The sequence below is a fragment of the Plantactinospora siamensis genome (assembly GCF_042434095.1).
GTDB lineage: Bacteria > Actinomycetota > Actinomycetes > Mycobacteriales > Micromonosporaceae > KBS50.
The window spans coordinates 1-92,789 of record NZ_JBHLUE010000007.1 but is presented as its reverse complement, the minus strand read 5'-3'; the positions used below and the strand labels follow the sequence as shown (position 1 = coordinate 92,789).

The 92,789-nt window shown below is 73.4% G+C and carries 78 protein-coding genes and 1 pseudogene; 39 read left to right on the top strand and 40 right to left on the bottom strand.

What is annotated here, in order from left to right:
• A pseudogene (locus ACFFHU_RS10845) lies at nt 1-149 on the top strand (AAA family ATPase); the annotation flags it as partial.
• Between the two features lie 73 nt (nt 150-222).
• On the opposite strand, the gene ACFFHU_RS10840 reads toward ACFFHU_RS10845, so the two are convergent.
• Both ACFFHU_RS10840 and ACFFHU_RS10835 read right to left on the bottom strand, forming a co-directional pair.
• On the bottom strand, nt 223-1,191 hold the full coding sequence (locus ACFFHU_RS10840; RefSeq protein ID WP_377337796.1) for a hypothetical protein: 969 nt from the start codon (nt 1,189-1,191) through the stop codon (nt 223-225).
• 219 nt (nt 1,192-1,410) lie between these two features.
• Nucleotides 1,411-1,959, bottom strand: a complete 549-nt coding sequence (locus ACFFHU_RS10835; RefSeq protein ID WP_377337794.1) for a CGNR zinc finger domain-containing protein — start codon at nt 1,957-1,959, stop codon at nt 1,411-1,413.
• A gap of 80 nt (nt 1,960-2,039) precedes the next feature.
• On the opposite strand from ACFFHU_RS10835, the gene ACFFHU_RS10830 reads away from it, so the two are divergent.
• Nucleotides 2,040-3,014: an EamA family transporter gene (locus ACFFHU_RS10830; RefSeq protein ID WP_377337792.1), complete on the top strand. Its 975-nt coding sequence runs from the start codon at nt 2,040-2,042 to the stop codon at nt 3,012-3,014.
• 25 nt (nt 3,015-3,039) lie between these two features.
• Here ACFFHU_RS10830 and ACFFHU_RS10825 read toward each other — a convergent pair whose 3' ends face one another.
• The 5 genes from ACFFHU_RS10825 to ACFFHU_RS10805 form a co-directional block, all read right to left on the bottom strand.
• Nucleotides 3,040-3,864, bottom strand: a complete 825-nt coding sequence (locus ACFFHU_RS10825; RefSeq protein WP_377337790.1) for a formate/nitrite transporter family protein — start codon at nt 3,862-3,864, stop codon at nt 3,040-3,042.
• Nucleotides 3,861-4,760: an SDR family oxidoreductase gene (locus ACFFHU_RS10820; RefSeq protein WP_377337788.1), complete on the bottom strand. Its 900-nt coding sequence runs from the start codon at nt 4,758-4,760 to the stop codon at nt 3,861-3,863. Before ACFFHU_RS10820 ends, ACFFHU_RS10825 begins: the two co-directional genes overlap by 4 nt.
• A gap of 185 nt (nt 4,761-4,945) precedes the next feature.
• Nucleotides 4,946-5,551: a hypothetical protein gene (locus ACFFHU_RS10815; protein WP_377337786.1), complete on the bottom strand. Its 606-nt coding sequence runs from the start codon at nt 5,549-5,551 to the stop codon at nt 4,946-4,948.
• Nucleotides 5,552-5,615: 64 nt separating this feature from the next.
• Nucleotides 5,616-6,314 carry a peptidoglycan-binding domain-containing protein gene (locus ACFFHU_RS10810; protein ID WP_377337785.1) on the bottom strand — a complete coding sequence of 233 codons (699 nt, stop codon included), beginning with the start codon at nt 6,312-6,314 and terminating at the stop codon, nt 5,616-5,618.
• Between the two features lies 1 nt (nt 6,315).
• The gene (locus ACFFHU_RS10805) at nt 6,316-6,480 is read right to left on the bottom strand and encodes a hypothetical protein (RefSeq protein ID WP_377337783.1); all 165 of its coding nucleotides are present in this window, start codon (nt 6,478-6,480) and stop codon (nt 6,316-6,318) included.
• A 258-nt stretch (nt 6,481-6,738) separates the two neighbouring features.
• Here ACFFHU_RS10805 and ACFFHU_RS10800 point away from each other — a divergent pair, with 258 nt between their 5' ends.
• The 6 genes from ACFFHU_RS10800 to ACFFHU_RS10775 all read left to right on the top strand — a co-directional run bounded on the left by ACFFHU_RS10800 (nt 6,739) and on the right by ACFFHU_RS10775 (nt 13,296).
• The gene (locus ACFFHU_RS10800; RefSeq protein WP_377337782.1) at nt 6,739-8,097 is read left to right on the top strand and encodes an IPT/TIG domain-containing protein; all 1,359 of its coding nucleotides are present in this window, start codon (nt 6,739-6,741) and stop codon (nt 8,095-8,097) included.
• A gap of 147 nt (nt 8,098-8,244) precedes the next feature.
• Nucleotides 8,245-10,371 carry a GTP-binding protein gene (locus ACFFHU_RS10795; protein ID WP_377337780.1) on the top strand — a complete coding sequence of 709 codons (2,127 nt, stop codon included), beginning with the start codon at nt 8,245-8,247 and terminating at the stop codon, nt 10,369-10,371.
• A gap of 397 nt (nt 10,372-10,768) precedes the next feature.
• Nucleotides 10,769-11,389, top strand: a complete 621-nt coding sequence (locus ACFFHU_RS10790) for a hypothetical protein (protein ID WP_377337779.1) — start codon at nt 10,769-10,771, stop codon at nt 11,387-11,389.
• A 69-nt stretch (nt 11,390-11,458) separates the two neighbouring features.
• A complete protein-coding gene (locus tag ACFFHU_RS10785) occupies nt 11,459-11,941 on the top strand; it encodes a glutathione peroxidase (RefSeq protein WP_377337777.1) in 483 nt (160 codons plus the stop codon).
• Between the two features lie 56 nt (nt 11,942-11,997).
• On the top strand, nt 11,998-12,474 hold the full coding sequence (locus tag ACFFHU_RS10780) for a hypothetical protein (protein WP_377337775.1): 477 nt from the start codon (nt 11,998-12,000) through the stop codon (nt 12,472-12,474).
• Between the two features lie 108 nt (nt 12,475-12,582).
• Nucleotides 12,583-13,296 carry a MerR family transcriptional regulator gene (locus ACFFHU_RS10775; RefSeq protein WP_377337773.1) on the top strand — a complete coding sequence of 238 codons (714 nt, stop codon included), beginning with the start codon at nt 12,583-12,585 and terminating at the stop codon, nt 13,294-13,296.
• 87 nt (nt 13,297-13,383) lie between these two features.
• On the opposite strand, the gene ACFFHU_RS10770 is transcribed toward ACFFHU_RS10775, so the two are convergent.
• Nucleotides 13,384-14,979 carry an HNH endonuclease signature motif containing protein gene (locus tag ACFFHU_RS10770; RefSeq protein WP_377337771.1) on the bottom strand — a complete coding sequence of 532 codons (1,596 nt, stop codon included), beginning with the start codon at nt 14,977-14,979 and terminating at the stop codon, nt 13,384-13,386.
• 248 nt (nt 14,980-15,227) lie between these two features.
• Here ACFFHU_RS10770 and ACFFHU_RS10765 point away from each other — a divergent pair, with 248 nt between their 5' ends.
• Nucleotides 15,228-16,604, top strand: a complete 1,377-nt coding sequence (locus ACFFHU_RS10765; protein ID WP_377337769.1) for a PQQ-dependent sugar dehydrogenase — start codon at nt 15,228-15,230, stop codon at nt 16,602-16,604.
• Nucleotides 16,605-16,713: 109 nt separating this feature from the next.
• Here ACFFHU_RS10765 and ACFFHU_RS10760 read toward each other — a convergent pair whose 3' ends face one another.
• From ACFFHU_RS10760 to ACFFHU_RS10745, 4 genes are all read right to left on the bottom strand, one after another.
• Nucleotides 16,714-17,766 carry a Gmad2 immunoglobulin-like domain-containing protein gene (locus ACFFHU_RS10760; RefSeq protein ID WP_377337804.1) on the bottom strand — a complete coding sequence of 351 codons (1,053 nt, stop codon included), beginning with the start codon at nt 17,764-17,766 and terminating at the stop codon, nt 16,714-16,716.
• Complete coding sequence (locus ACFFHU_RS10755; protein WP_377337767.1) at nt 17,766-19,472, bottom strand: ATP-binding protein; 1,707 nt, start codon at nt 19,470-19,472, stop codon at nt 17,766-17,768. The genes ACFFHU_RS10760 and ACFFHU_RS10755 overlap by 1 nt, the downstream gene beginning before the upstream one ends.
• A 9-nt stretch (nt 19,473-19,481) precedes the next feature.
• Nucleotides 19,482-20,162: a response regulator gene (locus tag ACFFHU_RS10750; protein WP_377337765.1), complete on the bottom strand. Its 681-nt coding sequence runs from the start codon at nt 20,160-20,162 to the stop codon at nt 19,482-19,484.
• 85 nt (nt 20,163-20,247) lie between these two features.
• Complete coding sequence (locus ACFFHU_RS10745) at nt 20,248-20,862, bottom strand: AMIN-like domain-containing (lipo)protein (protein ID WP_377337763.1); 615 nt, start codon at nt 20,860-20,862, stop codon at nt 20,248-20,250.
• Between the two features lie 154 nt (nt 20,863-21,016).
• Here ACFFHU_RS10745 and ACFFHU_RS10740 point away from each other — a divergent pair, with 154 nt between their 5' ends.
• On the top strand, nt 21,017-21,715 hold the full coding sequence (locus ACFFHU_RS10740; protein ID WP_377337761.1) for a GNAT family N-acetyltransferase: 699 nt from the start codon (nt 21,017-21,019) through the stop codon (nt 21,713-21,715).
• Nucleotides 21,716-21,819: 104 nt separating this feature from the next.
• Here the strand turns inward: ACFFHU_RS10740 and ACFFHU_RS10735 are convergent, their stop codons facing one another.
• Nucleotides 21,820-24,765 (bottom strand): M36 family metallopeptidase, encoded by a 2,946-nt coding sequence (locus ACFFHU_RS10735; RefSeq protein ID WP_377337759.1) that lies wholly within the window; start codon nt 24,763-24,765, stop codon nt 21,820-21,822.
• A gap of 191 nt (nt 24,766-24,956) precedes the next feature.
• Between ACFFHU_RS10735 and ACFFHU_RS10730 the strand changes: the two genes are divergently transcribed.
• Nucleotides 24,957-25,457 (top strand): hemerythrin domain-containing protein, encoded by a 501-nt coding sequence (locus ACFFHU_RS10730; protein ID WP_377337757.1) that lies wholly within the window; start codon nt 24,957-24,959, stop codon nt 25,455-25,457.
• Nucleotides 25,458-25,509: 52 nt separating this feature from the next.
• Here ACFFHU_RS10730 and ACFFHU_RS10725 read toward each other — a convergent pair whose 3' ends face one another.
• The 5 genes from ACFFHU_RS10725 to ACFFHU_RS10705 all read right to left on the bottom strand — a co-directional run bounded on the left by ACFFHU_RS10725 (nt 25,510) and on the right by ACFFHU_RS10705 (nt 29,342).
• Complete coding sequence (locus ACFFHU_RS10725) at nt 25,510-27,000, bottom strand: NAD(P)/FAD-dependent oxidoreductase (protein WP_377337755.1); 1,491 nt, start codon at nt 26,998-27,000, stop codon at nt 25,510-25,512.
• 119 nt (nt 27,001-27,119) lie between these two features.
• Nucleotides 27,120-27,590, bottom strand: a complete 471-nt coding sequence (locus tag ACFFHU_RS10720; RefSeq protein WP_377337753.1) for a TspO/MBR family protein — start codon at nt 27,588-27,590, stop codon at nt 27,120-27,122.
• 53 nt (nt 27,591-27,643) lie between these two features.
• Nucleotides 27,644-28,054, bottom strand: coding sequence for a VOC family protein (locus ACFFHU_RS10715; protein WP_377337751.1), 411 nt, complete (start codon nt 28,052-28,054; stop codon nt 27,644-27,646).
• 3 nt (nt 28,055-28,057) lie between these two features.
• Nucleotides 28,058-28,486 (bottom strand): helix-turn-helix transcriptional regulator, encoded by a 429-nt coding sequence (locus ACFFHU_RS10710; RefSeq protein WP_377337749.1) that lies wholly within the window; start codon nt 28,484-28,486, stop codon nt 28,058-28,060.
• A 28-nt stretch (nt 28,487-28,514) separates the two neighbouring features.
• Entirely contained in the window at nt 28,515-29,342 is an 828-nt protein-coding gene (locus ACFFHU_RS10705; RefSeq protein WP_377337748.1) for a class I SAM-dependent methyltransferase, read from the bottom strand.
• A gap of 88 nt (nt 29,343-29,430) precedes the next feature.
• Between ACFFHU_RS10705 and ACFFHU_RS10700 the strand changes: the two genes are divergently transcribed.
• Complete coding sequence (locus ACFFHU_RS10700) at nt 29,431-32,421, top strand: SpoIIE family protein phosphatase (protein ID WP_377337747.1); 2,991 nt, start codon at nt 29,431-29,433, stop codon at nt 32,419-32,421.
• Nucleotides 32,422-32,477: 56 nt separating this feature from the next.
• Here the strand turns inward: ACFFHU_RS10700 and ACFFHU_RS10695 are convergent, their stop codons facing one another.
• The 3 genes from ACFFHU_RS10695 to ACFFHU_RS10685 form a co-directional block, all read right to left on the bottom strand.
• The gene (locus tag ACFFHU_RS10695) at nt 32,478-34,013 is read right to left on the bottom strand and encodes a GntP family permease (RefSeq protein WP_377337745.1); all 1,536 of its coding nucleotides are present in this window, start codon (nt 34,011-34,013) and stop codon (nt 32,478-32,480) included.
• Between the two features lie 60 nt (nt 34,014-34,073).
• On the bottom strand, nt 34,074-35,618 hold the full coding sequence (locus ACFFHU_RS10690) for a gluconokinase (protein WP_377337743.1): 1,545 nt from the start codon (nt 35,616-35,618) through the stop codon (nt 34,074-34,076).
• Between the two features lie 250 nt (nt 35,619-35,868).
• The gene (locus tag ACFFHU_RS10685; RefSeq protein WP_377337742.1) at nt 35,869-36,438 is read right to left on the bottom strand and encodes a CGNR zinc finger domain-containing protein; all 570 of its coding nucleotides are present in this window, start codon (nt 36,436-36,438) and stop codon (nt 35,869-35,871) included.
• A 54-nt stretch (nt 36,439-36,492) separates the two neighbouring features.
• On the opposite strand from ACFFHU_RS10685, the gene ACFFHU_RS10680 reads away from it, so the two are divergent.
• Nucleotides 36,493-37,980: an MFS transporter gene (locus tag ACFFHU_RS10680; protein WP_377337741.1), complete on the top strand. Its 1,488-nt coding sequence runs from the start codon at nt 36,493-36,495 to the stop codon at nt 37,978-37,980.
• Here ACFFHU_RS10680 and ACFFHU_RS10675 read toward each other — a convergent pair.
• Entirely contained in the window at nt 37,922-39,157 is a 1,236-nt protein-coding gene (locus tag ACFFHU_RS10675) for a D-alanyl-D-alanine carboxypeptidase family protein (protein ID WP_377337739.1), read from the bottom strand. The two genes, ACFFHU_RS10680 and ACFFHU_RS10675, sit on opposite strands and share 59 nt — an antisense overlap.
• 64 nt (nt 39,158-39,221) lie before the next feature.
• Complete coding sequence (locus ACFFHU_RS10670; protein WP_377337737.1) at nt 39,222-40,979, bottom strand: serine/threonine-protein kinase; 1,758 nt, start codon at nt 40,977-40,979, stop codon at nt 39,222-39,224.
• Between the two features lie 479 nt (nt 40,980-41,458).
• Here ACFFHU_RS10670 and ACFFHU_RS10665 point away from each other — a divergent pair, with 479 nt between their 5' ends.
• The 5 genes from ACFFHU_RS10665 to ACFFHU_RS10645 all read left to right on the top strand — a co-directional run bounded on the left by ACFFHU_RS10665 (nt 41,459) and on the right by ACFFHU_RS10645 (nt 47,650).
• The gene (locus ACFFHU_RS10665; RefSeq protein ID WP_377337802.1) at nt 41,459-42,481 is read left to right on the top strand and encodes an ABC transporter permease; all 1,023 of its coding nucleotides are present in this window, start codon (nt 41,459-41,461) and stop codon (nt 42,479-42,481) included.
• A 44-nt stretch (nt 42,482-42,525) separates the two neighbouring features.
• Entirely contained in the window at nt 42,526-44,274 is a 1,749-nt protein-coding gene (locus ACFFHU_RS10660) for an ABC transporter substrate-binding protein (RefSeq protein ID WP_377337735.1), read from the top strand.
• 113 nt (nt 44,275-44,387) lie between these two features.
• Nucleotides 44,388-45,365 (top strand): ABC transporter permease, encoded by a 978-nt coding sequence (locus ACFFHU_RS10655; RefSeq protein WP_377337733.1) that lies wholly within the window; start codon nt 44,388-44,390, stop codon nt 45,363-45,365.
• A gap of 76 nt (nt 45,366-45,441) precedes the next feature.
• Entirely contained in the window at nt 45,442-46,563 is a 1,122-nt protein-coding gene (locus tag ACFFHU_RS10650) for an ABC transporter ATP-binding protein (RefSeq protein WP_377337731.1), read from the top strand.
• 13 nt (nt 46,564-46,576) lie between these two features.
• On the top strand, nt 46,577-47,650 hold the full coding sequence (locus ACFFHU_RS10645) for an ABC transporter ATP-binding protein (RefSeq protein ID WP_377337729.1): 1,074 nt from the start codon (nt 46,577-46,579) through the stop codon (nt 47,648-47,650).
• 72 nt (nt 47,651-47,722) lie between these two features.
• Here the strand turns inward: ACFFHU_RS10645 and ACFFHU_RS10640 are convergent, their stop codons facing one another.
• The 3 genes from ACFFHU_RS10640 to ACFFHU_RS10630 all read right to left on the bottom strand — a co-directional run bounded on the left by ACFFHU_RS10640 (nt 47,723) and on the right by ACFFHU_RS10630 (nt 50,466).
• On the bottom strand, nt 47,723-48,661 hold the full coding sequence (locus tag ACFFHU_RS10640; protein WP_377337727.1) for an alkaline phosphatase family protein: 939 nt from the start codon (nt 48,659-48,661) through the stop codon (nt 47,723-47,725).
• Nucleotides 48,658-49,422 (bottom strand): SAM-dependent methyltransferase, encoded by a 765-nt coding sequence (locus ACFFHU_RS10635; RefSeq protein WP_377337800.1) that lies wholly within the window; start codon nt 49,420-49,422, stop codon nt 48,658-48,660. The genes ACFFHU_RS10640 and ACFFHU_RS10635 overlap by 4 nt, the downstream gene beginning before the upstream one ends.
• Nucleotides 49,423-49,590: 168 nt before the next feature.
• The gene (locus tag ACFFHU_RS10630) at nt 49,591-50,466 is read right to left on the bottom strand and encodes an NAD(P)H-binding protein (protein ID WP_377337725.1); all 876 of its coding nucleotides are present in this window, start codon (nt 50,464-50,466) and stop codon (nt 49,591-49,593) included.
• A gap of 112 nt (nt 50,467-50,578) precedes the next feature.
• Between ACFFHU_RS10630 and ACFFHU_RS10625 the strand changes: the two genes are divergently transcribed.
• Nucleotides 50,579-51,181: a TetR/AcrR family transcriptional regulator gene (locus ACFFHU_RS10625; protein WP_377337723.1), complete on the top strand. Its 603-nt coding sequence runs from the start codon at nt 50,579-50,581 to the stop codon at nt 51,179-51,181.
• A gap of 19 nt (nt 51,182-51,200) precedes the next feature.
• On the opposite strand, the gene ACFFHU_RS10620 is transcribed toward ACFFHU_RS10625, so the two are convergent.
• Complete coding sequence (locus ACFFHU_RS10620) at nt 51,201-51,803, bottom strand: GNAT family N-acetyltransferase (RefSeq protein WP_377337721.1); 603 nt, start codon at nt 51,801-51,803, stop codon at nt 51,201-51,203.
• Between the two features lie 184 nt (nt 51,804-51,987).
• Between ACFFHU_RS10620 and ACFFHU_RS10615 the strand changes: the two genes are divergently transcribed.
• The gene (locus ACFFHU_RS10615) at nt 51,988-53,001 is read left to right on the top strand and encodes a LacI family DNA-binding transcriptional regulator (RefSeq protein ID WP_377337719.1); all 1,014 of its coding nucleotides are present in this window, start codon (nt 51,988-51,990) and stop codon (nt 52,999-53,001) included.
• A 138-nt stretch (nt 53,002-53,139) separates the two neighbouring features.
• On the opposite strand, the gene ACFFHU_RS10610 is transcribed toward ACFFHU_RS10615, so the two are convergent.
• From ACFFHU_RS10610 to ACFFHU_RS10595, 4 genes are all read right to left on the bottom strand, one after another.
• Entirely contained in the window at nt 53,140-54,861 is a 1,722-nt protein-coding gene (locus ACFFHU_RS10610) for an amylo-alpha-1,6-glucosidase (RefSeq protein WP_377337717.1), read from the bottom strand.
• A 33-nt stretch (nt 54,862-54,894) separates the two neighbouring features.
• On the bottom strand, nt 54,895-55,656 hold the full coding sequence (locus tag ACFFHU_RS10605) for a carbohydrate ABC transporter permease (protein WP_377337798.1): 762 nt from the start codon (nt 55,654-55,656) through the stop codon (nt 54,895-54,897).
• A 73-nt stretch (nt 55,657-55,729) separates the two neighbouring features.
• Complete coding sequence (locus tag ACFFHU_RS10600) at nt 55,730-56,620, bottom strand: carbohydrate ABC transporter permease (protein WP_377337715.1); 891 nt, start codon at nt 56,618-56,620, stop codon at nt 55,730-55,732.
• Nucleotides 56,621-56,638: 18 nt separating this feature from the next.
• Nucleotides 56,639-57,892, bottom strand: coding sequence for a sugar ABC transporter substrate-binding protein (locus ACFFHU_RS10595; RefSeq protein WP_377337713.1), 1,254 nt, complete (start codon nt 57,890-57,892; stop codon nt 56,639-56,641).
• Between the two features lie 244 nt (nt 57,893-58,136).
• On the opposite strand from ACFFHU_RS10595, the gene ACFFHU_RS10590 reads away from it, so the two are divergent.
• The 3 genes from ACFFHU_RS10590 to ACFFHU_RS10580 all read left to right on the top strand — a co-directional run bounded on the left by ACFFHU_RS10590 (nt 58,137) and on the right by ACFFHU_RS10580 (nt 63,762).
• Entirely contained in the window at nt 58,137-59,951 is a 1,815-nt protein-coding gene (locus ACFFHU_RS10590; protein WP_377337711.1) for a lectin, read from the top strand.
• A 123-nt stretch (nt 59,952-60,074) separates the two neighbouring features.
• The gene (locus ACFFHU_RS10585) at nt 60,075-61,562 is read left to right on the top strand and encodes an arabinofuranosidase catalytic domain-containing protein (RefSeq protein ID WP_377337709.1); all 1,488 of its coding nucleotides are present in this window, start codon (nt 60,075-60,077) and stop codon (nt 61,560-61,562) included.
• 220 nt (nt 61,563-61,782) lie between these two features.
• Nucleotides 61,783-63,762: an alpha-L-fucosidase gene (locus ACFFHU_RS10580; RefSeq protein ID WP_377337707.1), complete on the top strand. Its 1,980-nt coding sequence runs from the start codon at nt 61,783-61,785 to the stop codon at nt 63,760-63,762.
• 34 nt (nt 63,763-63,796) lie between these two features.
• On the opposite strand, the gene ACFFHU_RS10575 is transcribed toward ACFFHU_RS10580, so the two are convergent.
• Nucleotides 63,797-64,540 carry a FadR/GntR family transcriptional regulator gene (locus ACFFHU_RS10575; RefSeq protein WP_377337705.1) on the bottom strand — a complete coding sequence of 248 codons (744 nt, stop codon included), beginning with the start codon at nt 64,538-64,540 and terminating at the stop codon, nt 63,797-63,799.
• Between the two features lie 185 nt (nt 64,541-64,725).
• Here ACFFHU_RS10575 and ACFFHU_RS10570 point away from each other — a divergent pair, with 185 nt between their 5' ends.
• The 6 genes from ACFFHU_RS10570 (at nt 64,726) to ACFFHU_RS10545 (ending at nt 73,030) form a co-directional block, all read left to right on the top strand.
• A complete protein-coding gene (locus ACFFHU_RS10570) occupies nt 64,726-66,708 on the top strand; it encodes a DUF8034 domain-containing protein (protein ID WP_377337703.1) in 1,983 nt (660 codons plus the stop codon).
• Between the two features lie 261 nt (nt 66,709-66,969).
• On the top strand, nt 66,970-68,040 hold the full coding sequence (locus tag ACFFHU_RS10565) for a sugar ABC transporter substrate-binding protein (protein WP_377337701.1): 1,071 nt from the start codon (nt 66,970-66,972) through the stop codon (nt 68,038-68,040).
• Nucleotides 68,037-69,665 (top strand): sugar ABC transporter ATP-binding protein, encoded by a 1,629-nt coding sequence (locus tag ACFFHU_RS10560; RefSeq protein ID WP_377337699.1) that lies wholly within the window; start codon nt 68,037-68,039, stop codon nt 69,663-69,665. Before ACFFHU_RS10565 ends, ACFFHU_RS10560 begins: the two co-directional genes overlap by 4 nt.
• Nucleotides 69,658-70,698 (top strand): ABC transporter permease, encoded by a 1,041-nt coding sequence (locus ACFFHU_RS10555; protein ID WP_377337697.1) that lies wholly within the window; start codon nt 69,658-69,660, stop codon nt 70,696-70,698. The genes ACFFHU_RS10560 and ACFFHU_RS10555 overlap by 8 nt, the downstream gene beginning before the upstream one ends.
• Before the next feature lie 101 nt (nt 70,699-70,799).
• Nucleotides 70,800-72,140 (top strand): enolase C-terminal domain-like protein, encoded by a 1,341-nt coding sequence (locus ACFFHU_RS10550; protein ID WP_377337695.1) that lies wholly within the window; start codon nt 70,800-70,802, stop codon nt 72,138-72,140.
• Nucleotides 72,137-73,030 (top strand): amidohydrolase family protein, encoded by an 894-nt coding sequence (locus tag ACFFHU_RS10545; protein ID WP_377337693.1) that lies wholly within the window; start codon nt 72,137-72,139, stop codon nt 73,028-73,030. The genes ACFFHU_RS10550 and ACFFHU_RS10545 overlap by 4 nt, the downstream gene beginning before the upstream one ends.
• Here the strand turns inward: ACFFHU_RS10545 and ACFFHU_RS10540 are convergent.
• Entirely contained in the window at nt 72,967-73,878 is a 912-nt protein-coding gene (locus tag ACFFHU_RS10540) for a FadR/GntR family transcriptional regulator (RefSeq protein ID WP_377337691.1), read from the bottom strand. The two genes, ACFFHU_RS10545 and ACFFHU_RS10540, sit on opposite strands and share 64 nt — an antisense overlap.
• Nucleotides 73,879-73,945: 67 nt before the next feature.
• Here ACFFHU_RS10540 and ACFFHU_RS10535 point away from each other — a divergent pair, with 67 nt between their 5' ends.
• From ACFFHU_RS10535 to ACFFHU_RS10505, 7 genes are all read left to right on the top strand, one after another.
• Nucleotides 73,946-74,284 carry an L-rhamnose mutarotase gene (locus ACFFHU_RS10535; protein ID WP_377337690.1) on the top strand — a complete coding sequence of 113 codons (339 nt, stop codon included), beginning with the start codon at nt 73,946-73,948 and terminating at the stop codon, nt 74,282-74,284.
• Complete coding sequence (locus tag ACFFHU_RS10530) at nt 74,281-75,333, top strand: zinc-dependent alcohol dehydrogenase (RefSeq protein ID WP_377337689.1); 1,053 nt, start codon at nt 74,281-74,283, stop codon at nt 75,331-75,333. Before ACFFHU_RS10535 ends, ACFFHU_RS10530 begins: the two co-directional genes overlap by 4 nt.
• Complete coding sequence (locus ACFFHU_RS10525) at nt 75,330-76,094, top strand: SDR family oxidoreductase (RefSeq protein WP_377337687.1); 765 nt, start codon at nt 75,330-75,332, stop codon at nt 76,092-76,094. Before ACFFHU_RS10530 ends, ACFFHU_RS10525 begins: the two co-directional genes overlap by 4 nt.
• A 26-nt stretch (nt 76,095-76,120) precedes the next feature.
• On the top strand, nt 76,121-76,870 hold the full coding sequence (locus ACFFHU_RS10520) for an SDR family NAD(P)-dependent oxidoreductase (protein ID WP_377337685.1): 750 nt from the start codon (nt 76,121-76,123) through the stop codon (nt 76,868-76,870).
• A gap of 11 nt (nt 76,871-76,881) precedes the next feature.
• Nucleotides 76,882-77,880, top strand: a complete 999-nt coding sequence (locus tag ACFFHU_RS10515) for an aldo/keto reductase (RefSeq protein WP_377337683.1) — start codon at nt 76,882-76,884, stop codon at nt 77,878-77,880.
• A 100-nt stretch (nt 77,881-77,980) separates the two neighbouring features.
• A complete protein-coding gene (locus ACFFHU_RS10510; RefSeq protein ID WP_377337682.1) occupies nt 77,981-78,316 on the top strand; it encodes an STAS domain-containing protein in 336 nt (111 codons plus the stop codon).
• Nucleotides 78,309-78,728 (top strand): ATP-binding protein, encoded by a 420-nt coding sequence (locus tag ACFFHU_RS10505; protein ID WP_377337680.1) that lies wholly within the window; start codon nt 78,309-78,311, stop codon nt 78,726-78,728. The genes ACFFHU_RS10510 and ACFFHU_RS10505 overlap by 8 nt, the downstream gene beginning before the upstream one ends.
• A gap of 47 nt (nt 78,729-78,775) precedes the next feature.
• Here ACFFHU_RS10505 and ACFFHU_RS10500 read toward each other — a convergent pair whose 3' ends face one another.
• Genes ACFFHU_RS10500 through ACFFHU_RS10490 form a run of 3 tightly spaced genes read right to left on the bottom strand, consistent with a single transcriptional unit; the run spans nt 78,776 to nt 81,986 of the window.
• Nucleotides 78,776-80,353 (bottom strand): PP2C family protein-serine/threonine phosphatase, encoded by a 1,578-nt coding sequence (locus ACFFHU_RS10500; RefSeq protein ID WP_377337678.1) that lies wholly within the window; start codon nt 80,351-80,353, stop codon nt 78,776-78,778.
• Between the two features lie 53 nt (nt 80,354-80,406).
• Entirely contained in the window at nt 80,407-81,618 is a 1,212-nt protein-coding gene (locus ACFFHU_RS10495) for an RNA polymerase sigma factor (RefSeq protein ID WP_377337676.1), read from the bottom strand.
• A complete protein-coding gene (locus ACFFHU_RS10490; protein ID WP_377337674.1) occupies nt 81,615-81,986 on the bottom strand; it encodes a YciI family protein in 372 nt (123 codons plus the stop codon). Before ACFFHU_RS10490 ends, ACFFHU_RS10495 begins: the two co-directional genes overlap by 4 nt.
• 204 nt (nt 81,987-82,190) lie before the next feature.
• On the opposite strand from ACFFHU_RS10490, the gene ACFFHU_RS10485 reads away from it, so the two are divergent.
• Complete coding sequence (locus ACFFHU_RS10485; protein ID WP_377337672.1) at nt 82,191-82,943, top strand: winged helix-turn-helix domain-containing protein; 753 nt, start codon at nt 82,191-82,193, stop codon at nt 82,941-82,943.
• Here the strand turns inward: ACFFHU_RS10485 and ACFFHU_RS10480 are convergent.
• Complete coding sequence (locus tag ACFFHU_RS10480) at nt 82,919-85,018, bottom strand: phosphocholine-specific phospholipase C (RefSeq protein WP_377337670.1); 2,100 nt, start codon at nt 85,016-85,018, stop codon at nt 82,919-82,921. The two genes, ACFFHU_RS10485 and ACFFHU_RS10480, sit on opposite strands and share 25 nt — an antisense overlap.
• Before the next feature lie 214 nt (nt 85,019-85,232).
• On the opposite strand from ACFFHU_RS10480, the gene ACFFHU_RS10475 reads away from it, so the two are divergent.
• On the top strand, nt 85,233-86,768 hold the full coding sequence (locus tag ACFFHU_RS10475; RefSeq protein ID WP_377337669.1) for an arabinofuranosidase catalytic domain-containing protein: 1,536 nt from the start codon (nt 85,233-85,235) through the stop codon (nt 86,766-86,768).
• A 117-nt stretch (nt 86,769-86,885) separates the two neighbouring features.
• Here ACFFHU_RS10475 and mmsB read toward each other — a convergent pair whose 3' ends face one another.
• From mmsB to chvE, 3 genes are all read right to left on the bottom strand, one after another.
• Entirely contained in the window at nt 86,886-88,151 is a 1,266-nt protein-coding gene (gene mmsB / locus ACFFHU_RS10470) for a multiple monosaccharide ABC transporter permease (protein WP_377337667.1), read from the bottom strand.
• Entirely contained in the window at nt 88,148-89,725 is a 1,578-nt protein-coding gene (gene mmsA, locus ACFFHU_RS10465; protein WP_446686814.1) for a multiple monosaccharide ABC transporter ATP-binding protein, read from the bottom strand. Before mmsA ends, mmsB begins: the two co-directional genes overlap by 4 nt.
• Before the next feature lie 75 nt (nt 89,726-89,800).
• Entirely contained in the window at nt 89,801-90,931 is a 1,131-nt protein-coding gene (gene chvE / locus ACFFHU_RS10460) for a multiple monosaccharide ABC transporter substrate-binding protein (RefSeq protein ID WP_377337663.1), read from the bottom strand.
• A 453-nt stretch (nt 90,932-91,384) separates the two neighbouring features.
• Here chvE and ACFFHU_RS10455 point away from each other — a divergent pair.
• Nucleotides 91,385-92,789: glycoside hydrolase family 27 protein (locus ACFFHU_RS10455; RefSeq protein ID WP_377337661.1), on the top strand; the 1,405-nt coding region annotated here is incomplete at its 3' end.

The following is a 92,789-nucleotide window of genomic DNA, read 5'->3' as shown; positions in this document are numbered from 1 at the left end:
TGACCCCGGGTCAGATCGTGGTGGTCGACTGCGAGGGCGACCCGGAGAACACCGACAAGTCCAAGCTGGTGTTCCGGGGGGCCGAGAAGCCGGTCGAGGTGCCGGACGCGGTCCCGGCCGACCTCGACGACAGCGCCGTTATCGGCTGACCGCGCCTCGGGGCGGGGGTCCGGTGCGCCCACGGGTGGCGCGGACCCCCGCCCCGAGGGCGGACGGGACCCCTCAGCCGACGTCGACGTCGACCAGGGGACGCAGATCGGTCTCCTGGTCGGGCAGGACGATCAGGGCCTCGGGTTGCACCGGCACGGTCTGCCCGGCGCCGTCCGGGCGTACCGTGTATTCCACCGGCGGGCCGACGGCGGCCCACCGCAGCCCCACGACCGTGCCGCTCCACCCGGCCGCCGGCGTCCGCACCCGGGTCCCCGGCGCGTGGCCGTCATCGCCCACCACCAGCAGCGCGTCGAGGATCTGCCGTACGCCCTCGAACGGCGGCCCCGGAACGTCCGGCTCGCCCTCCGGCCCCCACCCGATGGCCATCATCGCGCGGTAGTGCGCGGCCAGCCGGACGGCCTCCCGCCGCAGGGGCCAGCCCGGGTCCGCCTCGCCGGCTTCCAGCGCCGCGCCGAGCAGCAGCCAGAGCCGGGCCCGGTTGCCGTCCAGCAGGTGCCGGACGGCCCGATCCAGATCGGTGCAGGCGAGGTCGACGGCCGTCTCCTCGCCCAGCCGGGCGGTCCAGGCCAGCTCCCCGGCTGCCGGCACCAGTCCGGGGGCCAGGGCGCCGACATGCAGGTAGAGCATCGCGAGCAGCTCCGCCCGTCCGTCGCCGGAATACAGCGGGCCCACCCCGCTGCCGGCGGGGCCCCGGGTCGGCGGGAACCGGTCCGCCAGGTGCTGGGCGCGGCCGGCCGGCAGCAGACCGGCCAGGTGGGTGTCCCGGACCTTCTCGTCGGCCGAGCGCCGCTCCCGCCGTTGAATCGACCAGCGGCCCAGGTCGTGCACGGCGGCAGGGTAGACCGTACGGCCGCAGTTGGCCACCGTCTCACCGGCGCGCAGGTCGGCGGCGGTACGCCGGCTCACCGCGAGCTGGCGGGCGGCGACCGAGTAGGGCACCCCGGTGAGCCGGGCGTGCGCGCGGATTGCCCGCCTGCGGGCCCGGTCGGGGCGGGCGCGGCGTGTCTTCTTGTCAGTCATGACCGACCTCCGGCGAGGCCCCACGCTCCCCGCCGAACCGGGCGGCACACCACCGCCGCGCAGCGGACATCGACGCGCTGAGTCCGTGCCTCTTGGCCCCGGTGTGCGGCCGGCGTGGGGCAACCGCACTGGGCGCGGGCGTGCGCTCCGCCCACCACCGATGCTACCGGAACCGCTCCCCGGGTGGGTGACCCGCGCCGCTGCCTTCCGCGGGGCCGGTCAAGGCTCCCGCTCGGCGGCCCGCCGCGCCCGGTACGCGCCGACGGCGGCCCGGTTGCCGCAGCCCGCGTCGCAGAACCGCCGGCACCGGTTGCGGGACAGGTCGATTAGCACGTTGCCGCAGCCGGGATAGGCGCAGACGCGCAGCCGGTCGAGTTCGCCGGCGCGGATCAGGTCCACGAACGCCATGGCGGCCTCCACGGCCATCCGGGTGGGCAGCGGCGCGTCCCGGGGCACGGCGTGCAGGTGGTAGGGCTCGTCGTCGTGCCGGATCAGCTGCGGCAGCGCCCGCGCCGACCGGAGCAGCCCGTTCACGATGGACACCGCGGCGTCCTCGTCGGCGTACCAGATCCGGCGCAGCCGCGGTCGTAGCTCGCGCACGCCGTGCAGCTCGGCCTCGGTCCGTTCGTGCCGGCCGGTCCAGCCGTACGCGGCGAAGTGGGCGTCCAGCGCGGCCACGTCGGGCAGCCCCTCCCGGCCGTCGCCCTCGGTGTTCACCAGCGCGGTGGCCGCGATCAACCCGCATTGGGTGTCATGAGCAAAAAGCACCTTGACCCCTGTCGTCGTCCGGCCTAGCGTCACAAGCATAAGGCGGGTTCGCCCATTACGTCGATCGGCGGAGGAGATCCATGCCGCACCAACGCTCAGCCGGGATCGGGCTCGGGCTGGCGCTGCTCTCGGCCGCCACCTTCGCCACCTCCGGCACGTTCGCCCGGTCGCTCATCGGCGCCGGTTGGTCGGCCGAGGCGGCCGTGGCCGTCCGGGTCGGCGTGGCCGCGCTGGTCCTGGCCGTCCCCGCGGCATGGTCGGTACGGGGCCGGTGGCGGCTGGTCCGGGCCAACCTGGGCCTGCTCGCGCTGTTCGGGATGCTCGCCGTGGGCGCTGCCCAGGCCTGCTACTTCAACGCGGTCCGGTTCCTCCCGGTCGGGGTGGCGCTGCTGCTGGAGTATCTCGGCATCATCCTGGTGGTGGCCTGGACCTGGCTGGCGCACGGCCAGCGGCCGCGCCGGCTGACCGTCGCCGGGTCGGCGGCGGCCATCGTCGGGTTGGCCTTCGTGCTGGACATCACCGGCGGCGGCGGGATCCGGCCGGTGGGCGTGCTGTGGGGGCTCGGCGCCGCGGTGGGCCTGGCCGCCTACTTCGTGCTCTCGGCCCGTACGGACAGCCAGCTGCCGCCGGTCGCGCTGGCCTGCGGCGGGATGGCGATCGGCGCCGTGCTGCTGCTCCTGCTGGGCGGCCTGCGCGTGTTGCCGTTGCACGCCACGTTCGGCCAGGTCGACCTCGGTGGCCACCGGCTGAGCTGGCTCGTGCCGGTCCTCGGCCTGTCCCTGGTCGCCGCCGTCGTCTCGTACGTGGCCGGGATCGGCGCGGCCCGGCTGCTCGGCGCCCGGCTGTCCTCGTTCGTCGGCCTCACCGAGGTGCTGTTCGCGGTGCTGATCGCCTGGCTGGTGCTGGGCGAGCTGCCCAGCACCGTGCAGCTGTTCGGTGGGGTGCTCATCATCGCCGGCGTGGCCCTGGTGCGGGTCGAGGAACTGCGCCGCGCCCCGGCGCCGGCCGTGGCGCCACCGCCCGCGCCGGAGCCGGCGCCGGTGGCGCCGCGCTGACCCGCCCCACCCGCCAACCCGCCGATCAGGCGCCGTCGTTGCCGGCCGCCGGTGATCCGGCCTGGCGGGCCCGCTCGGCGGCGAGCCGGTGTGGCACCCGGGCCAGCCGGGCGAACGCCACCAGGCCCACCCCGCCCACCAGGTTCCCGAGGACGGCCCAGGCCAGCGCGCCGAGCCAGTCCAGATAGCCGAACGGCGCCCGGCCGGCCAGCAGCGCCGTGAACATGAGGATCGAGTCGAGCACGCTGTGGAAGAGCTGACCGCCGGCCAGCAGCGCGCCGAAGAGCAGCGCCGGCACGATCCGTACGCCCAGATTGTCGGTGGCGTGCTGCATCCGCGTCATCAGGGTGATCACCATGCCGGCGAGCACGGCCAGGGTGAACGACCGCAGGTTGATCCCCAGGTGTCCGTAGTGGGTCCCCACCTCGATGGCGGTCTCCCGCAGCTCGGGCAGGCCGCGGGTGATCAGCCAGGCGACCAGCCAGCCGCCGGCCAGGTTGGTGACCAGCGCCACCGCCCACAGCCGGGCCAGCTCCAGCAGGGTGCCGTGCCGGGCCGCCACCGCGGCCACCGGCACCAGGAAGTTCTCGGTGAACAGCTCGCTGCGGGCCAGCAGGAGCGCCACGAAGCCGATGGAGAACGCCAGGCCGGCCAGCAGCGGCTGGCCGGTGGCGTGCTCCACCAGCAGGTACGCCAGCACGCCGGTGCCGACGTCCAACCCGCCCAGCAGCCCGGTGACCAGCAGCGCCGGCCACGGCCGGGCGAGCCGGTCCGTGCCCTGTTCGACCAGCCGGTCGAACGCGTCCTCCAACTCGGGCTCCGGCCGGACCGGCTCGACGGAGGACGTCACGCCAGCGGCTTCCCGCCGGTGACCCCGAGCACCTCACCCGTGACATAGCTGGACTCCTGGGAGGCGAAGAAGACGTACGCGGGGGCCAGCTCGGCCGGCTGGCCGGCCCGGCCCAGCGGGGTGTCCGCGCCGAACGACTCGACCTGCTCCTGGGGCATGGTGGCCGGGATGAGCGGGGTCCAGATCGGCCCGGGCGCCACGGCGTTGACCCGGATGCCCTGCCCGGCCAGGTTCTCGGCGAGCGCCTTGGTGAAGGCCACGATCCCCGCCTTGGTGGTGGCGTAGTCGAGCAGCTGCGGCGACGGCTGGTAGGCCTGGATCGACGCGGTGTTGATGATCGTCGAGCCGGGGCGCAGGTGCGGCACGGCCGCCTTGCAGAGCCAGAACATCGCGTACAGGTTGGTCTTCAACACCCGGTCGAACTGCTCGGTGCTGATGTCGGTGATCCCGCCGTCCTGGGCCATCTGGAAGGCGGCGTTGTTCACCAGGATGTCCAGGCCGCCGAGCTCGTCCACCGCTCGCTGGACGAGGGACCGGCAGTGCTCCTCCGACCGGATGTCGCCGGCGACCGTCACGGCCCGGCGGCCGGCCTCGGTGACCAGCTTGGCGGTCTCCCGGGCGTCGTCCTCCTCCGCCGGCAGGTATGCGATCAGCACGTCGGCGCCCTCCCGGGCGAAGGCGATCGCCACGGCCCGGCCGATCCCGGAGTCCCCGCCGGTGATGATCGCCCGCTTTCCGGCCAGCCGCTCGCTGCCGGCGTAGCTGCGCTCGCCGTGGTCGGGCCGGTCGGGCATCTCCGCGGTCGAGCCGGGGTGCGACTGCGTCTGGCCGCGCTGCTCGTCCGGGTTCCGGAACTGCGCCCGGGGGTCCTGACGGTCCGTCTGGTCGTGGCTCACTGTGCCGTCCTCTCGGTGCTCGGGGGTCTCGGGGGCAGGTTCCCAGCGCGATCGTTCTCAACCCGGACGCCCGAATCCAACGGCGCGAGGAGGCCGGAGATCCGCGACACATGCGGCGCGGGGCGGACCGCCCGGAGCGGGTGGCCCACCCCGCGAGGCGGTACGACACGAACGCGTGAGCCGCCTCAGCCCCGTCGACGGGCGGCCAGCATGCCGAGCAGCATCGGCGCCTTGCGGGACGTACCGGACATCCGGCCCAGCACGCCCCGAAAGACCTGGCCGGGCTTCTGTTGCTCGCCCATGTACGCGGTGAGCACGACCAGGCTGCCGGTGAGCGCCGGAATGGCCCACTGCAGGACCTTGAGCTGCCGCTGCGCCGAGGCGACCTGGTCGGGGGTCTGCGGGTGTGGTTCGGTGGTGCCCTCCGCGGGCACCTCGCCGGCCTTCTCCAGCTTCTTGCCCAGCATCCGGCTGTAGCCGGTGACCCCGAGCGCCGCGGCCGTGAGACCGGTCTTCACCAGGCTCGTCCTTCCCACGCCGGACTGGATCGACATGCGGGGCGTCTCGGCGATCAACTCACCCGCCGCGCCGACCAGGTGGGTCCCGATGGCCGCGGCGTTGACCGGAGTCCACCGGGCCCAGCCGGTCGACGAGACCGGCAGCCGCTGGCCCGGGTCGGCCACGCTCGCGCCGGCCCGGTTCAGGCCGACCGCCCCCATGAGGGAGCCGCCGAACCAGGCGGCCAAGCCGAGATCGTGCAGGGAACGCATGGTCAGGTTCTTTTCCGACATGAGAACTCCTTCCAGCTGGCGAAACGCCTTTGCTTCCCCAGCCGGATTGCCCCAAACGCCCAGCTCAGCGGATCGCGTTCAGCAGCGGCCAGGTCTTCGGACCGCACATGCCCAGCCCCTCCAGCCCATGCATCCTCTGGAACGCCACCACCACCTGGCGGGTCTTCGGCCCGAAGTCGCCGTCCACCGCGAGCGGCTGGCCACCGAGCACGGGGTGCCGGTTGTGCGCGGCAAAGTTCAGCCGGGCCTGGATCCACCGCACATGGTCGTGCTTGGGGCTGCCCGGACCGATCGGCGTCCCCGGGTACGGCCGGTCCACCACGCCGATCGGCATGGCGCCGACCGCGCCCCCACCGAGCCCCTCCGCGAACCCGAGCCGGGCGAAGACCGACGTCCACGTACCGGTCGAGAACCGCCGCACGACCGGCCGGCCGTCCGCGACGCAGAGGATGCCGGAGACCAGGCCGGAGCAGTCGCCGCCGTGCCGCGGCGGCGTCGGCAGCGGTACGGCGGCCCACCGGTACGGCAGCCCGACGCACCGGTCCGCCCAGCGGCGGGCCGCGTCCGCCGGACCGTCGGCCAGCACCCGGTGAAAGTGGTGCCGGAACAGCGGATGGGCCGCGCCGCGGGCCGCGGACCCGCGCAGGCAGCCGCGGCCGCCCCGGCTCTCGTAGTTGATCCCACCCAGCGTGCACGCCACGTGACCGATGCCCGAACGCATCTCGTTGGGGTAGACGATGCCCACCTGCAGCAGCTTGGACACCTCAGCTCGCCTCCGCGTCCGGTCCGGCGGTGCCGGGGTCCCGCTGGCTGGCCCGGATCGCTGCCAGCTCGTCCGGTGGATAGTCGTCCGCCTCCGGCGCCTCCTCGCCCGTGTCGACGTCGTCCCCGTCGTACAGTCCGTACGGCTCCTCGTGCTCCGCTCGCATCCCGCGCCTCCTCGGCCGGCCCGGGCGCCCGTCTGGCCTGGCCGCCGGCCATGTTCCACGGTTCGCCCGGTGACGCCGACCCGCAGCCGGCTAGCCGACACTGGCTGAGCAATCAGTCGACCGGGGTGCCCGGGCCGGCCATGGGGGTGACGGCGCCGGCCGTACGGTCGGTGTCGGTTTCCGGACGGCGAGATGGACCGCGCGGGCGATCACCGGCAGGGTGGCAAGCGGCCAGGGGAGGGGTGCGGCGTGGGGCGGATGACGCGGCTGTGGCACGGGCTGGGGCTGGGGCTGTGCGGCCTCACCGGCGTCGGGCTGGTCTGGGTGGTGCTGGCCGCGCCGGGCCGCCGCTTCGTCTTCACCCCCGCCTGGTCCGCCCTGTTCGCCGGTTGGGTGCTGCTCGCCCTCACCCTGGTGCTGGACCGGCTGGTCCGCCGGCAGGATCCGGAGCCGGCCGAGCGGACCGCGCGGGTGGCGGCCCAGCGGGCCGAGGCGGCCCGGACGCACGCCGCCGAGCTGGCCCGGCGGGCCCGGGCCGCCGACCGGGATCCGGTCGCCGCCGACATCGTCGCCGCCGGCCGGGTGGCGATCAGCGCCGCCGCCGAGCACACGGCCGCGGTGGTGAAGGTCCGCCGCGCCGGGCTCAAGTCGCTGGTGGTGGGCGCCGACGGGCGGGCCTCGACCAGCAAGCTCCAGGCCGCGCTGTGGACGTACGCGGTGCTGTTCGTGCTCGTCTACATGGTGGTGCTCGGCCGCACGCCACTGGCGCCCACCAGCGGCGGCCGGTACGGCGACGCGTTCGCCGCCTTCCTCGCCGCGGGCTTCCGCCCGGAGTACGTGGCGCTGCTGGGCCTGCCGGTGGCGGGCGCGGTGGCGGCGCAGGGCATCACCACCGGCAAGGTGGTGTCCCAGCAGCTGCTCAAGGCGCCGCCGACGGCCCGGCCCGGGGTGGCGCGCGGCCTGGCCGAGACGGTGAGCAACGACGCCGGCGAGACCGACCTGCTGGACCTGCAATATTTCGGCTTCAACGCGATCGCCCTGCTCTACTTCTTCGTCAGCTTCGCCACCACCAGCGCCGTCGACCCGGGCCGCGGGCTGCCCACGATCCCGGCCACGCTGCTGGCCCTGTCCGGGGTCTCCACCACCGCGTACCTGGTGAAGAAGCAGCTGGAGAGCGGGCTGGCGCCGGTCATCACCGCCGTCACGCCCATGCGGGTGGTGCTGGGGGTCGACCGGCGGATCGTGATCGGCGGGGACGGGTTCCTGGCCGAGGGCCGCCCGGTGAACAGCGCCTTCAACCAGGTGCTGCTCGACGGGCGCCCGCTGCCGACCGACGAGAACTCGTGGTCCAGGTCGACCGTGACCGCCGTGCTGCCGGCCGAGACCGACCGGGCCGCGCTGGAACGGCTGGGCTGGCGGCAGACCACCCGCGGCCATCTGGCGGCGTTGACCGTCCGCGACGACCGCGGCACCAGCAGCCCGCTGGTGGAGATCGAGGTCCACCTGCCGGCGCGCGCGACTGCGCCGGCGGACCCGACGCCGCCGGTGCCCGCGCAGCCGGATCCCGCGGCGGACCAGCTACCGCCGGCGCCGGCGCCGGCGGATCCGGCCGGCTGACGGGGTCGAAATTGCTTTGCCGGCCCGGCGGCCCGCCTGGTGTACTTGCCCGGACCGCCAGGAAGAGACCGAAGGGGATATCCGAGATGCGTGCAGCGTGCCTGTCCGACCAGAAGGGAATGGCCAACTACCCGAAGGACAGCACGCGTGGAACGCACCCTCAACCTGGGGATCCTGGCGCACGTCGACGCCGGTAAGACCAGCCTGACCGAGCGGCTGCTGTACGCCGCCGGCGCCATCGACGAGCTCGGCAGCGTCGACGACGGCAACACCCGCACCGACACGCTGGCCCTGGAACGCCAACGCGGCATCACCATCCGGTCCGCCGTGGTGTCGTTCCGGATCGGCGGCGTGCTGGTCAACCTCATCGACACCCCCGGCCACCCGGACTTCATCGCCGAGGTGGAACGGGCTCTCGGCGTCCTCGACGGGGCCGTCCTGGTGGTGTCCGCGGTCGAGGGCGTCCAGGCGCACACCCGGCTGCTCATGCGGACGCTGCGCCGGCTCGGTGTGCCCACCCTGATCTTCGTCAACAAGATCGACCGCGCCGGCGCCCGGGGCGGCGAGCTGGTCCCGGCCCTCGCCGAGCAGCTCACCCCGGCGGTCGTGGCGCTCGGCGCCGTCTCCGCCGCCGGCCGCCCGGACGCCGCGTACCGGCCGTACCCCCGGGATGACCGGCGGTTCGCGGCCCGGCTGCTGGACGCGCTGGCCGACCGGGACGACGCCCTGCTCACCGACTACGTGACCGATCCGGCCGCGGTGTCCTACCCGCGGCTGCGGGCCGCGCTCGCCGCGCAGAGCCGGCGGGCGGCCGTGCACCCGGTGCTGTTCGGCTCGGCCATCACCGGCGCTGGCGCCGAGGAGCTGCTGGCGGCCATCCCCGAGCTGCTGCCGGCCACCGCCGGCGACCCGGCGGCGCCGGCCGCCGGCACCGTGTTCAAGGTGGAGCGCGGCCCGGCGGGGGAGCGGATCGCGTACGTCCGGATGACCGCCGGGACGCTGCGGCTGCGCGACCGGGTGGGCCCCGACCGCGACCGGGTGACCGGCATCGAGGTCTTCGACGACGGTACGACGGCCCGGGCCGACGCGTTGCCGGCCGGCCGGATCGGCCGGGTATGGGGCCTCGGCGGGCTCCGCGTGGGCGACCCGCTCGACCTCGCCGGCGAGCGCCGGCCGGCGTCCGGACCCGGCTCCGGACCCGGCTCCGGACCCGATTCCGGACCTGGCTCCGGACCTGGTTCTGGACCCGGCTCCGGACCTGGCTCCGGACCCGGCTCCGGCCGCCCGGCCGGCGAGCCGGACCGGGGCTCGCCGTCCGCCGCCGGGCACCGGTTCGCGCCGCCGTCGCTGGAGACGGTGGTGGTGCCGGTACGCCAGAGCGACCGGGGCGCGGCGCACGCCGCCCTCACCCAGCTGGCCGAGCAGGACCCGTTGATCAACCTGCGGCAGGACGACCTGCGGCAGGAGATCTCCGTATCGCTGTACGGCGAGGTGCAGAAGGAGGTCATCGGGGCGACCCTGGCAGCCGAGTACGGCGTCGAGGTGACGTTCCGGGAGTCCACCACCATCTGCGTCGAGCGCCTGCTGGGCACCGGCACGGCGGTCGAGGTGATCGGCACGGACGCCAACCCGTTCCTCGCGACCGTGGGGCTGCGGGTGGCGCCCGCGCCGGTCGGCGGCGGCGTCGAGTTCGGGTACGAGATCGAGCTGGGCTCGTTGCCGCTGGCCTTCCTGCGGGCGATCGAGGAGACGGTCCGGGAGACCCTCGGTCAGGGCCTGTCCGGCTGGGCCGTGCCCGACTGCCGGGTCACGCTGACCCGGTCCGGCTACTGGGCCCGGCAGAGCCACGCGCACGCCACCTTCGACAAGAGCATGTCCAGCACGGCCGGGGACTTCCGCAACGTCACCCCGCTCGTGCTGATGGCCGCGCTGCGCCGGGCCGGCACCCGGGTGTACGAGCCGATGCACCGGTTCCGCCTGGAGATCCCGGCCGACCTGCTCGGGGCGGTGCTGCCGGCGCTGTCCCGGCTGGACGCCGTGCCGCGCGGATCCGAGCCGCACGGCCGGTCGTACGTGATCGACGGCCTCGTACCGGCCGCCCGGGTGCACGACCTGGAGCTGCGGTTGCCCGGGCTGACCCGCGGCGAGGGCCTGCTGGAGGCGGGCTTCGACCACTACCGCCCGGTCCGCGGCCCGGCGCCCACCCGGCCGAGGTCGGACCGCAACCCGCTGGACCGGCGCGAATACCTGCTGCACGTCGCCCGCCGCGGGTGACCGGCCGCTCCGCCCCGCCGAGCTCGGTGGCCGCCGCCGCGGCGGCGCTCGGGTTGCCGGTCCGCGCCGCGACGCTCGCGTGGCGCGCCGGCTGGTCGGGCGGCGGCTCGGTGGCTTCCGGCGGGCTGGGGACGATCAAAAAGGTAACGGGCGGTCCGGTGCCTCCGGCTCGCGCCGGGCTGGCCGGGCGGCGGCTGGCGGCTCGTCCTGCGGCGGTCCGCGCGGCCCGGCGGCTCCATCTCGCGGCCGAGTCGGCCTCGGCCGCGCGGACCAGGCGGGCGGGCGAGATCCGACCGCGGACCGATGATCTCGGCGGTCGGCCCGGCCTATGGTCGCTCCGACGACCGACGACCGACGACCGACGACCGACGGTCGGGACCAGCGACGGGAGCACGCCATGGCGACCATGACACTGCGCCGCACCGGACGGTGCGAGTGGAGCCTGATCGACGAGTCGGAGCGGATCGTGGGCCGGCTCCGCGGCGGCCGGCGGCTCACCTCCGCCGAGCTGACCGGCCCGGACGGCACCTGGCTGGCCCACACCCGCGACCGGCGGTGCCGTCGGACGGTCGCCGGCCCGGACGGCGTACCCGGGATGCTCCTTGAACCGCCCACGGCCCGGCTGCCCGGCGTGCCGGCCCGGACCGGCGTGCCAGCCCCGACCGGCGTGCCAGCCCCGACCGGCGCGGCGGGGGCGGGGTCGGCAGGTTGGCCGGCCGCCAGCGGCGCGCCGGCCGCACCGCGCGGCGCGGCCTCGCCGGCCTCGCCGGGCGCGGCGACCGGGCGGTGGGAACTGCGGCGGTCGCTGAGCGGCTACCGCGGCACGCTCACCGGCCCGGCAGGGTCGATCGAGCTGCGTACGGTCCGGCTCTCCCGCGGCGCGGTGCGGGTCGAGACCGCCGGGAGCTGGTCCGAGCTGGTGGTGCTGGCCGCCTGCTTCGCGCTGCTGAGCCGGCGGCAGCGGGACCGGCGGATCGCCCTGATGGCGGCCGTCGCCAGCTCACACGGTCCCTCCTGACGGGCTGGCGGCCCGGCACCCGGGCCGTCCGTTGCACAAAGGCCCCGGCTGGGCCGTAGGCTTGGCGCCATGTCCGTGTACGACATCGGTATTTCGTCCCTGGCCGGCGACGCGGATGAGCTCGGGCGGCACCGGGGGCGGCCCGCGCTCATCGTCAACGTCGCGTCGCAGTGCGGCCTGACCCCGCAGTACGCCGGCCTCGTGCGGCTGGCGGAGCGGTACCCCGAGCTCACGATCGTCGGGGTGCCGTGCAACCAGTTCGGTGGGCAGGAGCCGGGCAGCCCGGCGGAGATCGCCGAGTTCGGCAGCAGCAACTACGGGGTGACCTTCCCGCTGACCGAGAAGGTCGAGGTCAACGGGGCCGGACGGCACCCGCTGTACGGGGCCTTGGTGGACACCCCCGACGCCGAGGGGCACACCGGCGACATCCGGTGGAACTTCGAGAAGTTCCTGGTCGACGGCGACGGCAAGGTGGTCGCCCGGTTCGCCCCGCCCGTCGAGCCCGAGGACCCTCAGGTCGTGGCGGCCATCGAGAGGGTGCTGGCGGACTGAACGGCGAACCTGGCGGCGCGCCGACCGAGGCGCTGTTCCTGGGCGGCCGGTCCGGGGTGGGCAAGACCAGCGTGGCCGCCGAGATCCACGAGCAGCTGTCGGTGGCCGGCGTACGGCACTGCCTCATCGAGGGCGACAACCTGGACCAGGCATACCCGGCGCCATGGGAGCACAAGCTGGCCGAGCGCAACCTGGCGGCCATGTGGGGCAACTACCGGCGGCTCGGCTACCGCCGGCTGGTCTATACCAACACCGCGAGCGTGCGGGTGATCGACGAGCTGTCCGCGGCGATGGGCGACGACCCGCGCGTGACGGCCGTGCTGCTGACCGCGGGCGACACCACCGCCGCCGAGCGGCTGGCCCGGCGGGAGATCGGCACGGCGCTGCGCCGGCACGTCGAGCGGAGCGCGTTGGCGGCCCGCGAGCTGGACGAGGTTGTCGCCGACTGGGTGCACCGGGTCCCGACCGACGGCCGTACCGTCACCGAGATCGCCGCCGAGGTCATCGGCCTGGCCGGCTGGCCCGCGCCCTGACCCGGCCGGGTGGTTCGCCGTGCCGTGCTGCCCGGCAATCCGGCAGCCGCTCCGGCCGACTCGCTGGCGGGTTGACTCTCCGGCAGCCTGAGGATCGATCCTGATGGCGTGAACGAAGACGACCTGCTGACCATCGGCGCGTTCGCCGCGGCGACCGGCCTCACGATTCCGGCGCTGCGGCACTACGACCAGATCGAACTCTTCCGGCCCGCCCGGGTCGACCCGGACACCGGCTATCGCAGCTACGCACCGGGCCAGGTCGACGACGCCCGGCTCATCTGCCGGCTGCGTGCCGTCGGCGTGCCGATCGGCGAGCTTCGTGCGGTGCTGGGACGCCCGCCCGGGGAGGTCCGGTCGGCGCTGGACGCCCATCTCGGCCGACTGGTCGCCCAGCTGCGCGAGGTGTCGCAGCGGATCGTCGCCGTCGAGGAGTTCATCGAGCGGGACACCGTGCTGCCGGCGGCCCAGCCCGTCCGGCCGGTGCAGCTCAGGATCGCCGTGGCGGACGTCCCGCGGGCGGCGGAGTTCTATCGGACCGCGTTCGACCTCGTGTTCAACGAGTCGATCTCATCGCTGCAGTTCGGGACGTACGGCAGCGATCGGTTCTTCCTGCTCACCCTGGAGGAGCGCGCGGCTGATGCGCCCGACCGCCGCGGTACCCGGTTCGGGCTGCTCGTCGACGACGTCGACGCCGCGCACGACCGCGCGTTGCGCGCCGGCGCCGCGGAGGTCCATCCGCCCCGGGACTTCGCGTGGAAGCCGCGCACCTCGTGCGTACGCGATGCGGACGGCAACACCATCGATCTCAGCCGGGCTCACTGATCCGCCGTGGGACCAACGCCGAGGGAATTCGACCTGCCGCAGCGCGGCGACCGTCGGCAATTTGAGCAGCCGAGGGGCTTTCGCCGGTCAGCAGCGCAGGGGGTAGCGGTTGCGGCGGGGTGCCTGGTCCGGATCGATCCAGGCCGGCGGCACGAACTCGGGATGCCCGTCCGCGCCGAGCCGTACCCGCCACCGGCCCCGGTGGATCACCGTGTGGTGATGCCGGCACAGCAGGACCGCGTTGTGCAGCGCCGTCGGGCCGCCGTCGGCCCAACTGATCAGGTGGTGTCCGTCGCACCAGCGGGGTGGCCGGTCGCAGCCGGGGAAGGCACAGCCCCGGTCCCGCAGCACCAGCGCGCGGCGTAGCGCCCCGGTGAACAGCCGGCGTTGCCTCCCGACGTCCAGGACCTGCCCGCCGCCGTTGAGCACGGCGGGCAGGATCGCGGCGTCACAGGCCAGCCGGCGTACGCCCTCCGCGGACAGTCGCAGGCCGGTGTCCAATGCGCCGACGCCGAGCCGTCCGGTCAGGGCGTCGAAGCCGGCGGTGATCACGACCTGGGGTGGCTCACCGCCGTTTTGGGGCAGGTCGCCGGTGCGCAGGGCGAGCCGGAGCACCTCGCCGAGGGCGTCGTGCCGGCGCTGCCCCGGCGCTCGGTCGTCCCCGGGTCCGTTCGGGGCGGTCAGCGGATCCAGCGCGGAGATCAGCATGGATCCGGTCTCGGCATCCAACATGCCACGCAGCCGCACCCCGCCGTCCGCGGTCACCGAAAGGGTCACGTCACGACGCCGTTCCATCGCGGCGTCCTGCCGGCGCAATGCCCGTCGGTCGGCCTCCTCGGCCGCGTCGGGGGCAACATGCCACAGGATCCGCTCGGCGCAGATCCGCAACGCCCTCGGCTCCAGCGTATGGGCCTGGTCCAGGAGCATCCGCAGCGCCTTGCCGGCCACCTCCACGCCGGCCTCCCGCCGGACTCCCTCGACGGCGGCGGCGACGATCCGCGCCTGCTCCATGCTCACCCCGCCGGCCGCCACAGCCGCCCGGAGCACCGGACCCGCCGCCGTCGCGCCGCATCCGGCCGCGCCCGACGTCATGACAAGGTCACGGTCCGGTCCGGCATCGTCGTCCGGGCGGTCGCGGTTGTCCGCGGCATGGCCACCGCCGTCTGCACCGCGACCGCCGCCGCCCGGACCGGGATCGCCGCCCGGGCCGGGATCGCCGCCCGGGCCGGTACCGCCGCCCGGACCGGACCCGCCGCCCGGACCGGGATCGCCGTCTGGGCTGGTGCCGCCGCCCGGACCGGACCCGCCGCCCGGACCGGGATCGCCGTCTGGGCCGGTGCCGCCGTCCGGACCGGCGTTCTGCGGGTAGGGCAGCGGAGCCAGACCGGATGCCGCGGCGTCGGCGTCCAACCAGGACGCGTCGGTCACCAGCCGGCGCGCCTCCCCGGCCGGGATCCGCAACCGATCCCGCAGCCATGCGGCCGTCGACGAGGCGCCCTGGGCGGCGGCCAGGCCGCGGCCGTCGACCTCCCGCACCAACGCCAGGCGTGCCACCACCAGCCGCCGCAGCGCCACCTGCACCTCGTCCAGCGCGACCGTCAGCGCCACGTCCGCCAGCGGCCACGTCGACGCCGACACGCACGCGCCGGCATGCGCCGCCACCGCCTGGAACTCCCCCGTCACGCCTCATACGCTTGCACCGGCGTACGACCAAACGGCCCGACGGCCAAGCCTCCGACCAGGCGTTTCGGATGGCGCACGAACGGACCGGATCGTCGGCTGCGCCCGGCCGGATCGTCGGCTGCGCCCGTCGCGACACCGCCACCCGCAGGCCGAACCGGCTGTGCCGCCCAGGGACGTTGGTCAACCTGGTGACGGGCGGCCTGCCGCCGGCCGCGGTAGCTCGGCGGCCGGCGGGTAGAAACGTACCCATGAACACGTTCGTGCGCGCGACGGCGGCCGCGGGGCTGGCGCTCACCCTGGCGGCGTGCTCCGCCGACCAGCCGGCCCCTCCGGTGCCCAACCCCCGGGCCACCCCGCCGCCGCACCCGACCGCGGCCTCCGCGGGGGTGGCGGCGCTGGCGGAGACGGCCGTACGTCCGCTCGCCGACACCGGCGCGGCGCCCTTCGACCAGCCGCGGCGGCTTCAGGCGCCGCCCGGCTGGACGGTCACCGTCTGGGCCCGGACGCCCGGCGCCCGGCTGCTGGCCTGGACCCCGGACGGGCGGCTGCTGGTCTCCCGGCCCAAGGCGGGCGACGTGGTCGAGCTCGTACCGGGTCGGGGCGACTCGGCGCCGAGCCAGCGCACCCTGGTCGACGGATTGAACCAGCCGCACGGGTTGGCGTTCGCCGGCGACACGCTCTACGTGGCCGAGAGCGACCGGATCGACGCGTTCACGTACCGGGCCGGGGCCGTCTCGGGCCGGCGGGTCGTGGTCGACGGGCTGCCCGACGCCAAGAGCCCCGAGCTGCACGGCGCCTACGCGCACGCCCTCAAGAGCGTCGTTGTCGGCAAGGACGGCGCGCTCTACTTCTCGATCGGCTCGACCGGGAACGTGTCGGCCCGGGACCGGGATACGGACCCCCAGCGGGCGGCCATCCTGCGGGTGCCGGCGGGCGGCGGGAAGCCCGCGGTCTTCACGCGCGGCGTACGCAACGGCACGGGGCTCGCGGTCGATCCCAACGGCGGAGTGTGGACCGCGGTCAACAACCGCGACAACGTCGAATATCCGGACCCGGGGGACTACGACGGCGACGGCAGGTCGGACCAGGGCCGGGTCATGCAGGCGTACGTCAACGACCATCCGCTCGAGCCGCTGGCCCGGTTGACGCAGGGGCGTGACCTCGGCTGGCCGTACTGCAATCCGGACCCGGACGTGCGGCCCGGCGCGAAGGACTCGCCGCTGAGCTACAGCTGGCGGCCGTTCGTGCGGGACATCCAGCACAACCGCGACGGCGGGAAGCTCGACTGCGGGGCGCTGCCACCGGTCGAGCAGGGCATGGGGGCGCACTCGGCGCCGCTGGGGCTGAGCTTCGCGACCTCGCCGGGGCTGGCGGGCGGATATGGCCCGGGCGCCCTGGTCGGGATCCACGGCTCCTGGAACCGCAACCCACCGCGAGCGCCGGAGGTGTCGTTCTTCGCCTGGCGTTCCGGCAGTCTCGGCCCGCAGCAGACCCTGCTGACGGGTTTCCAGGACCGGGACGGCTCGCGCTGGGGTCGGCCGGTGATGGCCGTGCAGGGCCCCGACCGGGCCGTGTACGTCAGCGACGACGTGGCCGGGGCGATCTACCGGGTCACCGCGCCCTGAGCGTACGGTCGCCCGGGCCCGCCGGGGCGACCCGCCGCGACCGCCGGCGACGACCCGGTCGGCCGCCGTGACCGCGGGCCACGACCCGGTGGGCCGTCGCGACCGCCGGCTACGACCCGGTGAGCCGGACGGGCCGCGACACCAGGTTGACCCGGCTGCCGTCCCGGGCCGACACCTCGAAGACCTCGATCCGGCCCGCCGTGGAGCCGCTGCCGGCCCGGAGAGCGTCCGCCGCCGGGGAACCGCCGCCCGCCGGGGGACCGCCCGCCACCGGTTCACCGCCCGCCGCGGGGTCACTGGCCGGCGAGGTGCGGCCGCCCGCGGCGGCGCGGGGCGGCAGCCGGTAGCCGAGCGTCAGCCGGTAGTCGCCGCGGCAGCCACTGCCGCAGCTCGCCACCGTGAAGCCGGCCGCCAGCTGCCGGCCGGCCGCGTCCAGGATGCGCACGTTGACGGTCGCCTCGAAGACGTCCGCGGTGCCGGTCACCGTCACCGGGTTCGGCACGGTCTCCCCGATTCCCGGCGCGGTCACCACGATCGGCGGCAGCAGATCCGCGAAGTCGGTCCGGTCCAGCGCCGGCGAGTCGGGGCGGCCGGCCCGGCGGAACACCACCCGGTCGACGGTGGGGAACTGGGTGAGGCTGTACACGACCTGCGCCTGGCGCAGCCGTACCGTCGCCGTGCCCCCGTTGTCGAAGCCGGCGGTCACGGTCAGCGTCTCCACCCGGCCGGCGAGGCCGGCGATGGCGATGCCCGTCGGCACCGAGGTGCCCAGCCCCGCGGCCGCCTCGGCCGGGGTCGGCCCGGCGGCCAGCTCGGCGAGGGTGAGCCGGGAGGTGGCCGGGGCGGCCGGCCGGACCCGGCGGGTCGGCTCCAACCGTCCGTCGTGGACGTACCACAGCTCGAGCGTGAGGGTGTCGCTCCGGCTCGGGCCCGTAGCGGGGTAGGTGACCGGCGACGATGGCGGAGCCGGGGCCGGGCCGGCCGACCCGCCGGGGCCGGCGGTGGCCGTGATGGCCGGGGCGGGGGTGGCCGCCGGGGACGCCGTCCCGGTCGGGGACGCCGGCGGGGCGGTGGGGGCCGGCCCCAGCGATCCCACGCTGGGCGCGCAGCCGGCCGTCGCCAGCAGGACCGCCGGGACCAGGAGAAACGCCGGCCGCCGCATCACGCCCCCGATCCGCCGGCGCTGTCCGCCGGCCGCGCCGGCCGCCCGGGTGACCCCGCCGGATTGGACGACCCTGCCGGATCGGACGGGGCCGGGGAGTCCGGCGCCGTCGGCGCGGGTGACGCCGAGAGAGCGGCCGACGCAGGAGGCCCCGGCGGCACCGGGAGCGCGGGCGGGGCCGGTGGCAGGTCCACCCGGGCCCGGGTGCCCGCGCCGGGCCGGCTGTCCAGGGTCAGGGTGGCGCCGAGCAGCCGGGCGTTCTCCCGGGCGATGGCCAGCCCCAGTCCGCTGCCCGGGCCGGTGCGCGCCGGATCGGCCTTGTAGAAGCGGTCGAACAGGTGCGGCAGGTGCTCGGCCGGAATGCCCGGACCGCCGTCGGCGACCGTGACGGTGGCGCCCGGCCCGGCGCCCTCGACGGTCACCACCACGTCGCGGCCGCCGTGCTCCACGGCGTTGGCCACCAGGTTGGCCAGCACCCGTTCCAGCCGCCGGGGGTCGGTGTGGCGCACGGTCGGTCGGCCGGTGACGCGTACCCGGTCCGTCCAGCCGCGGGCGGCCACGAGCGCCGTCACCGCGGCCAGCAGGTCCACCGGGGACGCCGCGACGGGCTCGCGCCCGGCGTCCAGCCGGGAGATCTCCATCAGGTCCTCGACCAGGCGGCGCAGCCGGACGGCGTCGCCCGCCAGCAGCTGCGCGGGCCGGCGCAGCTCGTCCGGCAGCTCGTCGAGGCGGTCGCGCAGCAGCGCCGCCGCGCCCACCAGCGCGGTGACGGGGGTACGCAGCTCGTGCGCCACATCGGAGGTGAACCGGCGTTCCCGGCGCTGGGCGGCGGCCAGCGCCGCCAGCTGGTCCTGCAACGCGTCGGCCATCTGGTTGAACGACAGGGCCCAGGCGCCGAACTCGTCCCGTCCGGTCACCGGCAGGCGGGTCGAGAGCAACCCCTCGGCGATCGCCCGGGCCGCCCGGCTGGCCCGGCCGACGGGTTCGAGGGTCCGCCGGGCAAGGGCGTGGCCGACGGCGGCGGCCAGCACCAGCACCAGCAGCCAGCCGGCCAGCAGCGCATAGCGCAGCTGTGCCAGGTCGCGCCGGATCCGGTCCTCCGGGTGTACGACGTAGAGCTCGGCCGCCGAGCCCGGGATCCGTCCGCCGACGATCAGCCGGTCGGCGCTGCGTTCGTACCCGAGCTGCCCGGCGCCGACCAGGGACCGCAACCGGGGCGCGAGCCCCGGGTTGACGTCCGGGTTGGACGGCACCGGCGCCCCGGCGCCGGCAGCGGCGGCGAGACCGCCGGCCGGGGCGGTGAAACCCGGCCCGGGGGCGCTGCCCGGCCCGGCGGGAGTGCCGCTCGGCCCGCCACCGGAAGCGCCGGTGGCCAGCAGCACGTGCTGGCCGCTGCCCTCGAACGAGTTCAGCAGCTCGGCGCTGCGGGCGTCGTCCAGCGGCAGGAACTGCCCGGCCAGCACCAGCTGGTAGCGCAGCTCGGTGCCGGCCTGGTCGAGCGAGTCGGCCAGCCGGGCCTGCCGGACCAACAGGTACGACCCGACCGCCAGCAGCGCCGCGGCGATCCCCGCCACCAGCACGAACGCCACGGTGAGCCGACGGCGGAACCGGCCGGGCGGCACGGTTCCCGTGGCGGCCGCCCGGCCCCGGGCCGGCGGCGCGGGCCGGTCCGGCTGCTGGCCCGGGCGGTCGGTCACGGCGGACACCGGTACGCCTCAGCGCTCGTCGAGCTTGTAGCCGACGCCCCGGACCGTGCGGATCAGCGCCGGCCGGGCCGGATCGGTCTCGATCTTGGCCCGCAGCCGCTGCACGGCGACGTCCACCAGCCGCGAGTCGCCGAGGTACGGGTAGCCCCAGACCCGGTCCAGCAGCAGCTCCCGGGTGAACACCCGGCCGGGCCGGCGGGCCAGTTCCAGCAGCAGCCGGAACTCGGTGGCGGTGAGCGGGACGTCCCGGCCCGCCCGGCGGACGGCGTACCGTCCCGGGTCGATCTCCAGCCCGCCGGCCCGCAGCACCGGCTCCTCCTCCGGCACGCTGCCGCGGCGCAGCAGGGCGCGCACCCGGGCGACCAGCTCGGCCGGCTCGAACGGCTTGCGCAGGTAGTCGTCGGCGCCGCACTCCAGACCCGCCACCACGTCGACGGTGTCGGTGCGCGCGGTCACCATGAGGATGGGTACGCCGCTGGTCCGGCGCACCTCCCGACACACCTCGAGCCCGTCCAGGCCGGGCAGCATCACATCGAGGACGATCAGGTCGACGCCGCCGGCGCGCCAGCGCTCCAACGCCGAGCGGCCGTCGCCGCTGGCGCTCACCCGGAAGCCCGACCGGCGCAGCCCGATCGCGGTCACCTCGCGGATCGACGGGTCGTCCTCAACCACGAGCACGTGACCGTCCATGAGGAACGGTAACGCCGGACGGGCCGGCGGGGCATCGTCCGCCCCGCCAGCCCCTCCACCGACCGGTGGCGCCGGGGTGTCGGTCCTATTGCCACCGGTGCGCCACGTCGAGCACGATCCGGCTGTGCGTGCCCGGTCCGGTCAGCACGGTCACCCGGAACGGCAGCCGGTCCCGCACGCCCACGGCGAACGTCGTGTAGCCCTCCGAGCTGCCGCCGTACACCACGTCCCGCAGCGTCTGGTAGCCGAGCAGGTTGAGCGGGTGCGCGCCGGTGCTGGCCGGATACCGCACGGTGCCGGTGTTCGGGTCGGCCACCGGGTCGAGCAGCGTCACCTCCAGCACCGCCCCGCCGGCCGTGTACGGCGACAGCGCCAACCCCTGGCCCTGGGTGTACGCCTCGCCGTAGCGCACCCGGTAGCCGTTGGCCGGACCGTCGATCTCGAAGACCAACCGGTCGTAGCAGTCCTGCTGGCCGGCGCGTACCTCGATCAGCGGCGCCGTGGCCAGCGCGCCGCCGGACTTGTCGGCGCTGCCCCAGGTGATCCCGCAGTACGGCGTGGCGGTGGCCGCCACCTGCGCGGCGGCCGGGACGAGCCGGGCCGCCGGCGCCACCCGCGCGGCGGCCGCGGCGATCGACCCGCCGGCCAGCAGCGTGCCGGCCGCCACCAGCGTGGCCAGCAATGCCCTCGTGATTCTCATCATGCCCTCCCGTGCGCGGACCCGGTGGTCCGCTCACCGCCCACGGTCACCGCCGCGCGCCACCGCCACTTCGCAGCCGGGTAACCGTGTCGTAACAGCGCGGGCCGGAGCCGGCCCGTGGCCTTGTTGCACATGTTTTGCAATAATGCCTGTGATGATCGAGAAACCCGCGGCCCGGCCGCTCCCGGAGGCTGCCGGACCGTCCGCCCGGGGCGCCGCGGATGCCCTCCCCGACGTGGTCATGTCGTGGGGTCGCGGGTGGGCCGTCTCGCGCGGTGTTCCCAGCCCCGTGGAGGTCCCGGGGGGATTCCGGGCCGACGTGGGCCGGCCGGGCCACCGGGTCCGGTACGTGCTGCACACCTGGGACAGCGGACGGCTTTCGGCGCTTGCCCGGCGGGTCACCGCCCCCGGGACCTGGATCAAGGCCGCCGGACGCGCCGCCGAGCTGCGCGGCGCGCTGCCCGCCGGCTGGACCATGGACAGCAGCGGCCACCTGATGACCGCCCGGCTCACCGTCGGCGTCGCCGATCCGCCGCCGCCGTACCGGATCCGGGTCGCGCTCGACTGTGCGGTCGTCGTCGCCACGGTCGTCGACGGTGACGGCGGCACGGCCGCCTGCGGGCGGATGGCGCCGGCCGGCGGGTGCGCCATCGTCGACCAGGTGCAGACACATCCGGCGCATCGGCGTCGCGGCCTCGGCGCGAGCGTCATGCGGGCGCTGAGCGACCATGCGGCCCGCAGCGGGCTGGGCACCGGCATCCTGGTCGCCACCGATGACGGTCGCCGGCTGTACCAGACGCTTGGCTGGACGCTGCGGTCCGAGATCGCCGTGGCGTACGTCCCGCAGGACTGAGCCGGCGAGCCGACCCGGATCCCCGGCGGCAGCTCGGGACCACGCGGGAAGGGCCGGCCGGCACGATGCCGACCGGCCCCACCCGGTGTTCCGTCAGCGCGCCGTCAGTGCGCGAACGCCTGGAACTCGGCGACCCGGACGTTGCGGGCCTGCAGGCTCGCGGTGGAGCAGTCCGTGGCGGCCCGCGGGTCGTTGTCCCGCTCCCCGGCGTACGCGGGTGCGCCGGTGCACTGGTTGGTGACCACCTCGAGCCGCAGGTGCGACGCCGTGGTGCGGGGGATGTCGAACGAACGGATGATCAGCTCCGGCGCCCGCGGCCGGGGCTGCCCGGACGGGAAGGCGTCGGCCGGGCTGGTGTACGCCACCCGGAAGTCGGCCGGATCGGTGCAGTCCACCCCGGCCCGGGCCGTGCAGGCCAGCACCCGGAACTGCCGCAGCGCCGAGAACCGGCTCTGCGTGCCGCTGTCCGGGTTGGTCGGGTCCGCCGGCCGCAGCATGGCGCTCACCTGCACCCGGCGTACCTGGGTGGCGCCGCCGGCCAGCGCGACCGTCACGCCCCGGCCGGCCACCGGCGCGCCCAGCGAGGCCCAGTTGGTGGCCTCGTTGTCGTCGGCGATCTGGTCGAGGTTGATCCCGTCACCGCTGACGGTGGCGCCGGCCGCGGTGGAGGCCACATTCGGCCACATCCGCACCGGCAGCGTCCGGTGCTCCCCGGCGCGGATCGTGACCGGCCCGATCCGGACGTGCCCGTAGCCGGGCGCCCGGACCACGAAGTCGTACCGGCCGGGCACCAGCGCGACCTCGCCGGTCAGCGGGGTCGCCGGATCGGTGTCGGCCACCGGCACGGCCCGGGCCTGGTAGTCGCCCACGAACAGCTGAGCGCCCGGCACCGGTCCGCCCGGACCGACCGGGTTGAACCGGACGGTCGCCTCCCGGGCGTACGGGGAGGCGAAGCTCGGCGTCGGGTCCGCGTCGTTGTACCCGTTGCTGGCGGCCGCCTCGCCCAGACCGCGCTTGGCGAAGGCGTTCCACAGCAGGTCCTGGTTGGCCCCACCGAACCGGATCCGGTCGGCGGCCAGCATGGCGTCCCGGGAGTCGACCATGCTGATCCGGTTCGCGGTCAGCAGCGGGAACGAGTCGAACACCAGCTGGATCCAGCGCCGGTTGCCGGGGCAGCGCTGCACCGGCCGCTCGCCGTTGGCGCACGCGCGCTGCACGGCCGACCCGGCGTCGCCGTACCGGCGCAGCATGGCGTCCCGGATGTCGTAGTTGGTGGCCGTCCACACCTCGCCGGAGGCGTGCACCTGCAGCCCGACGAAGTCGTAGTCGATGGCGCTGTAGTTGAGCGGGCTGTCGCTCATGTTGTAGTTGCGGATCCCGGCCTTCGGGTCCCCGGTCACGTACTCGCCCTCGGTGAACCCGCGACGGCCCGGCGCGGCATAGCCGTACTCGTGCAGGTACTCCATGGCCAGCTGGTCGGACCAGCTCTCGCTCATGCCCTGCGGCGAGCTGAAGCCGCTGTCCGGGCCGGCGATCATCCGGTTGGTGATGGCGTGGCTGTACTCGTGGCCGATCACCGACATGTCGTAGTCGCCGTCCACGCAGGGGGCGTAGAACGAGCCGGCGATCGACTGCCAGAGGTACATGTTGGTGGTCGGCGGGATGCCGTCGCCGGGGGTGATCTGGTTGGCGTTGTCCCGCGCCTCGAAGTTCGGCGGGCCGCCGCTCACCCCGCCGGCCTGGGCGTTGCCCTGCTCGTGGTCGCCGCCCGTGCCGCCGCGGCCGAACGTGTCGTCCTGCATGTTCCACAGCGCCTCGGTGAACCCGAGGTGGTAGGACCAGTCGTGCATCCGGTTGTGCATGGCGAACAGGTTCGCCCGGGCCGCGTCGATGTCGTTGCGCTGCGGCGTGGTGAACGCGTCCGGGCTGCACCCGGAGTCGTGCCACTGGTTGGTCCAGGGGTAGACGTACTGCCGGTCCGGCCGCGGGGTGGCGGTCTCGGTGCCGACCGAGTACGGGTCGTTGCTGAACCAGTTGTGCACCGCGATGGCGTTGTTGCCCCGGGTGGTCTGGGTGGACCGACCGGTGGCCGGGTCCACGTCCCAGGGCAGCGGGGAGGCCGCGCTGGCCAGCGTCTCGTCGCAGCCGTGCGCCCGGTTGAAGCACCACCGGGTGCGCCGGTCGGCCGAGGAGTAGTCCTTGGGCGGCGAGTTCGGGTAGACCGCCCAGCTCGGGTTGTCGGCCGGGTCGCTGTCGTGCTCGGAGTCGACCAGGTCCTCCCGGAGCAGCACCGAGCCGTCCCGGGCGTCGACATAGGTGCTCAGGGCCGTGGGCTGGGCGCCGGTCAGGTCCGCGCCCAGCACCACCTCGTAGGCGGTCCGGGCGCCGCGGTCCGGCGTCGGCACGGCCACCAGCCGGCTGCGCAGCACGGTGGCCGGGGTGGCGGTGGCCGCGTCCCGCACGGCCGCCCGCTCGGCGTCGGCCCGGCTGAGGGTGGCCGGCTGCGGCGCCGCGGCGTCGGGCGCGAGCGAGGAGCTGACGTACCAGACCTCGCCCTTGCGCAGGCCGACGGCGAGCATGCCGTCCACCGCGGCCGGCAGGTCGCCGAAGCGCTGCCGGAACAGCACGGCCGCGCCCTCGCCCATCGGCACCACCGCGAGCTGCTCCAGCGCGTCGGCGCCGCGGGCGGTGAGGCCCAGCAGATCCCGGTTGGCGGCCACGTACGCCCGGGCGGCCCGGGCCGGGTCGGCGGGCAGGCCGGTGGCCAGCGGCCGGTCCGGCGCGGTGAGGGTGGCGGGGGTGCCGAAGCTGTTCCATCGGGCCCGGGCGCCGAGGCCGGCGGCCCGGTCCCGCTGGTGGGTGGTCGGCGCCACCAACCCGGTTCGGTTGTCCTGTGTCCTGTCGTGGGAGCCGTCGATGCGTACCGTGTCGGGTTGGGTTCGGGCCGGATGGCCGGGTTCGGCCTGCCCGCCCGTCCCGGTGGTCAGCACGAGTGCGGCCGCCACCAGCATCACGGTGGTACCCGCCGTCGCACGGGATGGTGTGCGCACGGAGCCTCCTTGTCGTTCGGCAATTACCGCTCCTGGCATCCGAACAGGACGGCAACCCGTCGAACAGGGGCCGAACATCCAAAAGATTTCGATTGAGCGATCAGTGCGCCGCCCGAGCCGTGGCGGCGCTCGTTTGCCGGGATGACCGCTCGGGTACGGGCGTCGCACGTCACCCGATCGGGAGGTAACCGGTGTCCACCGACGCGATTGTGCTGCTCAAGGACGACCACAAGGAGCTGCGCCAGCTGTTCAGGTCGTTCGAGCAGGCCGGCGAGAACGCCGCGAAGACCAAGGCCAAGCTCGTGCAGCAGATCCTGGAGCTGCTCACCGTGCACACGTACCTGGAGAACGAGTGCATGTATCCGGAGGTCCGCAAGCGGCTGCCGGACCTGGAGGACGACGTCCTGGAGTCCTACGAGGAGCACCACGTGGCCGACGTGCTCTGCTTCGAGCTCGCCGGGATGGACCCGGGCGACGAGCGGTACGACGCCAAGGTCACCGTGCTGATCGAGAACGTCACGCACCACATGGAGGAGGAGGAACAGGACTGGTTCCCGCAGGTGCGGGCGGGGATGGGCCGCAACGACCTGCAGGAGCTCGGGGCCACCATGCTGGTGATGCGGGAGAAGGCGCCGCGCAAGCCGACCGCGCCGAAGGCCCTGAAGAAGGCCATGGACGCCGCCCGGGCCTGACGCGAAGGGGGTCCGCGCCGACCGGCGCGGACCCCCTTCGTCGTGTTGCTGGTCAGCGGCGCAGCGCGCTGGCCTCGCCGGGCCGGCCCTCCCGGGCCAGCGGGGCGGCCTGGTCCGCCTCGTCGGTGTGCGGCGCCGCGGCGCCGGCGTCCTGCGGATCGGTCACCCGGCCGCGCCGGAGCGGCTCGTCCACGCCGCGCGAATCGCGGTCGCCGAACCGGATCAGCCCGGGGCCCACCTGGCGCAGCGCCCGCCGCGCGAAGACCTGCTGGAACGTGGCCACCCGCTCGGACCGGCCCCGGCCGATGAAGCTGACCGCCCAGTGCAGCACGGTGGTCAGCCGGTTCTTGAACCCGACCAGGTAGAACAGGTGCACGACCAGCCACATCAGCCAGCCGATCAGGCCGCTGAACCGGAGCTTGCCGACGCTGGCCACCGCCGAGAACCGGGAGATGGTCGCCATGCTGCCCTTGTCGAAGTAGTGGAACGGCTGGCCGGTCGGCTTGCCGCGCAGCCGGCGGCGGATCTGGTCGGCCGCGTGCCGGCCGCTCTGGATGGCCACCTGGGCCACCCCGGGCAGCCGGTCCAGCGCCATCATGTCGCCCACCGCGAAGATCTCCGGGTGTCCCGGCAGGGTGCAGTCCGGGTTGACCTTGATCCGGCCGGCCCGGTCGATCTCGGCGCCGGCCACCTCGGCCAACTGCCGGGCCAGTGGGGGAGCGGCCACCCCGGCCGCCCAGATCTTGGTCATCGACGGGATCCGCTGGTGCCCGCGTGGCGTCTCCACCTCGATGCCGGTGTCGTCCACCCCGACCACCTTGTTGCCCAGCTCCACCTCGACGCCGAGCCGGTGCAGCTGGCGCAGGGCGTGCGTGGAGAGGTGGTCGCCGAAGCTCGGCAGCACCGCGTCGAGGGCGTCCAGCAGGATCACCCGGGCCCGCCGGGTGTCGATCCGCCGGAACTGCTTCGGCAGGGTCCGGTGCGCCAGCTCGGCGATCTGCCCGGCCATCTCCACGCCGGTCGGACCGGCGCCGACCACCACGAAGGTGAGCCACCGGTCGATCAGCTCCGGGTCGGACTCCAGCTCGGCCAGCTCGAACGCGCCGAAGATCCGGCCGCGCAGCTCGAGCGCGTCGTCGATGCTCTTCATGCCCGGCGCGTACTCGGCGAACTGGTCGTTGCCGAAGTAGGACTGGGAGGCGCCGGCCGCCACGATGAGGCTGTCGTACTCCACCTTGTAGGAGGTGCCGGGCGCCTCGGCGGTCACCGTCCTCGCGTCCACATCCACGGACGTGACGGTGCCCATCAGCACCTCGACGTTGTCCTGCTTGCGCAGGATCTCCCGGATCGGCGGCGCGATCTCGCCCTCGGACAGGATGCCCGTGGCCACCTGGTAGAGCAGCGGCTGGAACAGGTGCTGGGCCGTGCCGTTGATCAGCGTGATGTCCACGGGCGCGTTGCGCAGGGCCTTGGTGGCGAACAGGCCACCGAACCCCGCTCCGACCACGACCACGTGGTGCCGGCGTTGCGGTTTCGTGCTCATCTTTTGATCTCCGGTCCCCGACGACTACGGGACAAACAGTACGTCCGCCGCGGCACGGAAGCACGGCGGTGTATCGCAGGCCACGGGGCGATCTCGCGCACAGCGACGCTGGTCACAGCTCACCGCCCCGGATTCCGGGCCGCGATGGCCGCGTTCAGCGCGGTGGCGAAGCCGGTCCAGGCCACGTACGGCAGCAGCGCCGCCCCGGCCACCCGGTCGGCCCGCCAGGCCCGGGTCGTCAGGGCGAGGTTGGCCGCGTTCAGCGCGGCCAGCTCGGCGAGCGCCAGCCGCGGGCGGCGGGCCCGGAAGAACAGCGCCGTCCAGCCCGCGTTCAGCAGCAGGTCGGCGCCGTACGTCCAAGCGAAACCCGCCCGTTCGGCGCCCTGTGTCCGGTTCAGCGCCCGGGCGCCGGCCAGCGCGATCAGGCCGTACAGCGGGGTCCACACCGCCGGAAAGGCGGCCGGCGGCGGCTGCCAGCGCGGCTTGTCGAGGGAGCGGTACCACCGGGAGGCGGGCGCGGTGGCGGCCGAACCCGCCGCGGCCGTGGCCGCCACCGCGAGGGTGGCTCCGAGGGTGTTCGTCAGGCGCATACCGGTCGAGTACCCCGCTCCGCGGCCATCGATGCGGCAAAGGCAGCGGCGGCTCAGGCCCGGGCCGGCTGGTTGATCCGCACCTGGTTGCCGGCCGGGTCCCGGAACGCGCAGTCGCGCACCCCGTACGGCTGGTCCATCGGCTCCTGGAGCACCTCGGCCCCGCTCGCCGCGACCTTCTCGAACAGCGTGTCCACGTCGTCGGTCGCCAGGACGAGGCCGGACAGCGCCCCCTTGGCCAGCAGCGCGCGCAGCGCCTCCGCGTCACCGGCCGACCGGCCCGCGCCCACGGACTGCAGCACGATGCCCAGCTCCGGCTGGGTCCGGGGCCCCACGGTCAGCCAGCGAGCCCCCTCCATGGCCACGTCCTGGCGCACCTCGAAGCCGAGCGTGTCGCGGTAGAACGCGAGCGCCGCGTCGTGGTCGTCGACCTCGAGGAACGTGTAGTGCAGGTTCAGCTCCATGGCTCAGGACGCTACCGGGCCGGGTTGGCTCGCGGCGCCGGCATGCCGGCTGGGCCGGGTCACCAACTTGGCCCAGCAGGCCGGCACGGGGGCGAGCGCGCTGTGGTTGCGGGCCCGGTACGCGCTGGGACTCTCCCCGACCAGCTCGGCGAACCGGGCGCTGAACGAGCCCAGCGAGGTGGCGCCCACCGCCATGCAGACGTCGGTGACGGACAGGTCGCCCCGGCGCAGCAGCGCCTTGGCCCGCTCGATCCGCCGGGTCATCAGGTAGGAGTACGGGGTCTCGCCGTACACGGCGCGGAACTGGCGGGAGAAGTGCCCCGGCGACATCAGCGCGGTGCGGGCCATGGCCGGCACGTCGAGCGGGCGGTCGTACTCGCGGTCGATGAGGTCACGCGCCCGGCGCAGGTGCCTGAGGTCCTCGGGGGTCACCCCGCAAGGATCGCACAGGGTGGCCGGCTCAGCGCCGGACGGCCTGCAGCGTGTACGTGTGCGGCAGCCGCCACGGGCGGTCCGCCAGCCGCCATTCGCCGTGCTCGACCCGCTCCATCTGGCCGGGCAGCGCCTCCCAGGGCACGCTGTCGTGCTCGACCAGGGCGGTGAGCGTCATGCCGGCGTCCAGCAGCGCGGTGACCACCTCGCCGAGGCCGTGGTTCCACTCCACCGAGCGGGTGTTGGTGAAGCGGTGGTCGGTGTCGACGTACGTGCCGTCCTCCTCCCAGACCGTGCCCTCGGCCCGCTCGAAGTACGGGTACTCCAGCGCGACCAGCCCGTCCGGGCGGGGGTCCGGCAGCGCCCACAGCACCGGGTGGCCCTCCCGCAGGTGCAGCCGGCCGCCCGGGCGGAGCAGCCCGGCGACCACCTCGGCCCAGCGGCGGATGTCCGGCAGCCAGCACAGCGCGCCGACGCCGGTGTAGACCAGGTCGAACCCGCCGGCGCCGAGGACCTCGACCGCCGCGTAGACATCCGCCTGCACGTACTCGATCTCGGCGCCGCACTCGGCGGCCAGCTTGCGGGCCTGGGCGAGTGACGCGGCGGAGAAGTCCAGCCCGGTCATCCGGGCGCCGAGCCGGGCCAGCGACAGCGTGTCGGTGCCCAGGTGGCACTGCAGGTGTACGCCGCGCAGCCCGGCCACCTCACCCAGGCGCGGCCGGTCGAAGCTGACCACGTCGCTGAGCCGTTCCGGGTCCTGCACGTACCGGCGGAGGCCGTAATCCCGCGACGCCGCGTGCACCGGCGCCCGCTCGTCCCACATCGCCCGGTTGAGCTCCCGGTAGTCCTCGGTCATCCGGGCACCCTGCCACAAGCCGCCGCCCGGCCACCATCGCAATTCCGCGCCGTTCGGGCAGGTGGCCCGGCTCCGGCACGGTGGTACGGTGCCGGTGTCCAGAGCCGGCCAGCGGGTGGAGGTCGCCGGTGTGAGCGACGCCCGACCGATGCCGCGACCGGGCGAGGGTGGTGCCGGCGGCGTGGCCGGGCCCGTCGACCCCGACCGGCGGTTCCGCGCGCTGGTCGAGGCGTCCGCGGCGATCATCTGGACCACCGACGCCGACGGGCGGGTCACCGCGGCCCAGCGATCCTGGGAGGCGTACACGGGCCAGAGCTGGCCGGAGTACGCCGGCGACGGCTGGTCCAGCGTGATCCATCCGGACGACCTCGACCGGGTCCGCCGGGCCTGGGGTGAGGCGCTGGACGCCGGCGCCCGGATCTACCGGTCCAGCTTCCGGATCTGGCACGCGGCCAGCGGGCGGTACCGGCACGTGGCCGCCCGCAGCACGGCGCTGCGGGACGAGCGGGGCCGGATCGTCGAGTGGCTCGGCACGTTCACCGACGTGCAGGACCTGGTCACGGCCGAGCAGGCCGCCGGCCGGACCGCGGCCATCAGCGAGGCCATGCTGGCCAGCTCCCCGGTCGGCTTCGGCTGGGTGGACACCGACCTGCGATTCCAGTACGTCAACCCGGCGCTGGCCGCGCTGAACGGGCGCACCGAGGCGGAGCACCTGGGACGCACCCCGGCCGAGGTGCTGCCGCTGATCGGCGACCGGGTGGCCGCGCTGATGCGGGAGGCGCTGACCGATGGCGGAATCAGCGGCGTCGAGTTCTCGTTGCCCGACGAGCGGCAGCCGGACCGGATCCAGCACGTGGTGGCCAGCTATTTCCCGATCCGGCTGGCCGAGCCGCCGGCCCACGGCGGTGGGCGACCGCAGACCACCATCGGGGTCGGCTGCACCGTCGTGGACGTCAGCGAGCGGACCCGGCTGCGGGAGGCGCTCGGCGCCGAGCGGGCCCGGTACGAGCGGCTCGCCTCGGCCGACGTGCTCGCCGTCTTCGGCGGGGTGGGGGAGCGGATCACCGAGGCCAACGACGCGTTCCTGGCCCTGCTGGGGTACGACCGCGACGACGTCGCCGCGGGCCGGCTGAGCTGGCCGGAACTCACCCCGCCGGGGTTCGAGGAGGCGGACGCGGAGGCCCTCAAGGAGCTCGCCGACACCGGCCGCGCGCAGGCGTACGCGAAGGAGTACCGGCACCGCGACGGCCATCCGGTGCCGGTGCTGATCGGGGTGGTGGCCCTGGTCCGCGAGCCGCTGCACTGGCTCGCGTACGCCACCGACCTCACCGCCGAGCGGCTGGCGGAGGCCGAGCGGCGGCGGACCCTGCGCCGGGCCGAGGCGCTGGCCCGGTTCGCCGGGGACCTCAGCACGGCACAGGCCCCCGACGAGATCCTGCGGACCATCGCCGGGCACCTCCGGGCGGTGTTCCTGGCGCGCGAGGTACGGATCGCGGTGGCCGAGCCGGGTCAGCCCACGCTGCACGCGGTGCGCTGCGCCGACCCGACCGGCGACGTCGTGCACGAGCGGCTGGACCTCGACGCCGACCTGGCGCTGACCGCCGTGGTGCGGGAGAACCGCGTGCTGCCGGACCCGGCCGAGCCGGCAGAACCGGGCGAGCCGACCGAGCCGGGGGAGCCGACCGAGCCGGGGGAGCCGGCGGGACCGGGGGCGCCCGCCCTGGTTCGCGGGATCTGCGTGCCGCTGCACCATGCCGACGGCACCCCGCTGGGCGCCATGCAGCTCGACTGGGCCGTGCCGGTGCGCCGGGACGACGCGCTGGACAGCCTGCTGGCCACCTCGGCCGGGCTGGCCAGCCAGGCGCTGCAGCGGGCCGAGCTGATCCGGTCCACCCGGGCCACGGCCGACCTGGCGGCCCGGCTCAGCACCGCCCGGACGGTGCCGGAGGCGATCGAGGCCATCCTGGCGGCCGTGCCGCCGGTGCTGGGCGCGGTCGAGCCCGGGCTGCTGGTCCGCGAGGGCGGCCGGCGGGTGCGACTGTGCCACCAGGGCTCGGTGCCGTCGGGACTGGCCGACCCGTACCGCGGGATGACCATCGACGACCCGCGACCGATCGCCGAGTGCCTGCGCACCGGGGAGCGGATCGTGCTGGCGGACCGGGAGGCGTTCCGCCGGCGCTACCCGGGCCTGGTCGACACCTCGGGGGACGGCGGCCTGGTGACGACCGTGGCGCTGCCGCTGCTGGACGTCGGGCGGCGCCCGATCGCGGCCCTCGGCCTGGGCTGGTCCCGGGCCCGGCCGTTCCGGGCCACCGACCTGGCCGTGCTGGACACCGTCGCCGACCTCTGCGAGCAGGCCCTCGAGCGGGTCCGGCTGGCCGCCGCCGAGCACGACCTGGTGAGCCGGCTGGCCGGCCGGCTGTTCGACACGGTCGGCGAACCGCCGCCCGGGCTCGACGTGGCGGTGCGCTACCGGCCGGCGATGACCGGGCTCAACCTCGGCGGCGACTGGTACGACCTCATCCCCGTCGACGGCGGCCGGTTGGCCGTGGTGGTGGGCGACGTGGTCGGGCACCAGGTGGAGGCCGCGGCCGACATGGCCCAGCTGCGGACCGTGGTGCGGACCCTGATCATGCTGGGCGTCCCGCTGGGTGAGGTCTTCGCCCGGGTGACCGAGCTGCTCGGCCGGGCCTTCCTGGGCACCTGCCTCATCATGCTGGTCGACCCGGACCGGCGCCGGGTCGAGGTGGTGCGGGCCGGCCACCCGCACCCGTTGTGGGTGCGCCGCGGCGAGCACGCCGAACCGGTCGGCACCGCCCGGTCGCTGCCGTTCGGTCTGGTGCAGGAGACGGTCCCGCCGACGGTGCTGTCGGCCGGGCCCGGCGACCTGCTGGTCGCCTTCACCGACGGCCTGGTGGAGCTGCGCCAACGGGACTACCCGGCCGGGGTGGCCGCGCTGGGGGCGGTGCTCACCGAGGCGGCCGGCCGCACCGCCGACGCGGTGGCCACGGTGGTGATGGACCGGCTCCCGGCCACCGAGGACGACCAGGCGCTGGTGGTGCTCCGCTTCCCCGAGTAGCCGGGTCGGGCCCGGGTCACCGGTGGCCGGGCGGAACCGGCCCCGGGCGACCGCGCTCAGACGATCAGGTTGAGCAGCAGCACGCCCAGGAAGCCGACCACCGAGATGATCGTCTCCATCACCGACCAGCTCTTGATGGTCTGCCCGACGGTCAGCCCGAAGTACTCCTTGACCAGCCAGAACCCGGCGTCGTTGACGTGCGAGAAGAACAGCGACCCGCACCCGACGGCCAGCGCCAGCAGCGCCACACCGGGCCGGTCCAGGCCCTGCGCGAGCGGCGCCACGATGCCGGCCGCGGTGATCGTGGCCACCGTGGCCGACCCGGTGGCCACCCGGATGCCCACCGCCACCAGCCAGCCCAGCAGCAGCGGCGAGATGCTGGCGCCCTTGGCCGCGTCGGCCACCATGTTGCCCACCCCGGCGTCCACGAGTACCTGCTTGAAGCCGCCGCCCGCGGCCACGATCAGCAGGATGCCGGCGATCGGCGGCAGCGAGCCGCCGAGCACGGCCGACGTCTGGGCGCGGTTGAACCCGGCCTGGCGACCGAGGGTGAACATGGCCACCAGAACGCCCGCGAGCAGGGCCACCACCGGGGTGCCGATGATGTCCAGGGTGGTGCGCGCCGTGGTGCCCTTGTCCAGGGTCAGCTCGCCCACGGCCCGCAGCAGCATGAGCACGATCGGCAGCAGCACGGTCAGCACCGCCGGCCAGAACGCCGGCGTGCGCCGCCGGGGCGTGGTCTCGGTGCCGCTGTCGTCCACCGGCGCGCCGGGTCGACCCGTACCCGGGTTGATCAGGTCGTCCTCGGTGAGCAGGTCGCCGTCGGCGTCGGTCCGGTTCCCGTCGGCCGCGCGCTGCCGGTCGCCGACCGCGCGCTCCCGGTCGGCGCCGGCGACGGGGCCGCCCGCGCGGCTCGGCAGCAGCGACTCCGGCGCCACGGCCGGCACGTACCGGGCGATGAAGTTGCCGAACAGCGGGCCGGCCACGATCACCGTGGGGATCGCGACGAGCAGCCCGAGCGCCAGGGTGAGGCCGAGGTCGGCCTTCAGCGCGGCGATCGCCACCAGCGGGCCCGGGTGCGGCGGCACGAGGCCGTGCAGCACCGACAGGCCGGCCAGCGCCGGGATGCCGACCCGCATCAGCGGTACGTCCGAGCGGCGGGACACCAGCAGCACGATCGGCACCAGCAGGACCACGCCGACCTCGAAGAAGAGCGGCAGGCCGATCAGGGCCGCGACGCCGGCCATCGCCCACGGCAGGGCGGAACCGGAGACCCGGCTGACCACCCGGCTCACGATCCCGTCGGCGCCGCCGGACTCGGCCAGCAGGCCACCGATCATCGCGCCGAGCGCGATCAGTAGGCCGACGCTGCCCACCGTCGACCCGACGCCGCCGGTGAACGAGTCGATCATCTTCTGTGGCGCGAGGCCGGCCACCGCGCCCAGCACCGCCGCACCGATGATCAGCGACAGGAACGGGTGGACCTTGCCCCAGGCGATCAGCACGACGACCGCGGCGATGCCCAGCAGCGCGGCGGTGATGAGCTGGCCGTTGCCGGCCCGGCTGGCCGCCTCGGCGGCGAGATGGGTCATGGGTTCACGACCTTCCTCGGGTTGGTGCCGGGGGAGCGGACGCCACCCCGGTGGCATGGATCAGGGGGTGGCGGGCTGCTCCGCGGTGAACCGGCGCAGCGCCTGGTAGGTCGGGCCGAGCGCGTCGTACAGGTCCGCGAACAGCGGCAGCAGCGCCGCGTACGTCTCGGCCGCCTTCGGCTCGGGCTGGACGGTCTCGGTGATCTCGACCAGGTCGGCGGCCACGTCCACCGACGGGATCAGGCCCAGCGCCTGCATGCCGAGCAGCGCGGCCCCGAAGCTCGAGCCCTCGTGCCCGGCGGGGAACTGCACGTCCATCCCGAGCGCGTCGGCCAGCAGCTGCCGCCACAGCGGGCTGCGCGCGAAGCCACCGCTGGCCCGTACCTCGTGCACCTCGTTGCCGGCGGCCCGCACCGACTGGAGCACCAGGGCGAGCTGCTGGCAGACGCCCTCGATGGCGGCCCGGACCAGGTGCTCCCGGCGGTGCGCGTTGGTCAGCCCCACGTACGCCCCGCGCGGCAGCGCGCTCCAGTGCGGCGCCCGCTCGCTGAGCAGGTACGGCAGCATGATCAGCCCGTCGGATCCGGCCGGCGCTCGGGCGGCCAGGGCGAGCAGCTCCTCCTCGGGATGCTCGCCGAGGTCGGGAGCGAGCGCCTCGCCGGCCCAGTTGAGCACGATGCCGCCGTTGTTGATGGCGCCGCCCACCGCCCACCGGTCCTCGGTCAGCGCGTAGCAGAACACCCGGCCCTGCGGATCCACGCTCGGCCGCTCCACCATCACCCGGATGGCGCCGCTGGTGCCGATCGAGCAGGCGGCCACCCCGGGGCGTACGGCGCCCAGGCCCAGGTTGGCCAGCGGCCCGTCGCCCGCGCCCACCACGACCGGGGTCTGCGCCGGCAGGCCGGTGGCCCGGGCGGCATCCGGGGTGAGGGCGGGCAGCACGGTGGTGCTGGGCACCAGCCGGGGCAGCTGGTCGGGGCGGATGCCGGCGATGGTCAGCGCCTCGGCGTCCCAGTCCAGGCGGTGGATGTCCAGCAGGCCGGTGCCGGAGGCGACCGAGTGGTCGGTGACCAGCTCGCCGCAGAGCCGGCGCAGGACGAGATCCTTGATGCCGACCCAGTGCGCCACCCGGCGGAACAGCTCGGGGGCCTCCTCGGCGAACCAGACCAGCTTGGGCAGCGGGGCCATCGGGTGCAGCGGGGTGCCGGTGCGGCGGTGCAGCTCCAGCCCGCCCGGCGCCGAGCGCAGCCGTTCGGCCTGCGCGCTGGCCCGCGAGTCGGCCCAGGTGACCGAGGGGGTCAGCGGGTCGCCGCCGGCGTCCAGCCCGATCAGGCCGTGCATGGCGGTGCTGAACGACAGGCCGGCCACCGGCCGGTCCAGGTCGGCCACCACGGTCCGGGTGGTCTCCAGCACGGCTTCCCAGATGAGGTTCGGGTCCTGCTCGGCGTAGCCGGGGTGCGGCTCGTCGAGCGGGTACGCCACCGAGTGCGAGCCGAGGGACCGGCCGCCGGTGTCGTACGCCACCGCCTTGGTGCTGGTGGTCCCGAGGTCCACGCCGATCACCACGCCCGACCGCCGGGGCTGCGAGGAACCGCCGCTCGTCACCCGATCCCATCCCTTCGGCTGTGCCCGCGGCCCGGACGGCTGCGCCGGATCGTCCCCGGCGGCCCGCGGTCGGAGCTGACGTTACCCAAAGATCGACCGCCCCGCCCGACGGCCGCCCTGCCCGGCCCCCTGGAAGGAAGGGCCCCTTGTTATCGCTCTTTGTAGCGGAAGGGCCCCTTCTTAACCGCTCCGCGCGACGGCGACGGCGACGGCGACGGCGGACGGCCGACGGCGGACCGCGGACGGCGGGCTACGTGGCGCCGCCCGGGGCCCGCCGGGCGGCCCGGTGCGCGGCCACCCTCGTGCGGTTGGCGCAGGCGGCGTCGCAGAACCGCCGGGCCGGGCCGGGACCGACCCGCAGCACGCCGTGCGGGCAGTCGGCGGCGGCGCACACGCCGATCACCTCGACACCGTGTTCCGCGATCATCAGGGCCAAGCCCATGGCGCCGGACGCGGTCAGCCAACCGCCCCAGTTGGCGTCGGGGGCCTCGACGTGCAGGTGCAGCGGCACGCCGCCGGGGTGGTCGACCAGGCGCGGTCGGGCGGTGCGGCCGAGCAGATCGTTGAGGCGCGCGGCGAGCCGCGCATCGTCCCCGGTCGCGGCGAACACGGCCGCCAGGTCCGTGCGGCCGGCGCGGGCGTCGGCGAGGTCCGCCGGGGTGATGCGGACGGTGCCGGGCTCGTCGTGCGCCAGCAGCAGGTCGCGGAGCTGCTCCGGGGCGGTGAGCAGATCGCCGTGCCGCGGCGCGGGCGCGGTGTTGACCAGCGCCGCGGCCAGCCGGGCCCAGCGGGTGAAGCCGAAGCGCACGCCTGCCGTCATGTCGTTACGGTACTCGCCGAGCAAACCGTTACTACATCGGTTACGGTACCAAGCATGCAAACCGTTACAGCGGTTCCCGGTTCCGCACACCCCGGGCGGCTGGGCCGGCGCGGGATCCGGTTGCTCACCGCGGCCACCGTGGCCCGGCTGGCCGACGAGGCCGCCGGCGTCGGCGTGGTGCTGTACGTCATCGCCCGCACGGCGGATCCGCGGCTGGCCGGCCTGGTCGTGTCGGCCTTCGCCCTGCCGACCCTGGTGACCGGCCCGGTCCTCGGCGCGGTGCTGGACCGGCTGCGCCGCAAGCGGGTGCTGTTCCTGGCCAACCAGCTGGTGCTGGCCGCCGCCCTCATCGGCGTGTTGTTGCTCGCGGGCCGCGCGCCGGGTGGAGCGCTGATCGGCCTCGGTCTGCTGGCCGGCAGCACGGCGCCGCTGCTCACCGGCGGCTTCAGCAGCCTGGTTCCCCTGGTGGTGCCCGCTGCGGCGCTGCCACGGGCGAACGCCGCCGACTCGGCCAGCTACAACGTGGCCGGGCTGGCCGGACCGGCGCTGGTGGCCGCCGTGGCGGGCTCGGCCGGCGCCGGGGCGGCGCTGGCCGGCACGGCCGGGCTGGCCGCCGCGGCCGTGCTGCTGGTGCTCGCCGCGCCGACGGGCCCCCGGCGGCCCGCACCGGGCCCCGCCCCGGCCACCGACGGCCCCGCCCCGGCCACCGACGGCCCCGCCCCGGCCACCGACGGCCCCGCCCCGGCCACCGACGGCGCGCCCCCGGCCGGGGCCGCTGGCCGGGAGCGGCTGGGTCCGGCGTTGGTGGACGGGGTACGCCTGCTGGTCCGGGCGCCGCTGCTGCGGGCCGCCACGATCGCCACCACGGTGGCCCATGCCGTGTCGGGGCTGCTGCCGGTGACCGTGCCGCTGCTGGCGATCCAGCTCGGCCAGCCGGCCGCCCGCGGGGGGTGGCTGCTGACCGCGCTGAGCGCCGGCGCGCTCGCCGGCGCGCTGGTCTCGGCCCGCCTGTTGCGCCGCTTCACGCCGGCCGGCGTGCTGATGGCCGCGCTGGTCGGGTACGGCCTCAGCCTCACCGCGGTGGCCGGGGCGCCCTCGCTGGCGGTGGCGCTGCCGCTCGCGGTGCTCGCCGGGCTGTGCGACGGGCCGGTGTTCGCGGCCACCCTCGCGATCCGCCAGTCCAGCGTCCCACCGCACCGGTACGCGCAGCTGGCGGCCACCGCGGCGAGCGTCAAGACCGGCGGGTACGCGCTGGGCGCCGCGAGCACCGGGGTGCTGGCCGCGCACCTGTCGGCGCGGCAACTGATCCTGGTGGTGGCGGCCGGTCAGCTGGTCGCGCTGCTCCCGTTCGCCCCGCTCGGGCGGCGTCGCGCCGTCGTCCCGACGGATCGGGCCGTCCTGACCGATCCGGCCGTACCGACCGATCCGGCCGTCGAGACCGATCCAGGCGGGCCGACCGCTCCGCGCCTCCCGGCCGGGCCGGTCAGCGGGCCCGGCGGCGGCCGGCGTGCCGCGGTCGGGTGCGGACGGCCACCACGGTGAGCACCAGGGTGGCCGCCCCGAGCAGCACGACCACCACGACCAGGATGGTCCGCGACGGCGGCCCGGAATGGCCGCGGCCGCTCGGTCGCTCGACCGCCTGGGTGCCGGCCTTTGGCTGCACGGGCGGCGGACCGGCGGTGGCGTCCAGCTCGCCCGGGTTCACCAGGCGGCCCACCGCGGCGTCGGCGGGCCGGGCGAAGCCCCAGTCGAGCAGCGCGGCGCCCTGCTGCCAGCCACGCAGCGGGCGCGCCTCGCCGTTCAGCAGGGTGACCACCAGGCGCCGGCCGTTGCGCTGGGCCACGCCCACGTAGGTGTGCCGAGCCACCGTGGTGAAGCCGGTCTTTCCGCCGAGCGCGCCGGGATAGTTGAACAGCAACGAGTTCTCGTTCTGGATCTGGAACCCGTTCTTCGCGCCCGGCGGCTGCGCCGGCATCTGCGCGGTGCGGGCGGCCGTGTAGCGGCGGAAGGTCGCGTTCGTGAAGCAGTCCCGGGCGATGAGCGCCAGGTCGTACGCGCTGGTGAACTGGTTGGGGCCGTCCAATCCGGACGGTGTGGCCGCGTGCGTTTGCCGGGCGCCGAGGCGGTGCGCCTCGGCGTTCATCGCGGACACCGTGCCGGCCACCCCCGCGGACCCGCCGCCGAGCCGGGCGAGCACCTGCGCGGCGTCGTTTCCGCTGTTGAGCAGCAGCCCGAGCCACAGCGTCTCCACCGAGTACCGCCCGCCGACCACGAGCCCCACGGCCGAGCTGCCGCGCTCGAAGTCGAGGTCCTGAGAAGTGACGGTGACGACCCGCTTAGGGTCCAGTTTGGGCAGCACGGTCGCGGCCAGCAGCAGCTTCTGGGTGCTCGCGGGCAGGGCGTATGCGTGCGCCCCGCAGGCGCCGAGCACCGCGCCGCTGTCCAGGTCGGCCACCAGCCAGGAGGTCGCGGTGATGGCCGGCGGCCGGGCCGCCCCGTCGGGCACGGCGAGCCCGTCGGTGGCCAGCGCCGCGCCGCCGACGGTCCGGTCCGCGGCGTCCGCGCTGGGCACGGGCGGCCGGGGCGGCCGGCTCACCGGCGGACTGACGCTGGGACACGGTACGTCCGCCGCGGCGTGGGCCGGCGCCGGCGGGAGCACCGCCGCCGGCATGGTGAGCAGGACCCCCGTGAGGGTGGCGAAGATGCGCCGAAACGTCATACGCGCCAACCGTTCATGGCCAAGCAGGGTAGCCCGAACGTTTCTCGGGAGGAATCCGCCCCCGCTAGGCCGACCGTTCTCGCACCTGGGGGAGCAGCCGACCGTCGGCGCAGGACGCGGTGACCTCGCTGGTGTGGGTGGCCGAGGAGAGCACCACCCGGACCTCGCTGGCCGGCCCCGGTCGGTAGTCCGAGACGGTGTAGCCGAGCGTCGGAGTCACGGCCAGCACGGTGGCGGTGCGACCGAGGCAGAGCACCAGGACGACGCCGCCCTTGGCGCGTACCCGCTGCTGGGTGCCGGTCGAGCCGGTGGCGCCGGGCGTCGGTGACCCGCCCCCGGGGCCGGGCGCCGTGCCGCCCGGAGCGGAGCCGGCGGGCGCGGCGGTGCGGTTGGCCGGCGCCGTCGTGCCGGCGGCGCCCGGTCCGGCGCCGGTCGGGCCGGCCGGCCCGGGACCGCGGCCGGGCGGGTCCGAGCGGCCGGGGGCCGTCCCGGGGGTCCCGGCGGACGTGCCGACCGTGGTGCTGGCCGCCGGCACGGTGCCGTCGGGCCGGGCGCCGGGGTCGTCGGCGCCGCGCTGGTCCGGCAGGGCCAGCATGGTCACGGTGGCCGTGGTCGCCACCACCACGACGAAGCCGACCACCAGCAGCGCCCGGCGCCGGCGCCGGGCGCGGTGGTCGCCGGGGACCGCCCCGCTCGGCGTAGCGGGCGCGGCGGCCGGCGTTCCGGCCGCGGCGTCGGGTCCGGCCGCCGCCACGTCGCCGGTTGCGGGCGCGGGGTCGGCTTCGGCCGCCGGCTCGGGCTCGGCCGCCGGCTCGGGCTCGGCGGCCGGCTCCGGCTCCGGCTCGGCCGCTGGCTCCGGCTCGGCCGCCGGCTCGGGGCCGGGTTGGGCCGCCGGGCCGAGTTGGGCCGCCGCGGCGGCGGCGCCGGCCGGCGGGGCCAGGGCCAGCGCGCCGATGCCGGCCCAGGCCAGCGCCGCGGACGGGTCGTCGCCCGCGGCGGTGAGGCCGGCGGCGTCGGCGAGGATCCGGGCCGCCTCGGCGGCGGGCGGCCGGTCGGCGGGCGCCTTGGCGAGGCACCGGCGGCAGAGCTCGACCACCGCGGGCGGCACGCCCTCGATGGGTGGGAGCCGGGCCGGCTCCTGGTAGACGTGCGCGGTCAGCATCTGGGTGGTGGTCTCGGCCGACCAGGGCAGCCGGTTGGTGAGGGTCCGGTGCAGCAGCAGGCCGAGCGCGTACACGTCCGAGGCGGGCAGCACCTGGTTGGCCACGAGCCGCTCCGGCGCCAGGTACGCGGGCGTGCCGAACCGGTGGCCGTCCTCGGTGAGCTCGGGCTCCCCGGTCACCGCCGCGATGCCGAAGTCCAGCACCTTGGCCCCGGCCGGGGTGAGCATGACGTTGGCCGGCTTGACGTCCCGATGCACCAGGTCCTGCTGGTGCGCCGCGGCCAGCGCGCTGGCCACCTCGGCGCAGATCCGCATGGCGGCCCGCGGCGGCAGCGGGCCGGCCACCAGCCGCTGGGCGAGGGTCTGGCCCGGCAGCAGCTCCATCACCACGTACGGCACGTGCTCGCCGTGCTCGTCGGTCCAGTCGCCGTAGTCGTACACGTTCGTCACGTGCGGGTGGGAGAGCCGGGCGGCGGCTCGGGCCTCGGCCCGGATCCGTTCCCGGGCGCCCGGGTCGGCGGCCAATGGCCCGGCCAGCATCTTCACCGCCACCGATCGACCGAGGACCTCGTCCCTGGCGCGCCAGACCACCGCCATGCCGCCGCTGCCGAGCTGCTCGGAGAGACGGTAGCGGCCGTCGAGGAGCCGATCGGGTGCCATCCGCCCACCTTGCCAGACCTGCGCCGGCTTCGACGGCTGGCCGTGGCGCGCGCGCGCCGACAGGGCGCCAACCGTGGGGCGGGGCGGTCAACCGGCCCGCGCCGGGCGGCGGTTCCGGGCGCGTCCGTCGACTGCAGGCTGCCGACCGGTACCGCTTCGGCGTCAACCCCGTTACCTTGGAGACAGACCGATGTGAGCGACATCTCGGTTGCGTTGCGCAGGGGGATGTGCACCTTCCGTACAAGTTTCGGCTCCCCTGCTGCCTATAAAGGCCGCAAACCGGTCCCTCAGTCGGCCGATGAATGGCTGTTCCCATGTGACAGGCCTCGCACTCAACGGTGACCTAGCTGTTATTGATTCGATGCCTCAGGCCATTCCGACGAAACCTCAGGGCGGCTAGCGTTTCGGCCACCGCACCGCCGCTGCACCTCGACCGGATGGATGCGGCGGTGTCGTTGTGCGGAGTGGAGGTGACGTGGGTGGAACCGTTGCGTACGAGTACCGAGTCGACCAAGCTCGATGAGCCGCCAGCGGCTGTGGAGGTGGTCGCGCCGGTGCCGCAGCAGCGGTCCGTCACGGTGAGCAAGTCGCCGACGCGGATCGCCTTCCAGCGGCTGCGCAAGGACCGCGTGGCCATGGTCTGCGCGGGCATCTTCATGGTTTTCCTGCTGATCGCGATCTTCGCGCCGCTGCTGGCCAAGATGGAGGGGCAGAGCCCCACCCTGAACCACCAGGACCTGATCGACGACTACGGCTTCCCGACCATCGGGGTGACCTCCGACCACTGGTTCGGCGTCGAACCGCGGTTGGGTCGGGACCTGTTCGCCCGGTGGGTCTACGGCGCCCGGCCGTCGCTGATCGTCGCCGGATCGGTCACGATCGTCACGACGATCCTCGGCGTGTTCATCGGCCTGATCGCCGGATTCGTCGGCGGCTGGACCGACCGGATCCTCTCCTGGGTGATCGATTTCGTGCTGAGCCTGCCGTACCTGCTCTTCGCAATCGCCACCTCCGGGGTGCTTATCGCCATGCTCGGCGGCGTCGAGGGCGCCTCGGCCGAACAGGTGGCCAAGGTACGGTTCATCTCGCTGATCTCGGTGTTGTCCTTCTTCGGCTGGGCCGGCCTGGCCCGCCTGATCAGAGGCCAGGTGCTCTCGCTTCGCGAGCGTGAGTTCATCGCCGCCGCCAAGGTGCTGGGCGTACCCACCCGCAAGGTCCTGTTCAAGGAGCTGCTGCCCAACCTGGTGGCGCCGATCATGGTCTCGGTGTCGCTGGCGCTGCCCAGCTACATCGTGGCTGAGGCTGGCCTCACGTACCTCGGTGTCGGTCTCAGCGAACCGACTCCGTCCTGGGGTCTGAGCATCTTCGCCGCGGTCAACTACTACCGCGCTGACCCGATCTATCTGTGGCTCCCGGTCCTCGGCATCACCATTCTCGTGCTCGCGCTCAGCCTGCTCGGGGACGCCGTCCGGGACGCTTTCGATCCCCGTACCCGACGGTGACGGCACGCTCGATTCACCACGGTCCACCAAGAAAGGGAGCAACTGTGAGGCGACTCAATGTGGCCGTGGCGGCCTGTGCCGCCATAGCCCTCGGAGTGGCGGGCTGTGGTAGCCCGTCCTCCAACAACAACGGTTCCGGTGGCGACAACAACGCTGGGAAGATCAACCAACAGCAGAGCGCCCTGGACCCGACGGCGAAGGGCCCGGCTCCGGACGTCGATGGTGCCAAGAAGGGCGGCACCATCACGATCTACTCGCAGTCGACGCCCAACACGTTCGACCCGACCGACATCTACTACGTCGACTCGAACGAGATCGGCAAGCTGCTGTTCCGCACGCCGACCCAGTTCGTGCCGCGGAACGGCAAGCCGGTCCTGGTGCCGGACCTGACCGACCTGGGGACGCCGTCGGCGGACAAGCTGACCTGGACGTTCAAGCTGCAGCCGGGGATCAAGTACGAGGACGGCAGCGAGATCAAGATCGAGGACATGGCGTACGCGATCAAGCGGTCGTTCGCGCACGACGTGTTCATCAACGGTCCGACCTACCAGCAGCAGTTCTTCAAGGACGGCGACAAGTACAAGGGTCCGTACAAGAGTGGTCTGAACTACTCGGGTGTGGAGACGCCGGACGCGAACACGCTGGTGATCCACCTTGCCAAGCCGTTCAACGACCTGCCGTTCTACATGAGTTTCCCGATGTTCACGCCGATCCCGCAGGCGAAGGACAACAAGCAGAACTACAAGAACAAGCCGATCGCCACCGGTCCCTACATGTTCGACACCTTCACGCCGGGCAGTGAGCTCAAGCTGAAGAAGAACCCGAACTGGGACCCGAACACCGACCCTGGGCGGCACCAGTACGCCGATGCCTGGGACTTCAAGTGGGGCGTCGATGACGTCAAGAACCAGCAGCAGGTGTTGAACAGCAACGGGCCGGACGCGAACGCGTTGAACTACGGCAACGTCGACGCTTCGCTGATCCCGCAGTTGCAGGGTGACAAGAAGAAGCAGCTGATCCAGGGTGAGAGCCCCTGCAACATCGTGGTGCAGATGGACAGCCGCAAGATCCCGCTGGAGGTCCGTAAGGCGATCGCCACGGCCTACCCGTACGACCAGATCTACAAGGCCGCTGGCCTGAACGATTTCATCGCGGAGAAGTCCAGCACGGTTCTGCCGCCGAGCGTTCCGGGTTACAAGAAGTACGACTCCCCGCCCGGCCTGTCCGGTGCCGGCACCGGTGACCCGGCCGCGGCCAAGAAGATGCTGCAGGACGCCGGCAAGCTGGGCTTCGAGGTTTCGTGGTTCTACGACAGTTCCAAGCCGGTCGTGCAGCAGACCAACCAGATCCGCTCTGACGCGCTGACCGCGGCCGGTTTCAAGGTCAAGGCCATCGGTGTCTCCACCGCCGAGCTGCGGACCAAGACCCGTGACTACGACGCTCCGGTGAACATGGACCAGGGCCCGCGTGGTTGGTGCTCGGACTGGCCCTCGGGTGGTAGCTGGCTGCCGGTGCTGTTCCAGTCGCACAGCATCCCGGACGGTCAGACCTGGGGCTTCCTGAGCGACAAGTCGGTGGACGCGCAGATCGACGCCGTCGCCAACCTGCCCGCCGACCAGGCCACCGCGAAGTGGTCGGAGCTGGACCAGGCCATGATGGAGAAGTACCTGATCCTGCCCCGCTACTACGACAAGATGGCGGTCGTGGCCGGCACCAACATCGGCGGCGCCGTGGGTGACTCGACCATGGGTCTCCCGTACTTCCCCTACATGTTCCTCACGAACGGCAGCTGACGCACCAACGGTGGTCCCGGCCGGCGCCCCGGCGCCGGTCGGGATCACCGACCCACCCCTACGGCACACCCCGGTCCGTTCCGGACCGCACCAACGAAAGCGAGGAGTCGGCGGTGCTCCTGTACATCCTGCGGCGATGCGTGAGTGCCATCTCCGTCATCCTCGTGACGCTGGTCGCCAGCTTTGCGCTGTTCTTCCTGGCTCCCACCGACCCGGTCGGCATCATCTGCGGCAACCGCTGCACTCCCGACCGGGCGGCCGACATCAGCGCCGGCCTCGGGCTCGACAAGCCGGCCTATGAGCAGGTCGGCATGTACCTCAAGGGCATCGCCGTGGGCCGTGACTTCGGCAACGGGGGCGCGATAATCCACTGCGACGCCCCGTGCCTGGGTTACTCGTACACGCTCGGCCAGCCGGTCACCAAGCTGCTGGCGCAGGCGGTCCCGGTCACCGTCTCCATCGTCGTCGGCGGCGCGGTGATTTTCCTGGTGGTCGGCGTGCTGACCGGTACGATCGCGGCCCGCAGGCGCGGCACGCCCGCCGACCGCGCCGTCGTAGGCGGCACCCTGATCGTCAGCTCCATCCCGTACTTTGTGGTCGCCCTGATCATCTCGCTGTACGCCACGTTCCTGCCGACCTCGCAGTACATCTCGCTGCTCAAGAACCCGCTCGCCTGGGCGTCGGGTCTGCTCGCGGCCTGGCTGACCCTGGGCCTGGCCAACGCCGCCCAGTACACGCGATACTCGCGGGCCTCCATGATCGAATCCCTGGGTGAGGACTATGTCCGCACGGCCCGGTCCAAGGGCATTGCCGAGCGGCGGGTGGTCTACCGGCACGGTCTGCGCGCGGCGCTCACCCCGGTGGCCACGATCTTCGGTATCGACCTCGCCTTCCAGATGAGCGGCGCCATCTTCACGGAGACCATCTTCCAGTTGCCCGGGATCGGTGTGCTCACCCTGCGCGCCTTCAACCAGTACGACCTGCCGGTGATGATGGGCGGCGTGCTGGTCGGCGCCACCGTGCTGGTGCTGATGAACCTGGTGGTCGACATCCTCTACACCTTCCTTGACCCCCGGGTGCGGCTCGGATGACCCGGCCAGCACGCACCGACGTACCCGGAGCAGGAGCCGGCACCGACCGGCGGCCAGAGCGTAAGGCGGCAGCAGCATGAGCGACGAGACGGCGCCCCAGATCCCCGCCCAGGTGGCCCGCGGTCCGCAGACCGTTGCCCGCTCCCGGCGGGAGCAGGCGACCGGGACGGGCACCGAAGAGGCGTTCCTCCAGGTGTCCGACCTGCGGGTCACCTTTCCCACGGCAGACGGCCTCGTGCAGGCGGTGCAGGGGCTGACGTACTCGGTGCAACTGGGCCGCACGTTGGCGATCGTCGGTGAGTCCGGATCCGGCAAGAGCGTCTCCAGCATGGCAATCATGGGCCTGCACGACCCGAAGAGCACCCGGATCAGCGGGTCCATCCGGCTCGGCGGCACCGAGATCGTGGGCCTGCGGCAGGACCAGATGCGCAAGGTCCGCGGCTCGGTCGCCTCGATGATCTTCCAGGACCCGCAGTCCTCGCTGCACCCGTTCTTCACGATCGGCAATCAGATCGTCGAGGCGTACCGGGCACACCACGACGTGTCGAAGCGGGTGGCCCGGGAACGCGCCGTCGACCTGCTCGGCCGCGTCGGCATCCCCAACCCGCGCCGGCGGCTCAACGACTTCCCGCACCAGTTCTCCGGCGGCATGCGCCAGCGCGCCATGATCGCCATGGCGCTGGTGAACGACCCGAAGCTGCTGATCGCCGACGAGCCCACCACCGCGCTCGACGTCACCGTCCAGGCACAGATCCTCGACCTCATCGCCGACCTGCAGCGGGACTTCGGCTCCGCGGTCATCTTCGTCACGCACGACCTCGGGGTGGTCGCGGAGATCGCCGACGACGTGCTGGTGATGTACGCCGGGCGGGCCGTCGAGTACGGCTCCGCGCACAAGATCCTCGGGACGCCGCTGCACCCGTACGCGTGGGGCCTGCTGGAGAGTATCCCCGCGCTCACCGGCGAGCCGCAGCCGCTGCACCCGATCCCCGGCGCTCCGCCCAGCCTGCTCAACGTGCCGGACGGCTGCCCGTTCCACCCCCGGTGCGAGTTCCGCAGCCGAGTGCCGGGCGGGCGGTGCAAGACCGAGGTGCCCGAGCTGATCCCGCGGACCGCGGACTCCACCCGGGCGTCCCGGTGCCACCTGGATGATCCCGACCGGATCTTCCAGACCGAAATCCTGCCCCGGCTGCCGTAAAGGACCCGCAACCATGACCACCGCCACCATCGACGCCGAGGGCTCCCGGTCCGGCTCCGGTGTTCCGAAGACCCCCGGCGCGCCACTGCTGGAACTGCGGGATCTCGTCATGCACTTCGACGTCAAAGGTGAGGGGCTGCTGCGCCGGGCGTCGAACAAGGTGCAGGCCGTCGACGGGGTGTCGGTGGTCCTCAACGAGGGTGAGACGCTGGGCCTAGTCGGCGAGTCCGGCTGCGGCAAGTCCACCACCGCCCGGCTCATCACCCGGCTGCTCAAGCCGACCGCCGGTCAGATCCTCTATCAGGGCCATGACATCGCCACACTCAGCGAGCGGCAACTACGGCCGTACCGGCGGGAGATCCAGCTGATCTTCCAGGACCCGTACTCGTCGCTCAACCCCCGGCACACGGTGGGCACGATCGTCGGCACCGCGCTGCGTACCCACGCCATCGTGCCGAAGGACCGGGAGCTTGCTCGGGTCCAGGAGCTGCTGGAGGTGGTCGGGCTCAACCCCGAGCACTACAACCGCTACCCGCACGAGTTCTCCGGCGGCCAGCGGCAGCGCATCGGCATCGCCAGGGCTCTCGCCGCCCGGCCGAAGATCATTGTCGCGGACGAGCCGGTCAGCGCGCTGGACGTGTCCATCCAGGCCCAGGTGATGAACCTGCTGGAGAACCTGCGCAAGGAATTCAACATCGCGTTCATCTTCATCGCGCACGACCTGGGCGTGGTCCGGCACTTCTGCGACCGGGTCGGCGTGATGTACCTGGGCAAGATGGTCGAGTCCGGTCCGCGGGACGGCATCTACGAGGCGCCGCAGCACCCGTACACCCAGGCGTTGCTGTCGGCGGTGCCGGACCTCAACGTGGCCCGGGGCGCCGAGCCGAAGAGTCGGATCCGGCTGGTCGGCGACGTGCCCAGCCCGATCAACCCGCCGTCCGGATGCCGGTTCCGCACCCGGTGCTGGAAGGCCGAGGAGATCTGCGCCGAGGTCGAGCCGCCGCTGGAGGAGAAGGCGCCCGAACAGCGGGCTGCCTGCCACTTCGCCGAGCCGCGCGCGGTCACCGCGGACCTGCCGGCCAGCTGATCGGACAACCCACGCCCGTACGGCGCGATCCGGGTCCGCACCACCCGGGTCGCGCCGTACGTCTGCGTGGGTTCAGCCGCGCACGCCGGGCAGCGCGGGCGCGGTGGCCGCGGCGCCGAGCCGGGGCAGCCCGTACAGGTCCTCGATGGTGCGCAGCACCGAATAGTGGTCCACCCGCTCGGCGTACCGGCCGGGCCGTACCCCGGCCCCGGCCACCAGGGTGAGGATCTGGTTGCCGGCGTGGCCGTCGTCCTCGTCGAAGGTGACCACCAGCAGACTGTCGTGGATCTGCGCCCATTCGACGTACGGCGCCAGCCGCTCGCGCGCCCACCGATCGCCGGTGGCCACCGAGCAGTCGTGCATGTCGTTGCACAGGCCCGGCGACAGGAACGCCACGGTCGGCAGCCGGTCGAGGTCCGCCGGCCATGCGGTGTACGGCTGGCCCAGCTCCGGCGGCAGGTTGGCGAAGTCGACCCAGGGCGCGTGCTTGGCCGCGTATCGGCCGCTGACACAGCCGGTGAAGCCGGGCGCCGGCAGGCCCTCGGCGTACCCGGTGAACGTGTGGCCCGCGTCCAGCAGCTGGCGTGCCAGGTTGGGCCGGTCGCCGAGCCGGAGTGGGCAGCGGTCGCTGCGCACCCCCTGGGTGGAGCCGGAGAACAGGGCGAGGTAGTTCGGCTGGCTCGGGTGGGTCACCCCGTGCGCGTTGGTGTACGCGGCGGACCGGCCGGCGAGCGCGGTCAGATACGGCGCGTCCGGATTGCCGACCACCCGGGCCGCGGGCTTGTTCTCGAAGAACACCACGACCACGTGCCGGGGCGGCGCCGACCCCGGCGGCCGGCTCGGCGCCGGCGCACCGGTGCCGCCGCCGGGCGCGCCGCCGGTTTCGGTGGCGGAGGCCGCCGGCGTGGCCGGACCGGTCGGGCCCGTCGAGCCGCCGGCCTGGCAGCCGGCCGCGGCGAGCAGCAGCCCCAGCAGCGCGCCGGCCGCGGCCCGGCGCCGGGCCCCGGTCACGGCTTTCGGGCGAGCCCGGCCCAGTAGTACGCCGACTCCGGGTCGGTCGGCGGCTCCTCCGGGCGCCAGGCCCTCACCGGCACGATGCCCGGCTCCACCAGCTCCCAGCCGTCGAACAGCCGCGCCACCTCGTCCTTGCTGCGGGGCACCAGGGTCATCCCGCTCCCCGTGGCCGCCCCCACCGCGGCGGCCATCTCGGTCGGGTTGAAGTCCGCGGTGGGGTGGGTGATGGCGAGATAGCTGCCGGCGGGCAGCGCGTCCGCCAGCTCGCGGATCAGCCCGGCCGGATCGTCGGCGTCGGGCAGCAGCATCAGGATGGCGATCAGGGTGAGCGCCACCGGTCGGGTCAGGTCGAGCGTCCCGGTGAGCGTGGGATCGGCCAGGATCCGGGCCGGCTCCCGCAGGTCGGCGTGGATGTACTCGCTGCGCCCCGCCGGCGTGCTGTCCATCAGGGCCCGGGCGTGTGCGAGCACGATCGGGTCGTTGTCGACGTACACGACCCGGGTCTCCGGGGCCAGGGACTGCGCGATGTCGTGCAGGTTGGGCCGGGTCGGTATGCCGGTGCCGATGTCCAGGAACTGCCGGATGCCGGCGTCGGTCACCAGGTGCCGCGCCACCCGGTGGACGAAGCGGCGGTTTTCCGCGGCCATCGTGCGCAGGGTGGGAATGGCGTCGATCATGGCCGCACCGACCTGGCGGTCGACCGCGAAGTTGTCCTTGCCGCCCAGCCACCAGTCGTAGACCCGGGCCGAGTGCGGGATGGTGGTGTCCACCCCGGACGGCGTCTGCTCCAGCTGTGGATCCTCGGTGCTACTGGTGGACACGCGCGCCTCCGTACGGGATCGGCATCGAAGCTCGTAGCCTACCGGCGTCCGGGCCCGGGCGCGGGCGGGGCGCGGGCCGGCCCGGGCGCCGGCGCCGGGCGGGGATCAGGCCCGTACGGCCGGCCGGAGCACCTCGGCGCACCACTGCCGGAAGGTGGTGGGGGTGGGGTAATGCGGATCGCGGGTCTCGGCGGCGTAGCCGCCCCCGTCGACCGCGGCCGTCATGCGCACGATTCCCTCGGCCCACGCCGCCGTCATCCCGTGCTCGACCAGGCTGGCCCGGTAGGCCTCCGCGGGAACCCGCTGGACGCGGATCGGCCGGTCCAGCGCCTCGGACATGATCCGGGCCGTGTCGTCCCAGGTCAGATCCTCCGGACCGAGCAGCGGAACGCTCTGCTGGCCGGTCCAGGAGTCGTCCCGGAGCAGCTCCGCGGCGGTGGCCGCGATGTCCCGGGTGGCGACCGTCGGGGTGGGGCGGTCGGCCGAGCCCGGCTGGAAGAACACGCCCCGATCCCGGATCGACGCCACCTGCCGGAGCATGTTGTCCATGAAGCCCGGCATGCACAGGGCGCGGTAGTCCACCCCGGCGCTCTCGATGAGGGCGTCCATGGCGAAGATCGCCGAGATCTGGCCGGCGTTCCGGGCGACCCCGCGGCCCAGGCTGGAGACGCCGACGATCCGTGGCGAGTGGACGTCGAGCGCCGCGCACAGCGAGCGGGCGTACCGCAGCACGTGTCCCGGGATGCTCGTGGCGCCGGGGTCCGGCGGGACGACCCAGAACAACGAGTCGGCCCCGGCGAGCGCCGCCGTGACGACCTCGGCGTCCTCGTGCGAGCTGGGTACGACCTCGGCCCGCTCGCGAACTCGGGGCGGCAGCCGGGCCGGCTCCCGAGCGATCACCCGGAGCGGTTCGGGGCCATCCACCAGGCGGTCCAGCACCTGCCGACCGATCTGCCCGGTGGGGGTGGTGATGACGATCATGGTTCCTCGGCTCTTGGGTCGTTCGGAAGCGGAACTACGGTTCCGATTGGCTCGGCCAACGGTACGGAACTACGCTTCCGGTTGTCAACGATCCCGGAGGGCCGGCCCAGCGATGACCGACAGCACGGCCGGCCAGCGGGCCGGCGCCGAGCGGCCGCTGCGCGCGGACGCGCGCCGCAACCGCGAGCGCATCATGGCGGCCGCCGGTGAGCTGTTCGCCCGGCACGGCCGGGCGGCGCAGATGGAGGACATCGCGGCGCACGCCGGGCTGGGCATGGGCACGCTGTACCGGCACTTCCCCAACAAGCAGGCGCTGCTCACCGCCATGGTGGGGGAGCGGTTCCGCGGCATGGCCGACGTGGCCCGCGCCGGCGCCGAACTGGCCGACCCCGGCGAGGCGTTCGAGGCGGTGCTGCGCGGCTACCTGGAGGCGGCCGAGGACGACGCCACCTTCCAGCTTGCCCTGATGGGCACCGAGGACCTCCGGTGGGAGCAGGTCCACGGGGAGAAGGCCGAGTTCGTGGCCGTCGTCGGCCGGGTCATCGAGCGCGCCGTGGCCGCCGGTCGGGTGCGTGCCGACCTCACCGTCGCCGACTTCACGATGGTGGCCAGCGGCATCATCTCCACCATGTACTTCAAGCCGGGCAGCGCGCCGGACTGGCGGCGCCATCTCGAGGTCGCCCTGGCCGGCATCCGCACCCCCGGGCCGGCCTGAACCCTCGACGCCGGTCCCGTCAGCCCGGCGGCAGCCGCTGTTCCAGCAGGCAACCACGGTACGGCGAGCCCAGCAGTTCTACCGTGAACCGGGCCACCCGCCGGAAGCCGGCGGATTCGTAGTACCTCACCAGGGCGCCGTCGCCGCCGGCGTAGCAGTCCAGACGCAGCACGCCGATGCCGGCGCGCCGGGCGGTGTCCCGGGCGTACGCCAGCAGGGCCCGACCGGCCTCGCGTCCCTCCGGAGCGCGCGTGGTGACGAAGCCGCTGAGATAGATCTCCGGCTCGCCGGCCGGCACGGGAATGTAGCTGGGGGCCGGTCCACCCAGGACGATCGCGCCAACCGTCCGCGAGCCGGCCCGAGCCAACCACATCCGGTCGGTCCGCACGCGCCCGCGGATCATCGCCACAACCTCTGGTCGGCTCGTGAACGGGGCGGTGCCCCACTGGTCGGCCCGGCCCAGGGCGGCCAGCCAGGCGACGGCCTCGTCATAGAGCGCGAGCACGTCGCCGAGATCGGTGCCGATGGCCCGCCGCACGACGACGGCCGGATGTGCCGCAGCGGCCTCGGCCGCGCTGCCCGGCTCCGGCGGGGCGTCGCTCACAAGCACCAGCAATAGCACGGCGAGCCGCCTGCCGTCCTCCGCACGTCGTTGACAGGTCGGGAGGCGCGCCGTTGACAGGCCAATGAGGCCGCCATACGCTGCGAGAACCGATTCGACGGACGATGGCGGAGGGCCGGGCCTGCGCCGACCGCGCGGCGGGCAACGCGCGGCGGGGACGCGTCGAGCGGTGTCGAGGAGCGCGATGAACATCGGCGAGATCGCCCGCCGCGCGGGCGTGTCCCGCAGCACCGTTTCGTACGTCCTCAGTGGCAAGCGGCCCGTCTCGGAGGCCACCCGGCGACGGATCCAGGCCGTCATCGACGAGTCGGACTACCGTCCCAACGCGAACGCCCGGGCCCTCAAGGAGGGCCGCACCCGCACCCTGGGCCTGGTGATCCCGCCCGCCAGCCAGCGGCTGACCGACATGCAACTCGGCTTCGTGGCCAGCGTGGTTGAGGCCGCCGCCCGGGTCGACCTGGACGTGCTGCTGTCCCCGTCGGGCGGCGACCACGACCGGTCGTTCGAGCGGATCGTCACGGGCCGCCGGGTGGACGGCGTGATCCTCATGGAGATCCGGCTCGAGGACGACCGCGTGACGCGGCTGCGGCGGACCGGTCTGCCGTTCGTCACGATCGGCCGCACCGCGCGGCCGGGCGGGACGAGCTGGGTGGACGTGGACTACGCCGGCCTCATCACCCGGTGCGTGCACCATCTCGCCGACCTCGGCCACCGGAACGTGGCCCTGGTCAACCGGTCCGCCGAGCTGGTCGCGGCCGGCTACGGCCCCGGGCACCGGGCGCTGGCCGGCTTCGCGGCGGCGGTGCGCGAGCGGGACCTCACCGGCTTGGACGTCTGCTGCGGCGACGACGCGGCGGCCGGGGAGGCGTGCGTCGAGGAGCTGCTGGCGGCCCATCCGGCGGTCACCGCGGTGGCCACGGTCAACGAGGCGGCGCTGCCCGGGATGCGGCGGGCGCTGGACGCCGCCGGGCTGGTGGTGCCGCGGGACTTCTCCATCACCGGGGTGGTGGCCCGGCACTGGGCCGAGGACTTCCGGCCGCCGCTCACCGCGGCCGACGTACCCATGCTGGAGATGGGCACCGAGGCCGTCTCGCTGCTGGTGCAGAGCATCGCGGCGGGGGAGACGGCGGCCCGGCACCGGCTGTACAGCCCGCCCATCTCGCTGCGGGCCAGCACCGGCCCGGCGCCGGCCCGCTGACCGGCGCCGCGCCGGGGGACCGGTCCGCGGCGGCCGCCCGGCCCGATCGGCGCCCCCGCCCGGTCAGGCGCGTCCGCGCGTCAGGCGCGTCCGCCCGGTCAGGTCCGCCCCTGCGCGGTCAGGTCCGCGGGCGCGCGGTCAGGCCTCCTGGCGGCGTTCGTGGGCCGCGGCCAGGATGAGGTAGCCGCTGGCGGTCCAGGTGTACGCGCGGTCCCGCAGGCCGGCGCCCGTCTCCGCGTCGAAATTCTCGGCGAAGCCCGACCGCTCGCACAGCGACCGGAACCGCCGGCTGATCACGTCGGCCAGGCCGGTGTGGCCGGCCCGGCGCAGCCCGTCCTCGATGAGCACCGTGGCCGGGGCCCAGATCGGGCCGCGCCAGTACCCGTCGGGCGCGTAGTGCGGGGAGTCGAGCGGTTCGGTGGCGAGCCCGTACGTGGTCAGGTGGGTCGCGATCCGGCGGGCGAGCGCGGCGCTGACCTCGGCGGGCAGCTGCGCGCCGAGGACGATGGGCATCAGGTCGAGCAGGCTGCTGCTGCGGCGGGTCCGCCCGGTGGCCGGGGCGCGGGCGGTGAACCGGTCGCCGGTCCACAGCTCGGTCAGCAGCGCGGCCCGGACCTCGTCGGCCGCGCCGCGCCACCGGGCCGACTCCGCCGGCCGGTCCAGCTCGCCGGCCAGCTCGGCGAGCTCGGCCAGCTGCAGCGACAGGAAGGCGGCGAGGTCCGCGGTCTGCACCACCCGGTCGGCGTCGAAGGTGGTGGCGTTGTCCCAGCCGCTGTCGTTGCCGTGCTGGTAGTGCGGCAGCCGGTGGCCGGGCGCCCGGCGGTGGTCGAGCCAGAAGGTGGTCCACCGGGCGATCCGGGCGTAGCTGTCCGCCAGCTCGGTCCGGTCCAGCGGTCGGGGCAGTCGCCTGCGCAGCTGCCGCAGCGCCCAGCCGTGGATGGGCGGCTTCACGAAGTTGTACAGCACCTCCGAGTGGGTGACCGAGTCGGGCAGCGCGCCGGTCTCGTCCTGGTGGTCGAACGGCAGCTGGAACTGGTGCCAGGCCAGGTCGTCCCGCCCACCGGCCAGGGCCAGCGCGTTGAAGCAGTGGTCCCAGCTCCACACCTTGTTCATCCAGTGCTTGGACATCAGCGTGGCGGGCCGGGCGACGAAGCCGGCCGGGGCCACCGTGGCCGACCAGAGCACGTACGCGGCCAGCTCGGCAGCCGGGGTGGCCGCGCTCCGCCAGGGAGCGACCGCGTCCACGAAGCCGGCGAAGCTCTCCGCGACCACCCGTACCGCCTCGTCGAAGGAGCCGGCGGGCCGGTACGGGCGACGCGCCGTGGCGTACTCCTCGATGGCCACCTCCCACGGCTCGTCGGCCGGCAGGATCACGGCCCGCTCCGCGGTGCCGAGGGCCTGCGCCCCGACGGCGTCCGCGGCGCCGGTCAGCACGGTGACCCGGTAGCGGCGACCGGTCTCGTACGAGGTGAAGACGTACGAGCCGTCGACCGGGTCGTCGTAGAGGTAGGTGCCGCTGAACGGCGTGAGCGTGTCGGCGCTGGCCAGCACGCGCAGCCCGAGGCCACGGCCGCGCAGCCGGATGGTGTCCGGGCCGGCGTAGACGAGGTCGACCCGGCCCGCGCCGTGCCGCCAGCTCAGCAGCGCGGGCGTGGCCAGCACGGTGGTGGTGGTGGCGGCCCCGGTGGGGGCGAACCGCAGCACCGGGTGCATCCCGCTCTGGTGGGAGACCAGGTGCAGGTCGTCGGCCCAGGTGTTCTCGGCGATCACCGGCGAGATGCTGAACCAGGACCCGTGGTGGCTGAACGGGATGTCCTGGATGGCGAAGGTGGGGCCGGTGCGGGCGGCGACGACGGTCATCTGCGGTGGCTGCCTCTCCTGTCGGGGGCTGGGTCAGTCCTTGACGGCGCCGGCCGTGACCCCGGCGGCCACGTACCGTTGGGCCAGGACCAGCAGGACGGTCGCCGGGACGGAGGCGACCACGGCGGTGGCCATGATGGCGTTCCACTGCTGGTTGTTGTTTCCGATGTAGTGGTAGATGCCGAGGGTGATCGGCCGGTGCGCGCCGCCGCCGTCCACGGTGGACGCAAAGATGAAGTCCGACCAGGCCCACAGGAACGCGAACAGCGCCACGGTGATCAGCGAGCCCCGGCTCAGCGGCAGCACGACCGACCGGAACGCGCGCAGCCGGCCGGCGCCGTCGACGACCGCGGCCTGCAGCACCTCGTCCGGGATGCCGGACATGAACGCCGTGAAGACCAGCACGCCGAACGGGACGGCGAGGGTCGAGTCGGCGACGATCAGCCCGGGCAGGGTGTTGAGCACGCCCAGCCGGAGGAAACCGGCGTAGAACCCCATGGCCATGACGATTCCGGGGATCATCTGCGCGATCAGCAGCGCGAAGGTGAGCACGCCACCGCCGGGGGGCCGCAGCTTCGCCAGCGCGTACCCGGCGGGCGCGGCGAGCGCCAGGGTGAGCGCGGCCGTGCCGACCCCGACGACCAGGCTGGTGCCCAGGTACGGCAGCTGCTGGTGCAGCACCGCGCGGTAACCCTCCAGCGTGCCGTCGCTCGGGAACAGGTGCGGCGGGTCGGCCCGCATGTCCTGGTCCCGGGTGAACGACACGTTGATCATCCAGTAGACCGGGAACAGCATCAGCGCGGTCAGCAGCACGCCGAGGCCGGTCCGCCACCAGCCGCCGCCGGGTCGCCTCACGACCGCGGCCCCCTCACGACCGCGGCCTTCGCTGGAGCCGGACGTAGGCCAGCCCGAAGACCAGCGCCACCAGGATCAGCAGGTTGCCGACGGCCGCGCCGGGTCCGAACCGCGGCAGCAGGCTGCCGAAGCCCAGCCGGTACGACCAGGTGGCGAACGTCGTCGACGAGTCCGTCGGGCCGCCTCGCGTCATGATCCAGATGATGTCGAAGACCTTCAGCGTGTAGATGAGCCCGAGCAGCAGCGTGATCGCCGAGACCGGCCGGAGCAGCGGAAACGTCACCCGCCAGAACCGTTGCGCCCCGGTCGCGCCGTCCAGGGCCGCGGCCTCGGACAGCTCGGTCGGGATCGCCTGCAGCCCGCTGTACAGGACCACCAGGTTGAACGGGACGCCGATCCAGATGTTCGCGATGGTCACCGAGACCAGCGACCAACTCGGCGAGGTCAGCCAGTTGACCGGGGCGACGCCCACGGCCGCGAGGGCGGCGTTCACCACCCCGGCCTCGCTGTTGAGCATCCAGGACCAGGTCGAGGCCGACACGATCAGCGGCAGCAGCCACGGCACGAGGAACAGCGCCCGCAGCAGCCGGGACAGCGGGAAGTGCCGGTGGAAGAAGACCGCGAGCGCCAGGCCGAGGCCGAACTGGAAGGCCAGCGACACCGCCGTGAACACCGCGGTGTGCAGCAGCGCCGGGCCGAACGTCGGGTCGGTCAGCACCTGGCGGTAGTTGCCCCCGCCGGCGAACGGGGCGCCGCCGGAGACGAAGGACCGGACGGTGTACCGCCGCAGACTCAGCTCGACGTTGCGGTACAGCGGGTACGCGTAGCAGGCGATCAGGTAGCAGGCCACCGGGGCCAGGAACGCCCACCCGGCCCAGCGGTCGTACCGGGAATGGCTGCGCATGCCTCGCCGTCCCCGGGCCTACCGGGTGGCGCTGGCGGCCGTGCCCTGCGCGGCGGTCAGCGCCGCCCGCGGCGTCTTCGCGCCGCTGAGCGCGGCCTGCACGGCCGTCCAGAGCGGCTCGGAGATCTTCGGGTACCGGGTGCCCAGGTTGTCGCCGGTGCGGGCCTTCGCGGCCTGCACCGCCTGGACCCAGACCTTGAGCGCGGCGTCGCTGGCCGCCTGCTTCTGCTGCACGGTGGCCACCGGGGCGACGTAGGACAGTGTCGTGTCGGTGCTGAGCAGGTTGTCCGGGTTGGTGAGGCAGGCGACCAGCTTCTGCGCCGTGCCGTACCGCCCGGTGTCCCGCTGCACCGGGATCGAGACGAACTCCCCGCCGGTGGGCGCCGGCGCTGTGCCACCGGCGCTGGCCGGGATGGGAATCGTCCCGTACGCGAAGCCGAGCTTCTTGGCGTTGGCCAGCTGCCAGGTGCCGTTCTCGGCGAACGCGTACCCGCCGCTGGCGAACTCCTGCCAGCTCGTTGTCTGGGTGTTGTTGATGACGGAGTTCGGCGCGTACCCCTGCTTGAGCCAGGTGGTCCACAGCTCGAGCGCCGACACCGCCTGCGGCGAGTCCAGCGCGGTCAGCTGGGCGCCGGCGCCCCAGAACCAGGGCAGGAACTGGAAGCTGCCCTCCTCGGTGCCGATCGCGGAGAAGGTGATCCCCTTCTTGCCGGCCGCCTTGACCCGGCCGAGGGCCGCGGTGAGGGACGGCCAGTCGTGGATCGACGCCACGTCGACGCCGGCCCTGGCCAGCAGGTCCTTGTTGTACCAGAGCGCCAGGGTGTTCGCGCCGATCGGCACCCCGTACGTCTTGCCGCCCAGCTGCCCGGCGCCGAGCAGGTTCGGCAGCGACGCCGAGGTGTCGAGCCTCGTCTCGTCGGCCGAGGTGAGCGCGCCGGCCTCGGCCAGGGTGGAGATCACCGGGTTGTCGATGATGAGCACGTCCGGCGAGCTGCCCTGCTGGGCGGCCAGCAGCGCCTTGTTGGTCAGGTCCGTGGTGTCGTAGCCGGTCCGGGTCACCGTCACGCCCGCCCCGGCGCCGCAGTCCTTGAGCAGCCGCACCCAGTTCGAGTCGTCGGCGAACTGCGGGTACGGGTCCCAGATGGTGTAGCCGCCGCCCCCGCCGGCGTCCGTGGAACCGCCCCCGGCGGAGCAGCCGGGCGCCCCGCCGGCGATCACCAGTGCCATCAGGGCGGCGCCGACCAGGCCGCGCCGCCGGGCTGCTGTCGTCATCACGCTGACCTCGCTCGGCTCGATCGTTGCTGCCGGATGGATGGGATCGGACCGTCGTCCGCCGAATCGGTTCGATCGGAAGATATGCCTGTTTGGAACCATGGTCAAGGAGTGATCCGTCCCGGGAGGGCCCGCACCGGTTCATAACATTGACATTCGTGAAACTAGCCGTTTACGCTTCCCCGCGAATCGATTCGCCACGGTCGGCCGCCGGAGATCCGCAAGCTCCCGGAAGGAGTCGCCAGTGAACGGCGAAGTCAGCAGCAGACCCGGGCGGCGCCGCGCCCTGCTCACCCGGCTCGCGGCCGGGGCCGTCGCGGTCGTGGCGGCCGTGGCGGCCGCCGTCGCGGGGGGCGCGCCCCCGGCCACGGCCGGCGACGAGTCCATCAGCGTCAACTTCGCGACGTCCGGGCCGGCCCCGACGTACCGCGGGTCCGGCTGGATCTACGGGATGACCGAGGACGGGAAGAACCCGCCGGACAACTTCTATCGGGACGTGAACTTCCGGGCGATGCGGGCCGGCGGCGCGCAGCTGCCGGGCGGCGGCTGGGTCGGCGGCGGGTACGACCGCCGGTGGAACGCCACGGTCGCCCAGGCCCGGCGGACGGCCGCATTGGGCGGCACCTTCGTGCTGCTCAACCACGACATCTGGGGCGCCGACGGCGCGGGGATCAGCCGGTTCCCGGGCGACAACGGCGACTGGACCGACTACGACAACTACCTCAACCGGCTGTTCACCGACATCAGGGCCGCCGGGATCACCGTCGAGTGGGACATCTGGAACGAGCCCAACCTGAGCATCTTCTGGAACCGGTCCCAGTCGCAGTACTTCGAGATGTGGAAGCACACCTACCAGCGCATCCGCGCCACGTTCCCGACCATGCTGATCGTCGGGCCGAGCATGGCCGGGGTGCCGTCCGGCAGCGGCTGGTGGACGCAGTACCTCGACTACGTCAAGGCGAACAACGTGGCGCCGGACATCTTCAGCTGGCATTCGCTGCCCGGCGACCCGGTCGCCAACGTGGCCACCGCCAATTCCACCCTGGACTCCCGCGGCATCGCCCACCCGCGGCCGTACCAGATCAACGAATACGGGGCGGCCAACGAGCAGAACCCGGCGGGCGGGGCGTGGTATCTGGCCCGGCTGGAGCGGGCCGGGGCGGACGGGCTGCGGGCCAACTGGGCCGGCGGGCAGAACCTGCACAACGATCTGGCCAGCCTGCTCACCCGCAACTCCAGCGGCCAGTACCAGACCAAGGGGGAGTGGTGGGTCTACCGCTTCTACGCCACCCAGACCGGCCAGATCGTGTCGGTCACCCCGAGCGCCTCCTATGACGCCTTCGCCACCAAGGCCGCCGGCTCGGCCAGGATCCTCATCGGCGGGAACAAGACCACCGGTAACGTCGCGGTCAACCTCCAGGGCCTGAACGCCACCGGCGGCATCGTGGTGAACAACCAGGTCCGGGTCGTGGTGGAGAACATCCCGTACAACAACGGCGGCGTCGTGTCCGGCCCGACGACGGTGCGGGACAGCGTGGTGACGCTGTCCAACAACGGCACGACGGTCACCGTGTCGCACGCCAACATCAGCGACACGGCCACGATCACCCTGCTGCCGCCGGGCGACGGTGGACCGACCACCCCGCCGCCCACCACCCCGCCGCCCGGGACCGGGCAGCAGCTCGTGGGCGGCCAGTCCGGCCGCTGCGTCGACGTGCCCAACTCGACCACCACCAACGGCACCCAGGTCCAACTCTGGGACTGCTCCGGCGCCGCCAACCAACGCTTCACCTACACCACCGGCAAGCAACTGCAGGTGTACGGGACCAAGTGCCTGGACGCCAACGGCCGGGGCACCACCAACGGCACCACCGTGATCATCTGGGACTGCAACGGCCAGAACAACCAGCAGTGGAACGTCAACTCGAACGGCACCATCACCGGCGTGCAGTCCGGGCTCTGCCTGGACGCCAACGGCGCCGGCACCACCAACGGCACCAAACTCATCCTCTGGTCCTGCAACGGCGGCGCCAACCAGCAGTGGGCCCTGCGCAACTGACGTCGCAGGCATACATTGACAGTCATCTATGTATGACCCATTCTCGAACCGTTGGCACAGCGCCGGTCGCCGAGCCCACTCATCCGGCTCGGCGCCGGCGCGACGCCGGATACGGAGGAGTCAATGATCATCAGAAAATCCATCGGCCGCCTGCTGGCCGCAGCCGGGATGGGCCTGGCGCTGCTGACCGCCGGGACGGGAGCGTCGGTCGTCTCGGCGGCGTCGCCGGCGCTCGCCGCCACCGCGCAGGCCTGCGACATCTACGCGACCGGCGGGACGCCGTGCATCGCCGCGCACAGCATGACCCGGGCGCTGTTCGCCGCGTACAACGGGCCGCTGTACCAGATCCAGCGCGCGTCGGACAAGTCCTACCGGGACATCGGGCTGCTGTCGGCCGGCGGGTTCGTGGACGCGGCGCCGCAGCCGTCGTTCTGTTCGGGCACCACCTGCACGGTCACCAAGATCTACGATCAGAGCGCCAACCACAACGACCTGCCGATCTCCTGGGGCGGGTTCTGGAAGGGTCCCGGCCCGAACGGCGCGGACATCGGCGCCAACGCCATGGCGCTGCCGATCACGGTGAGCGGGCACCAGGCGTACGGCATCAAGGTCACCCAGGGCGTCGGCTACCGGGTGGACAACGCCCGGGGCGCGCCGAAGGGCAGCCAGCCCGAGGGCGTCTACATGGTCACCTCGTCGAACAACGTGAACCAGTGGTGCTGCTTCGACTATGGCGCGGGGGAGAACTCGCACACCGACACCGGCAACGCCACCATGAACGCGATCGAGTTCGGCACGGCGTGCTGGTTCGGCGGCTGCGTCGGCACGGGCCCGTGGGTGGAGGCCGACCTGGAAAACGGGATGTACCACACCAACACCGGCTCCAACAAGGATCCGAACAACTCCGGCATCCACTTCCCGTTCGTCAGCGCCTGGCTGAAGAACAACGGCACCACGAACTTCACGCTCAAGTACGGCAATGCCGCCAGCGGGGGCCTCACCAGGCCATACTCGGGCCCGCTGCCCAACGGCTACTCACCGATGAAGCTCGACACCTCCATCCTGCTGGGCACCGGCGGCGACAACAGCAACAGCGGCACCGGCGAGTTCTTCGAGGGCGCGGTGACCGCCGGGTACCCGTCCGACGCCACCGAGGACGCGGTCCAGGCCAACATCACCGCGGCCGGTTACTCGGACGGTGGCAGCACGCCCCCGCCGGGCACCGGGCAGCAGATCGTGGGCGGCCAGTCCGGCCGCTGCGTCGACGTGCCGAACTCCTCGACCAGCAACGGCACCCAGGTGCAGCTCTGGGACTGCTCCGGCCAGGCGAACCAGCGCTGGACCAGGACGGCGAGCAACCAGCTCCAGGTGTACGGAACCAAGTGCCTGGACGCCAACGGCCGCGGCACCACCAACGGCACCACCGTGATCATCTGGGACTGCAACGGCCAGACCAACCAGCAGTGGACCGTCAACTCGAACGGCACCATCACCGGCGTGCAGTCCGGGCTGTGCCTGGACGCCAACGGCGCGGCCACGGCCAACGGCACCAAACTCATCCTCTGGTCCTGCAACGGCGGCAGCAACCAGCAGTGGAGCCTGCGCAACTGACCCGGGCCGACGAGGGCGGATTGGTCTGATGTATTACCGGTCGGGTCGGCGCTTGCCGGCGTCGACCCGACCGGGCGGCTGATCCGCTGGGGCGAGCCGAACGGGATCGGTCCGCGGGCGCGGTGCGGTCACCGTACATTGACACACATGTATTGACTTCTTAACATCTGATGTCTGATGTATCGAGGGTCGTGCATCATTCACCCGAGAGGTACCGGCCATGTCCTCCTACCAGTTCACCCGCCGTCGGCTGCTCGTCGTGTCCGGCGCCGCCACAACCGCCGGGTTGTTGGGTTTCCGCACCAGCGCGGCGTTGGCCACGGCCGGTCCGCAGAGCTACACCGCGTCCTGGTCGTCGGTGGATCAGCATCCGCCGGCGCCGGAGTGGTTCCAGGACGCGAAGTTCGGCATCTACTACCACTGGGGCGTCTACAGCGTCCCGGCGTACGCGAGCGAGTGGTACCCGCGGAACATGTACAACAACGGGTCCAACGAGAACAACCACCACAAGAGCGTCTACGGCGACCCGTCGGTGTGGCCGTACCACAACTTCATCAACGGCGCCCGGGACAAGGCCGGCAACTTCGTCCAGTTCGCCCCCAAGCTGACCTCCGCCGGCGGCAACTGGGACCCCACCGCCTGGGCGCAGCTGTTCGCCGACGCCGGCGCCAGGTTCGCCGGCCCGGTGGCCGAGCACCACGACGGGTTCTCCATGTGGAACAGCACCGTCAACGAGTGGAACTCGGTGGCCAAGGGCCCGAAGCTGGACCTGCTGCGGTTGCACGCCGACGCCATCCGGGCCAAGGGCATGAAGCTGTGGGTCTCGCTGCACACCGCCTACAACTTCACCGGCTACTTCCAGTGGGTGCCGGCCCAGTCCGACAACAGCCTCAAGAAGCTGTACGGGCAGCTCGGCGCCACCGCCGAGCAGCAGCTGTGGTACGACAAGCTGCGCGAGGTCATCGACGGCTACCAGCCGGACATCATCTACCACGACTTCAACCTCAGCCAGATCAGCGAGGCGCAGCGGCTGAACTTCCTGTCGTACTACTACAACAAGGCCGTCTCCTGGAACAAGGACGTGCTCACCACGTACAAGGACGGGTTCAACAACCGGGGCGAGGTCTACGACTACGAGCGCGGCGGCCCGGCCGGCATCCAGACCCCGTACTGGCTCACCGACGACAGCGTCTCCTCCTCGAGTTGGTGCTACACGGTCGGCATCGGCTACTACTCCTCGATCTCCCTGCTGCACGCGCTGATCGACCGGGTCAGCAAGGGCGGCAACATGGTGCTCAACATCGCCCCGATGGCCGACGGCACCATCCCGTCCGGCCAGCAGACCATCCTGCGCGACATCGGCAACTGGCTGCGGCCGTTCGGCGAGGCCATCTACAGCACCCGGGCCTGGTCCGCCTTCGGCGAGGGCCCCACCCAGATGGGCGGCGGGTCGTTCCAGACCCCGCGGGCCGGCACCAACCGGGACATCCGGTTCACCCGCAGCAAGGACAACACCATCCTGTACGCCATCGTGCTGGGCTGGCCCGGCAGCGCACTCACCATCACCACGCTGGGCTCGAACCAGATCAACCTGACCAGCCTCGCCTCCGTGCAGCTGCTCGACAACGCCTCCGGTTCGTACACCAACCTGCCCACCCGCAGCCAGGACGGCTCTGGGCTGCACATCACCATGCCGTCGTCGAACGCCCCGTTCAGCGCCCTCGCGTACGTGGTCAAGCTGACCTTCTCCGGCCAGATCCCCGCGCTGGGCAGCGGACCCACGCCGACCGGATACGTGCGGATCGCCAACGCCACCACCGGGCTGGTCCTGGACAGCGGCGGCAACGTCTCGTCCGGCTCGGTCGTCAAGCAGTGGAACTGGGACGGCAGCACCAACCTGCAGTGGCAGCTGGTCGACGCCGGCGGCGGGTACTACCGCATCGTCAACCGCACCAACGGGATGGTGATCGACAGCTGGGGCAACGCGGCCAACGGCGCCAACGCGCAGCAGGCGGCCTGGAACGGCGGCAACAACCAGCAGTGGCGGCTGAACAGCACCGGCAACGGTCGCTACCAGATCATCAACCGCGGCACCGGCACCGCACTGGACGGCATGGGCAGCACCGCGGCCGGCGCCACCTGCGGCATGTGGGCGCCGAACACCAACACCAACAATCTGTGGACGATCACCGCCGTCTGACCGCCGGGCGCTGACCCGGCCGCCGTCGGCCGGGTCAGTCCGCCCTTGTGAAGATGCGCTGCTGGATCTCCCGGCGGTAGTCCTCCAGCGTGTTGTCGATGTGCATGGCCGCGGCCTGAGCCGCGGCCTCCGAGTCGCCGGCGCGGATGGCCCGGTGGATGGCGTCGTGCTCCTCGACCGCCTTGGCAGCGTGGCCGCCCAGCGAGCCGTGCAGCCCGATGATGCTGGACTGCGCCTGCAGCCGGCGGGCCTCCCGGACGGCCACCTGGAGGAACATGTTGTGCGAGGCGGCCGCGATGCTGGTGTGGAAGGCGTCGTCGCCGGAGTTGAACTCCTCGGCGCGGTCGGTCTCGAAGCCCTGCCGGCACACCGCGGCGGCCCGTTCGATGGCCCCCAGCTCCGGCGGGGTGGCGCGGCGCGCGGCCAGCCGGCTCGTCTCCATCTCCTGCACCCGGCGGAACTCGAAGAGCATGTACACGTGGTCGAGGTCGGTCGGCAGGAAGAACGACGCCCACCGGCCCGTGCCGAGCATTCCCTCGTCGTCGGCGACGTACAGGCCGCGACCCTTCTGTGCGCGGACCCGGCCGAGCGCGGAGAGGATCTTCACGGCCTCCCGCACGACCGTGCGGCTCGTGCCCAGCTGCTGCGCGAGTTCGTTCTCGGTCGGCATGCGGTCGCCGGGGCGCAGCCGCAGCCGGCCGATGAGCTCCAGCACCTGCTCGGCCGCCACCTCATAACCCGGCCGGTAGCCACCCGCCGCGCGCCCGGCATCGGTCACGGGTCGTCCTCCCTCGTCCTTCGCTGCGGAAAGTATGACTTATCGGCGGAACGGGCCGCCAGCCTCCGGCTGTGGGCTGGCGGAGCGGGCTCATCGGGCAGCAATCGAGGGGTCGGAACGAAAATAAGTAGGCTAATGTCTTGACCGGAACCCCATAGACGTACATAACTGAGACACTGAGGCAGGTGGTGTCCGACATGACCAGCTCGGCCAGTCCCGGCGTCCGTCCGCGCCGGTTCGACGCGCTGCCCACCGTCACCGCCACGGTCCCGGTGCTCGAGCCGCCCGCCTGGGCGCTCGCCGAGCGTCACCTGTTCGACCTGCTGGACCACGCCTGGCGCCGGTTCGCGGCGTGCTACACCGAGCCCGACGGGTCGCTGCGGTACCGCCGCCGGCTCACCTCGCGGGACGGTGTCGACGACTTCTACGAGGCGTTCTTCAACTGGCCCCAGCTCTACCTGCTGGGCGGCGCCGACGACCTGCTCCCGGCCGCCGAGCGGCACTGGCACGGCGTCACCCGCCAGCTGACCGAGCTGGGCATGCTGCGGGACGGGTACGAGCGGGGATACGACTGGTTTCACCAGGGCGAGAGCCTGCTGCTGCTGTACGGGCTGTGCATGGCCGCGCCGGACCGGTGGCGGGAGCGGGCGGTCGGGTTCGCCGAGCTGTACGTCGACCCGGCGCGCGGCAACTACGACGCCGACCTGCGCATCATCACCCGCCCGCACAACGGCAGCGACCCGGACCGTACCGGCCTGTTCGACGGCGGGTGGTACCCGTGGCTGCCGGAGGAGGAGCGGCTGTACGGCTTCCCGCTGGACTGGCTGCCGACCCCCGGCACGGCACCGTCCCGCGAGGACGATCCCCGGCTGGGCGCGGAGATGGCCGACCGGCTCGGCCGGGGCGACGTGGCCATGAACATGGCGGTGGCGGGGCTGGTGCTCAACGCGTTCATCCTCACCGGCGACGACCGGTACCGGGCCTGGATCCTCGGGTACGTCGGCGGCTGGCGCGAACGCACGCGGGCCAACGGCGGCATCGTGCCGGACAACGTGGGGCGGGACGGCGTGGTCGGCAGCCAGCTGGGCGGCCGATGGTACGGCGGGCACTACGGCTGGAGCTGGCCGCACGGGCTGTACAGCGTGGGCCAGGCCGCCGTGGTCGGCGCGCTGGCCGCGGCCGTCGCCGGCCGGGACGACGGGCACCTCGACCTGGTGCGCTCGACGCTGGACTACGTGATCGCCGAGGGTCGGGTGATGCGCTACCGGGAGGCGGACTCCAGCATGCCGGTGCGCGGCCACGCCCACCTGGGGGAGTACGCGGACCGCCCCACGTTGCTGGTGCCGTTCCGGCGCAGCGACCGGGGATGGTTCGATTTCAACCCGGTCCACACGGCGGTCCCGATGGCGCTGTGGTTCCACAGCGGCGCCGACGCCGACCGGGCTCGCCTCGACGATCTGCGCGCGGGCTGCGGGTACGACTGGCGGACCGTCCGGCCCTTCCGGGACAAGGAGGAGGGCGGCCACGAGGAGCCGTGGTACGCCTACCTGCGCGGCGACAACCCCGGCTATCCGGACCTGATCCTGGGCGCCGCCCAGGCCCAGGTGCGGCGCCGGCTCGCGCTGATCGACCGGCATCCGGGCGTGGACGTCCCGGAGGCGGACATCCACCTGTGGCAGCAGACGAATCCGGTGGTGACCGAGGCGCTCACGCAGCTGACCTGGGGCGGACCCCAGGTCGTGTACAACGGTGGGCTGGCCCAGGCCCGGGTCCGCTACCACGACGCGGACGCCCGCCGGCCCGGTCTGCCGCCGTCGGTCGCGGCGCTGGTGTCCCGGATCGATCCGGCGGCCACCGTGCTGGAGCTGGTCAACCTGGATCCGGCCCGGCGCCGTCGGGTGGTGGTGCAGGCGGGCGCGTTTTCCGAGCACGCCATCCGGACCGTCGGCTACACCTCCTGCCCCGATCGGGACTGGCCGGGCAGCTTCTACGACTACCTGCACCGTCCGATCCGGACGGTCCGGCGGCACCTCGGCGGCGCGGGGCCGTGGCTGGCGGTCACGCTGCCGCCGGGGACCCGCATCGAGCTGACCCTCGAGCTGGCGGTCCGGTCCGGGCCGGTCACGTACGCCGGTCCGTTCGACGCCGGGGGCGCCGCAACATCCTAGAAAAGTGCCGGACATCTATGTTAACGTGCCCACGCGCCGGCCTGCCCCGATTCCTGCTCCGAGCGGTGGCCCAGACAGCAGATGTATGACGCTTCGATCGAGTCTCCGGCCGGCGGAGGTTGCGCTGTAGGTCCGGACACTGGACATGTCATTCGCGCTGTTCTATAAAGACATCAGATGTATCGCCAGGGTCAAGCACCGGTCGACAGTGGACAGTATCCGCCGGCCGGCCGGGCCGACGTGCACCACGAAGGGAGACCGGTGAACCGCAAGGCACTGTTGAGCGTCGGCCTGACGGTGCTGCTCGGCGCGGCCATGGCCGCCGCCGGCTGCAACCGGGGCGATCCGTCCACCGCCGGCGCCTCGGGCGGCACGGCGCCGGTCGTCGGCGTCGACTATCCGCGCTCGGACACGGACTTCTGGAACTCGTACATCAAATACGTGCCGCAGTACGGCAAGGAGCTGGGCGTCGACCTGAAGACGACCAACTCGCAGAACGACATCGCCACCCTCATCGCCAACACGCAGACCTTCATCAGCCAGGGCGTCAAGGGCGTGGTGATGGCGCCGCAGGACACCGCGGCCATCGCGCCGACGCTGCAGCAGCTGGCGGGCAAGAAGATCCCGGTGGTCACCATCGACACCCGCCCGGACACCGGGGACGTCGCCATGGTGGTCCGCGCCGACAACCGGGCGTACGGCACCAAGGCCTGCCAGTTCCTCGGCACGAAGCTGGGCGGCAAGGGCAAGGTCGTGATGCTGGAGGGCGGCCTCGACTCGATCAACGGTCGGGACCGCACCGAGGCGTTCAACGAGTGCATGAGGCAGAAGTTCCCCGGCATCACGGTGTTCGGCGAGGCCACCGACTGGAAGGGCGACGTGGCCGCGCAGAAGCTGCAGACCCGGCTCGCCTCGGATCCGGACGTGCGGGGCGTCTACATGGAGTCCTCGTTCGCCCTCGCCGGGACCCTGCAGCTGCTCAAGCAGAAGGGCCGACAGGTCCCGCCGACCGACCCGAGGCACGTGTTCGTCGTCTCCAACGACGGCATCCCCGAGGAGCTCAAGGACATCGGCGCCGGGCTGATCGACGCGACCGTGAGCCAGCCGGCCGACCTGTTCGCCAAGTACGGGCTCTATTACGTCAAGGCCGCCATCGACGGAAAGACGTTCCAGCCCGGCCCCACCGACCACGGCAGCACGATCATCCAGGTCCGACCGGGCCTGCTGGAGGACCAGCTGGCCGCGCCGCTGGTGACCAGGGACGGCGCCGCCATCGGCGGCGAGGCCTCGGTGAAGTACGACGACAGGACCCTGTGGGGCAACGCCGGATGACCGACCGCGACGACGGCGCGCGCCCGCCGGCCGGCGCCGGCCCCGGGTCGGCCCGCGACGCGACCGGGTCGGCCCGCGACGCGACCGGATTGGCCCGGGACGCGGCCGGCGGGTCGGCGCCGGCCCTCGACCCGCCGGTGGTCGAGGCCGTGGGCGTGAGCAAGCGGTTCGGCTCCACCCTGGCGCTCGACCGGGTCGACCTGCTGGTCCGGCCGGGGGAGACGCACGCCCTGGTCGGGCGCAATGGCGCGGGCAAGTCCACGCTGGTCGGGATCCTCACCGGCCTGCTGGCCGCCGACGCCGGCTGCGTGGCCTTCGCCGGAGCGCCGGCGCCGCCGCTCGGCGACCGGGACGGCTGGCGGCGGCGGGTGGCGTGCGTCTACCAACGCTCGACCATCATCCCGTCGCTGACCGTGGCCGAGAACCTGTTCCTCAACCGGCAGGCCCGGGGCGCGGGCCGGCTGATCAGCTGGTCCCGCGTGCGCCGGGAGGCGGAACGGCTGCTGCGCGCCTGGTCGCTCGACGTCGACGTCCGGCAACCGGCCGCGGCGTTGACCGTGGAGCAGCGGCAGATCGTCGAGATCGCCCGCGCGCTCTCCTTCGGCGCCCGGTTCATCATCCTCGACGAGCCCACCGCGCAGCTCGACGCCGCGGGCATCGGCCGGCTGTTCGCCCGGATCCGGGACCTGCGCGCGCAGGGCGTGACCTTCCTGTTCATCAGCCATCACCTGCAGGAGGTCTACGAGATCTGCGACCGGGTGACGGTGTTGCGGGACGCCCGGCACATCCGTACCGCCCCGGTGGCGCAGCTCGACCGCCCGGCGCTGGTCGCGGCCATGACCGGCGCGGACGTCACGCTGCCCGAGGCCGGCCACCGGCCGCCGCCGCGGGACGCGCCGGTGCTGCTGTCGGTGCGGGACCTGACGACCCGGTCCGGCGCCACCCTCACGGTCCAGGCCCGGGGCGGCGAGGTGGTGGGCCTGGCCGGCGGCGGTGGCAGCGGCAAGGTGGAGGTCGCCGAGGCGATCGTCGGGCTGGCCCGGCCGGCGGCCGGCGCCGTCAGCGTGGCGGGCCGGGCGCTGCGGCCCGGCAGCGTCCCCGACGCCCTGGCGGCCGGGATCGGGCTGGTGCCCCAGGACCGGCACCGGGAGGGCCTGGTGCCGTCCCTGTCGATCGGCGAGAACGTCACGATGACCGTTCCGGACCGGGTCGGGCGGTACGGCTTCATCTCGCCGGCCCGGCGCGACGCGCTGGCCCGGGCCGCCATCGCCGACCTGGCGGTCAAGGCGTCCGGCCCGCGGGCGCCGGTGGCCGACCTGTCCGGCGGCAACCAGCAGAAGGTGGTGATGGCGCGCGCCCTGGCCAACGACCCGAAGGCGCTGGTGCTGATCACGCCGACGGCCGGGGTGGACGTGCGGTCCAAGCAGACCCTGTTGGGCGTGGTGGACGAGGTGCGCCGGCGGGGCAGCACCGTGGTGGTCGTCTCCGACGAGCTCGACGACCTGCGGATCTGCGACCGGGTCCTGGTGATGTTCGCCGGCCGGGTCGTCGCCGAGCTGGCCCGTGGCTGGCGGGACAACGATCTGGTAGCCGCGATGGAGGGGGTCGAACTCGACCATGTCTGACACGCTGTCGCCGGCCACCGCGCCGACCGCCGGCCCACCGTCCGCCGACCGGCCGCCGGCCCGGACGCTCGCCATCGCCCGGCTGCGCGACCTCGCGCTGGTGCCGGCGATCATCGCGGTGGCGATCGTCGGCTTCATCGTCAGCCCGGTGTTCCTCAGCTCGGACAACATCGTGAACGTGCTGCAGAGCATGTCGGAGATCTCGATCGTGGTGCTCGCCGAGACCATGGTGCTGATCGCCGGCAAGATGGACCTGTCCCTGGAGTCCACCTTCGGGCTCGCCCCCGGCGTCGCGGCCTGGCTGGTCGTCGACCCGGCCGTCACGCACGGGCTCGGGGCGCACGCGCTGCCGCCGGGCTGGGCGGTCCCGGTCGCGCTGGCGGTCGGCGCGCTGATCGGGGCGTTCAACGGCCTGCTCATCGTGCGGTTCGGCCTCAACGGGTTCATCGTCACCCTCGGCATGCTCATCGTGCTGCGCGGCCTGCTCACCGGCATCTCGGGCGGGAAGACCTTCTTCGCCCTGCCGGGCTCGATGACGTACCTTGGCTCGGCCAGCTGGCTCGGGCTGCCCGCGTCGATCTGGGTGTCGCTGCTGCTCTTCGCGGCCGGGATCGTCGTGCTCGGCTTCACCCGCCCGGGGCGGGCCCTCTACGCGATCGGCGGCAACATCGACGCGGCGCGCGCCGCGGGCATCCGTACCGACCGGATCCTGTGGCTCACCCTCGTCGTGGCCAGCATGCTCGCGGCGCTGGCCGGCCTGCTCATCAGCGGCCGGCTCGCCTCGGTGCCGGCGGCTCAGGGCAACGGCGCGATCTTCCAGGTCTTCGCCGCCGCGGTGATCGGCGGGGTCAGCCTGAACGGTGGCCGGGGCACGGTGTTCGGCGCGTTCACCGGCGTGCTGCTGCTGTTCCTGATCATCAACGTGTTGACCCTCGCCGGGGTGCCCGCGCAGTGGACGAACTTCCTCAACGGCGCGGTCATCCTGGTCGCGCTGGTCGTCTCCCGGATCACCGGAGGTAAGGCGCAGACGTAGCCGCGACCCGGCACCGGGCGGGAGCGGCGCGGCTCCCGCCCGCACCCCTCCCGCAGCGGGCACCGCCGCATGCGGAACCGACGACACCCCAGGAGCTCCGGTTGACCGAGCGCATCTCGTCCGTGGACACCCTCGACGTGCGGTTTCCCACCTCCCGGCACCGCGACGGATCCGACGCGATGAATCCGTTCCCGGACTACTCGGCGGCCTACCTGGTGCTGCGCACCACCGCCGGCGCCGAGGGCCACGGCCTGGTGTTCACGGTGGGCCGCGGCACCGAGATCGTGGTGGCGGCGCTGCGCTCGCTCGCCCCCATGGTGCTGGGGCGGCGCGTCGAGGAGCTGACGGCCGACCCGGGCGCCCTGGCCCGCCGGCTGGTCGGGGACAGCCAGATCCGCTGGCTGGGGCCCGAGAAGGGCGTGGTGCACATGGCCGCCGGCGGGCTCGTCAACGCCGTGTGGGACCTCGCCGCCCGGCGGGCCGGCAAGCCGCTGTGGCAGCTGCTGGCCGGGCTCAGCCCCGAGGAGCTGGTCGGGCAGGTCGACTTCCGCTACCTGCGCGACGCGCTCACCGAGGACGACGCGCTCGCGCTGCTGCGTACGGTCGCGGCCGGCCGGTCCGAGCGGGAACGGCAGCTGCTGGCCCAGGGTTATCCGGCGTACACGACCACCCCCGGCTGGCTCGGCTACGACGACGAGAAGCTGGCCCGGCTGTGCCGCGAGGCGGTGGCGGCGGGGTACGGGCTGATCAAGCTCAAGGTGGGCGGCAACCTCGCCGACGACGTGCGCCGGCTGGGCATCGCCCGGCGCGCGGTCGGACCGGGGGTCCGGATCGCGGTGGACGCCAACCAGGTATGGGGGGTGCCGGATGCGATCCGGTGGATGCGCGAGCTGGCGCCGTTCGACCCGTACTGGATCGAGGAGCCCACGTCGCCGGACGACGTGCTCGGACACGCGGCCATCCGCCGCGCGGTCGGGCCGGTCCGGGTGGCCACCGGGGAGCACACGCACAACGCGGTGATGTTCAAGCAGCTGCTCCAGGCGGGCGCCGTGGACGTGGTGCAGATCGACGCCTGCCGGGTGGGCGGGGTCAACGAGAACCTGGCGATCCTGCTGCTCGCGGCCCGGTACGGCGTGCCGGTGTGCCCGCACGCCGGCGGCGTCGGCCTGTGCGAGCTGGTGCAGCACCTGGCCATGTTCGACTTCGTGGCGGTGAGCGGCAGCAGCGACGACCGGGCCATCGAGTACGTCGACCACCTGCACGAGCACTTCGTCGACCCGGTGCGGATCCGGCGCGGCCGGTACCTCGCCCCCACCGTGCCCGGGATGAGCGCCGAGATCGCGGCCGGTTCGCTGGCCGCCTACCGCTTCCCGGACGGTCCGCAGTGGACGGACTCGGTGGAGGAACCGGCCGGTGCGACGAGTGGACGGAGCGGACCGTGATCATCGACGCGCATCACCATCTCTGGCGGCCGGAGCGAGGCTACGACTGGCTGGCCGCGCCGGGGCTCGAGCCGATCCGCCGGCCGTTCACGCCCGCCGACCTGACCGCCGAGATCGCCGCCGCCGGGGTGGCCGGCACAGTGCTGGTCGAGGGCGGCCGCTGCCACCCGGAGGAGGCCGCGGAGTTCCTCGGCTACGCCGCCGACACCCCGGCCATCCTCGGGGTGGTGGCCTGGATCGACGTGGCCGCGCCCGACGTGGCCGAGGCCATCGGGCGGTACCGCCGGCTGCGCGGCGGTGAGCTGCTCACCGGCGTACGGGCGCAGGTGCAGGGCGAGACCGACCCCGACTACCTCGACCGGCCCGAGGTGCGGCGCGGGCTGGCCGAGGTGGCCGGGGCCGGGTTGGTGTTCGACCTGGTGATCCGGGTCGACCAGCTGCCGGCCGCCGCCCGGGCGGCCCGGGCCGTGCCGGACCTGCAGTTCGTGCTCGACCACCTGGGCAAGCCCCGGATCGACGAGGGCGCGGCGGGGCTGCGGCGCTGGCGCGACCCGCTCGCGGCGCTCGCGGCCAACGGCAACGTCGCCGGCAAGCTGTCCGGGCTGGTCACCGAGGCCGGGCCCGGCTGGTCGGCCGGGGACCTCCGGCCCTTCGTGGCCGTGGCCGTGCGGGAGTTCGGCCCCGGCCGGCTGATGTTCGGCTCGGACTGGCCGGTCTGCCTGCTCGTGGCCGACTATCCGGGCGTCTGCGGCGCCCTCCGCGAGAGCCTGCCCCGGCTGTCGGCCCGGGACGAGCACGACATCTTCGCCGGTACGGCCGTGCGGGTCTACGACCTGGCGGAGCGGCTCGGTCGGCTGCCCGCGCGGGCGGCCGGAACGGGCGCCGCGTGATGCGCCCCCGGTCCGACCGTCCCGCCCGGATCGGCTCGCCCGTCCCGGTCCCCGCCGGCTCGCCCGTCCCGGTCCCCGCCGGTGCGCAACCCGGCCGGGTCCCCGGCGGTGCGCAACCCGGCCGGGTCCCCGTCCGGTTGGCTGGCCGGCCGCGCGGCCGGGTCGTCCGGGGCGGACAGCACGGCGCGCAGCCAGGACTCCGAGGTGTTGACGTGGACCAGGGCGCTGGCCTGGGCGAGCAGTTGGTCGCGGGAGCGCAGGGCGCGGTAGATCGCGTGATGCTCGTCGAGCGTCTTGTGCGCCGAGTTGCCCTCGATCAGGCCGCGCCACACCCGGGCCCGGAGGGTGCGGCTGGAGAGGCCGTCCAGCAGCGAGGTGAGCGTCTCGTTGCCGGTGGCCGCCACCACGGTGCGGTGGAACGCCGTGTCGAACCGGATCAGCTGCTCGACGTCGTCGGCCGCCGTACGCATGTCGTCCAGGAGCCGGCCGAGCTCGTCGAGGTCCGCCTCCGACATCCGCAGCGCGGCCAGCCCGGTGGCGATCGGCTCGAGCATCCGGCGCACCTCCATGACCTCCAGCAGCGTGTCGTCGCGCAGCAGCTCGACGGCGAGCCCGAGGCCCTCCAGCAGCAGTCGGGGGGCGAGGCTGGTCACGTAGGTGCCATCGCCCCGGCGTACGTCCAGCACCCGCGCCGACTCCAGCACCTTCACGGCCTCCCGGACGCCGCTGCGAGACAGGCCCATCTGGGTGGCGAGCTGCTGTTCCGGTGGCAGCCGCGCCCCCGGGGGCAGCTCACCGCTCTGGATCATGCTGCGGATCTTCACGATCGCCTCGTCGGTCAGCGCCACCGCGGCCTCCTTCACACCGGCGTACGCCTCACTATAGAGACGTCAGATGTCTGCCGGAGGGCATGAGATGCGACGGTACGGCTCCGTGATCCGGCTGCGGCCCGAGCGCCGCGACGACTATCTGCGGCTGCATGCGGCGGTCTGGCCCGCCGTCGAGCGGACGCTGCGGGCGGCCAACATCCGCAACTACACCATCTTCCTGCACGGTGACCTGCTGTTCGGCTACTACGAGTACGTCGGCGCCGACCACGACGCGGACCAGGCCAGGATCGCCGCGGACCCGGCGACCCGACAGTGGTGGACGCTCACCGACCCGTGCCAGGAGTCGCTCGCCGAGCCGGGCGCCGGGCACTGGTGGGCGCCCATGCGCGAGGTCTGGCACCTGTCCGACGAGGAGCCGTCATGAGCGAGCGCAGCGAGGGTGCCGCCATGAGTCGCGCGGCACAGTACGTGGGGGACCGCACGCTTGTCGTACGGGACACCGAGCCGGTCCCGCCGGCGCCCGACCAGGTACGCCTGAACGTGGCGTACACCGGGATCTGCGGCACCGACCTGCACGTGCTGCACGGCGACATGGACGCCCGGGTGCGCCGCCCGGCCGTGATCGGGCACGAGATGTCCGGCCGGATCGCCGAGCTGGGCGCCGCCGTCCGGGGGCGCCGGGTGGGCGATCCGGTCACGGTCATGCCGCTGGACTGGTGCGGCCGGTGTCCCGCCTGCCGCGCCGGGCACACCCACATCTGCCACCGGCTCACGTTCGTCGGCATCGACTCCACCGGCTCGATGCAGCGCTCGTGGACGGTGCCGGCCCGGATTCTCGTACCGCTGCCCGCCGACCTGCCGCTCGCGCACGCCGCGCTGATCGAGCCCACCGCCGTGGCGGTGCACGACGTGCGCCGGTCCCGGCTGGCCGCCGGCGAGCACGCCGTGGTGATCGGGGCGGGGCCGGTGGGGCTGCTCATCGCCACGGTCGCCCGGGCCACCGGGGCCGCGGTCACCGTGCTGGAGCTCGATCCCCGGCGCCGGGCCGTGGCCGCCGACCTGGGGCTGTCCACCCTGGACCCCGGCGCGGTCGACGTGGCCCGGTACGTGCACCGGCACACCGGAGGCGCCGGCGCCGACGTGGTCTTCGAGGTGTCCGGCTCGGCCGCCGGCGTACGGCTGGCCACCGACCTGGCCGCGGTCCGGGGCCGGCTGGTCGTGGTGGCGATCCATCCCACCCCGCGCGAGGTGGACCTGCACCGGGTCTTCTGGCGCGAGCTCGAGCTGATCGGGGTACGGGTCTACGAGCGGGACGACTACGCCGAGGCGGTCCGCCTGGTGCACGACGGCCGGATACCGGCCACCCGGCTGATCACCCGGGTGGTCCCGCTCGACGAGGCGGCGCGGGCGTTCGCGGCGCTGGAGGGTGGGGGAGAGGTCAAGGTGCTCATCGACTGTGGAGGTGCCGGGTGAACGACCCGTTCGACCTGACCGGCCGGCTGGCCGTGGTGACCGGCTGCCGGCGTGGCATCGGGCTGGCGATGGCCGAGGCGCTCGCCGCGGCCGGCGCCGACATCGTGGGGGTGAGCCGGGAGCTGGCCGAGCGTGGCAGCGAGGTCGCCGAGCGGGTGGCCGGGCACGGCCGCCGGTTCCGGCCGTACCGGGTCGACCTCGCCGACCCGGTGGCCGTCCGCGACCTGGTGGCCCGGCTGGCGGACCTGGACCGCCCGGTGGACATCCTGGTCAACAACGCCGGAACCATCCGGCGGGCCGCGGCCGCGCAGCACGCCGACGCCGACTGGGAGCATGTGCTCGGGGTGAACCTCACCGCCCCCTTCGTGCTGGCCCGGGAGGTCGGCCGGGGAATGCTCCGGCGCGGCGCCGGAAAGATCATCTTCACCGCCTCGATGCTCAGCTTCCAGGGCGGGGTGCTGGTTCCCGGCTACGCGGCCGCGAAGTCCGGCCTGGCCGGGCTCACCCGCGCCCTGGCCAACGAGTGGGCGCCGCACGGGGTGAACGTGAACGCCATCGCTCCCGGCTACATCGCCACCGACAACACCCAGGCGCTGCGGGACGACCCGGACCGGAGCCGGGCCATCCTGGACCGCATCCCGGCCGGCCGGTGGGGCCGGCCGGAGGACCTGGCCGGCGCGACGGTGTTCCTGGCCTCCGACGCGGCGGCCTACCTGCACGGCGCCGTCATTCCGGTGGACGGCGGCTGGCTGGCCCGCTGACCGGCGGGGCGGAAGGGACTCGAGAGATGGCTCAGCAGCGGCTGCGCGCCGTGGTGACCGGCGGGGCGTCCGGGATCGGCCTGGCCACCGCGCGCCTGCTCAGCGACGGCGGCGCCGCGGTGGCCGTGCTCGACCTGCACGCCGGCGACGTGCCGGCGCCGTTGCTCGGGATCCGTGCCGACGTCGCGGACGACGAGTCGGTGCGGGCGGCCGTCCGGTCCGCGGTGGACGCCCTGGGCGGCCTCGACATCCTGGTGAACAACGCGGGCATCGGCGCGGTGGGCACGGTGGCGGACAACCCGGATGACCAATGGCGCCGGGTGCTGGAGGTGAACCTGCTGGGCGCCGTCCGGACCACCCGCGCGGCGCTGCCGCACCTGCGCGGCTCCCGGCACGCCGCGATCGTGAACACCTGCTCGTTCGTGGCCCTCACCGGGGTGCCCGGCCGGGCCCTCTACGCGGCCAGCAAGGGCGCGCTGCACGCGCTCACCCTGGCGATGGCCGCCGATCACGTGACGGAGGGCATCCGGGTCAACTGCGTCAATCCCGGCACCGTGGACACGCCCTGGGTGGACCGGCTGCTGGACCGGGCCGACGATCCGGCCGCCGAACGGGCCCGGCTGCGGGCTCGGCAGCCCACCGGCCGGCTGGTGACGGCCGACGAGGTGGCCGCCGCCATCTGCTACCTCGCCAGCCCGGCCGCCGGCTCGGTGACCGGCACGGCGCTGGCGGTGGACGGCGGGATCCACGGGCTCCGACTGCCGGCCGACCGGTGAGGGAGGGCGGCATGCGGACGGTGCGGCTGGGCCGGAGCCTGGCCTGGACCACCCGGCTGTCCTTCGGCGGCGCGGCCATCGGCAACCTGGCCCGACCGGTCGACCCGGAGACGGCTACCGGCGCGGTGGCGGCGGCCTGGGCCGGTGGCATCCGCACCTTCGACACGGCCCCGCACTACGGGCTCGGCCTCTCCGAGCGGCGGCTGGGCGCGGCGCTGCGGGCGTACCCCCGAGCGGAGTACACGGTCTCCACAAAGGTCGGCCGGCTGCTCGAGCCGGTGGCCGTGCCGCGCGGCGACGACCTTGCCGCCGGCGGTTTCGCCGTGCCGGCCACCCACCGCCGGGTCTGGGACTTCACGGCCGACGGGGTCCGCCGCGGCCTGGCGGCGAGCCTGGACCGGTTGGGTCTGGACCGGGTGGACATCGTTTACCTGCACGATCCCGACGCGCACGTCCGGCAGGCGCTCACCGAGGCGTACCCGGCGCTGGAACGGCTCCGCGCCGAGGGCGTGGTCCGGGCCATCGGCGTCGGGATGAACTCCGGCGCCCTGCCGGCCCGGTTCGTCCGGGAGACCGACGTCGACGTGGTGCTGCTGGCCGGCCGGTACACGCTGCTGGACCAGAGCGGCCTGGCCGACCTGCTGCCCGCGGCGCTCGACCGCGGTGTCTCGGTGGTGATCGGCGGGGCCTTCAACTCGGGGCTGCTGGCCGATCCGCGGCCGGGCGCGAGCTACGACTACCGCCCGGCCCCGGTGGACACGCTGAACCGGGCCCTGCGGATCCGGTCCGTCTGCGCCGCCCACGGCGTGCCGCTGCGGGCCGTCGCGGCCCGCTTCCCGCTGGGCCACCCGGCCGTGGCGAGCGTCCTGTTGGGACTGCGCAGCCCCGCCGAGGTGGCGGACGCGGTCGGCAACCTGGGCCGGGACATCCCGGCCGGGCTTTGGGCCGACCTGCGCGCCGAGGGCCTGCTGGCCGCCGACGTGCCGGCGCCGCCGGGCGGCCGCCCCTGACCGGCGCGGGCGACCGGTGGGTACGCGACGGTTGCGGCGGTGGATGCGATGATGTCGCCGGCACGACGGATCGACGGAGTCGAAGGGCGGCGGCGGTCGCATGGCGGGGTTCGAGGCAAGGACGACGACCGACGACGGGTACGCCGTCGTGCGGCTCGTCGGCGAGTGCGATCTGGCCGTGCGCGACCAGTTCACGTCCGCGGTGCTGGCCGCCCTGGACGGCGCGCCGTGTGTGGTGATCGACCTCGCCGACCTCCGGTTCATGGACTCCAGCGGGATCCACGTGCTGGTCGTCGGCCACCAGACCGCGCTGGAGCGGGGACACCGGCTGTACGTCCGCAACGCCGGTGGCGCGGTGGCCCGGGTGCTGGCGCTGACCGGGCTGGACGATTTGCTCCGGCCGCCGGTCGACGGTCCCGGGCGGGCCCATGAGTGACACCGACGCGGGGAAGCTCCGCGCCCGGCGGTCGCGGCCCGACGAGCCGTCGGGCATCTCCTACCACCAGCCCGGCGACCTGGCCGTCGTGCGGGCCTTCGTGCACGACCGGGCGGTGGCGTCGGGCCTGTCGGCGGAGCGGGCCGAGCTGCTCGTCCTGGCGGTGAGCGAGCTGGCCACCAACACGCTGCAGCATGCCGCGGGCGGCGGCCGGGTCACCGTTCGGGTCGAGGGCGACGAGGTCGTCTGCGAGGTGGTCGACCGCGGCGCTGCCCGCACGTTCGGCCGGGAAATGCCGGACGCGGTGCAGCCGCGGGGCCGCGGTCTCGCCATCGTGGAGCGGCTCTGCGACGGGGTGTCCACGGCCACCAGGCCGGACGGGACCGCCGTGGTGCTGCGGTTGCGCCGCTAGGTCGCGCCAGCGCCGACCCCGCACCGGCCTCGCCCCCGGGCGCGCGGTCAGCCGGCGCCGTCGGGCGGCGGCGCGACGCGCAGGGCGAGCAGGCAGGTGTCGTCGTCCGGGTTCGCGTACCGCAGGATCGTGCGCAACCGGCCCAGGGTCCGCGGTCCGGGCTCGGCGGAGGCGGCGGCCATCACCTCCCGTACCCGCTGGAGCATCGGCTCCACGCCGCCCGTCCGGTGCTCCACCAGACCGTCGGTGTACAGCAGGACCAGATCCTCCGCCAGCAGGCCGCGGTCGACCACCGGGTATGCGGCGTCGGCGTCGGCGCCGAGCAGCAGCCGCCGGGGCCCGGGCAGCTCCTCGACGACGCCGGCGCGGGCCACCAGCGGCGCCGGGTGACCGGCGCGTGCCCAGGACAGCGTCCGGCTGACCGGCTCGTAGCGGGCCAGCACGGCCGTACCGGTGATCGCCAGCTGCAGGGACAGCCGGTTGAGGTGCGCCAGCAGGATGCCGGGGTCGGTGATCCCGATCGACAGCCAGGCGCTCAGCGCGAACCGGAGGTGGGCCATGCCGTTGGCCGCGTCCAGGCCGTGCCCGGCCACGTCCCCGACGGCCAGCGCCACGCTGCCGTCGGGCAGGGCGTCCGCGTGGTACCAGTCGCCGCCCACCTGCATGGCGCTCTCCGCCGGCAGGTAGCTCACCATGGCCTCCAGGCCCGGCAGCGGGAACGGCCCGGGCGGCAGCGGCTGGATCAGGTGCTGCAACTGGCCGGCGAGGCGGTGCTCGGCCAGCGCGGTCATCTCCCGGCTGCGGAGCTGATCGCTCAGCCGCTCAATGGCCGACCGGGAGTCCTCGCGGGCCGTGACGTCCTGCACCACGGCGTAGACCTTGAGCGGCTCTCCGTCGGCGTCCCGGGCCACGTCGGAGAGGATCCGCAGGTGCTTCACCGACCCGCCGAGCCGGAACCGTACCGTGACGTCCGACGCGGCGCCGGTGTCCAGGGTCTGCCACGCGGTCTCGCTCAGGCCCCGGTCGGCGGGCAGGATGGCCGCGCTCTGCTCCGCCCGGGGCATCGGCCCGAGCGCCGGGTCGCGGTCGAAGATGCGGAACATCCCGGGCGACCACTCGCTGTTCCCGGTGAGCAGGTCGTACTCGGCCCAACCGAGGCTGCCCAGCAGTTCGGTGCGGTCCAGCCGGCGGCGGGCCTCGTCCACCCGCTGCCACCACACCAGCAGCCCGCCGAGCATGGGATGGACGCGTACCTCGAAGGATGAGCGCTCGACCACCCCGGAGCGACGTTCGGTGTACTGGAAGTCGGCCAGCTCGCCGGGAGTGCCGGTGTCGAGAACCGTGGCGTAGAGCGCCCACAGCGGGCCGCCGACCATGCCCGGATAGAGCTCGCTGAGCCGCTGTCCGGTCCGCTCGGCGCCCCGGCCGTAAAGGTCCTCGCCGCGGTCGCTGACGGCGGCCACCAGGTAGTCCCGGGGCCGCCCGTCCGGTCCGCTCTCGGGCAGCAACCAGGTGCATCCGGCGGGCAGTCCGGAGACGACCTCGCGGACCACCGCCGTCACGGCGTCCCGGCCGAGGCCGCGGTGGCGTCCGCCGACCCCGCGCCACCTCCGGTCGCGGCCCACCCCGGCAGCCTAGCCGACGGCGCCGCCCGAATCGACGAGGCGCGATGCCGCGCCTAACCGCGGAGCCGGCCGGCCCGGGACTCGAGATAGCGCTGCTCGGCGAGGCTGGCGGTCGACCTGGCGGCCCGCCGGTAGTGCTCGTACGCCCCGGCCGGGTCGCCGGCCTTCTCCAGCAGGTGCGCCCGGACGGACAGCAGCCGGTGATGCCCGGCCATCCGCTCGTCGGCGTCGAGGGTGGCCAGCAGGTCCAGCCCGGCCCGCGGCCCCCGGACCTCGGCGAGCGCGACGGCCCGGTTGAGCGTCACCATGGGATTCGGCGCGATCCGCTCCAGGATCAGGTAGAGCGCGTGCACCTGCGGCCAGTTCGTCGCCGCGGCCGTGTCCGCGTCGGCGTGCGTGGCGGCGATGGCGGCCTGCAACTGGTACGGCCCGAGCTCCGGCCCGGCCAGCGCCGCCTTCACCAGCTCGGTGCCCTCGTCGATCAGCGCGCGGTCCCAGCCGGTCCGGTCCTGCTCGGCCAGCGGGACCAGGTCGCCGGCCGGCGTCGCCCGCGTCGCCCGCCGGGCGTGCGTGAGCAGCATCAGCGCCAGCAGCCCGGCCACCTCGCCGTCCTCCGGCAACCGCGCGCGCACCATCCTGGCCAGCCGGATCGCCTCGTACGCGAGATCGGTGCGGTGCAACCGCCCGCCGGACGAGGCGGTGTAGCCCTCGTTGAAGATCAGGTAGAGCACGTGCAGGACCACCCGCAGCCGCTCCGCGCGCTCCTGCCCGGCGGGCAGGCTGAAGGAGCTGCCGGCGGCCTTGATGCGCTGCTTGGCCCGGCTGATCCGGGCGGCCATCGTGGCCTCGGGGACCAGGAACGCGCGGGCGATCTCGGCGGTGGTCAGGCCGCCGACCGCGCGCAGCGTCAGCGCCGTCTGGGAGGCCGGCGTGAGCGCCGGGTGGCAGCACAGGAACAGCAGCAGCAGCGAGTCGTCGGTGTCCGGCACCTCCTCCGGGGGCGCCTCGGTGGCCAGCGCCGACTCGCGTTCCCGGCGGGCGTGCTCGCTGCGGATCTCGTCGATGAGCCGTCGGGACGCGACGGTCACCAGCCAGCCGCGCGGGTTGTCGGGCACGCCCTCGGCGGGCCACCGCTGGGTGGCGGCCAGCACGGCCTCCTGCACGGCGTCCTCGCACGCCTCGAACTGGCCGTGCCGGCGGACCAGCACGCCGAGGACCTGCGGCGTGAGGTCACGCAGCAGGTCCTCGGTGGCGGGCGCGGTCATGCCTCCAATTGTCCGTCAGCGAACATCACCTGTCGGACCTCGATCCCCAGGCCCGGGATCGCGGCGTCCGGGATCTGCGCCGCCAGCTCGATGGCCCGCTCCCGGTTCTCGCAGTCGATCAGGTAGAACCCGCCCAGGTGTTCCTTGGCCTCCAGGAAAGGGCCGTCGGTCACCACCGGCTGCCCGTTGCGCACCGAGACCACGGCGGCCTGGGTCGGGTCGCTCAGCGCCTGCGTGGTGATCATTTCGCCGGACTCCTTGAGGGCCGCCATGAACCTGCCGTGGCCCTCGCCGATGGCCGCCTGCTCCTGTTCGGTGAGCGCGTCCAGCACGGCCGGGTTGATCCACATGCTGATCAGAAACTTCATCTCGTGCTCCTCATGCCTGGCGAACCCCGGGCGGGCCCGTCGACCGGTGGTCGGAGCGGTCGTCGTCGCCTTGACATCCGCGCCCGGACGATTTTCCCCGACGGTTGGTCGGGATGCCCGCCGGCCACCTGAGGGCACGCGCGTTTCCCGCGCCGTAACACGTCCTTGCGACCGCGGAAACGATCGGCCCCGAGCATCGGCCACATGGCGTCCCGTACCGACCGTCCGTACCGCGCCGGCCGGGCCGAGCCGGCGCCGCTGGCCGGCTTCACCGTGGCCGTCACCGCCGAGCGGACCGACGCCGGGCTGCGGGCCCTGCTCGACCGGTCCGGCGCCCGGGTGCTCGACGCGCCGGCCGGGACGCCCGCGCCGCCGCGCGAGGACGCCGTCCCGCGGCACCCCGAGCTGGCGGCGGTCCGCCGGCTGATCGGGCAGATCGTCGCCGGTCAGGTCGACGCGGTGACGTTCACCAGCGCCCCGGCCGCCCGGGCGCTGCTGGCGGTCGCCGGCTTCGGGGCCGCCGAGCTGTTCGGCGACCGGGTGCTGGCCGCCTGCGTGAGTCCGGCCGGCGCCGCGCCGCTGCGGGCCGCCGGCATCGCCGCGCTCGTCCCGCAGCGGGCCCGGGCGGGGGCCCTGGTCCGGCTGGTCGGCGCCGAGCTGCTCCGCCGAGTCCGGCGGGTGACGGTGGCCGGAACCCGGCTGGAGCTGCGCGGGCACGCGGTGCTGGTCGACGGCGAGGTCCGGCTGCTGGCCCCGGCCACGATGGCGGTGCTGGCGGCGCTTGCCGCCCGGCCCGGCGCGGTGCTCTCCCGCGCCGACCTGGCGGCCGCGCTGCCCCGGTCCGCCGACAACCACGCCGTGGACATGGCCGTGGTCCGGTTGCGCGCCGCGCTGGGCTCCTCCCGGTACGTCGAGACCGTGATCAAGCGGGGCTACCGGCTCCCGGTCGACGCCTGAGCCTCGACCAGGCCGCCGAGGGCGGGGTCGCTGATGCTGTCGTGGCCGTTCTCGACGTGGCCGGCGTAGCGCGCCTCGACCGAAGGATCGGCCGGCAGGGTGAGCACGAGGTCGTACCAGCCCCGGGTGCGGTGCAGCGACCACTGTTCGTGGCGGACCTGGCCGGGCCGCAGCACGAACCGGCGGGCGGCCGACCGGTACGCGTCGCGGACCAGCACCTCCACCGGGGTCGACCCCCGGTTCGTCAGCGCCAGCGTGAGCCGGTAGCCGTGCTCGTCGTACACCGCCGTGCTTTCCACGGCCCGGCCCGGCCCGGCCTTGAACCGCCGGAAGAACCCGTTCGGCCCGTGCACCGACAGGTCGTGCCCGGCGGCGGCCGGCCAGGTGTCGTGCAGCCGCCCACCCGGCCGCAGGGTGTAGCTGCGCGGTTCGGCGTCGCTGCCGGCCTCGCGCACGTGCAGGACGGCGGCCGCCGTGCCGGTGTTGCCGAGGTCGATCCGGTAGTCGCCGCCCTCGACCCGCCCGTCGGCGTGCAGGGCGTACGGCAGCGCGCGGGCCGGGCGTACCCCGCGCTCCTGGCCCGGCAGCCGCGGCTCGGCCGGCGCCACCGGGGGCTCGTCGGGGAACCGGACCAGGTTGTCCGGCCTGAGGTCCTCGGTGTCGGGCAGGCGCGGCGGCCGGGCCCGGTTGGGCGTGCGGAAGTCGAACGCCGAGGTCAGGTCGCCGGTCACCGCCCGGCGCCACGGGGTGATGTTGGACTCGACCAGGTCCGGCCGGCGCCCGGCGAACCGGGCCTCGAGGAACCGGATCAGTGAGGTGTGGTCGAAGACCTGCGAGTTGACCCAACCGCCCCGGGTCCACGGGGACACGATGAGCATCGGAACCCGGATGCCCAGGCCGTACGGGCCGGCCGGGTGGTCGGCGTTGCCGGGGAAGATCTCATTGGTGACCGGAACCATGGACCGGCCCTGCGCCGGGGTCCCCGCCGGGGTGGGCGGGACCAGGTGGTCGAAGAACCCGCCGTCCTCGTCGTAGGTGATGAACAGCGCCATCCGGCTCCACACCTCCGGATGGTCGGCGAGGATGTCGATCACCCGGGAGACGTACCAGGAGCCATAGTCGGGCTGCCAGTTCGGGTGCTCGCTGTAGGCCTCGGGCGCGACGATCCAGGAGACCTGCGGCAGCCGACCGGCCTCGACGTCGGCGCGGAAGTCCGCGAGCAGCGCCTCCGGGCTCCGCCCGGCGGCGCGCACCTCGGTGCCGGTCTTCGCGCGGTCCGCCAGCGGGGTGCCGGGCAGCGCCCGCTGGTACTGGTGGAAGTACAGCAGCGAGTTGTCGCCGTAGTTCCCGATGTACGGGTCCTCGGTCCACCCCCAGTACCCGTCGGCGGTCAGCCCGGTGCCGATGTCCTGATAGACCCGCCAGGAGATGCCGTTCCGCTCCAGCCGCTCCGGGTAGGTGGACCAGTCGTACCCGGCCTCGGCGTTGGTGATCACCGGGCCGCCGCCGGTGCCGTCGTTGCCGACCCAGCCGGTCCACATGTGGTAGCGGTTCGGGTCGGTCGGCCCGAGCAGCGAGCAGTGGTAGTTGTCGCAGACCGTGAAGGCGTCCGCGAGCGCGTACTGGTAGGGCAGGTCCGCACGGGTGTGGTACGTCATCGACGTGACGCCCTTGTTGGGCACCCACCGGTCGAAGCGGCCGCCGTTCCACGCGGCGTGACCGTCGTTCCAGCCGTGCGGCGGGTCCGGCAGGAAGGTCTGACCGAGGTCCGGCACGTCCGGCCGGAACGGCAGCAGCTCCCCGGAGCCGGTGGGCTGGTGCCAGACGCTGCGGCCCGAGGGCAGCGTCACCGGGTGCGGGTCGGCGAAGCCCCGCACCCCGCGCAGCGTGCCGAAGTAGTGATCGAACGAGCGGTTCTCCTGCATGAGGATGATGACGTGCTCGACGTCCTCGATGGAGCGGTGCCGCTGGTCGGCCGGGATGGCGAGCGCCTTGCTCAGGTCGACCGGCAGCGCGGCGCCCAGGGCGGGCGCCCCGGCGAGCTTGAGGAATGAGCGGCGATCAAGTGCGCACATCTGTGCCTCCCGGTTCGCGGCCCGCGGCCGACGGCTCCCGACGCTATCGGCGGCGCGGGAACGTACGGGTGGCCGGAACCTGACGGGTGCCGGTTTGTTTCCCCAACGGCACCCGTCGGCCGCCACCCCGGGACGATCCGGGGGTCGATGTGTTTAAATCATTAACATCGATGTTATCGATAACATCCACCCCATCCCGTCAAGGACTCCGCTGATGACTCCTACTCATCCCCAAAACCCCGCTCGCCGACGCCCGCCGCTGGCGATCGGCGTCCTGATCGCGGCCCTGTTGGTCGGCGGCCTCACCCTGGCCGTCCGGGTGACCGGCGCGGCGGCCGCGCCCGGCCCTGGCGCCATCGTGGGCGCCCAGTCCGGCCGGTGTGTGGACGTGCCCAACTCCTCGCAGAGCAACGGCACGCAGGTGCAGTTGTGGGACTGCACGGGCGCGGCCAACCAGTCCTTCACCTACACGTCCGCCCGGCAGTTCCAGGTGTACGGGAGCAAGTGCCTGGACGCCAACGGCCAGGGCACGACCAACGGCACCGCGGTGATCATCTGGGACTGCAACGGCCAGGCGAACCAGCAGTGGAACCTGAACGCGAACGGCACGATCACCGGGGCGCAGTCGGGGTTGTGCCTGGACGCCAACGGCGCCGGCACGGCCAACGGCACGAAGCTGATCCTGTGGTCCTGCAACGGCGGCGCCAACCAGCGCTGGAGCACCTCGGCCGCGCCGTCGTCCCCGCCGCCCACCTCCACGCCGCCCACCTCCCCGCCGCCGGCCGGGGGCCGGCCGTGCGACATCTACGCCGCCGGCGGCACGCCGTGCGTGGCCGCGCACAGCACCACCCGGGCACTGTTCGCCGGCTACGCCGGGAACCTCTACCAGGTACGCCGTTCCTCGGACAGCGCCACCCGGGACATCGGCCTGCTGAGCGCCGGCGGGTACGCCAACGCGAACACGCAGGACTCGTTCTGCGCCGGCGTCTCCTGCGTGATCACCGTGGTCTACGACCAGTCCGGACACGGCAACGACCTGTGGTACCAGGGCTCCGCCCAGGTGCCCGGCTCGCCGCAGAGCCGCCCGGCCACCGCCACCTCCGAGTCGCTGACCATCGGCGGCGCCAAGGCGTACTCGCTCTACATCAACCCGAGCAACAGCTACTGGCGGGACGGCCACCTCAGCGGCGTGCCGACCGGCAGCCAGCCCGAGGGCATGTACATGGTCACCAGCGGCACGCACGTCAACGGCGGTTGCTGCTTCGACTACGGCAACAGCGAGACCACCCGCAGCGCGGACGCGGCCGGCGCGATGGACGCGATCAACTTCAGCACCGAGTGCTGGTTCGGCGGCTGCTCCGGCTCCGGGCCGTGGGTGCAGGCCGACCTGGAGTGGGGGCTGTACCCCGGCGGCAGCCAGTCCTGGAACCCGAACCAGCGGGCGTTCCCCAACCGGTTCGTCACGGCCATCCTGAAGAACAACGGCACCACCCGGATGGCGCTCAAGGGCAGCAACGCGCAGTCGGGCAACCTCTACACCGTCTACGCCGGCTCGTTGCCGGGCGGCTACAGCCCGATGAAGAAGCAGGGGGCCATCATCCTGGGCAGCGGCGGGGACTGCTGCAAGCCCAGCGGCGGCGCGAACCTGAGCGCCGGCACCTTCTACGAGGGCGCCATGGTGGCGGGCTACCCGTCCGACGCCACCGAGGACGCGGTGCAGGCCAACATCGTGGCGGCCGGCTACCGCTGACCCGTGCTCCGGCGGCCGGCCCGGGCGGGCCGGCCGCCGGACTGGCGCGCTGGCCCGACTGCCGGCCTGGCGCGCTGGCCCGACTGCCGGCCTGGCGCGCTGGCCCGGCGGCGGCCGTCAGCGGCTCTCGAGGCCGGCCCGGCGCTTCGACCAGACGTCGAACGCCACGGCCGCCAGCAGGACGATGCCCTTGACCAGCATGACCCGCTCGCTGGGCGCGCCGATGAGCGACATGCCGTTGTTGATGACGCCCATGATCAGGCCGCCGGTGATGGCGCCCACCACCTTGCCGACGCCGCCCTGGACGGCGGCGCCGCCGATGAAGGCGGCCGCGATGGCGTCCAGCTCGAACTGGTTGCCGGCCGTGGGGTTGGCCTGGTTGAGCCGGCCCGAGAAGATCACCCCGGCCAGGGCGGCCAGCACCCCCATGTTCACGAAGATCCAGAAGACCACGGACCGGACCCGGACGCCGGACAGCAGCGCGGCCTGCAGGTTGCCGCCGATCGCGTAGATCCACCGGCCAAAGACGGCCCGGGCGGTCAGCAGGGAGTAACCCAGCACCAGCACCGCGAGCAGCACCAGCACCCAGGGCAGGTTCTTGAACCGGGCGAGCTGCACGACCACGGTGAGGATCACCACGGCCGCCACCGCGAGCTTGAGGACGAACACCGGCAGCGGTTCGACGGTCTGCTGGTAGCCGAGCCGGGCGCTCCGGTCCCGCCACCGCACGAGCACCAAGCCGGCCACCACGGCGAGCCCGACCAGCAGGCTGAACAGGTCGGCCCCGCCGAGCGGGCCGAGGCCGACGTTGCCGAGGTATCCCTCGGTGAAGCCGTTCGAGAGCGTACGCACCTGGTCCGGGAACGGGCCGATCCCCTGGTTGCCGAGCACGGTGAGGGTGAGGGCCCGGAACAGCAGCATGCCGGCGAGCGTGACGATGAACGCCGGAATGCCGAAGTACGCCACCCAGAAGCCCTGCCAGGCGCCGATCAACCCGCCGACCACCAGCGTGAGCACCACGGCCAGCGGCCAGGCCAGATGGAGGTTGACCATCAGCACTGCGGAGACCGCGCCGGTCACGCCCACCACCGAGCCGACGGACAGGTCGATGTGGCCGGCGATGATGATCAGGATCATCCCGATGGCCAGGATCAGCACGTACGAGTTCTGCACGATGATGTTGGAGATGTTCTGCGGTTGCAGCAGCGCGCCGTCGGTGAGCACCGCGAACAGCGCGATGATCAGCGCGAAGGCGACGTAGATCCCGCTCTGCCGCAGGTTGATGGAGAACCGCCGCCGGGGGGCGTCCCCCGGCTCCGCCGGCGCGGCCAGCTCGGGCGCCTCGACCGGAACCGTGCTGTTGGTGGGTGCCACACTGCTCATCGCGGGGCTGCTCCTGTTCCCTGTGCCGTCTGCTGGGTTCCCTGGGTCATCAGCTGCATGAGGCGTTCCTGGGTGGCGTCGGCTCGCCGCACCTCGCCGGTCACCCGACCGGCGGCCAGGGCGTAGATGCGGTCGCAGAGACCGAGCAGCTCGGGCAGCTCCGAGGAGATGACCAGCACCGCCTTGCCCTCGTCGGCCAGCCGGTTGATGATCGTGTAGATCTCGTACTTGGCGCCCACGTCGATGCCGCGGGTCGGCTCGTCAAGGATCAGCACGTCCGGATCCGCGAAGATCCATTTGGACAGCACGACCTTCTGCTGGTTGCCGCCGCTGAGCTTGCCGGCGACGCTGAGCACGCTCGGCGCCTTGATGGACATGCTCCGGCGGAACCCGTCGGCCACCCGGAACTCCTCGTTGCCGTCGACCCAGCCGCGCCGGGCCAGCTTGCCGAGGCCGGCCGCGGAGACGTTGCGCTTGATGTCGTCGATCAGGTTCAGCCCGTACCGCTTCCGGTCCTCGGTCACGTACGCGATGCCGTGCGCGATGGCGTCGCTGACCGAGTGCAGGGCGATCTCCCGGCCGTCCTTGAACACCCGGCCCGAGATGTCGGTGCCGTACGCGCGGCCGAAGACGCTCATGGCCAGCTCGGTCCGGCCGGCGCCCATCAGGCCGGCCAGGCCCACCACCTCGCCGCGGCGCAGCACGAGGTTGGCGCCCGACACCACCACCCGGCCGCGCTGGGTGGGGCTGTGCACGGTCCAGTCCTCGATCCGCAGCGCCTCGTCGCCGATGCGCGACTTGTGCGGTGGGAAGCGATGGTCCAGGTCCCGGCCCACCATGCCGGCGATGATGCGTTCCTCGGTCACGGTGTCGGCGGCCATGTCCAGCGTCTCGACCAGCCGGCCGTCCCGGAGGATGGTGATCGAGTCGGCGATGGCCGCGACCTCGTTGAGCTTGTGCGAGATGATCACGCAGGTGATGCCCTCGTCCCGCAGCCCGCGCAGCAGGTTCAGCAGGTGCGCCGAGTCCTCGTCGTTGAGCGCGGCCGTCGGCTCGTCCAGGATGAGCAGCCGCACCTCCTTGGAGAGCGCCTTGGCGATCTCGACCAGTTGTTGCTTGCCCACCCCGATGTCCAGCACCGGGGTGACCGGGTTCTCCCGCAGCCCCACCCGGGCCAGCAGCCGGCCGGCCTCGTGGTTGGTCCGGTGCCAGTCGATCAGCCCGCGGGTGGCCCGCTCGTTGCCGAGGAACATGTTCTCGGCGATCGACAGCTGCGGGCACAGGGCCAGCTCCTGGTGGATGATGACGATGCCGCGCCGCTCGCTGTCCCGGATGCCGTGGAACTCGCTCGGCTCGCCGTCGAAGACGATCTCGCCGTCGTAGCTGCCGTGCGGGTACACCCCGGACAGCACCTTCATCAGCGTCGACTTGCCCGCGCCGTTCTCCCCGCAGATGGCGTGGATCTCGCCGCGGCGTACCGACAGCGAGACGTCCGAGAGCGCGGCCACGCCCGGGAAGGTCTTGGTGATGCCGCGCATCTGAAGTATGTGATCGGTCATGCGGTGCGCCCCCATCGGCGAGTCGGTTCCGGCGTACGCGGCGGGTCGGCCGCCGGGCGTTCCCGCACCCGACGGCCGACCCGGGCAGGCCTACGACTTCAGCTGCGCCTCGGTGAGGTAGCCGGTGGCGATGAGCTCCTTCTGGTAGTTGTCCTTGTTCACGATGACCGGCTGGAGCATGTACGTGGGGACGACCTTGTTGTGGTTGTCGTAGTCCTTCTCGTTGTTGACCTCGGGCTTCTGGCCCTTCAGGACCTCGTCGGCCATCTTGGCGGTCACCGCGGCGAGCTGGCGGGTGTCCTTGTAGATGGTGGAGTACTGCTCACCGGCGAGGATCGACTTGACCGACGTCAGCTCGGCGTCCTGCCCGGTGACCACCGGGTAGGGCTGGCCCTTGGTGCCGTACCCGTTGCTCTTGAGCGCCGACAGGATCCCGATGGACAGGCCGTCGTACGGTGACAGCACGCCGTCCACCTTGGCGCCGCTGCTGTACGTCTTGGTGAGGATGTCCTCCATCCGGCGCTGCGCGGTGTCCGCCTTCCAGCGCAGGATGGCGACGGTGTTGAAGGCCGTCTGGCCGCTCTTGACCACCAGCGTGCCCTTGTCGATGTACGGCTTCAGCACCGACATGGCGCCGTTGAAGAAGAACGGGGCGTTGTTGTCGTCCGGCGACCCGGCGAACAGCTCGATGTTGAACGGACCCTTGGCGCTGCCGTCGCTGCCGTCGGCGTTCTTCAGCTTGAGGCCCACCAGCAGCGAGGTGGCCTGCTGCACGCCGACCTTGAAGTTGTCGAAGGTGGTGTAGTAGTCGACGTTGGGGCTGTTCAGGATGAGCCGGTCGTACGAGATGACCTTGACGCCCTTCTCGCCGGCCTCCTGCAACTGGGTGGTCAGCGCCTTGCCGTCGATGGAGGCGATGATCAGCAGCTTGGCGCCCTTGGTGATCTGGTTCTCGACCTGCGCCACCTGGGTGGGGATGTCGTCCTCCGCGTACTGCAGGTCCACCTTGTAGCCGAGCTTTTCCAGGGCCGACCGCACGTTGTCGCCGTCGTGCACCCAGCGTTCGGAGACCTTGTTCGGCATCGTCACGCCGATCAACGCGCCGGCGTTCGAGCCCGAGCTCGCCTCCTTGTCCACCGTCTTGGTGCTCGACCCGCAGGCGCCCAGCGCCGTGGCGAGCAGCACGGCACCGGCCGCTGTGGTGAGCCGTCGGAGTCTCATGTGGTGGCCTCTCCAATCGTGGGGCGGTCGAAGCCGGTTCCGGAACATCAACGAGCGAGTGTTATCGCTAACATAGACCTGATCAACTGTGACCGTCGTAACACTTGGATAACACCGCCGCCGGCATCTCCCGCTGCCGGCGTCTGCGCAGGTCGCGGCGGGGTGAGGCGGCGTCGAACGGCGTGCCGTCGTACCCCCGTCGGGGTCGCCGATCGGCATGCGGGCGGCGGCCGGAAACGCTGACATCGACGGGCCTGATGGCGCCAAGGGCGCCGGTCCGGGCGGGCGTGCGGCGGGGGAGGCTCGCGCGGCCGGTCCTGGAATATCAAGTTCATCAATGTTAACGTTCTCGGCATTGCGTTGTGCGCGCCTGTCTGCGGGCGACTTCGCTCCTGTGATCGCTAACCGGTCCCGGTCGGATGACGACGACCGCCGGGCAGGAAGGACGACCCGATGAAACCTCTCGCCTCCCGCGGCCCGTGGCTGGCCGCGGTGGCCGTCGGGCTGCTGGTGACGGCCGTGCTGGTCGGCACGCGAGCCACCCCCGGTCAGGCGTTGGAGAACGGCGTGGCGCGTACCCCGCCGATGGGCTGGAACAGCTGGAACACGTTCGGCTGCAACATCAACGAGTCGCTGATCCGGGGGATGGCCGACGCGATCGTCACCAGTGGGATGAAGGACGCCGGCTATCAGTACGTGGTGGTGGACGACTGCTGGTTCAACCCCAACCGGGACTCCGCCGGCAACCTGCAGGGCGACCCGTCGCGCTTCCCGAGCGGGATGAAGGCGCTGGGGGACTACCTGCACGGCAAGGGACTGAAGTTCGGCCTCTACGAGGTGCCGGGCGCCAAGACCTGCGCTCAGGGCACGGGTGGTTACCCAGGATCGACCGGAAGCCAGGGCCACGAGGCGCAGGACGCCCGGCAGTTCGCGGCCTGGGGCGTCGACTACCTCAAGTACGACTACTGCTCCGGCAGCGGCACCATCAACGACCAGGTGGCCACGTTCGCCAAGATGCGCGACGCGCTGGCCGCGACCGGCCGGCCGATCCTGTACAGCATCAACCCGAACAGCTTCCACTGCTGCACCGGCCCGCAGCGCAACTGGGGCGACGTGGCCAACATCTGGCGGACCACCGAGGACATCACCAACAAGTGGGACACCGGCAACACCAACGGCTATCCGATGGGCGTCCAGAACATCATCAACGTCAACGTGCCGCTCGCCTCGTACGCCGGTCCCGGTCACTTCAACGACCCGGACATGATGGAGATCGGCCGCGGTGGCATGACCGACGCGGAGATGCGCACCCACTTCGCGATGTGGGCGATGATGGCCGCGCCGCTGATCGCCGGCAACGACATCCGGTCGATGGACTCGGCGACCCAGACCATCCTGAAGAACAGGGTCCTGATCGGCATCGACCAGGACACGCTGGGGCTGCAGGCCAGCCAGGTGTCCTTCGACGGCACCCGTCGGGTGCTCGCCAAGCGGCTGGCCAACGGCGACGTGGCGGTGGCGCTGTTCAATCAGGGCGGCGCCACGACGACCATCTCGACGACGGCGTCGGCCATCGGCCTGAGCGGCAACTCGTTCACCCTCGTGGACGCCTGGACCCTCGGCACCACCCCGACCACCGGCGCCATCTCGGCCAGCGTGCCGGGACACGGCACGGTGGTCTATCGGGTCAGCCCCGGCGCCGGGTCGACCACGGCGCCGCCGCCGACCACGGCGCCGACCACGGCGCCGCCCACGACCGCTCCGCCCACCACGGCGCCGCCGACCACGGCACCCCCCACGACCGCGCCGCCGACGACGGCTCCGCCGACGACCGCGCCGCCGACCACGAACCCGCCGC

Coding starts and splice junctions, on each gene's coding strand:
- ACFFHU_RS10615 (WP_377337719.1), top strand. CDS start 51,988: ATGAACATCGGCGAGATCGCCCGCCGCGCGGGCGTGTCCCGCAGCACC.
- ACFFHU_RS10695 (WP_377337745.1), bottom strand. CDS start 34,013: ATGACCCATCTCGCCGCCGAGGCGGCCAGCCGGGCCGGCAACGGCCAG.
- mmsA (WP_446686814.1), bottom strand. CDS start 89,725: ATGGGGGCGCACCGCATGACCGATCACATACTTCAGATGCGCGGCATC.
- ACFFHU_RS10605 (WP_377337798.1), bottom strand. CDS start 55,656: ATGCTGTTCCCGGTCTACTGGATGATCAACGTGTCGTTCACCCGGGAC.
- ACFFHU_RS10505 (WP_377337680.1), top strand. CDS start 78,309: ATGAGTGACACCGACGCGGGGAAGCTCCGCGCCCGGCGGTCGCGGCCC.
- ACFFHU_RS10750 (WP_377337765.1), bottom strand. CDS start 20,162: ATGGACGGTCACGTGCTCGTGGTTGAGGACGACCCGTCGATCCGCGAG.
- ACFFHU_RS10785 (WP_377337777.1), top strand. CDS start 11,459: ATGTCCGTGTACGACATCGGTATTTCGTCCCTGGCCGGCGACGCGGAT.
- ACFFHU_RS10520 (WP_377337685.1), top strand. CDS start 76,121: ATGGCTCAGCAGCGGCTGCGCGCCGTGGTGACCGGCGGGGCGTCCGGG.
- ACFFHU_RS10510 (WP_377337682.1), top strand. CDS start 77,981: ATGGCGGGGTTCGAGGCAAGGACGACGACCGACGACGGGTACGCCGTC.
- ACFFHU_RS10645 (WP_377337729.1), top strand. CDS start 46,577: ATGACCACCGCCACCATCGACGCCGAGGGCTCCCGGTCCGGCTCCGGT.
- ACFFHU_RS10595 (WP_377337713.1), bottom strand. CDS start 57,892: ATGACGACAGCAGCCCGGCGGCGCGGCCTGGTCGGCGCCGCCCTGATG.
- ACFFHU_RS10715 (WP_377337751.1), bottom strand. CDS start 28,054: ATGGAGCTGAACCTGCACTACACGTTCCTCGAGGTCGACGACCACGAC.
- ACFFHU_RS10650 (WP_377337731.1), top strand. CDS start 45,442: ATGAGCGACGAGACGGCGCCCCAGATCCCCGCCCAGGTGGCCCGCGGT.
- ACFFHU_RS10530 (WP_377337689.1), top strand. CDS start 74,281: ATGAGCGAGCGCAGCGAGGGTGCCGCCATGAGTCGCGCGGCACAGTAC.
- ACFFHU_RS10535 (WP_377337690.1), top strand. CDS start 73,946: ATGCGACGGTACGGCTCCGTGATCCGGCTGCGGCCCGAGCGCCGCGAC.
- ACFFHU_RS10585 (WP_377337709.1), top strand. CDS start 60,075: ATGATCATCAGAAAATCCATCGGCCGCCTGCTGGCCGCAGCCGGGATG.
- ACFFHU_RS10480 (WP_377337670.1), bottom strand. CDS start 85,018: ATGTGCGCACTTGATCGCCGCTCATTCCTCAAGCTCGCCGGGGCGCCC.
- ACFFHU_RS10485 (WP_377337672.1), top strand. CDS start 82,191: ATGGCGTCCCGTACCGACCGTCCGTACCGCGCCGGCCGGGCCGAGCCG.
- ACFFHU_RS10705 (WP_377337748.1), bottom strand. CDS start 29,342: ATGACCGAGGACTACCGGGAGCTCAACCGGGCGATGTGGGACGAGCGG.
- ACFFHU_RS10515 (WP_377337683.1), top strand. CDS start 76,882: ATGCGGACGGTGCGGCTGGGCCGGAGCCTGGCCTGGACCACCCGGCTG.
- ACFFHU_RS10555 (WP_377337697.1), top strand. CDS start 69,658: ATGTCTGACACGCTGTCGCCGGCCACCGCGCCGACCGCCGGCCCACCG.
- ACFFHU_RS10800 (WP_377337782.1), top strand. CDS start 6,739: ATGACGCGGCTGTGGCACGGGCTGGGGCTGGGGCTGTGCGGCCTCACC.
- ACFFHU_RS10600 (WP_377337715.1), bottom strand. CDS start 56,620: ATGCGCAGCCATTCCCGGTACGACCGCTGGGCCGGGTGGGCGTTCCTG.
- ACFFHU_RS10610 (WP_377337717.1), bottom strand. CDS start 54,861: ATGACCGTCGTCGCCGCCCGCACCGGCCCCACCTTCGCCATCCAGGAC.
- ACFFHU_RS10685 (WP_377337742.1), bottom strand. CDS start 36,438: ATGACGGCAGGCGTGCGCTTCGGCTTCACCCGCTGGGCCCGGCTGGCC.
- ACFFHU_RS10805 (WP_377337783.1), bottom strand. CDS start 6,480: ATGCGAGCGGAGCACGAGGAGCCGTACGGACTGTACGACGGGGACGAC.
- mmsB (WP_377337667.1), bottom strand. CDS start 88,151: ATGAGCAGTGTGGCACCCACCAACAGCACGGTTCCGGTCGAGGCGCCC.
- ACFFHU_RS10790 (WP_377337779.1), top strand. CDS start 10,769: ATGGCGACCATGACACTGCGCCGCACCGGACGGTGCGAGTGGAGCCTG.
- ACFFHU_RS10815 (WP_377337786.1), bottom strand. CDS start 5,551: ATGTCGGAAAAGAACCTGACCATGCGTTCCCTGCACGATCTCGGCTTG.
- ACFFHU_RS10760 (WP_377337804.1), bottom strand. CDS start 17,766: ATGCGGCGGCCGGCGTTTCTCCTGGTCCCGGCGGTCCTGCTGGCGACG.
- ACFFHU_RS10675 (WP_377337739.1), bottom strand. CDS start 39,157: ATGACGTTTCGGCGCATCTTCGCCACCCTCACGGGGGTCCTGCTCACC.
- ACFFHU_RS10670 (WP_377337737.1), bottom strand. CDS start 40,979: ATGGCACCCGATCGGCTCCTCGACGGCCGCTACCGTCTCTCCGAGCAG.
- ACFFHU_RS10725 (WP_377337755.1), bottom strand. CDS start 27,000: ATGAGCACGAAACCGCAACGCCGGCACCACGTGGTCGTGGTCGGAGCG.
- ACFFHU_RS10580 (WP_377337707.1), top strand. CDS start 61,783: ATGTCCTCCTACCAGTTCACCCGCCGTCGGCTGCTCGTCGTGTCCGGC.
- chvE (WP_377337663.1), bottom strand. CDS start 90,931: ATGAGACTCCGACGGCTCACCACAGCGGCCGGTGCCGTGCTGCTCGCC.
- ACFFHU_RS10490 (WP_377337674.1), bottom strand. CDS start 81,986: ATGAAGTTTCTGATCAGCATGTGGATCAACCCGGCCGTGCTGGACGCG.
- ACFFHU_RS10680 (WP_377337741.1), top strand. CDS start 36,493: ATGCAAACCGTTACAGCGGTTCCCGGTTCCGCACACCCCGGGCGGCTG.
- ACFFHU_RS10745 (WP_377337763.1), bottom strand. CDS start 20,862: ATGAGAATCACGAGGGCATTGCTGGCCACGCTGGTGGCGGCCGGCACG.
- ACFFHU_RS10630 (WP_377337725.1), bottom strand. CDS start 50,466: ATGATCGTCATCACCACCCCCACCGGGCAGATCGGTCGGCAGGTGCTG.
- ACFFHU_RS10625 (WP_377337723.1), top strand. CDS start 50,579: ATGACCGACAGCACGGCCGGCCAGCGGGCCGGCGCCGAGCGGCCGCTG.
- ACFFHU_RS10830 (WP_377337792.1), top strand. CDS start 2,040: ATGCCGCACCAACGCTCAGCCGGGATCGGGCTCGGGCTGGCGCTGCTC.
- ACFFHU_RS10720 (WP_377337753.1), bottom strand. CDS start 27,590: ATGCGCCTGACGAACACCCTCGGAGCCACCCTCGCGGTGGCGGCCACG.
- ACFFHU_RS10560 (WP_377337699.1), top strand. CDS start 68,037: ATGACCGACCGCGACGACGGCGCGCGCCCGCCGGCCGGCGCCGGCCCC.
- ACFFHU_RS10475 (WP_377337669.1), top strand. CDS start 85,233: ATGACTCCTACTCATCCCCAAAACCCCGCTCGCCGACGCCCGCCGCTG.
- ACFFHU_RS10765 (WP_377337769.1), top strand. CDS start 15,228: ATGAACACGTTCGTGCGCGCGACGGCGGCCGCGGGGCTGGCGCTCACC.
- ACFFHU_RS10495 (WP_377337676.1), bottom strand. CDS start 81,618: ATGACCGCGCCCGCCACCGAGGACCTGCTGCGTGACCTCACGCCGCAG.
- ACFFHU_RS10840 (WP_377337796.1), bottom strand. CDS start 1,191: ATGACTGACAAGAAGACACGCCGCGCCCGCCCCGACCGGGCCCGCAGG.
- ACFFHU_RS10740 (WP_377337761.1), top strand. CDS start 21,017: ATGATCGAGAAACCCGCGGCCCGGCCGCTCCCGGAGGCTGCCGGACCG.